General features: G+C 71.9%; 109 protein-coding genes, 2 tRNA genes and 2 pseudogenes (2 of these 113 only partly in view). 65 read left to right on the forward strand and 48 right to left on the reverse strand.

The window, feature by feature from the left end:
* The 11 genes from argH to ACQUQ1_RS06605 form a co-directional block, all read left to right on the forward strand.
* Nucleotides 1–931, forward strand: the 3' portion of a protein-coding gene (argH, locus tag ACQUQ1_RS06555) for an argininosuccinate lyase (protein WP_435063472.1). 569 nt of this gene lie to the left of the window's left edge; only the last 931 of its 1500 coding nucleotides appear in the window; the start codon falls outside the window, past its left edge; the stop codon is at nt 929–931.
* A 344-nt stretch (nt 932–1275) separates the two neighbouring features.
* Entirely contained in the window at nt 1276–1446 is a 171-nt protein-coding gene (gene lysW / locus ACQUQ1_RS06560) for a lysine biosynthesis protein LysW (protein ID WP_435063473.1), read from the forward strand.
* 1 nt (nt 1447) lies between these two features.
* Nucleotides 1448–2377: a RimK family alpha-L-glutamate ligase gene (locus tag ACQUQ1_RS06565; RefSeq protein ID WP_435063474.1), complete on the forward strand. Its 930-nt coding sequence runs from the start codon at nt 1448–1450 to the stop codon at nt 2375–2377.
* The gene (gene argC, locus ACQUQ1_RS06570) at nt 2374–3423 is read left to right on the forward strand and encodes an N-acetyl-gamma-glutamyl-phosphate reductase (protein WP_435063475.1); all 1050 of its coding nucleotides are present in this window, start codon (nt 2374–2376) and stop codon (nt 3421–3423) included. Before ACQUQ1_RS06565 ends, argC begins: the two co-directional genes overlap by 4 nt.
* A complete protein-coding gene (locus ACQUQ1_RS06575) occupies nt 3420–4346 on the forward strand; it encodes an acetylglutamate/acetylaminoadipate kinase (RefSeq protein WP_435063476.1) in 927 nt (308 codons plus the stop codon). Before argC ends, ACQUQ1_RS06575 begins: the two co-directional genes overlap by 4 nt.
* Nucleotides 4343–5506, forward strand: a complete 1164-nt coding sequence (locus ACQUQ1_RS06580) for an aspartate aminotransferase family protein (RefSeq protein WP_435063477.1) — start codon at nt 4343–4345, stop codon at nt 5504–5506. The genes ACQUQ1_RS06575 and ACQUQ1_RS06580 overlap by 4 nt, the downstream gene beginning before the upstream one ends.
* 19 nt (nt 5507–5525) lie before the next feature.
* A complete protein-coding gene (locus ACQUQ1_RS06585; protein WP_435063478.1) occupies nt 5526–6617 on the forward strand; it encodes a [LysW]-lysine hydrolase in 1092 nt (363 codons plus the stop codon).
* A gap of 126 nt (nt 6618–6743) precedes the next feature.
* Entirely contained in the window at nt 6744–7679 is a 936-nt protein-coding gene (argF, locus tag ACQUQ1_RS06590; protein WP_435063479.1) for an ornithine carbamoyltransferase, read from the forward strand.
* Nucleotides 7680–7766: 87 nt separating this feature from the next.
* Nucleotides 7767–7991 carry a type II toxin-antitoxin system HicB family antitoxin gene (locus ACQUQ1_RS06595; protein ID WP_435063480.1) on the forward strand — a complete coding sequence of 75 codons (225 nt, stop codon included), beginning with the start codon at nt 7767–7769 and terminating at the stop codon, nt 7989–7991.
* Nucleotides 7992–8051: 60 nt separating this feature from the next.
* On the forward strand, nt 8052–8297 hold the full coding sequence (locus ACQUQ1_RS06600) for a type II toxin-antitoxin system HicA family toxin (protein ID WP_435063481.1): 246 nt from the start codon (nt 8052–8054) through the stop codon (nt 8295–8297).
* Nucleotides 8275–8487, forward strand: coding sequence for a hypothetical protein (locus ACQUQ1_RS06605; RefSeq protein ID WP_435063482.1), 213 nt, complete (start codon nt 8275–8277; stop codon nt 8485–8487). The genes ACQUQ1_RS06600 and ACQUQ1_RS06605 overlap by 23 nt, the downstream gene beginning before the upstream one ends.
* 3 nt (nt 8488–8490) lie before the next feature.
* On the opposite strand, the gene ACQUQ1_RS06610 is transcribed toward ACQUQ1_RS06605, so the two are convergent.
* On the reverse strand, nt 8491–10686 hold the full coding sequence (locus tag ACQUQ1_RS06610; RefSeq protein WP_435063483.1) for an ATP-dependent DNA helicase: 2196 nt from the start codon (nt 10684–10686) through the stop codon (nt 8491–8493).
* Between the two features lie 139 nt (nt 10687–10825).
* On the opposite strand from ACQUQ1_RS06610, the gene ACQUQ1_RS06615 reads away from it, so the two are divergent.
* Together ACQUQ1_RS06615 and ACQUQ1_RS06620 are read left to right on the forward strand one after the other, a co-directional pair.
* Nucleotides 10826–11311: a histidine kinase gene (locus ACQUQ1_RS06615; protein ID WP_435063484.1), complete on the forward strand. Its 486-nt coding sequence runs from the start codon at nt 10826–10828 to the stop codon at nt 11309–11311.
* Between the two features lie 51 nt (nt 11312–11362).
* A complete protein-coding gene (locus ACQUQ1_RS06620; RefSeq protein ID WP_435063485.1) occupies nt 11363–12097 on the forward strand; it encodes an Sjogren's syndrome/scleroderma autoantigen 1 family protein in 735 nt (244 codons plus the stop codon).
* Nucleotides 12098–12138: 41 nt separating this feature from the next.
* Here the strand turns inward: ACQUQ1_RS06620 and ACQUQ1_RS06625 are convergent, their stop codons facing one another.
* The 3 genes from ACQUQ1_RS06625 to ACQUQ1_RS06635 all read right to left on the reverse strand — a co-directional run bounded on the left by ACQUQ1_RS06625 (nt 12139) and on the right by ACQUQ1_RS06635 (nt 16811).
* Nucleotides 12139–14631: a DEAD/DEAH box helicase gene (locus tag ACQUQ1_RS06625; RefSeq protein WP_435063486.1), complete on the reverse strand. Its 2493-nt coding sequence runs from the start codon at nt 14629–14631 to the stop codon at nt 12139–12141.
* 315 nt (nt 14632–14946) lie between these two features.
* Nucleotides 14947–15984 carry a Brp/Blh family beta-carotene 15,15'-dioxygenase gene (locus tag ACQUQ1_RS06630; RefSeq protein ID WP_435063487.1) on the reverse strand — a complete coding sequence of 346 codons (1038 nt, stop codon included), beginning with the start codon at nt 15982–15984 and terminating at the stop codon, nt 14947–14949.
* On the reverse strand, nt 15984–16811 hold the full coding sequence (locus ACQUQ1_RS06635; RefSeq protein ID WP_435063488.1) for a lycopene cyclase domain-containing protein: 828 nt from the start codon (nt 16809–16811) through the stop codon (nt 15984–15986). Before ACQUQ1_RS06635 ends, ACQUQ1_RS06630 begins: the two co-directional genes overlap by 1 nt.
* Nucleotides 16812–17061: 250 nt before the next feature.
* Between ACQUQ1_RS06635 and ACQUQ1_RS06640 the strand changes: the two genes are divergently transcribed.
* Nucleotides 17062–17799 (forward strand): bacteriorhodopsin, encoded by a 738-nt coding sequence (locus ACQUQ1_RS06640; RefSeq protein ID WP_435063489.1) that lies wholly within the window; start codon nt 17062–17064, stop codon nt 17797–17799.
* A gap of 148 nt (nt 17800–17947) precedes the next feature.
* On the opposite strand, the gene ACQUQ1_RS06645 is transcribed toward ACQUQ1_RS06640, so the two are convergent.
* Nucleotides 17948–18190, reverse strand: coding sequence for a ferredoxin (locus ACQUQ1_RS06645; protein ID WP_435063490.1), 243 nt, complete (start codon nt 18188–18190; stop codon nt 17948–17950).
* A 73-nt stretch (nt 18191–18263) separates the two neighbouring features.
* On the reverse strand, nt 18264–18968 hold the full coding sequence (locus ACQUQ1_RS06650; protein WP_435063491.1) for an SDR family NAD(P)-dependent oxidoreductase: 705 nt from the start codon (nt 18966–18968) through the stop codon (nt 18264–18266).
* A gap of 128 nt (nt 18969–19096) precedes the next feature.
* Between ACQUQ1_RS06650 and rpiA the strand changes: the two genes are divergently transcribed.
* Nucleotides 19097–19792, forward strand: coding sequence for a ribose-5-phosphate isomerase RpiA (gene rpiA, locus ACQUQ1_RS06655; protein ID WP_435063492.1), 696 nt, complete (start codon nt 19097–19099; stop codon nt 19790–19792).
* A gap of 50 nt (nt 19793–19842) precedes the next feature.
* Here the strand turns inward: rpiA and ACQUQ1_RS06660 are convergent, their stop codons facing one another.
* Complete coding sequence (locus tag ACQUQ1_RS06660) at nt 19843–20010, reverse strand: DUF1931 family protein (protein ID WP_276238107.1); 168 nt, start codon at nt 20008–20010, stop codon at nt 19843–19845.
* 152 nt (nt 20011–20162) lie between these two features.
* Between ACQUQ1_RS06660 and larB the strand changes: the two genes are divergently transcribed.
* The 3 genes and pseudogenes from larB to ACQUQ1_RS06675 form a co-directional block, all read left to right on the forward strand.
* On the forward strand, nt 20163–20939 hold the full coding sequence (gene larB / locus ACQUQ1_RS06665; RefSeq protein WP_435063493.1) for a nickel pincer cofactor biosynthesis protein LarB: 777 nt from the start codon (nt 20163–20165) through the stop codon (nt 20937–20939).
* A 103-nt stretch (nt 20940–21042) separates the two neighbouring features.
* Complete coding sequence (locus ACQUQ1_RS06670) at nt 21043–21195, forward strand: DUF7563 family protein (protein WP_435063494.1); 153 nt, start codon at nt 21043–21045, stop codon at nt 21193–21195.
* Nucleotides 21196–21517: 322 nt separating this feature from the next.
* A pseudogene (locus ACQUQ1_RS06675) lies at nt 21518–21751 on the forward strand (GIY-YIG nuclease family protein); the annotation flags it as partial.
* 68 nt (nt 21752–21819) lie between these two features.
* Here the strand turns inward: ACQUQ1_RS06675 and ACQUQ1_RS06680 are convergent.
* On the reverse strand, nt 21820–22437 hold the full coding sequence (locus ACQUQ1_RS06680) for an NADPH-dependent FMN reductase (protein WP_435063495.1): 618 nt from the start codon (nt 22435–22437) through the stop codon (nt 21820–21822).
* A 187-nt stretch (nt 22438–22624) separates the two neighbouring features.
* Between ACQUQ1_RS06680 and ACQUQ1_RS06685 the strand changes: the two genes are divergently transcribed.
* A complete protein-coding gene (locus tag ACQUQ1_RS06685) occupies nt 22625–24028 on the forward strand; it encodes a phosphoglucomutase/phosphomannomutase family protein (RefSeq protein ID WP_435063496.1) in 1404 nt (467 codons plus the stop codon).
* Between the two features lie 16 nt (nt 24029–24044).
* Here the strand turns inward: ACQUQ1_RS06685 and ACQUQ1_RS06690 are convergent, their stop codons facing one another.
* Both ACQUQ1_RS06690 and samp2 read right to left on the reverse strand, forming a co-directional pair.
* Entirely contained in the window at nt 24045–24542 is a 498-nt protein-coding gene (locus tag ACQUQ1_RS06690) for a GNAT family N-acetyltransferase (RefSeq protein WP_435063497.1), read from the reverse strand.
* Nucleotides 24539–24739, reverse strand: coding sequence for a ubiquitin-like small modifier protein SAMP2 (gene samp2 / locus ACQUQ1_RS06695; RefSeq protein WP_435063498.1), 201 nt, complete (start codon nt 24737–24739; stop codon nt 24539–24541). The genes ACQUQ1_RS06690 and samp2 overlap by 4 nt, the downstream gene beginning before the upstream one ends.
* A 128-nt stretch (nt 24740–24867) precedes the next feature.
* Here samp2 and ACQUQ1_RS06700 point away from each other — a divergent pair, with 128 nt between their 5' ends.
* Complete coding sequence (locus ACQUQ1_RS06700; RefSeq protein ID WP_435063499.1) at nt 24868–27825, forward strand: replication factor C small subunit; 2958 nt, start codon at nt 24868–24870, stop codon at nt 27823–27825.
* A gap of 66 nt (nt 27826–27891) precedes the next feature.
* On the opposite strand, the gene ACQUQ1_RS06705 is transcribed toward ACQUQ1_RS06700, so the two are convergent.
* A complete protein-coding gene (locus ACQUQ1_RS06705) occupies nt 27892–28854 on the reverse strand; it encodes a cation diffusion facilitator family transporter (protein ID WP_435063500.1) in 963 nt (320 codons plus the stop codon).
* A gap of 142 nt (nt 28855–28996) precedes the next feature.
* Between ACQUQ1_RS06705 and ACQUQ1_RS06710 the strand changes: the two genes are divergently transcribed.
* Entirely contained in the window at nt 28997–29521 is a 525-nt protein-coding gene (locus tag ACQUQ1_RS06710; RefSeq protein WP_435063501.1) for a metallophosphoesterase, read from the forward strand.
* A 307-nt stretch (nt 29522–29828) separates the two neighbouring features.
* Here ACQUQ1_RS06710 and ACQUQ1_RS06715 read toward each other — a convergent pair whose 3' ends face one another.
* Nucleotides 29829–30680 carry a helix-turn-helix domain-containing protein gene (locus tag ACQUQ1_RS06715; RefSeq protein WP_435063502.1) on the reverse strand — a complete coding sequence of 284 codons (852 nt, stop codon included), beginning with the start codon at nt 30678–30680 and terminating at the stop codon, nt 29829–29831.
* A 168-nt stretch (nt 30681–30848) separates the two neighbouring features.
* Here ACQUQ1_RS06715 and ACQUQ1_RS06720 point away from each other — a divergent pair, with 168 nt between their 5' ends.
* Nucleotides 30849–32012, forward strand: coding sequence for an acyl-CoA dehydrogenase family protein (locus tag ACQUQ1_RS06720; protein WP_435063503.1), 1164 nt, complete (start codon nt 30849–30851; stop codon nt 32010–32012).
* Between the two features lie 167 nt (nt 32013–32179).
* The gene (locus ACQUQ1_RS06725) at nt 32180–32473 is read left to right on the forward strand and encodes a hypothetical protein (protein WP_435063504.1); all 294 of its coding nucleotides are present in this window, start codon (nt 32180–32182) and stop codon (nt 32471–32473) included.
* Nucleotides 32474–32534: 61 nt separating this feature from the next.
* Here ACQUQ1_RS06725 and ACQUQ1_RS06730 read toward each other — a convergent pair whose 3' ends face one another.
* Both ACQUQ1_RS06730 and ACQUQ1_RS06735 read right to left on the reverse strand, forming a co-directional pair.
* Nucleotides 32535–32897, reverse strand: a complete 363-nt coding sequence (locus ACQUQ1_RS06730) for a thiol-disulfide oxidoreductase DCC family protein (protein ID WP_435063505.1) — start codon at nt 32895–32897, stop codon at nt 32535–32537.
* Nucleotides 32898–32943: 46 nt separating this feature from the next.
* Nucleotides 32944–33492 carry a cupin domain-containing protein gene (locus ACQUQ1_RS06735; protein ID WP_435063506.1) on the reverse strand — a complete coding sequence of 183 codons (549 nt, stop codon included), beginning with the start codon at nt 33490–33492 and terminating at the stop codon, nt 32944–32946.
* 89 nt (nt 33493–33581) lie between these two features.
* Between ACQUQ1_RS06735 and ACQUQ1_RS06740 the strand changes: the two genes are divergently transcribed.
* Nucleotides 33582–34283: a hypothetical protein gene (locus ACQUQ1_RS06740; RefSeq protein ID WP_435063507.1), complete on the forward strand. Its 702-nt coding sequence runs from the start codon at nt 33582–33584 to the stop codon at nt 34281–34283.
* Nucleotides 34284–34399: 116 nt separating this feature from the next.
* Complete coding sequence (locus ACQUQ1_RS06745) at nt 34400–34720, forward strand: 4Fe-4S dicluster domain-containing protein (protein ID WP_435063508.1); 321 nt, start codon at nt 34400–34402, stop codon at nt 34718–34720.
* Between the two features lie 30 nt (nt 34721–34750).
* On the opposite strand, the gene ACQUQ1_RS06750 is transcribed toward ACQUQ1_RS06745, so the two are convergent.
* From ACQUQ1_RS06750 to ACQUQ1_RS06760, 3 genes are all read right to left on the reverse strand, one after another.
* Nucleotides 34751–35125 carry a type II toxin-antitoxin system VapC family toxin gene (locus ACQUQ1_RS06750; protein WP_435063509.1) on the reverse strand — a complete coding sequence of 125 codons (375 nt, stop codon included), beginning with the start codon at nt 35123–35125 and terminating at the stop codon, nt 34751–34753.
* A complete protein-coding gene (locus tag ACQUQ1_RS06755; protein WP_435063510.1) occupies nt 35122–35346 on the reverse strand; it encodes an AbrB/MazE/SpoVT family DNA-binding domain-containing protein in 225 nt (74 codons plus the stop codon). The genes ACQUQ1_RS06750 and ACQUQ1_RS06755 overlap by 4 nt, the downstream gene beginning before the upstream one ends.
* Before the next feature lie 74 nt (nt 35347–35420).
* Nucleotides 35421–37550 carry a heterodisulfide reductase-related iron-sulfur binding cluster gene (locus tag ACQUQ1_RS06760; RefSeq protein ID WP_435063511.1) on the reverse strand — a complete coding sequence of 710 codons (2130 nt, stop codon included), beginning with the start codon at nt 37548–37550 and terminating at the stop codon, nt 35421–35423.
* Between the two features lie 189 nt (nt 37551–37739).
* Between ACQUQ1_RS06760 and ACQUQ1_RS06765 the strand changes: the two genes are divergently transcribed.
* Complete coding sequence (locus ACQUQ1_RS06765) at nt 37740–38336, forward strand: conditioned medium-induced protein 4 (protein ID WP_435063512.1); 597 nt, start codon at nt 37740–37742, stop codon at nt 38334–38336.
* 283 nt (nt 38337–38619) lie between these two features.
* Nucleotides 38620–39333, forward strand: coding sequence for a CRISPR-associated protein Cas4 (locus tag ACQUQ1_RS06770; RefSeq protein WP_435063513.1), 714 nt, complete (start codon nt 38620–38622; stop codon nt 39331–39333).
* 54 nt (nt 39334–39387) lie between these two features.
* Here the strand turns inward: ACQUQ1_RS06770 and ACQUQ1_RS06775 are convergent, their stop codons facing one another.
* From ACQUQ1_RS06775 to ACQUQ1_RS06785, 3 genes are read right to left on the reverse strand one after another with little or no spacing between them, the layout of a single operon-like run.
* Nucleotides 39388–40080: an L-threonylcarbamoyladenylate synthase gene (locus tag ACQUQ1_RS06775; RefSeq protein ID WP_435063514.1), complete on the reverse strand. Its 693-nt coding sequence runs from the start codon at nt 40078–40080 to the stop codon at nt 39388–39390.
* Nucleotides 40081–40089: 9 nt separating this feature from the next.
* Nucleotides 40090–40602, reverse strand: coding sequence for a redoxin domain-containing protein (locus tag ACQUQ1_RS06780; protein ID WP_435063515.1), 513 nt, complete (start codon nt 40600–40602; stop codon nt 40090–40092).
* Complete coding sequence (locus ACQUQ1_RS06785) at nt 40603–40875, reverse strand: glutaredoxin family protein (RefSeq protein WP_435063516.1); 273 nt, start codon at nt 40873–40875, stop codon at nt 40603–40605.
* A gap of 217 nt (nt 40876–41092) precedes the next feature.
* Between ACQUQ1_RS06785 and ACQUQ1_RS06790 the strand changes: the two genes are divergently transcribed.
* Nucleotides 41093–42478 carry a hemolysin family protein gene (locus tag ACQUQ1_RS06790; protein ID WP_435063517.1) on the forward strand — a complete coding sequence of 462 codons (1386 nt, stop codon included), beginning with the start codon at nt 41093–41095 and terminating at the stop codon, nt 42476–42478.
* A gap of 59 nt (nt 42479–42537) precedes the next feature.
* Here the strand turns inward: ACQUQ1_RS06790 and ACQUQ1_RS06795 are convergent, their stop codons facing one another.
* From ACQUQ1_RS06795 to ACQUQ1_RS06815, 5 genes are all read right to left on the reverse strand, one after another.
* Nucleotides 42538–43167 carry a GNAT family N-acetyltransferase gene (locus tag ACQUQ1_RS06795; RefSeq protein WP_435063518.1) on the reverse strand — a complete coding sequence of 210 codons (630 nt, stop codon included), beginning with the start codon at nt 43165–43167 and terminating at the stop codon, nt 42538–42540.
* Between the two features lie 113 nt (nt 43168–43280).
* A complete protein-coding gene (locus ACQUQ1_RS06800) occupies nt 43281–44474 on the reverse strand; it encodes an anion permease (RefSeq protein WP_435063519.1) in 1194 nt (397 codons plus the stop codon).
* A 112-nt stretch (nt 44475–44586) separates the two neighbouring features.
* A complete protein-coding gene (locus tag ACQUQ1_RS06805; RefSeq protein ID WP_435063520.1) occupies nt 44587–44742 on the reverse strand; it encodes a hypothetical protein in 156 nt (51 codons plus the stop codon).
* A gap of 129 nt (nt 44743–44871) precedes the next feature.
* Nucleotides 44872–45597 carry a type 1 glutamine amidotransferase gene (locus ACQUQ1_RS06810; protein ID WP_435063521.1) on the reverse strand — a complete coding sequence of 242 codons (726 nt, stop codon included), beginning with the start codon at nt 45595–45597 and terminating at the stop codon, nt 44872–44874.
* 137 nt (nt 45598–45734) lie between these two features.
* Nucleotides 45735–46571 carry an alpha/beta fold hydrolase gene (locus tag ACQUQ1_RS06815; protein ID WP_435063522.1) on the reverse strand — a complete coding sequence of 279 codons (837 nt, stop codon included), beginning with the start codon at nt 46569–46571 and terminating at the stop codon, nt 45735–45737.
* Nucleotides 46572–46685: 114 nt separating this feature from the next.
* On the opposite strand from ACQUQ1_RS06815, the gene ACQUQ1_RS06820 reads away from it, so the two are divergent.
* Nucleotides 46686–47711, forward strand: coding sequence for a threonine aldolase family protein (locus ACQUQ1_RS06820; protein WP_435063523.1), 1026 nt, complete (start codon nt 46686–46688; stop codon nt 47709–47711).
* 97 nt (nt 47712–47808) lie between these two features.
* Nucleotides 47809–48342: a TspO/MBR family protein gene (locus ACQUQ1_RS06825; protein WP_435063524.1), complete on the forward strand. Its 534-nt coding sequence runs from the start codon at nt 47809–47811 to the stop codon at nt 48340–48342.
* 127 nt (nt 48343–48469) lie between these two features.
* Here ACQUQ1_RS06825 and ACQUQ1_RS06830 read toward each other — a convergent pair whose 3' ends face one another.
* A complete protein-coding gene (locus ACQUQ1_RS06830; RefSeq protein WP_435063525.1) occupies nt 48470–51220 on the reverse strand; it encodes a GAF domain-containing protein in 2751 nt (916 codons plus the stop codon).
* A gap of 104 nt (nt 51221–51324) precedes the next feature.
* On the opposite strand from ACQUQ1_RS06830, the gene alaS reads away from it, so the two are divergent.
* The 5 genes from alaS (at nt 51325) to ACQUQ1_RS06855 (ending at nt 56429) form a co-directional block, all read left to right on the forward strand.
* The gene (alaS, locus tag ACQUQ1_RS06835; RefSeq protein WP_435063526.1) at nt 51325–54093 is read left to right on the forward strand and encodes an alanine--tRNA ligase; all 2769 of its coding nucleotides are present in this window, start codon (nt 51325–51327) and stop codon (nt 54091–54093) included.
* 19 nt (nt 54094–54112) lie between these two features.
* Complete coding sequence (locus ACQUQ1_RS06840; RefSeq protein WP_435063527.1) at nt 54113–54400, forward strand: hypothetical protein; 288 nt, start codon at nt 54113–54115, stop codon at nt 54398–54400.
* A gap of 55 nt (nt 54401–54455) precedes the next feature.
* Entirely contained in the window at nt 54456–54836 is a 381-nt protein-coding gene (locus tag ACQUQ1_RS06845; protein WP_435063528.1) for a nucleoside triphosphate pyrophosphohydrolase, read from the forward strand.
* Between the two features lie 57 nt (nt 54837–54893).
* Complete coding sequence (locus tag ACQUQ1_RS06850; RefSeq protein ID WP_435063529.1) at nt 54894–55982, forward strand: aminopeptidase; 1089 nt, start codon at nt 54894–54896, stop codon at nt 55980–55982.
* 267 nt (nt 55983–56249) lie between these two features.
* Nucleotides 56250–56429 (forward strand): hypothetical protein, encoded by a 180-nt coding sequence (locus ACQUQ1_RS06855; protein WP_435063530.1) that lies wholly within the window; start codon nt 56250–56252, stop codon nt 56427–56429.
* 46 nt (nt 56430–56475) lie between these two features.
* On the opposite strand, the gene lrp is transcribed toward ACQUQ1_RS06855, so the two are convergent.
* Nucleotides 56476–56934 carry an HTH-type transcriptional regulator Lrp gene (gene lrp / locus ACQUQ1_RS06860; protein ID WP_435063531.1) on the reverse strand — a complete coding sequence of 153 codons (459 nt, stop codon included), beginning with the start codon at nt 56932–56934 and terminating at the stop codon, nt 56476–56478.
* Nucleotides 56935–57060: 126 nt separating this feature from the next.
* On the opposite strand from lrp, the gene glnA reads away from it, so the two are divergent.
* Nucleotides 57061–58443 carry a type I glutamate--ammonia ligase gene (glnA, locus tag ACQUQ1_RS06865; protein WP_435063532.1) on the forward strand — a complete coding sequence of 461 codons (1383 nt, stop codon included), beginning with the start codon at nt 57061–57063 and terminating at the stop codon, nt 58441–58443.
* 138 nt (nt 58444–58581) lie between these two features.
* On the opposite strand, the gene ACQUQ1_RS06870 is transcribed toward glnA, so the two are convergent.
* The 4 genes and pseudogenes from ACQUQ1_RS06870 to ACQUQ1_RS06885 all read right to left on the reverse strand — a co-directional run bounded on the left by ACQUQ1_RS06870 (nt 58582) and on the right by ACQUQ1_RS06885 (nt 63199).
* Entirely contained in the window at nt 58582–59670 is a 1089-nt protein-coding gene (locus ACQUQ1_RS06870) for a phosphatase PAP2 family protein (RefSeq protein ID WP_435063533.1), read from the reverse strand.
* Nucleotides 59671–59690: 20 nt separating this feature from the next.
* Nucleotides 59691–61075 (reverse strand): annotated as a pseudogene (locus ACQUQ1_RS06875) (YihY/virulence factor BrkB family protein).
* Between the two features lie 100 nt (nt 61076–61175).
* Complete coding sequence (locus ACQUQ1_RS06880; RefSeq protein ID WP_435063534.1) at nt 61176–62003, reverse strand: YihY/virulence factor BrkB family protein; 828 nt, start codon at nt 62001–62003, stop codon at nt 61176–61178.
* An 80-nt stretch (nt 62004–62083) separates the two neighbouring features.
* Entirely contained in the window at nt 62084–63199 is a 1116-nt protein-coding gene (locus ACQUQ1_RS06885; protein ID WP_435063535.1) for a tRNA (guanine(26)-N(2))-dimethyltransferase, read from the reverse strand.
* Between the two features lie 292 nt (nt 63200–63491).
* On the opposite strand from ACQUQ1_RS06885, the gene ACQUQ1_RS06890 reads away from it, so the two are divergent.
* Nucleotides 63492–63869 (forward strand): hypothetical protein, encoded by a 378-nt coding sequence (locus tag ACQUQ1_RS06890; RefSeq protein ID WP_435063717.1) that lies wholly within the window; start codon nt 63492–63494, stop codon nt 63867–63869.
* A gap of 299 nt (nt 63870–64168) precedes the next feature.
* Here the strand turns inward: ACQUQ1_RS06890 and ACQUQ1_RS06895 are convergent, their stop codons facing one another.
* On the reverse strand, nt 64169–64867 hold the full coding sequence (locus ACQUQ1_RS06895; protein ID WP_435063536.1) for a hypothetical protein: 699 nt from the start codon (nt 64865–64867) through the stop codon (nt 64169–64171).
* A gap of 125 nt (nt 64868–64992) precedes the next feature.
* On the opposite strand from ACQUQ1_RS06895, the gene ACQUQ1_RS06900 reads away from it, so the two are divergent.
* The 3 genes from ACQUQ1_RS06900 (at nt 64993) to ACQUQ1_RS06910 (ending at nt 66849) form a co-directional block, all read left to right on the forward strand.
* A complete protein-coding gene (locus ACQUQ1_RS06900; RefSeq protein ID WP_435063537.1) occupies nt 64993–65442 on the forward strand; it encodes a TRAM domain-containing protein in 450 nt (149 codons plus the stop codon).
* Between the two features lie 75 nt (nt 65443–65517).
* The gene (locus ACQUQ1_RS06905; protein WP_435063538.1) at nt 65518–65997 is read left to right on the forward strand and encodes a Tfx family DNA-binding protein; all 480 of its coding nucleotides are present in this window, start codon (nt 65518–65520) and stop codon (nt 65995–65997) included.
* A gap of 69 nt (nt 65998–66066) precedes the next feature.
* Nucleotides 66067–66849 (forward strand): SDR family oxidoreductase, encoded by a 783-nt coding sequence (locus tag ACQUQ1_RS06910; RefSeq protein WP_435063539.1) that lies wholly within the window; start codon nt 66067–66069, stop codon nt 66847–66849.
* Between the two features lie 57 nt (nt 66850–66906).
* Here ACQUQ1_RS06910 and ACQUQ1_RS06915 read toward each other — a convergent pair whose 3' ends face one another.
* Both ACQUQ1_RS06915 and ACQUQ1_RS06920 read right to left on the reverse strand, forming a co-directional pair.
* The gene (locus ACQUQ1_RS06915; RefSeq protein WP_435063540.1) at nt 66907–67956 is read right to left on the reverse strand and encodes a mannose-1-phosphate guanylyltransferase; all 1050 of its coding nucleotides are present in this window, start codon (nt 67954–67956) and stop codon (nt 66907–66909) included.
* Nucleotides 67957–68170: 214 nt separating this feature from the next.
* Nucleotides 68171–68464 (reverse strand): DUF7091 family protein, encoded by a 294-nt coding sequence (locus tag ACQUQ1_RS06920; RefSeq protein ID WP_435063718.1) that lies wholly within the window; start codon nt 68462–68464, stop codon nt 68171–68173.
* 193 nt (nt 68465–68657) lie between these two features.
* Between ACQUQ1_RS06920 and ACQUQ1_RS06925 the strand changes: the two genes are divergently transcribed.
* From ACQUQ1_RS06925 to ACQUQ1_RS06935, 3 genes are all read left to right on the forward strand, one after another.
* On the forward strand, nt 68658–69596 hold the full coding sequence (locus ACQUQ1_RS06925) for a replication factor A (RefSeq protein WP_435063541.1): 939 nt from the start codon (nt 68658–68660) through the stop codon (nt 69594–69596).
* Complete coding sequence (locus ACQUQ1_RS06930) at nt 69596–70201, forward strand: RPA family protein (protein WP_435063542.1); 606 nt, start codon at nt 69596–69598, stop codon at nt 70199–70201. The genes ACQUQ1_RS06925 and ACQUQ1_RS06930 overlap by 1 nt, the downstream gene beginning before the upstream one ends.
* 134 nt (nt 70202–70335) lie before the next feature.
* Nucleotides 70336–70749, forward strand: a complete 414-nt coding sequence (locus ACQUQ1_RS06935) for a ribbon-helix-helix protein, CopG family (RefSeq protein ID WP_435063543.1) — start codon at nt 70336–70338, stop codon at nt 70747–70749.
* Between the two features lie 16 nt (nt 70750–70765).
* Here the strand turns inward: ACQUQ1_RS06935 and ACQUQ1_RS06940 are convergent, their stop codons facing one another.
* The 4 genes from ACQUQ1_RS06940 to ACQUQ1_RS06955 form a co-directional block, all read right to left on the reverse strand.
* The gene (locus ACQUQ1_RS06940) at nt 70766–71053 is read right to left on the reverse strand and encodes a HalOD1 output domain-containing protein (RefSeq protein WP_435063544.1); all 288 of its coding nucleotides are present in this window, start codon (nt 71051–71053) and stop codon (nt 70766–70768) included.
* A 188-nt stretch (nt 71054–71241) separates the two neighbouring features.
* Nucleotides 71242–71697, reverse strand: a complete 456-nt coding sequence (locus tag ACQUQ1_RS06945; RefSeq protein WP_435063545.1) for a DUF5814 domain-containing protein — start codon at nt 71695–71697, stop codon at nt 71242–71244.
* A gap of 42 nt (nt 71698–71739) precedes the next feature.
* Nucleotides 71740–72951, reverse strand: a complete 1212-nt coding sequence (locus ACQUQ1_RS06950) for an ATP-binding protein (protein WP_435063546.1) — start codon at nt 72949–72951, stop codon at nt 71740–71742.
* A 94-nt stretch (nt 72952–73045) separates the two neighbouring features.
* Nucleotides 73046–73522 carry a redoxin domain-containing protein gene (locus ACQUQ1_RS06955; protein ID WP_435063547.1) on the reverse strand — a complete coding sequence of 159 codons (477 nt, stop codon included), beginning with the start codon at nt 73520–73522 and terminating at the stop codon, nt 73046–73048.
* A gap of 120 nt (nt 73523–73642) precedes the next feature.
* Between ACQUQ1_RS06955 and ACQUQ1_RS06960 the strand changes: the two genes are divergently transcribed.
* Together ACQUQ1_RS06960 and ACQUQ1_RS06965 are read left to right on the forward strand one after the other, a co-directional pair.
* Nucleotides 73643–73715, forward strand: a tRNA-His gene (locus tag ACQUQ1_RS06960).
* Nucleotides 73716–74211: 496 nt separating this feature from the next.
* Complete coding sequence (locus tag ACQUQ1_RS06965) at nt 74212–74613, forward strand: HNH endonuclease (RefSeq protein WP_435063719.1); 402 nt, start codon at nt 74212–74214, stop codon at nt 74611–74613.
* A gap of 89 nt (nt 74614–74702) precedes the next feature.
* Here the strand turns inward: ACQUQ1_RS06965 and ACQUQ1_RS06970 are convergent, their stop codons facing one another.
* On the reverse strand, nt 74703–75890 hold the full coding sequence (locus ACQUQ1_RS06970) for a CBS domain-containing protein (protein ID WP_435063548.1): 1188 nt from the start codon (nt 75888–75890) through the stop codon (nt 74703–74705).
* A gap of 74 nt (nt 75891–75964) precedes the next feature.
* Between ACQUQ1_RS06970 and ACQUQ1_RS06975 the strand changes: the two genes are divergently transcribed.
* The 5 genes from ACQUQ1_RS06975 (at nt 75965) to ACQUQ1_RS06995 (ending at nt 81599) form a co-directional block, all read left to right on the forward strand.
* Nucleotides 75965–76369 carry a cupin domain-containing protein gene (locus ACQUQ1_RS06975; protein ID WP_435063549.1) on the forward strand — a complete coding sequence of 135 codons (405 nt, stop codon included), beginning with the start codon at nt 75965–75967 and terminating at the stop codon, nt 76367–76369.
* Between the two features lie 344 nt (nt 76370–76713).
* Nucleotides 76714–78756: a DEAD/DEAH box helicase gene (locus ACQUQ1_RS06980; RefSeq protein WP_435063550.1), complete on the forward strand. Its 2043-nt coding sequence runs from the start codon at nt 76714–76716 to the stop codon at nt 78754–78756.
* A gap of 336 nt (nt 78757–79092) precedes the next feature.
* Entirely contained in the window at nt 79093–80949 is a 1857-nt protein-coding gene (locus tag ACQUQ1_RS06985; RefSeq protein ID WP_435063551.1) for an SLC13 family permease, read from the forward strand.
* 81 nt (nt 80950–81030) lie between these two features.
* Nucleotides 81031–81101, forward strand: a tRNA-Pro gene (locus tag ACQUQ1_RS06990).
* 57 nt (nt 81102–81158) lie between these two features.
* Entirely contained in the window at nt 81159–81599 is a 441-nt protein-coding gene (locus ACQUQ1_RS06995; RefSeq protein WP_435063552.1) for a group I intron-associated PD-(D/E)XK endonuclease, read from the forward strand.
* 170 nt (nt 81600–81769) lie between these two features.
* Here the strand turns inward: ACQUQ1_RS06995 and ACQUQ1_RS07000 are convergent, their stop codons facing one another.
* On the reverse strand, nt 81770–83239 hold the full coding sequence (locus ACQUQ1_RS07000; protein WP_435063553.1) for an amidase: 1470 nt from the start codon (nt 83237–83239) through the stop codon (nt 81770–81772).
* 202 nt (nt 83240–83441) lie between these two features.
* Between ACQUQ1_RS07000 and ACQUQ1_RS07005 the strand changes: the two genes are divergently transcribed.
* The 6 genes from ACQUQ1_RS07005 (at nt 83442) to ACQUQ1_RS07030 (ending at nt 92192) form a co-directional block, all read left to right on the forward strand.
* The gene (locus tag ACQUQ1_RS07005) at nt 83442–89066 is read left to right on the forward strand and encodes an LAGLIDADG family homing endonuclease (protein WP_435063554.1); all 5625 of its coding nucleotides are present in this window, start codon (nt 83442–83444) and stop codon (nt 89064–89066) included.
* Nucleotides 89067–89396 (forward strand): hypothetical protein, encoded by a 330-nt coding sequence (locus ACQUQ1_RS07010; RefSeq protein ID WP_435063555.1) that lies wholly within the window; start codon nt 89067–89069, stop codon nt 89394–89396. It abuts the gene before it with no gap.
* Between the two features lie 64 nt (nt 89397–89460).
* Nucleotides 89461–89805 (forward strand): hypothetical protein, encoded by a 345-nt coding sequence (locus ACQUQ1_RS07015; protein WP_435063556.1) that lies wholly within the window; start codon nt 89461–89463, stop codon nt 89803–89805.
* Nucleotides 89802–90722, forward strand: a complete 921-nt coding sequence (locus ACQUQ1_RS07020) for a hypothetical protein (protein WP_435063557.1) — start codon at nt 89802–89804, stop codon at nt 90720–90722. Before ACQUQ1_RS07015 ends, ACQUQ1_RS07020 begins: the two co-directional genes overlap by 4 nt.
* A 61-nt stretch (nt 90723–90783) precedes the next feature.
* Entirely contained in the window at nt 90784–91545 is a 762-nt protein-coding gene (locus ACQUQ1_RS07025; protein ID WP_435063558.1) for a hypothetical protein, read from the forward strand.
* Nucleotides 91542–92192 carry a MinD/ParA family ATP-binding protein gene (locus ACQUQ1_RS07030; RefSeq protein WP_435063559.1) on the forward strand — a complete coding sequence of 217 codons (651 nt, stop codon included), beginning with the start codon at nt 91542–91544 and terminating at the stop codon, nt 92190–92192. The genes ACQUQ1_RS07025 and ACQUQ1_RS07030 overlap by 4 nt, the downstream gene beginning before the upstream one ends.
* A gap of 29 nt (nt 92193–92221) precedes the next feature.
* Here ACQUQ1_RS07030 and ACQUQ1_RS07035 read toward each other — a convergent pair whose 3' ends face one another.
* Nucleotides 92222–93085: a transcription initiation factor IIB gene (locus ACQUQ1_RS07035; protein WP_435063560.1), complete on the reverse strand. Its 864-nt coding sequence runs from the start codon at nt 93083–93085 to the stop codon at nt 92222–92224.
* A 168-nt stretch (nt 93086–93253) separates the two neighbouring features.
* Between ACQUQ1_RS07035 and ACQUQ1_RS07040 the strand changes: the two genes are divergently transcribed.
* On the forward strand, nt 93254–93769 hold the full coding sequence (locus ACQUQ1_RS07040) for a hypothetical protein (RefSeq protein ID WP_435063561.1): 516 nt from the start codon (nt 93254–93256) through the stop codon (nt 93767–93769).
* A gap of 95 nt (nt 93770–93864) precedes the next feature.
* On the opposite strand, the gene ACQUQ1_RS07045 is transcribed toward ACQUQ1_RS07040, so the two are convergent.
* A complete protein-coding gene (locus tag ACQUQ1_RS07045; RefSeq protein ID WP_435063562.1) occupies nt 93865–94632 on the reverse strand; it encodes a division plane positioning ATPase MipZ in 768 nt (255 codons plus the stop codon).
* 339 nt (nt 94633–94971) lie between these two features.
* Here ACQUQ1_RS07045 and ACQUQ1_RS07050 point away from each other — a divergent pair, with 339 nt between their 5' ends.
* A complete protein-coding gene (locus ACQUQ1_RS07050; RefSeq protein ID WP_435063563.1) occupies nt 94972–96705 on the forward strand; it encodes a S8 family peptidase in 1734 nt (577 codons plus the stop codon).
* A gap of 18 nt (nt 96706–96723) precedes the next feature.
* On the opposite strand, the gene ACQUQ1_RS07055 is transcribed toward ACQUQ1_RS07050, so the two are convergent.
* From ACQUQ1_RS07055 to ACQUQ1_RS07065, 3 genes are all read right to left on the reverse strand, one after another.
* On the reverse strand, nt 96724–97146 hold the full coding sequence (locus tag ACQUQ1_RS07055) for an HIT family protein (protein WP_435063564.1): 423 nt from the start codon (nt 97144–97146) through the stop codon (nt 96724–96726).
* Between the two features lie 85 nt (nt 97147–97231).
* Nucleotides 97232–97864: a uracil-DNA glycosylase gene (locus ACQUQ1_RS07060; protein ID WP_435063565.1), complete on the reverse strand. Its 633-nt coding sequence runs from the start codon at nt 97862–97864 to the stop codon at nt 97232–97234.
* Nucleotides 97865–97866: 2 nt separating this feature from the next.
* Nucleotides 97867–98097 (reverse strand): hypothetical protein, encoded by a 231-nt coding sequence (locus tag ACQUQ1_RS07065; protein ID WP_435063566.1) that lies wholly within the window; start codon nt 98095–98097, stop codon nt 97867–97869.
* An 81-nt stretch (nt 98098–98178) separates the two neighbouring features.
* On the opposite strand from ACQUQ1_RS07065, the gene ACQUQ1_RS07070 reads away from it, so the two are divergent.
* A complete protein-coding gene (locus ACQUQ1_RS07070) occupies nt 98179–98421 on the forward strand; it encodes a hypothetical protein (RefSeq protein ID WP_435063567.1) in 243 nt (80 codons plus the stop codon).
* A gap of 38 nt (nt 98422–98459) precedes the next feature.
* Here ACQUQ1_RS07070 and prs read toward each other — a convergent pair whose 3' ends face one another.
* On the reverse strand, nt 98460–99311 hold the full coding sequence (gene prs / locus ACQUQ1_RS07075) for a ribose-phosphate diphosphokinase (RefSeq protein ID WP_435063568.1): 852 nt from the start codon (nt 99309–99311) through the stop codon (nt 98460–98462).
* An 88-nt stretch (nt 99312–99399) separates the two neighbouring features.
* Complete coding sequence (locus ACQUQ1_RS07080) at nt 99400–100287, reverse strand: HVO_0234 family beta-propeller protein (RefSeq protein WP_435063569.1); 888 nt, start codon at nt 100285–100287, stop codon at nt 99400–99402.
* A gap of 159 nt (nt 100288–100446) precedes the next feature.
* Between ACQUQ1_RS07080 and ACQUQ1_RS07085 the strand changes: the two genes are divergently transcribed.
* The 6 genes from ACQUQ1_RS07085 (at nt 100447) to ACQUQ1_RS07110 (ending at nt 106194) form a co-directional block, all read left to right on the forward strand.
* Nucleotides 100447–101769: an ABC transporter substrate-binding protein gene (locus ACQUQ1_RS07085; protein ID WP_435063570.1), complete on the forward strand. Its 1323-nt coding sequence runs from the start codon at nt 100447–100449 to the stop codon at nt 101767–101769.
* 4 nt (nt 101770–101773) lie between these two features.
* Complete coding sequence (locus ACQUQ1_RS07090; protein ID WP_435063571.1) at nt 101774–102721, forward strand: branched-chain amino acid ABC transporter permease; 948 nt, start codon at nt 101774–101776, stop codon at nt 102719–102721.
* Nucleotides 102718–104124: a branched-chain amino acid ABC transporter permease gene (locus ACQUQ1_RS07095; RefSeq protein ID WP_435063572.1), complete on the forward strand. Its 1407-nt coding sequence runs from the start codon at nt 102718–102720 to the stop codon at nt 104122–104124. Before ACQUQ1_RS07090 ends, ACQUQ1_RS07095 begins: the two co-directional genes overlap by 4 nt.
* On the forward strand, nt 104117–104947 hold the full coding sequence (locus ACQUQ1_RS07100) for an ABC transporter ATP-binding protein (RefSeq protein WP_435063573.1): 831 nt from the start codon (nt 104117–104119) through the stop codon (nt 104945–104947). The genes ACQUQ1_RS07095 and ACQUQ1_RS07100 overlap by 8 nt, the downstream gene beginning before the upstream one ends.
* Nucleotides 104944–105759, forward strand: coding sequence for an ABC transporter ATP-binding protein (locus ACQUQ1_RS07105; RefSeq protein ID WP_435063574.1), 816 nt, complete (start codon nt 104944–104946; stop codon nt 105757–105759). The genes ACQUQ1_RS07100 and ACQUQ1_RS07105 overlap by 4 nt, the downstream gene beginning before the upstream one ends.
* A gap of 168 nt (nt 105760–105927) precedes the next feature.
* Nucleotides 105928–106194 carry an HAH_0734 family protein gene (locus ACQUQ1_RS07110; protein ID WP_435063575.1) on the forward strand — a complete coding sequence of 89 codons (267 nt, stop codon included), beginning with the start codon at nt 105928–105930 and terminating at the stop codon, nt 106192–106194.
* 53 nt (nt 106195–106247) lie between these two features.
* On the opposite strand, the gene ACQUQ1_RS07115 is transcribed toward ACQUQ1_RS07110, so the two are convergent.
* Nucleotides 106248–108448, reverse strand: partial view of a DUF2298 domain-containing protein gene (locus ACQUQ1_RS07115; RefSeq protein WP_435063576.1) — the 3' portion only. 277 nt of this gene lie beyond the right edge of the window; 2201 of the gene's 2478 nt are visible here — the last part of the coding sequence; its start codon lies off the right edge, out of view; its stop codon occupies nt 106248–106250.

The raw sequence follows: 108448 nt of genomic DNA on the forward strand, positions 1-108448 counted from the left end.
TCTGCTCGCGGCGTTCGACCGGACGAACGTCTCGCCGCTGGGCGGGGCCGCCTTCGCGGGTACGACGTTCGACATCGACCGGGAGCGCACGGCCGAACTGCTCGGGTTCGACGGCGTCGTCGAGAACGCGACGGACGCCGCCTCCGCGCGCGACTTCCTCGTGGAGGGGACCGCGGCGCTCGCGAACCTGACGGCGACGCTGTCGGGGCTCTCGACCGACCTCATCGAACACGCGAAGGACGGCTACTTCGACCCCTCGGACGACTACGCGTCGACCTCGTCGATCATGCCCCAGAAGGTGAACCCCGACACGCTGGAACTCGCCCGCGCGGTCGCCGGCGACGTGTCGGGCGGCCTGACCGGCCTCCTGACGACGCTGAAGGGACTCCCGCGGGCGTACAACCGCGACCTCCAGCGCGCGACGCCGCACGCCTGGGACGCCGTCGACGTCGCCGCCGAGGCGACCGAGGTCGTCGCCGGCGCGGTCGCGACCGGCGACTGGGACGCCGACGCCTGCGCGGCCGACGCCGGCGCGGGCTTCTCGACGGCCACCGGCGTCGCGGACGCCCTGGCGGCCGCGGGGGTCCCGTTCCGCACCGCCCACGAACTGGTCGCCGAGGCGGCCGCGGCGTCGCCGGCGGACGCGGACCCGGAGACGCTCGCTGCAAATCTTGACGCGGCCGCGGGAGACGTACTTGGGGAGTCCCTCCACGGGTACGTGAGCCGCGAGGACCTCGCGACCGCGCTCGACCCCGCCGGGAGCGTCGCCTCCCGGGGGTCGCGCGGCGGCCCGGCGCCCGACGCCGTCGCCGACTCCCTCGCGCGCATGAGCGGGACGTACGACGACCACGAGACCGCCGTCGAGGCGCGCCGCGACGCGCTCGCGGCCGCCGAAACGGACTTGACCGATGCGGTCGAACGTTACGCCTGAGGAGCCCGAACCGACCATGACCGGACGTCGCCCCCGACCCCGACCGCTCGCCCGACCGCGAGCGGCCGCTCCGGCGCGCGGCCGACCCCCGCGACGACCGCGACCGGGGGTCCGACCGCGACGCCGGCCGCCGGCGCGCCCGGTCCCGGCCGCCGCCCCGCGCCCGCCGGCGGCGGTGGCCCCGCCGGCCCCCCTCGGGGCCTACACTACTCAGATTTCGAACACCGGATTCGAGATCCGTGCCGACCCGCCCGCTCCCGCCGCGTAGCGGCGACTCCGACGTTATTTTTCGATGATAGAATCGACGGATTAAAGGTGTCCTCCCCGATACGGTGGAGTACACCATGACCGAAGCCGAATGCGTCGAGTGCGGGGGCACGGTGGCCCTGCACGACGACCTGGAGGTCGGAGAGATCGTCGACTGTGAGACGTGCGGAGCGGAGCTGGAAGTCGTCGACACCTCCCCGCCGGTCCTCGAGCGAGCCCCGGAGCTCGAAGAGGACTGGGGGGAGTGAGATGAAGTTCGGCCTGCTCTACTCCCGGATCCGGAAGGACGAGAAGCTCCTCCTCTCGGAGCTTCGCGAGCGCGGCCACGAGGTCGTCAAGATCGACGTGCGCAAGCAGCGGTTCGGCCTGGACGCGACCGACGCGGACGTGACCGACTGCGACCTGGTGATCGACCGCTGTCTCGCCACCTCCCGCTCGCTGTACGCGACGCGGTTCCTGTCGGCGTACGGCGTGCCCGTGGTCAACTCGCCGGAGACCGCGGCGGTCTGCGCCGACAAGGTGAAGAACAGCCTCGCGCTGGAGGCCGCGGGCGTGCCGACGCCGGCGACGGAGGTGACGTTCACGAAGGAGGCGGCCATGCAGTCCATCGAGGAGTTCGGCTACCCCTGCGTGATCAAGCCGGTCGTCGGCTCGTGGGGCAGGCTGATGGCGAAGCTCGACTCCGAGACCGCCGCCGAGGCGATCCTCGAGCACAAGGCGACGCTGGGCCACTACGAGCACAAGGTGTTCTACGTCCAGGAGTACGTCGAGAAGCCCGGCCGCGACATCCGCGTGCTGGCCTGCGACGGCGAGCCGGTCGCCGCGATGACGCGCTCCTCGGAGCACTGGCTCACCAACGCCGCGAAGGGCGGCGAGACGGCCACCTTCGACCTCGATGACGAGGCGGAGGAGCTCGTCCGGACGGCGAGCGACGCCGTCGGCGGCGGCCTGCTGGGGGTCGACCTGATGGAGACGGGCGAGGCGCGCAGCGCCTCGGGGTCGAGCGGGGAGCGGAGCGACCCGCGAGACGGCGAGTCGAGGTACACCGTCCACGAGGTGAACCACACGGTCGAGTTCAAGGCGCTGAACGAGGCGAGCGACGTCGACGTGCCCGCGGCGGTCGTCGACTGGCTCGAACTGAAGGCTGAGACGGCGAGCGAGGCCGTGATGACCGCATGAGTGCGGGAGGGAAACTGACCGCCTCCGTCGTCGGCGCCTCCGGCTTCGCGGGCGGCGAGCTGTGCCGCCTGCTGACCGGCCACCCCGACTTCGCGCTCGTCCAGGCGACCAGCCGCGAGTACGAGAACAAGACGCTCGGGTACGTCCACCCGAACCTCCGCGGGGTCGACCTGCGCTTCTCCTCGCCCGAGGAGCTGGACCCGGTGGACGTGCTGTTCGCCTCCACCCCCCACGGCGTCTCGATGGAGCACATCGACGCCTTCCGCGACGCCGCGGGCACCGTGGTCGACCTCTCGGCGGACTTCCGCCTCGACGAGGAGGACGCCTACGACGAGTGGTACGACGGCCACGTCGCGCCCGAGCACCTCGCGGACGCCGTCTACGCGCTCCCGGAGCTGGGCCGCAAGAAGCTGGAGGGCGCGGACATCATCGCCTCCGGCGGCTGCAACGCGACGGCGACGATGCTGGCGCTGAAGCCGCTGGTCGACGCGGGCGTGATCACGCCCGACGACCGGGTGGTCGCCGACCTGAAGGTCGGCTCCTCGGAGGGGGGCGCCGGCGGCGGCGCCGCCTCCAGCCACCCGGAGCGCTCGGGCGTCGTGCGCCCGTACGCGCCGACGGGGCACCGCCACGAGGCCGAGATCCAACAGGAGCTGGGCCTGTCGCTGTCGTTCACCGTCCACGCGGTCGACATGACCCGCGGGGCGGCGGCGACGTGTCACGCCTTCCCGAGCGAGCGCGTCACCACGGGCGACCTGTGGGGCGCCTACCGCGAGGCGTACGACGACGAGCCGTTCGTCCGCCTGGTCGCGGGCGGCGGCGGCGTGTACCGCTACCCCGAGCCGAAGGCCGTGGCCGGGACGAACCACGCCGAGGTCGGCTTCGAGCTCGACCCCGGGAACGGCCGCGTGGTCGCGTTCTCGGCCATCGACAACGTGATGAAGGGCGCGGCGGGGCAGGCGGTCCACGCCGCCAACGTCGCGCTCGGGCTCGAGGAGACGGCCGGCCTCGACTTCCAGGGGCTCCACCCCGTGGGGGCGCCGTGACCGGCCTCGGATCGACGCCGCTGGCCGACGGCTCCGGCGACGTTCCCCCGGTGGTCGTGAAGCTGGGCGGCGCGCGCGCGGTCGACCCCGCGGGCGCCGTCGGCGACGTGGCCCACCTCGTCGCCAACGGCCGCGACGTGGTCGTCGTCCACGGCGGCTCGACCGCCGTCGACGACCTGCTGGACCGGCTCGGGATCGAGCCGGAGTACGTCGAGACGCCCTCGGGCGTCACCGGCCGCTTCACCGACGCCGAGACGATGGAGGCGTTCACGATGGCGATGGCGGGACAGGTGAACACGGACCTCGTGACGGCCCTCAAGAACGCCGGCGTCGACGCCGTCGGTCTCTCCGGCGTCGACGGCGGCCTCCTCGCCGGGCCGCGCAAGTCCGCCGTCCGCGTCGTCGAGGACGGGAAGAAGAAGATCAAGCGCGGCGACCACTCGGGCACCCCGAGGGAGGTGAACGCCGACCTGCTCTCCACCCTCCTCGCGGGCGGCTACACGCCCGTCGTCTCCCCGCCGATGTTCGGCACGGAGTCCGAGAGCGAGGGGACCCCCGTGAACACCGACGCGGACCGCGCGGCCGCGGCGGTCGCGGGCGCGCTCGGCGCCGAACTGGTCGTCCTGACGGACGTCTCCGGCGTGTACGCGGACCCGGACGACCCCGACACCCTGATCGAGTCGGTGACGACCGACGAGGAGTACGACGCGCTCACCGACGCCGCCGAGGGCTTCATGACCCGGAAGGTGATGGCCGCGACCGAGGCGCTCGAATCGGGCGCGACCGCGGTGACCGTCGCCGACGCGAACGTCCGCGACCCGATCGTCGCCGCGCTCGACGGCGCGGGGACGCGCATCGAGCGCTCGGCGGTCACGGACCGGACCGACGACGACACCGTGGCCGACGCGGAGGTGGACGGATGAGCGCCTTCGAGGACCTGAGCGACGCGGGCGAGGGGTTCGTCTTCTCGGAGAAGCCCATCGCCATCGAGTCCGGCGAGGGCGTCCACCTCACGGCCGACGACGGCACCGAGTACCTCGACTTCGGCGCGAGCTACGCGTGCGCCCCCCTCGGGCACTGCCCGCCCGCCGTCGTCGACGCGGTCCAGGAGCAGGCGGCGGAGCTGCTGTACGTGCAGGCGTCGTACCCGAACGCCGCCCGCACGGAGCTGTACGAGCGGCTCGGGGCGGTCGCCCCCGGCGACATCTCGAAGGTGTGGCTGTGCAACTCCGGCACGGAGGCCAACGAGGCGGCGATGAAGTTCGCGCGCTCTGCGACCGGGCGCGAGAAGGTCGTCGCCACGAAGCGCGGCTTCCACGGCCGGACGCTCGGCGCGCTGGCGATGACGTGGAAGAAGAAGTACCGCGCCCCGTTCGAGCCGGTCGCCGGCGGCGTCGAGTTCGTCGACTACGGCGACGCGGAGGCGCTGGCCGAGGCCGTCGACGACGAGACGGCCGCGGTGTTCCTCGAACCGGTACAGGGGGAAGGCGGGATCAACCCCGCCGACCCCGAGTACCTGCAGGCGGCCCGCGACCTGACCGAGGACGCCGGCGCGGCGCTGGTGTTCGACGAGATCCAGACCGGGATGGGCCGCACGGGCGACCTCTGGGCCTGCGAGGGCGCGGGCGTCGAGCCCGACATCCTGACGACGGCCAAGGGCGTCGCCTCCGGCCTCCCGCTCGGCGCGACGCTGTGTGCCGACTGGATCGCCGACGGCGCCGCCAGCCACGGCTCCACCTTCTCGGGCAACCCGGTCGTCGCCGCCGCGGCGAACGCGACGCTGGAGGAACTCGTCGCCGAGGACGTGCCCGGCCACGCGGCGAGGGTGGGCGAGTACCTCACGACCCAGCTCTCGGCGGCCGTCGAGGAGCACGACCTCCCCGTGCGCGACGTGCGCGGGGAGGGGCTGATGATCGGCGTCGAGGTGAAGCGGGGGGCGAACCGCTACCTGCGCGACCTCGCCATGGACCATCAGATCCTCGCGCTGCCGGCGGGGCGCTCGGTCGTCCGTCTGCTCCCGCCGCTCGTGATCAACGAGGGGCACGCCCGCGAGGTCGTCGACGCGCTGACGGAGGTGCTGTGAGCGTGGGGGGGACCGCGTGATGGCCGTGCAGAACCCGGTGGACCCGGCGGAGGCGCTCGACACCGAGGGCCGGCGGCTGCTGTACGACCTCGTGTCGACGCCCTCGGTCTCCGGCGAGGAGGCCGAGGCGGCGGCGGTGCTCGTCGAGTTCTTCGAGGACCGCGGCCGCGAGGCGTACACCGACGAGGTCGGGAACGTCCACGCCCCCGGCGACGACTCGGTGCTGCTCACCTCCCACGTCGACACCGTCCCGGGCGACATCCCCGTCGAGATCGCCGACGGCGACGCGGAACTGGACGCCGATAGTCCCGTGCTGTGGGGCCGCGGCAGCGTGGACGCCACGGGGTCGCTGGCGGCGATGGCCGTCGCGGCCGTCGAGACGGGCGTCTCGTTCGTCGGCGTGACCGGCGAGGAGACCGACTCCCGCGGCGCGCGCCACCTCGTCGAGACGCGCGAGGCGCCGGAGGCCGTGATCAACGGCGAGCCGTCCGGCTGGGACGCCGTGACGCTCGGCTACCGCGGGCTGATCTCGGGCACCTACGTCGCGACCAGCGAGTCGGGCCACACCTCCCGACCGGACCCCAACGCCGTCGAGCACGCGATGCACTGGTGGCAGCGCGTCGAGGGCGCGTTCGACTACTACGACTACGGCGCCGTCTTCGAGCAGGTGACGACCAAGCCCGTCGCCGTCGACGGCGGCCTCTCCGCGGACGGCCTCTCGATGGAGGCGACGATGGACGTGCAGTTCCGCGTCCCGCCGTCGCTGGACCCGGAGGACGTCCGCGAGCGCGCCGACGCCGAACTGGAGGCGGGGACGGTCAACTGGGACGAGCCGATCCCCCCGGTGATGGGCAGCCCCCGCGACCCCGTGGCGACGGCGCTCCGGGGCGGCATCCGGGGGGCCGGCGGCGACCCCCGCCTGCTCCGCAAGACCGGCACCGCGGACGTGAACGTCTTCGCGGGCGCCTGGGACGCGCCGATGGCGACGTACGGCCCCGGCGACTCCGACCTCGACCACGCGCCCGACGAGCGGCTCCCCCTCCGGGAGTTCGACCGCGCGGTCGACGTGTTAGTCGCCGCGAGCGACCGACTGCGAGACCGAACGGACTGAGCCCCCGGCACGGGCGGCCGGCACTCGCCGGCTCGTCCGGGCCGCACCCTTCTGATCCGACCAGACCACCACACGACACCGATCCGACCCACGCGACGCCGACCCCACCCACGACACCGATCCACAATGAGCGCGAACACGACCGACGCGACGACCGACGACGCCGACCAGTTCCCGAACGACTTCCTCGACATCGACGACCTGACGCGCGAGCAGCTCTCGACGGTGCTGACCCGTGCCTCGGAGTTGAAGGCCGGCAAGGACCTGACGCAACTGCCGCGGACGACGCTGGCGATGCTGTTCGAGAAGCCGTCGACGCGGACGCGCGCGAGCTTCGAGACGGGGATGACCCAGCTCGGCGGCCACGCGATGTTCCTCGGCCCCGAGGACATCCAGCTGGGCCACGGCGAGCCGCTGAAGGACACCGCCCGCGCGCTGGCGGGGTACGCCGACGCCGTCATGGTGCGGACGTTCGCCCACGAGAACGCCGAGATCCTCGCCGAGTACGCGGACGTGCCCGTGATCAACGGCCTCACCGACGACGCCCATCCGTGTCAGACGCTGGCGGACCTGCTCACGATCCGCGAGGAGGTCGGCCCCCTGGGGGAGGTGTCGGCGGCGTGGGTCGGCGACGGCAACAACGTCGGCCGGTCGTTCGCCGTCGGCGCCGCGCTCGCCGGCCTCGACCTCGCGGTCGCGACCCCGGAGGGGTACGGCCTCGGCGACGACGTGTACGACCGCTGCGCCGACCTCGGCACCGAGCCGACCGCGGTCGACTCCCCCGAGGAGGCCGTCGCCGACGCGGACGTCGTCTACACCGACGTGTGGGTCAGCATGGGCGAGGAGGAGAAGCGCGAGGAGAAGCTCCCCGCCTTCGACGGCTACCAGGTGAACGCGGACCTCCTCGCGGACACCGACGCCGCGTTCATGCACTGCCTCCCCGCCCACCGCGGCGAGGAGGTGACCGACGAGGTGCTGGAGTCGGAGCGCTCGCTCGTGTGGACGCAGGCGGAGAACCGGATGCACGCGCAGAAGGGGTTGCTGGTGGAACTGCTGGAGTAGCGGGCGCGAGCGTCTCATCGACCTACTAGGTCGGCGTTCCCGACGCCCGGAACACCTATAGACCGGAGCGCAGTACACCGTGACACGATGGGATCGTTCGCGACGAATCCGTCCGGACCGCACCGGGTAACGATCTCTCCGGGGGAGACTGCCGTCGTCGCACGCGACGAGGAGACGGGCGTGACGAGCCAGGGGGAGACGAAGGCGGAAGCGCTCGCCAACCTCGCCGAGGCGCTCGAACTGCACGAGCGCCCGTCCGGAGCGGACGACGACCTCGACCCGGCCGACGCTCCGTGGTTCGACGAGGAATGAGCGCATGAGGGTCGCCCGCCGTTGGACCGTTTTTATTCCGGCCTGTCCCACTACCGCTCGATGAGTCGACGGACGTTCTCCGGGGAGGAGGTCATCTCGGCGCTGAAGCGCTGGAATTTCCGTCGGGTCGACCAAACAGGGAGCCACGTGAAACTCCGGTATCGACACCCGGTGACCGACGAGACGCGGACCGTCATCGTTCCGCTCCACGACGAACTCGACACGGGGACGCTCAACGGGATCGCCGAACAGGCGGGCGCGAACGACTTCCAGGCGTTTCTCGATGCCCTCGAAGATCTCGTCTGACCCGCCGACCGCCGACCCGCTCCGGTGCCGTCGCTGCGGCCGCCCCCTCTCCACGGGCCTCGTCGCGAGCGGCCGTCGCGCCTGCTGTCTCAACGCCACGCCCATCGCCGGAGCCTGTCCCGAGCACGGTCCGGTCGGGCCCCACGACGCCGTGGAGGCTCCGCCCGACGGATCGGGCACGGACCGGTGACCGCTACGGCTCCGGGGGCGCCCCGTCGTAGGCGTCGTGGTCGGTGAAGAAGTTCAGCATCGCGAACTTCAGTTTCTCGGGCCCGATGTCGATCAGTTCCTCGCGCTCCTCGACGGGGAACGCGTCGCGCACGGAGTACTTCCCCATGTCCGCCGATGTGTAGCGCTTGTCGAGCAGCGCCCGCACCCCGAAGTCGTCGGGCGAGCGGATCACCCGCCCGAGCGCCTGCCGCGTCTTCCTGACGGTGGGGATCTCGACGGCGTACTCCCAGCCGGCGTCCCGGGAGCGGTCGGCGAACGCGCGGTCGTAGGCGTCCTGCACCGCCTCCATGCGCTCGGAGAGGTGGGGGTACGGCACCCCGACGACCGCGACCGTGCGCGCGGCGTCGCCGTCGAAGCTCACCCCCTCCGCGAGGGTGCCCCACAGCGACGTGAACAGCGCGGCGTCGTCGGCCTCGACGAGCCGGCGTCGCAACTGCTCGGTGTCGGGCTCGGAGCCGTCGAGCAGGAGGGTGCCCAGGTTCGGGTCGCCCGAGAGGAGTTCGTGGTAGCGCTCGGCCTCCGCGTACGACGGGAAAAAGAGGAGGCAGTTGCCGGGCGTGAACCGCACCACGTCGGCCAGCGTCGCGGCGATGGTCTCCTGCGTGGCGGGGTCGTCGCGCTCGGAGGCGAACAGCGCGGGCGTCGCCACCGAGAACGTCCGGCGGTTCTCCTCGGGGTACGCCAGCCCGTACGCGAGCGTCGCGGGGTCCGAGAGCCCGAGCACGTCCTCGGTCACGTCGAACGGGCGGAGGGTCGCCGACATGAGCACGCTCGCGTACACCTCCTCGAACAGGTCCGCGGTCACTTCGCGGGGGATGCAGGTGTACAGCTCGGCCCGGCCGTACACCTCGTCGGTGCCGGCGTCGCGGCGCACCGAAACGACCGGGTGTTGCCCGAGTTCGCCGCCGCCGTCCATCCACGCCGAGACGAACGCCGCCGCCCGGAGGGTCTGACACTCCCGTCGGGTGGTCGTCTCGCCCTCGCGGTACGCCTCCTCGTACTCCTCGTCGAGACGCTTGCCGAGCTGGAGCGCGAGGTCGCACTCCGCGCGGATCCCCTGGCCCTCGTAGCGGTCGAGGAACGCCAGCGTGAGGTCGTCGCGGCGGTCCTCGTTGGCGATCGAGAGGTCCTCCCAGTTCTCGCCGACCTGCTCGCGCGCGCCGAAGCCGAGCCGCTCGTCGTAGGTGTCGCGTAGCGCCTCGGCGAACGCCCGGATGACGTTCTCGGCCGGCTCCGCGCGGGAGTCGTCGGCCTCCGCCAGCTCGTCGAGGGCGGCGTCGAGGGTGTTCTCGGTGAGCGTCTTCGAGGCGTGGTCGCGGGCGGCGTCCTCGACGTTGTGTGCCTCGTCGAACACCGTGATCACGTCCTGCGGGTCGCGGTCGAGCCACCGGAAGAACTGTTCCCTGATCTGTGGGTCGAGCAGGTGGTGGTAGTTGCACACGACCAGCTCCACGTCCTCCATTCCCTCCTTCAGGAGCTCGTAGCCGCAGAAGCCGCGACTGCCGGCGTACTCGTACACCTCCTCGGGCGTGCGGACGTCGTCGAAGAGCCACGAGAAGAACTCGCCGGTGTCGGCGGTGAGGTTGCTGAGGTAGTAGTCGCAGGTGTTGGCGGCCTCGTCGTCGATCTCCTCCTCCAGCCGCTCGAGCTCCTCCTGAACCGCCTGCCTGGCCTCCGCGGCGCTCCCGGCGTCGCCGTCCCCGCCGGCGCCCTCCGCGCCCTCGCGCAGTTCGTCGGTGAGGTCGTCCAGGCGCCGCTCCAGTTGCTCCTTGTCCTCCCGGTCCTCGACAAGCGAGCGCGTTGTGTCCCGGAGCGTCTGGCACTCCTGGTAGTCCACGTCGATGTGGCACATCGACGCCTTCCCCTTGAACACGGTCGCGCGGATGGGCTCGGTCTCGTTGATGGCGCGGGCGTCCTCGACGAACTGCCGCATCTGCTGGTGGACGTTCGTCGTGATGACGACGGTGCGGTCGTGGTCGCGGGCGTGCTGCAGCGCCGGCACGAGCGCCGAGAGGGTCTTGCCGGTCCCCGGCGCCCCCTCGAACAGCACGTCCTGCCCGCGCTCCAGCGAGTTGGCCACCCGGTCCATCGCCTCCCGCTGGTTCGGGTACGGCTCCTCGTACGGGAAGAAGCGCAGGTGGCCGTCCGTCGTCGACACGTCCACTACTCTCTCGCCGTCGGATTTGAACCTACGGGTGGCGTGCGGGGTCCGCGAGCGTGACGCGGCGGACGCGGGGGGCGCGAGGGACGCACCGTGCACGTACGGCTATGTCGCGAGCGTGCGTCTAGCAGCCGTTATGGCAACACGAGCAGAGTCGACGACAACGACGGAACCGTCGGCGGTCGGAACCGAGCGGACGGAGCGGATCGGCTGGCGCGCCGGCGTCGCCGCCGGCGCGCTCGCCGGGATCGCGATGGGCGCGGCGTTCTCGCTGTTCGCGCCGGGGGCGCTGGAGGTCGCGATCCCCTCGCTGTACGGCCTCTCCGGCGGGGTCGCCGGCTGGATCGTCCACGTGAGCCACGGAGCGGTGCTCGGCGTGGTGTTCGTCGCGCTCGCGAACGCCCTCGGCGTCGCCGACGCGACCCGCTCGACCCTGCTCGGGATCGGCTACGGGGTCGTGCTGTGGGTCGCGCTCGCGGCGGTATTGATGCCGGTGTGGCTCGCGGCGGTCGGCTCGCCGGCGACGGCGCCGCTGCCGAACCTCGACCCGCTGAGCCTCGCGGCCCACGTCCTGTACGGGGCGGTACTGGGCGCGGCGCTCCCGTCGCTGCGCTCACTGTGACCCGCGCCCGCTGCCGCTGACTTTTTCGCCCGCGACGACCTCCTCCCGGACATGAGCGACCACGCGTCCGACGGCGACGATTCGGACTTCGACAAGGAGGCCGAACGGGAGAAGCTCCGCGAGAAGTTCGCCCGCGACGAGGAGAAGCGCGAGTCCACCCGGCGGATGAGCGAACTCCTCCTGAAGGGCGCGACGATGACGAACGAGCACTGCGACGCCTGCGGGTCGCCCATCTTCCGGCAGAACGGCCAGGAGTTCTGCCCCGAGTGCGACATGGCGGGGGCGGACGGGGCGGCCGGGGGCGAGTCGACGACCCAGACTCCGCCGGACGCGTCCGCGCCGGCCGACTCGCCGGCCGACGCGACGGAGCGGGCGACGGACCGCGGGGCGACCACGGGGAACCCCTCCGCGGGGGACGCGGACGCGCCCGGGACCGTCGACGCGGACGACGCCGCTCCCACGAACGGGACGGCGCCCGCGGACGCGACTGTGGACGCGTCATCCGAGCGGGACGGCTCCCGGGCTGATCCGCCCGCGAACGCTCCGCCGGCCGACCCGACCGCGGACCGCTCCCGCCCCGCCGGCGATCGGTCGCGATCGACCGCCCCGGCACCCTCCACGTCCGCGACCGGGGACGACGACCTCGCGGCCGGCCGAGACGCGCTCGCGAGCGCGCTGCGGCGCCACGCCGAGGCCGCCGCGGCGGCGTCCGACCCGCGGGTCGCGGCCGACCACCTCGCGGCCGCCCGCAAGGCGGCCGAGGCGCTGGCGGCGCTGCGTCGCTGAGACCCGTCCGCGCCGGTCGGAGCGGTCGCCGGGCGACCGGACTACTCGGGGTAGTCGCCCCCGACGACTTCCCGGATGCGCTCGGCGGTCACCTCGCCGACGCCCGACACCTCCAGCAGGTCATCCTCGCGGGCGGTCATCACCGCCTCGACGGTGCCGAAGTGCTCCAGCAGCGCCCGCGACGTGACCGGCCCGATGTCGGCGATCGAGGAGACGACGTACTCCTGTTGCTCCGCGAGGGTCTTGGCGCCCTTCTCGCCGTGCGCGGACACTTCCCGCTCGTTCGTCTCCTGCTCGCGGCGGGCGATCGTCTCCAGCAGGTCGGCGGTGTCGGCCTCGTCCTCGGTGCGCAGGACGCTCGCGTCGAAGTCGATGGCGAGCGAGGCGAGCGCCCCCCGAACCGCGTTCGGGTGGACGTTGCGCTCGCCGTAGAGGTCCTCCCCCTCGACGATCACGACGGGGCGGGCGTACGCCCGCGCGGTGTCTCTCACCTGCTCGAACATCGAGCGGTCGCCGCCCACGAGCGTGTCGAGGAAGTCCGCGACCGACTTGCGCTCGACGGCGACGCGGTCCGAGAGGACGTAGTCACCGACGGCGAGCGTCTCCAGCCGGGTCGTGATCCCCTCGCGCGTCGAGAGGTCGCGCGCGATGGTCGACTCCAGCTCGCGCTGGTCGACGACGATCTCGACGCCGTCGACGTCGTCGCCCGCGGTCGCGACGACCCCGTCGTCGCTCTCGTCGTCGGCGTCGCCCGCTCCCGCGTCGTCGTCAGCGGCGCCGTCGTCAGCGTCGCCGTCGTCGTCGCCGTCGGTGTCGGACTCGAAGTCCGTCAGCCCGGGTTGCCCCCGGCCGTTCGCGGCGGCCGAGGCGGACGACGCGGAGCCGTCCTCGCCGCCGGCGTCCCCGTCTGCGTCGCCTCCGCCGCCGGCGCTCCCGTCCCCGTCGAACTCCTCCAGCCCGGCCTGCCCGTCGTCCAGTTCCGCCGAGAGCTCGTCGGCGACGCCCTTCAGGTCCCGAAGCTCGCTCTCCATCTCCTTCTCGCGCCGCCGGGAGATCCAGAAGAACGCCTCGTCGCGGGTGTCCTCGGCCATGAGGACGACCACCTCGCCCTCGGCCTGGCGGCCGGTCCGGCCCTTCCGCTGGATCGACCGGATCGCGGTGGGAACCGGCTCGAAGAAGAGGACGAGGTCGACCTCGGGGACGTCCAGCCCCTCCTCGGCGACGCTGGTGGAGACGAGCACCTCGAACTCGCCGGCGCGGAAGGCGTCGAGCGTCTCCTGTTGCTGTTTCTGGGTCATGCCGTCGGAGCCCTCCTTGTCGCCCTGGCCGACGAACCGGCGGGTGTCGAAGGAGTCCGAGAGGAACTCCGTGAGCGCCTCGGCGGTGTCGCGCGACTCTGTGAACACGATGACGCGCTCGCCGCCGCCGATGCCGAGCGTCTGCGCGAGCAGGACCCTGGTGCGCCGGAATTTCGGGTGGAGGTCGTCGAAGCGCTCGGCCTTCCGCATCGCCTCCCGCACCTTCGGCTCGGAGACGAGCCGCTGGCTCGCCTTCGAGGCGCCCGAGGAGCGGGCGGCCTCCCGCTGGCGCTCGAAGTAGCGCCGGAGCGCCTCCACGCTCTGGGTCTCCACCAGCTCGACCGCTCGGCGGAGCTTCATCACCTCCGCGTGGACCGACATCCCGGTGTAGGCGTCGGAGTCGCCGCCGTCCATCATGCGCTGGAGTTCCGCGCGCATCCGGTTGAGGTCCTTCTGGGAGACGTCCGGCTGGGTGGTGTTCGTGACGCCCAGTTGCTTCAGCGACTCCAGCCGGTCGGTGATCACCTCGTTGAGCGCGTCGCGGATCTCGACGATCTCGTCCGGGAGGTCGATCCGCTCCCACTGCACGTCGGTGTCGTGGGTGTACTCGCCCACGTCGGCGTCGTCCTCGGTCATCACCTCCACCTCGTCGATGCCGAGGTTCTCACAGACGGTCGTGATCTCCTCGCGGTCGCCGCCGGGCGACGCCGACATCCCCGTCACCAGCGGGTCGGCGGCGTCGGCGTGGTAGCGTTCCGCGATGTAGACGTACGCGTAGTCGCCGGTCGCCCGGTGGCACTCGTCGAAGGTGAGGTGGGTCACCTCCCGCAGCGAGATGCGGTTGCCCACGAGGTCGTTCTCGACGACCTGCGGCGTGGCGATGACGACGCTCGCCCCCTCCCACAGGTCGGCGCGGTCGTCGGGGCGCACCTCGCCGGTGAACACGACGATCTCCTCGTCGGCGACGTCAAGCGCCTCGCGGTAGAAGTCGGCGTGCTGCTGCACCAGCGGCTTCGTCGGCGCGAGGAACAGCGCCTTCCCGCCGACCTCGGACAGCCGGTGGGCGGTCACGAGCAGCGAGACGGTCGTCTTCCCGAGGCCGGTCGGGAGACACACGAGCGTGTGGCCCTCGCGGGCGGTCGCCGCCAGCTCCGTCTGGTAGCGGCGGTCCTCGATGAACCCCTCCACGAGCAGGGGATGGTCGACGTACTCGGTCTCCTCGGCGGCCTCGGCCATCGGCGATCCTTGCGCGCCGTGCGGGGTAAACCTTCGCGAACCGGGGCGGAAGTGAAGCCGCCGCTCCCGCGGCCCGACGCCGGCGTTCAGGCGCCCTCGCGCGGCCGGAACTCGAACTGTCGCTGCTCGCAGGCCGCCTCCGGCACGGACTCGTCGAGGAGCGCGGCCCACTCCGGGATGTGACAGCGCTCGGAGTCGGTCATCGTCCGACCCGACACGAGGGTCCCTGATAACCGTTTCCCGCGTTCCCGGCGACTCGGGGTCGCGGCCGCCCCTTTTGGGCTCCCCGGCCGCTCGCGTCGCGTCCGGCCGCGCTCACCACACGCCCTGCCGCAGGTCCATCCACGTGACGACCGCCACGTGCGGCAGCGTCAGCACCGCGATGGCGACGAGGTACACCGCCAGCAGCCCCTCGGGGCCGGCGGACGGCCGCGGCGCGGCCGCCCACACGCCGGCGACGACGAGCAGGCCGCCGGCGGTCGCGGGGGCGGCGTCGCGGGCGAACCGCCGGAGCGCCCCGGTCAGGTCGCCCGCCGCCAGCGACTCGCGCGCGGACGGGTCGAGCAGCTCCAGGCGGGCGATGTGGCGCGTCGCGTGCCAGAAACAGAAGTACAGCCCGATCGCGACGACCGGCGGCACGAGCAGGAAGTACGCCCACAGGCCGAGCGTCTCGCCGGCGTCGACGAGCCACGGCCGCCGCGCCGCCTCCCCGCGTCGCACCCGTCGCGCCCCGAGCGCCAGCGCGAGCAGCGTGAGCGCGCCGAAGCCGGCGGCGACGCCCGCGCGGGTCGCGGGGGCGAACGCCGGGCCGAGCGCGCCGGCGTCGGCGGCGAACAGCCCCACGAGCGCGGCGGCGACCTCGCGGTACCGCTCCGGGTGGCCGACCAGCGGCACGAGCATCGGGAGGCCGCCGCGGACGACGAGCGCGAGCGCCCGTTCGGCCCGCGTGGGCAGGTGCTCGGCGCCCGCGAGCGCGAGCAGCGCGTACACGTCCCCCTGACCCCAGTGCGCCAGCGTGACCGCGACGAACCCGACGAACGCCGACACCGGCGCGAGCGCCCACCAGAGGCCGTACCCCGCGCCGAGGACGGCGTAGACGGCGACGACGACGGCGACAGACCGGGCGAGGCCGCTCCCCGCGAGGCGCGCGGGCACGAGGTGGTCGACGGCGCCGTGCGGGAGGCCGAACAGGAGGACGGACGCGAGGAACGGCGCGTAGCGGAGGACGGGGGGAAGCCCCGGCGCGAGCAGGCCGAACGGGAGCGTGGCGCCGAGCGCGACCCACGAGGCGCGGACGCCCCAGCGGTCGAGGGCGGCCCGGAGGTCGGCCGGGAGCCGCTCCCCGACCGCCATCAGTCGGACACCCGCGCGTCCTCCGGGTCGACCGGCTCCGCGTCGTCCGGGTCGGTCGCCCGCGCGCCCGCCGCGGCGGCCGTCGCCCCGGTCGCTCCCGGAGCGTCCAGCCGGTGTATCACCCACTCGAACAGGATCAGCCCGTAGACGACGAGCGTCGAGGTGACGAGGAAGAAGACCGCCTCCTCGACCGGGAGGCCGAGTATCTCGACGCCCGTCGCCGTCGCGTCGGCGATGGTCCAGATCCCGAGGCCGATGGCGACGCGGTCGACCGCCCACAGGTACAGCGTCGGGACGGCGACGCCGACGAGCCACGGCCGGGGCCGACGCAGGAGGAACGCCCCGCCGACGGCCCACTGGAGCGCGACGATCGGGCACGCCCACACGAGGATCGCGCCGAGGTAGAGGAACCGCTCGGGCCCGGCGGCGACGAGCCACCCGCCGGCGACGCCGAGCGCGAGCCACGCGAGCGTCCCGGCCACGCGCGGCGCGCGCGCGAGGTCGCCCTCGACCGGCGTCGCGTCGAAGTCGACGCGGTAGAGCCACAGGCCGACGACGGCCGTCTGGAGGACGAAGAACAGGTACTCGCCGACGGGCGCGAGCCACACGCGGGCGGCGACCCGGCCGTCGCCGTAGAACCACGCCCCCCGCTCGATCAGGTAGTTGTCCCACGGCGTGGTGTAGCAGAAGGCGACCGTGCCCATGAGCGCGAGGCCGACGCGGGCGACCCGACGCCGTCGACGGGGGAGCGTCGGCCGACGCCACAGCAACAGCGCGAGGACGGGGAGGACGAACAGGAGGTGGAAGCCGAGGTAGGTGAGCGTCACCGCGACACCCCCGTCCCGGACGGAACCGGGCGTCCGTCCCGCGCCGTCCGTGTCATACCGGATCGCCGGCCGGCGAACCGATAAGCGTGGGGGGCCGGCCGGCCCGGGTACCGGTACCCGTCGGGTCGCCGACGGCCGGCGATCTCGAACATATTCCCCGGGTTCGATCCGTGGTATTTGGCGTTTACGGACGCTGTACCGTGGTTTGGGCAAGCCTATAAGTTGATCACTCCCGTATACTGTTCCGGGTATGGCAACTCCAAGCGCAGGGCTGGAATCGATCAGCCTGTGGATCGGCACGATAGGGATGACGCTCGGCACCCTGTACTTCATCGCGCAGGGCTGGTCCGTTCGTGACCCCGAACAGCAGGAGTACTACATCATCACCATCTTCATCCCGGCCATCGCGGCGGCGTCGTACTTCTCGATGGCCTCGGGATTCGGCCTCGTCGAGGTGCCCGTTCAGGGACTCGGAACGCTCGAGATCTACTGGGCGCGGTACGCCGACTGGCTGTTCACCACCCCGCTCCTGCTGTTGGACCTGGCGCTGTTGGCCGGGGCGGACCGGAACACGATCGCGACCCTGATCGGGCTCGACGTGTTCATGATCGCCACGGGGCTGGTCGGCGCGCTGGCGCGCGAGGGCCAGACCGTCCGGATCGTCTGGTGGGCGATCTCCACCGGCTCGATGATCGTGCTCCTGTACTACCTGCTGGGCACGCTGTCCGAGCAGGCGAGCACGATGTCGGGCGACCGCGCGGCGCTGTTCGGCCGGCTCCGTAACCTAGTGCTGGTGCTGTGGTCGTTCTACCCGATCGTGTGGATCCTCGGCACCGAGAGCGGGTTCGCGATCATCCCGCTCGGCGTCGAGACCGCGGCGTTCGCCGTGCTCGACCTGGCGGCGAAGGTCGGGTTCGGCTTCGTCCTGCTGCGCAGTCGCAGCGTCCTCAGCGGCACGGGCGCGACGACCGCGCAGACGGCCGACTGACGCGATCAGCCACGCGTAGACTCGGAACCGACGACCCTCGTCCCCCGGTCGGTCGGGGGACCGCGTCACGTTCTTTCGCGACCGTCGCCGGAGAGCGGCGCCGCCGTCGCGCGCGCCGGATGGGGGCCCGTTCCGACTGCGACGCCGCTCAGATCAGCTGTTCGCCGTCGTCGTCGTACAGGCGGATGGCGTCCACCGGGCAGGTCCGGGCGGCGAACTTGGCGTCCAGCTCCTCGCCGTCGGGCACCTCCAGCGAGAACGTGTCCGCCTCGACCTCCTCCCCGCCGACCAGGGTCGCCTTGCCGGCGTCCAGGTCCTTCTCGAAGGCGTCCCACTCGGCGACGCACTGGTACATCCCGACGCAGGTGTCGCGGTCGAACTCGACGTGCATACCGGACGGTCGGCGCCGCGGCTAATACCGTCTTCGCCGCGGCGCTGCCCCCTCCCCGGCCGGCGCGGCGGCGCTACGGCGGCCGGCCCGACGGCCGCAGGTCGACCTCGTGGCTCCACGCGGCCGGGGGCTGGTCGGCGAGGGCGACGAACCGCTCGCCGACGGTCCGGGCGTCCATCGTGCCCGCCGGCCGGAACTCGGCGTCGGCCGGCGGGACGGTGCCGCCGACGGCGACGTAACAGACGTGGACGCCGTCGGGACCGGCCCGGCGCGCGAGCGAGCGGGCGAGCCCCCGGGTCGCGAACGCGGCCGCCCCCCACCCCGGGAGGCGGTCGCTCCCGTCGAACGCGAGGGTCGTCCCGGCGAACAGCAGGCACCCGGCGCCGCGTTCACGCATCCCCGGTAGGACCGTCCGCGCGAGCGCGGCGCCCCCTTCCGCCCGGGTGCGCAGCGGCCGGCGGAACGACCGGGAGTCGTCGAGGTCGCCGCCGCGGGCGTTCGCGTTGTGCACCGCCACGTCGACGGGGCCGAGGGCGTCCTCGGTCGCGCGCACCGCCCCCGCGAGCGCGTCGTCGTCGGTCACGTCGGCCGTGACGCCGACCGCCTCGCGGCCGTCGTCGCGGAGGTCCCCCGCCAGCGACTCGACGTACTCCGGCGAGCGCGCGAGCAGGGCGACCCGGTCGCCCGCGGCCGCGAACGCGCGGGCGAGACCCGTCCCCAGCGCCTCGCCGACGCCCGCGAGGAGGACGGTCCTCGGCGTGTCGTCGGTGTCTTCCACGTCGGCGCTTCGGCGGCGCCGGCCAAGACCGTTTCCGGACGCGCAGTTCTGTATCGGACACGACAGGTCCGCCGGCGGCGCCGCCCGGACGGGCAAGCGTTTTGCGCGCCCCGCCGGAGCACCCGCGTATGAAGAACACCGAGGGGACCGAGGCGGCGAAGCGCGCGGCGGGGGAGGCGGCGGCCGCGGAAGTGACCGACGGCGACCTGGTCGGGCTGGGCACGGGCTCGACGGCCGCCCACGCGATCCGGCGGCTCGGCGAGCGCGTCGCCGACGGGCTCGCCGTCGAGGGCGTCGCCACCTCCTACCAGTCGCGGGCGCTCGCCAGGGAGGTCGGCGTCCCGCTGGTCCCGCTGGCCGACGTGGGGCGCGTCGACGTGGCCATCGACGGCGCCGACCAGGTCGCGACCGGCGCGAACGCGCTCGTGAAGGGCGGCGGCGCCGCCCACGCCCGCGAGAAGGTCGTCGACTCGGCGGCCGACCGCTTCCTCGTCGTCGCCGACGGCGCGAAGCTCGCCGACCCGCTCGCGCACCCGGTGCCCGTCGAGGTGCTCCCGGACGCGCTCGCGCGCGTCGAGCGGGCCGTCGAGGCCGCCGGCGGCGCCCCGTCCCTCCGGGACGCCGAGCGCAAGGACGGCCCCGTCGTCACCGACAACGGGAACCTCGTGCTCGACTGCGACTTCGGGACGATCGACGACCCGGCGGCGCTGTCGGCGGAGCTGTCGGGCGTTCCCGGCGTCGTGGAGCACGGGCTGTTCGTCGGGCTGGCCGACGAGCTGTTCGTGGGCGGGGCCGACGGCGACGTGACGCGCGACCGGCTCTGACGGAGCCGTCGCTACGCGGTCGCTGAAAGAAGTGGAGGAAAGGTCCCTGGTTACAGGTCGCGCGGCTGGACCGTCTTCCGGTCGTTCTCCTCGGCGCGGCGAGCCGCGTCCTCGAGCAGCTCAGCGACTTCCTCGTCGAGCGCGTCGTAGAAATCGGACGCGACGTTCTTCTCCTCGAGGTACTCCTTGACGGCTGCCTTGACGATGAGGTCTGCCATGCAACCGGGGTTTCCCGACGGCCCCTTATAAGATTTCCCAAGTTATCCCGCGAGGAAGGTCCCTCGCGGCCGTTCGCGGGGGTCTACGCCCGATCGTTTATATATGCGTGTCGGTCGGAGCCTTCGAGTCGGTCCGCGCCGTCCGGTCGGACATGCGCGAGACGCTCGAGGCGCTCGCGGCCGGCGACCTCACGCCAGCACAGGCGGAGGCCCGACTGCGCGGCTACGCGACGACGGAGGCCGGGCGGTTCGACGCCGCCCGCGAGGACAGGCGCGGGATCCCCGAGGGGATCCTCGCGGAGGGGAAGACGGCCGCGGAGGTGGCCGCGATGGCGGACGCGGCCGTCGACTCGACGGGCCGGGCGCTCGTCACCCGCGCGGGCGACGAGACGGCCGAGCAGGTGCGGTCCCACCTCGACCAGGAGCACCCGGGGGCGACCGTCGAGCGCGACGCCCGCGCCCGGACCCTCGTCGTCCACGCTGCCGACTACGACCCCCCGAGCGTGGACGCGGACGTGGTCGTCGTCTCCGGCGGGACGGCCGACGCGCCCGCCGCCCGGGAGGCGGCCGTCGTCGCCGGCGAGGCCGGCCCGCGCGTGGAGACGGTCGAGGACGTGGGCGTCGCGAACGTCACCCGCGTGCTCGACGAGGTGGAGACGCTCCGGGGGGCCGACGTGGTCGTCGCCGCCGCCGGCCGGGAGGCGACGCTGCCGACGCTGGTGGCGGGCCTCGTCAACGCGCCGGTGATCGGCCTGCCCACGTCGACCGGCTACGGCGTCGGCGGCGACGGCGTCGCGGCGCTGTTGGCCCTCCTGCAGTCGTGTACCGCCCTGTCGGTCGTGAACGTCGACGCGGGGTTCGTCGCCGGGACGCAGGCCGCGCTGATCGCCCGCGGGGTCGGGGACGACCGGACCGGGAACGGGACGTGAACGCCCCGGGAACCGCCGTTCGCGGCGGCTTCCCCCGTGAAAGGCTATATGTGGTCCCGTCCCGTACACGTGTTACCGGCAGCGGTGGATGCCGGTCGACCACATGCCACGCTGCGACCACTGCGGGTCGCACGTATCCGACCGCTTCGCCCGCGTGTTCAGCGACGCACACGGGCAACTGAACGCGTGCCCGTCGTGCTCTGCGAACGCGGGCATCGCGGAAGCGGCACGAGAGCGGACCCGCGCCGACGACTGAACCGCTCTGTGACCACCTCATCGCGCCGCGACGGCCACCATCCATCCGTACCCGATCCCCCCGGGGCATCGGGGACCCGCGGCACCGCGCCGCGCCCCTCGCGGTACGGTGCCGGACCGCCCCCGTTTATTTCGCCGCCGCCGTCACACCGTCCGTGAGCGACGGCGACGCGGACCCCGACGCCGACGAACGCTGCGCCCCGCCGGCCGACGAGTGCGGCGCCCCGGCGGACGACGGCGACGATCCCCCCCACGCCGACGCGACGGCCGAGGACGCCGACGAGGCGACCGTCGTCGACGGCGTTCCCGTCCCGCCGGCCGACCACTACGTCTACGTCCTCTCGTGTGCCGACGGCTCGCTGTACACCGGCTACACGACCGACGTGGCCCGCCGCGTCGCCGAACACGACGCCGGCGAGGGCGCGAAGTACACCCGCGGCCGGACGCCGGTGGAGCTGGTCCACGCCGAGGCGTTCGACTCGAAGTCCGCCGCGATGAGCAGGGAGTACGCGATCAAACAGCTCACGCGGCGGGAGAAGGAGGCGCTGGTGGAGTAGCCGTCGGCGTTCGGCCGAACGGCGGCGCTGACGGCGTCGCGACCCGCGACGGGGCCGCGGTCGGGCGGCTACTCGGGGACGTCGAGGAACTCGTCCTTGTGGCCGGCGTAGTGGGCGATCCGCCGCCCCAGCTTCATCGTCCGCTCGCGGAGGGCGTCGTCGACGAACTCGTAGCGCGCGTCCGCGCCGACCTCCCCCGGCGCCGGTCGGTCGTCGCCCCACGGCTCGAAGCGGTTGCGCGCGTTCCGGATGCCGACCTGGAGGGGGGCGACCCAGCCGTGGACGCCGCGGATCGTCGAGCGCATGTGTTCGAGCGTCCCGCCGTAGGAGCCGCCGCCGGCGACGGCGAACAGCCCGACGACGGTGTCCTCGTACTCGTCGAAGCTACACCAGTCGTGGAAGCTCCGGAACGCCGAGGAGTACGAGCCGTGGTACACCGGCGAACACAGCAGGACCCCGTCGGCCCGGCGCATCCGCGCGAGCAGGTCGGGCACGTCGCCGGCGTCGGCCTCGTCCACGTCGGGGTGGTACAGCGGGACCTCCAGCGCGGGGTCGCCCAGGTCGATGAAGTCGGGCTCCGCGCCGTACTCGGCGGCCGCGTCGAGGGCGTACTGCAGCGTCGCCCGGCCGTAGCTCCCGTCGCGTCGGGAGCCGTTCACGGCGACGACGGTGGGGATATCCGACATGCGCGAGAGTTCCCGGGCGGGAGCAAAAGCCCGTCGGGATCCGGCGCGACGCGCGGCCGACGCCGGCGTCTCCCGACACCCCCGACCCGAGCCTCCTTCGGCCGCGGGCGACGCCCCCGGCCGGCGCCGCCCGCCGCCGTTCCCGCGGACACCCGGGTTTTTGCCGCCCCCCGCCGACCCCCCGGGTATGGACGAGATCTCCTTCGGAACGGACGGGTGGCGCGCCACCCTCGACACGTTCACCGACCGACGGGTCCGGATCGTGGGGCAGGCGGTCGCCGACACGCTCGCCGGGGCGGAGGCTGGCGGGGCGGACCGCCCCGTGATCGTCGGCTACGACGCCCGGCCCACCTCGGAGGGCTTCGCGGAGTCGCTCGCGGAGGTGCTCGCGGGCAACGGGTTCGACGTGCTCCTCCCCGAGCGGGACTGCCCGACGCCGCTGGTCGCGTACGCCATCGTCGAGCGCGGCGCCGCGGGCGCGCTGATGGTGACAGCCTCGCACAACCCGCCCGAGTACAACGGCGTGAAGTTCATCCCCGAGGACGGCGCGCCGGCCCTGCCGGACGTGACCGAGCGGATCGTCGGGAACCTCCGCGAGCCTGACCGCTCCGCCGCCGGCACCGACGACGAGGGGGAGGTCAGCCGCGTCGACCTGGTCACTCCTCACGCCGAACACGCCCGCGACCTCGTCGCCGGCGCGGACGGGACGCTCGACCTCTCGGGGCTGACGGTCGCGTACGACGCGATGCACGGGAGCGGCCGGGGCGTCACGGACGCCCTCCTCGAATCCGCGGGCGCGGACGTCGAGCGCGTCCGCTGCGAGCGCGACCCCGAGTTCGGCGGCGGGTCGCCCGAGCCCTCGGCGGAGAATCTGGCGGAACTGGCCGCCCGCGTCCGCGAGGGCGACGCCGACCTCGGGATAGCGAACGACGGCGACGCCGACCGTCTCGCGGTCGTCACGCCCGGGCGGGGCCACCTCGACGAGAACCTCTTCTTCGCGGCGACGTACGACCGCCTCCTCGAGGACGACTCGGGGCCGGCGATCCGGACGGTCTCCACCACCTTCCTCGTCGACCGGATCGCCGAGGCCCACGGCGAGGAGGTGTACGAGACGGCGGTCGGCTTCAAGTGGGTCGCGGAGGCGATGGGCGAGCACGACGCGCTGATGGGCGGCGAGGAGTCCGGCGGCTTCTCCGTGCGCGGGCACGTCCGCGAGAAGGACGGCGTCCTGATGGCGCTGCTGGCGGCGGCCGCCGAACGGGAGGAGCCCTACGACGACCGGGTCGACCGATTGGAGCGCGAGCACGGCCGCATCGTCGCCGACAAGGTGAGCGTCGACTGCCCCGACAGCGAGAAGGAGCGCGTCATCGCCGACCTCGCGGACCACATCCCCGACGAGGTCGCCGGCGAGGAGGTGGCGGACGTGGTGACCGTCGACGGCTTCAAGCTCCTGCTCGCGGACGGCTCGTGGCTGCTCGTGCGCCCCTCCGGAACCGAGCCGAAGATGCGCGTGTACGCCGAGTCCGGCTCCGAGGCCGACACCGCCGCGATCCTCGAAGACGGCCGCGACCTGGTCGAGCCGCTCGTCTGACGGGGTCGCCGGCGAGTCACTCCCCCTCCCGGACCGCGCCGTCCGGCAGTTCCCCCCGGAGCCGCGTCGACTCTTGGTCCCCGGGGTCCTCCGCCGCGATATCGAACCCGAGCGACTCGTAGAACGGCCGCACCCCCGGCCGGAACGTCGCCGTCAGCGGGCCGTCGCTCCGGGCGTCCGCGGCCGCCACGAGCGCGCGGCCGACGCCCGCCGCCCGGCGCGACTTCCGGACCGCGACCGCCTCGATCCGGCGCCCGTCGAGGACCAGCGTGCCGATCACGTCGCCGCCGCCCGCGGCCGCGTCGTCCTCCCGCTCCCCGCTCCCGTCGACGGCCACCAGCACGTCGCCGGCGGCGACGCGCTCGGGCAGATCGTCGGGGACGGAGAGCATCGCCGCGTCGAGGAGGCGACGGACCGCGTCGGCCTCGTCGCCGCGGGCGGGACGGACCCGGACCTCCCGCTTCCCGTTCCCGGTTCCCTCCCCGGACCCGGGTCCGGCCCCGTCCCCGCTCATCCGCCCTTGATCAGCCTGAGCACCGTCACCTCCGCCGCCTCGCAGGGGGCGTCCTCGGGCACGGGCGTCCCGTCGACGAGGACCGTCACCTCGTGGGGGGAGTAGCCGGTCGCCCGGCACACGTCGGCGTAGGTGGCGTCGTCGGCGAGCGAGAGCGTCTCGGTGCCCTCGCCGACGACCTCCGCGGTCACGTCCATGTCCGGTCGTGGGCGGGCCGGGGACTTGCCCCTTTCCTCCGGGGCCGGCGGTTGCCGCCGGGGGCGACCCGCCCCCGCGGGGCCGACATCTCGGGGCGTTTATCCCCCCGGGCCGCCCACCGTCGGGCATGAGCGAGGCCGACGACGCGGAGGCGAGCGAGGGGGCCGACGACGAGGCCGCCGGCCCCGCGCCCGGGCGGGAGGTCTGGATCGAGAAGTACCGCCCGCAGACGCTGGACGACGTGTACGGCCACGAGCAGATCGTCTCGCGGCTGCGCAGCTACATCGAGCAGGACGACCTGCCGCATCTGCTGTTCGCGGGGCCGGCGGGCGTCGGGAAGTGTACGACGGGAGAGACGCCGGTTCTCACGAACAGGGGGGTCGAACGGATCGACCGTGTCGTCGGCGACGTCGAGGGGTTCGCGACTCCCGAAACGGGGACGGAGATCGCGACGTTCGACGACGACGGCGAGTTCGAGCACGTCGAGCCATCGCACGTCTTCGGGAAGGAGGCTGACGAGCTCGTCTCGGTGTCGACGCGCGACGGCGGGGAGTTCACCGTCACGCCGGAGCACAAACTCCTCGTCGTCGACGCCGACGGGCTCTCGTGGGTTCCCGCCGCGGAGATCGATGTCGGCCAGCGGGTCGCCCGCCCGCTCGAAATCCCGACGCCCACGGATCCGACGTTGGAGTGGATCGACGCCATCGACGACGATCGGATCGAGGTTGAGGTCGCTGGGGGCCTGATCGAGGAGTTCGGTCGGCCCGTCGTTTCGCCGTCGGACCTCCGGACGGCCGATGTCTCCCGCGGGCGACTTCGTGAGGGTATTGAGCAGATCACGTACGTGAACGCGTCCGGAAATCGATCCCGTCCGATCACCCCCCCCTGGGAGGTGACGCCGGAACTCGCTCGGTTCCTCGGGCTCGCGGTCGCGGAGGCGCGTATCGAGTGCGGTCGGGTGAAGTTCTACAACACGGACGACGCTCTTCTCGACGCGTTTGAGGCGGCAGTCGAGTCCTGTTTCGGACTGTCGTCGACGCGGGGCGAACAGCAGGGGGTTCCCTACGTCGAGGTGATCTCCCGGACGCTCACACATTTCCTAGAGGAGACGTTCGACGTGTTTGCGAGCGCCACGGGCGCGGATCGGGATGCTGTCGGGTCCGCGCTCGTCGTCGCGGACGACGAGGCGCGAGCGGCGTTCCTGCGGGCGATGTTCGACGCCGAGGCGCACGTCGCGGAGAACGGCGTCGTCGAACTGACTCAGCGGAACGAGCGTCACATCACCCTCCTCTCGTACCTCCTCTCGTCGTTCGGGGTCCCCTCTCGCCGCAAGCGCGTTCGGAAGTCGGCGACGAACGGGAGCGGGACGGAACGGGAGTACCACCGGCTGTCGATCTCCGGCGCGTCCGCGCTCGCGCGGTTCGAGGAACGGATCGGGTTCGACGTTGACGAGAAGGCGGCCGTACTCGCGCAGTTCACGGCCCGGCGCTCGAATCCGAATCACGACACAATGCCGGTCCAATCTGCTGTCCGCGACCTCTGCGAGACGCTTCGGCTCCCCGTCGGTGAGCTCACGTCGGACTCGCTCGATCCGGAGAACCCCGGTCGAGAGCGCTATCTCGACGACATCGAGGCCGTGGTCGATGCTGCCGTCGAACGTGTCGAAACGGCACAGACTGTCCTCGCTCGGCTCGATACGCTTTCGTCGGCGTTGAACGACGCGTCGGCGATCCCCGCAGCGTGGGTCGATGCTCGCTCGGATATCGAACCGCTGGGCAGGCGGAAGCAGCTCTCCGAGACGACGGGGATCCGGACGGACAGACTCCTCGAATACGCTGACGGACGGCGGACGCCGAACGCGAAGCGGACGATGGGCCTGCTCTCGGAAGTCGGTGGGACCGAACGGTCCGTCGATATCGGGGCTCTCCAGAGAGAGCTATGCGACTGTATCGAATCGATGGGAGTTTCGTACGACGAAGTCGCGGAGGGAACCTCGCTCAGAGGAACCGACACCATCGCGCTCCTCTCGAACGACGACCACGCGCCGTCGTCGCTGACGCGGTTCGCGACGGTCGCGGATCGGGTCCGAACGCTCGCGTCCCGGATGTGCACCTTGGACGTGATCGAGGACCTCGCATCGCTGGATCGGCTCGTGTCCGCCGATCTCTACTTCGACGAGGTCGAGTCGATCGAACGGGTGGACGGCCCCGAGCGCGTGTACGATCTTACCGTACCGGGGACACGGAACTACGTCGCCGGGAACGTGCCGACCGTGATGCACAACACGACCTGCGCGGTCGCCATCGCCAAGACCATCTACGGCGACGACTGGCGGACGAACTTCCTGGAACTCAACGCCTCCGACCAGCGCGGGATCGACGTGGTGCGCGACCGGATCAAGAACTTCGCGCGCTCGTCGTTCGGCGGCCACGACTACCGGGTCATCTTCCTCGACGAGGCAGACTCCCTCACCGACGACGCCCAGTCGGCGCTCCGGCGGACGATGGAGCAGTTCTCCGACAACACGCGCTTCATCCTCTCGTGTAACTACTCCTCGAAGATCATCGACCCCATCCAGTCGCGATGTGCGGTGTTCCGCTTCTCGCCGCTGTCGGACGAGGCCGTCGCGGCGCAGGTGCGCGACATCGCCGCCGACCAGGACATCGAGCTCACCGACGAGGGGCTCGACGCGCTGGTGTACGCCGCCGACGGCGACATGCGCCGCGCGATCAACTCCCTGCAGGCGGCGGCGACGACCGGCGAGGTCGTCGACGAGCAGACCGTCTACGAGATCACGGCGACCGCCCGGCCCGAGGAGATCGAGGCGATGGTCGAGGACGCGCTCGCGGGCGACTTCTCGAAGTCGCGGGCGACGTTGGACACCCTCCTCACGGAGACGGGGATGGCCGGCGGCGACATCGTCGACCAGCTCCACCGCTCCGTCTGGGAGTTCGACCTCTCCGACCGCGAGGCGGTGCGCCTGATGGAGCGCATCGGCGAGGCCGACTACCGGATCACCGAGGGCGCCAACGAGCAGGTGCAGCTGGAGGCGCTGCTGGCGTCGCTCGCGCTCGCACAGGAGTAGGAGAGACGACGCGGCGCGCGGGTCGCCGGCGCCACCGCCCCGGCCCCGCGGTCCGCGCCGCCGACCTCAGACCTCCGGTTCGATGTAGACGATGCTCACGCGGTCGTCGATCCCGCGGAGCGTCTCCTCGATCCGGGTGATGTCCTCGTCGATGCTGTCCGTGCCGGCGCCGCGGTCGAAGCTCACGTCGGCGGTGACGAGCACCTCGCCGGGGCCGATGAAGATCGTCCGGAAGCCGTCGATGTGGCGGACCCCCTGCTGGTCGGTTATCCCCGCCCGGAGCGCCGCCTCCACGTCCGCCGGGAGCGACTCCCCGAGGATGAGTCGCTTGTTCTCCCACGCCAGCGCGACCGCGAAGACCATGAGCAGCGCCCCGATGACCAGGGAGGCGACGGCGTCGAAGACGGGCGCCTCGAGGTAGCGCGCGAGGCTGATGCCCACGAGCGCGACGGCCGCGCCGAGCAGGGCGATGGTGTCCTCGGTGAAGGCCGTGAGGGTCGTCACGTCGCTGGTCTTCGAGAACGCCTCGCGCAGCCCGGACCAGCCGTACTCGGCGATCTGGCGGTCGAGTTCCGCGTGCGCCTTGGCGAACGCGTACGTCTCGAACAGGATGGCGCCGACGAGCACGGCGACGTTGATCCAGAACGGATCGACCGGGACGAGCTCGGTGAAGTTGATCCCCGCCAGGATCACGTCGGCGCGCTCGCCGCCGTGGCCCGGGTGCATGAGGGCGTCGTAGCCGTGCTTCAGCGACTCCCACCCGGCGATGCCGAACAGGAGCACCGAGACGAGAAACGAGTAGAAGAACTGGGCCTTCCCGTAGCCGAACGGGTGCGCCCTGCTGGCCTCCTTGGCCGAAAAGCGGATCCCGACGAGCAGGAACACCTGGTTCCCGGTGTCGGAGATGGAGTGGTACGTCTCCGACAGCATCGACGGCGACCCGGTGAGCAGGAAGCCGAAGAACTTCAGGATCGCGATGGCCCCGTTGGCGATGAGCGCGGCGATCACGACGGATCTGCTGCCAGCCATTGTCCGGACCTCTCGGCGACTCGTTATGAAGCCGGTGGTCCCGCGGACGCCCGCCGGCACGGCGTCGGTCCGCGGCGACGGCGCGGCCGGCCCCGCGCCCGCCTCCCGAACCTGTTAGTACCGGCGCCCCCTCCCCGTCGACATGCTCGCCGTCATCTCCGACACGCACGCGACCGACGGCCACGAGCTTCGCGGCCGGACGCTGGAGGCCGTCCGCGAGGCGGACGCCGTGATCCACGCGGGCGACTTCTACCGCGAACCGGTGCTCGACGCCCTGCTGGACGTGAACGACGCCGTCTACGGCGTCACCGGCAACAACGACGACGCCGCGCTGCGGGAACGGCTGCCCGAGGAGCGGGTGGTCGCCGTCGAGGGCGCGACGATCGCGGTGCGTCACCGGAGCCGGAGCGGCGCGACCGGCCTCGCGCTGTTCGGCCGGGAGCGCGGCGCCGACCTCGTCGTCTTCGGGCACAGCCACCGCCCCGAGTTCGACGACTCCGGACCGGTGCCGCTGCTCAACCCGGGCAGCTACGCGCAGCCGCGGGGGAACCGGGCGGCCCACGCGGAACTCGTCCGGACGGACGACGGGCTCTCGGGGGAGTTGGTGACGCCGGCGGGGGAGACGTTCGCGTCGTTCGCCGTTCCCGTGGGGGAGGGGGACCGGTAGGCGGGACCGGCGCGGACGACGCGGTCGGCGGAGGGCTGCGACAGCGGGGAACCGGGTTCCCCGGGACGGCCGGCGCCGCGGCTCCCCGCGGTCGGGGGGAGAGGGTGCGGTGGCGTCGGTGGCTGGAGGGGTGCGGCGGGAACCGCGGTCGGAGGGCCGGCGCGTCACCGGGGACCGGTACCTCCCGCTTGTGTCGCTCCTGTCAAGTACTTTCTCTATAGTCAAACGCCGCTTTTAGTCACCGTCGCCGGGGCGGAGAACGCCCCCGCGGGGCGGAGTTCGCGGCCGCTGCGACCCGAACCGCGGCTCACAGCGACCCGCGCCGGCGGGCGTAGAGGGCGGCCAGCGCCAGCGCGAGCAGCCCCCCGCACAGGAACAGGAACCCCGGCGAGGCGGCGAGCTGGTCGGCGAGCGTCGGCCCGGCGTCGGCGGCGACCGCGTACGCCGTGTCCGTGGCGACCTCCGTCGCCGCCGGCTCCGCGGTCGTCTCCGGGGCGGGCGTCGCCGCGGGCGTCTCGGTCGCCTCCGCGATGCCCATCCCGCCGTCGCCGGCCGTCTCGGTCGGCGTCGGGGTGGGCTCCCCGGCCGCGGCCTCGGTCGACGTCGCGTTCGTCGACTCGACGCTCACGCCGGTTCCGCCCGCGTCGCCGCCGCCGGCCGCGCCGCCGCTCGCGCCGAAGCCGAACGAGGGGGCGAACGGGCCGTCGAGGACCGTCTCGACGACGACGGCGCCGAGGCCGACGGCGCCGACGCCGCCGAGGAGGCGGCTGAGCGTCGCGCGGATACCCGACGCCTGCGACTCCGGCCCGGCGACGAGCACGAGCGGCCCGTCGGCGGGCGCGTACACGTCCATCTCCCTCCCCTTCTCGGAGTAGACGGTGCCGGTCACCTCGACGACGCCGGCGTCGCGCAGGCGCTTGAGGTGGTACTGAGCGTTCTGGAGGGAGGTGTCGACGCGGTCGGCCACGTCGCTGGCGGGGCCGGGGCTGTCGTGGAGGGCGGCGAGGATCGAGCGGGCGGTGTCCGAGGAGAGCGCCGCGAGGACCGCGTCGGCGTCGTCGCCGTCGACGCCGATGACGCGCGGGTCCGCCTCGCGGTCCGCGCCCGCCTCGGAGTCCGGGCCGCCGATCCCCGGGATGGAGGACGGGATGTCGGCCATTCGTCCCGCCCATTCCCCCGTGGAGGTCGTAAGCCTTCCGTGCGCGTGCCCCCGTCCCCCGCTTCGGCCGCTCCCTCGCCCTGACGCGCGTGCCGGCCCCCGACGACCCTCACGAACGATCCGGGGGATCCCGACACCCATTTGTCGGCGTGTCCCCGAGTCCGAGGCATGCTCGATTACGTCGGCCTGGAGGCGGACCTCTCCGCCGAGGAGAAACTGATCCGGGACACGGCCCGGGAGTTCGTCGCGGAGGAGGTCGCCCCCGACATCGCCGACCACTACGAGGCGGGGACGTTCCCGACCGACCTCGTTCCCGAGATGGGCGAGCTCGGCTTCTACGCCCCGAACCTGGAGGGGTACGGCTCCCCGAACGTCTCCGAGCGCGCGTACGGCCTGCTGATGCAGGAGCTGGAGGCGTGCGACTCCGGCCTGCGCTCGATGGCGAGCGTCCAGGGCGCGCTCGTGATGTACCCGATCCACGCGTTCGGCAGCGACGCCCAGAAGGAGGAGTGGCTCCCCGCCCTCGGGCGGGGTGAGGCCGTGGGCTGTTTCGGCCTCACCGAGCCGGACCACGGCTCGAACCCCTCCGGGATGGAGACGCGCGCCGAGCGCGACGCCGACGGCTTCGTCCTCGACGGCGAGAAGACGTGGATCACGAACTCCCCCATCGCCGACGTGGCGGTCGTGTGGGCGAAACTGACCTCCGAGGAGGGGTCGCCCGTGCGGGGCTTCCTCGTCGAGACCGACCGCGACGGGGTGGAGACGCCGAAGATCGAGGACAAGCTCTCGATGCGCGCCTCCGTCACCGGCGGCATCGTCCTCGACGACGTCCGCGTCCCCGAGGAGAACGTCCTCCCCGAGGTCGAGGGGATGAAGGGGCCGCTGTCGTGTCTCACGCAGGCGCGCTACGGCATCGCGTGGGGCGCCGTCGGCGCCGCCCGCGACTGCTTCGAGACCGCCCGCGAGTACCAGCTCGACCGCGACCAGTTCGGCGGGCCGATCGCCCGCTTCCAGATCCAGCAGGAGAAGCTCGCGGAGATGGCGACCCAGATCACCCTCGCGCAGCTCCTGGCGTACCGCCTCGCGGAGCTGAAGGAGCGCGGCGACTTGCGCCCGCAGCAGGTGTCGATGGCGAAGCGCAACAACGTCCGCATGGCCCGCGATCAGGCGCGCGTCGCCCGCGAGATGCTCGGCGGCAACGGGATCACGACGGACTACTCGCCGATGCGGCACCTGAGCAACATGGAGACGGTGTACACCTACGAGGGCACCCACGACATCCACTCGCTCATCATCGGGGAGGACCTCACCGGCCTGTCGGCCTTCGAGTGACGCCGCGGGGAGGACGGTAGCTCGCCCGTACCGTCGCACCCGCCTCCGACGGCGGCCGGTACGGACCGGTTCGCGCCGCCGTGGACGGGGCGCTCGCGGGTGCGACACCGCCGCCGCCACCGACCGTGAACACAACTAAGTGGGTGGACTCTGTCGGCGCGAGCGAGATGGTCGACCCGGTCGAGGGCGGTCGGCGGACGCTCGCGTTCCCCCGCGCGGAGGCGTGGGTGGTCCACGCCGCGCTCCTCGACCGGGTCCGGACCGCGGTGGAGGCGGGCGACGCCCCGGGCGGCTTCCCGGAGCTCGACACGCTGGCGGGCATCGAGGCCGGACGCGAGCGGTTCGCGGCCGACGAGGTCCGGGTCATCGCGGCCGCGCTGGAGTCGTACCTCCGCCGGGCGCCCCCGCGTGACCTGGCCCCCGGCCGGGCGGCGCTCCGGCGGACGCGGTCCGGGGGGTGACCCGGGCGGGGCGACCCGGTCCGGGCGGTCGCTCCCGCTCGCCCCGCCGCCACGCGGCGTCTCACTCGGGGAGCGACTCCCGCCGGACGAACGACCCCCACAGCCCGCGGCGGTCGGCCGCCCAGCGGTACAGTTTCTCCCGCGCCTCGGGGTACCGCGGCAGCGCCTTCGCGGCGGCGGTGAGCCACCAGCCCGCGGCGCCGGTCCGCTTGGCCACCTGTTCGAGCGCCTCGCCGCAGGAGTACACCCGGCTGTCGGTCACGAGGTGCATGCACTCCTCGTAGTCGTCCGGGAGGCGCGCGCGCAGGTCGTCGTCCAGGTCCGAGAAGCCGACGGCCTCGAACTCGCCCAGCTCCAGGGCGTGCGAGACGCAGAACGTGCAGAACCCGCAGTCGTCGTCGTACACGAGGCGGGGGACGGACATACCCGAACCTACGCGTTCGACGGATATGGGGTTTCGGGGGACGTGGTTACCGGTCGCCCGCGCGCCCGTCGTCCCCGGCCCCGTCGGGCCCGGCGTCGCCTCCCACGTCGTCCCCCTCCCCGTCCCAGTAGTCCACGGCGTCGCTCCGACGGAAGTAGATGTCGACGTCGCGGTCGCCGTCCCCGCCCGGCGGCGCGCCCGCCATCGCGCCCACCTTGTCGGAGTCGGGGTAGACCAGCACCTCCGGCTCGCGCATCGTCGAGAGCGCGAGGTACCGGAGCGGTCCGTCCGAGTCGTTGACCACGCGGTGGGCGCCGTCCTCGCCCGCCGGGAGCGCGACGTAGTCGCCGGCGCGGAGGGGGCTCGTCCCGTCGGCGTGTCGGAGCGTCCCCTCGCCCGCGAGGACGTATAGCGCCTCCTCGTTGCCCGTGTGGTAGTGGTACGGCCACGAGCGCTTGCCTGCGGGGAGTTCATACAGGCTACAGCCCAGCCGCTCGCCGCCCGCCGCGGCCGCGAGGCGCTTGCGACGCCACTCGGTCCGGTCGTCCCGCTCGGTGTCGTCCCAGTCCAGGTCGTCGACGTTGACGCGGTTCACGGCGGCGACTCGGACGGAACCGGGGTAGTCGTGTCGGCGGCGCGGCCGGAACCGAAGCGGTTTCGCCCGTCGCCGCCCCAGTCGCCGCCGTGACCTCGGGGACCGTCCGAGACGTCGCCGCGGCGCTCGCGCTCGCGAGCCTGCTCGCCGTCGGAACGGCGGGGGCGGCGGTCGGCGCCGTCGACGCCGCGGGAGCGACGGCACCGGGCGGTCCGTCCGGCGACCGCCCGGCACCCGACGCGGCGGCGACCCACTCGTTCGTCCAGTTCAACGTCTCGGCCGTGCGCACGGATCCCGGAGGGAGCGTCGCCGCGGCGGTGACGTTCCACAACGCCTACGGCGCCGTCCTGACCGTGACCGGGCCGGACGGCTTCCGCTACGCGGCCGAGATCGCGCCCGCTGGCGGCGTGCGGGTCGTCGTCCGATTCGACACCGCCGCCGCGGGTCGCGGAAAGCCGGGGGCGCTGACCGTCGCCGGCGGCGACGTCGCGAACGCGAGCGTGACGGGCGCGCCCGGCGAACCGCTCCCGCCGGGCACCTACAACGTCACGCTGTACGCGACCGGCGAGGTCCGCGACTCGATGCCGCTGACCGTCGGCGACGCGTCGGGGACGGCGCCGCCGGCGTCGGATCCGTCCGGCGCGGGCGACGTCGGGGCGTCCGACTCGTCGACGTCTTCGTCCTCGTCGTCGACGGGCGCCGGGTCGGGCTTCGGCGTCGGCGTCGCGCTGGCGGGCCTGGCCGCGGCGGCGACGCTGGCGGCCCTGTCGGCGGTCCTCGCGGATCAGTGACGCCGGAGCGACCCACGGAACCGCCGCCGAGTGTCCGGCCGCCGGGTGGAGGGGAGGGGAGGGGAGGGGGTGGCCGGATGCCGGCGCTTTTGTACGTGACGGCGGAACCACCGGCAATGGGAATCGATCCGAACTTCGACGACAACCGCGAGAAGGCCGGCGAGGAGAACGGCCTCGACGTGTGGGGGCCGGTCGAACCGCCCGAGAAACTGGGCATCCACGGGAGCCACGTCGCCGTCGACTACGACATCTGTATCGCCGACGGGGCGTGTCTGGAGAACTGCCCGGTCGACGTCTTCGACTGGGTCGACACGCCGGACCACCCCGCGAGCGAGAAGAAGGTCGAGCCGACCCGGGAGGACCAGTGTATCGACTGCATGCTGTGCGTCGACATCTGTCCGGTCGACGCCATCGACGTGGACCCCTCGCGGTCGTAGGACCGGCCGATCCGTCTGACCGATCCGGACCTACTCCGTGAGGTCTTCCAGCGCGACGCGCTCGGTCACGCCGTCGTAGCTTCCGTCGGAGGAGACGATCCGATCGCCGTCAGCGGCGATCAAGTGGAGCGCGTCGAACGGTGTCAGTCCGTCCTCCTCGACGGCGTTGGCGGCGGCGAGAACGGAATCGGTGTCCCCCCGTACCTCGACGAGCGCGGTCGCGTTCGCGACGACGCGTTCGACGTTCCGATCCTCCCGATACGCGACGAGCATCAGTTCGACCAGCGTGTGTGTCGAGGTCCAGAGTTCGTCGCCGTGTTCGCGGTAGTACTCCTCGGCGGCGGCCGAGAGCCAGTCGTCCTCCTTGATCAGCGCGAGCACGAAGTCCGTCTCGACGTAGCTCACCGACCGGCCTCCTCGAGCGCTTCCTCCTCGGCTGCCGCGGCGAGTTCCTCCGCGGTAGCCTCGACGTTCCGGAACTCCTCACGAAGCGCGGCGAGCGGGTCATCCGCGACCGGGATCAGGAGGAGCCGACCCTCACGCTCCACCAACTCGAACCGATCGCCGAACTCCTCGCGGAGCGACTTCGGGAGGTAGATCCGTCCGTCGGCGGCGTCAACGCGCATAAAACTGCTACGAATTCCACGAACTTGACTCTTCGCCGTGATCGGCGAATCGTGGAGCGGACTGGGCGGTTACGTCAGTCGGCCGCCGCCGGCGACGCGTCCCCGTCGTCGCCCGCGTCCGCCGGCGCGTCGACGGCGACGCCCTCCTTCGCCGCGAGCGCCTCACACAGCAGTTCCGCGACGTCGATCACCTCGATGTCGTCCTCGAAGTTCCCGGTCTTGCGGCCGTCCTCGTACATCGTCCCGCACATCGGGCACGCGACGACGAACTTCTCGACGGCGTCGCCGGCGTCGGTGTCCTCCAGCGCCTCGCGCAGGCGCTCCTCGCTGGGCTTGGTCTCCTCGTCGTGGTCCATCCAGAGGCCGCCCCCCCCGCCGCCGCAGCAGAACGAGTCCGCGCGGTTGCGCGGCATCTCGTGGAGGTCCACCCCGGTCGCGCGGATCAGGTCGCGGGGCGCCTCGTACACGTCGTTCATCCGGCCCAGGTGGCACGGGTCGTGGTACGTCGCGGTGTAGTCCAGCTCCGTGCCGTCCAGCCCGAGGCGGCCCTGCTCGACGAGGTTCTCGACGACCTCCGTGTAGTGGAAGACGGGGTCGTCGAACTCCGACACCTCGGGGTACTCGTTGCGGAAGGTGTTCATCGAGTGGGGGTCGGTGGTGACGACCTTCTCGAAGGTGCAGGAGGCGAACGCCTCGACGTTGTCCTCGACGAGCATCTCGAAGAGCCCCTCCTCGCCCACGCGGCGCACGTCGTTTCCGTCGTGCCGTTCGTCCTCGTAGAGGATGCCGTAGGAGACGTCCGCGCGCTCGAACAGCGTCGCCAGCGAGCGGGCGACCCGCCGGTTGCGCTCGTCGTAGCTGGGGTACTCGCCGACGTACCAGAGGAACTCGACGTCCTCCTCGCGGGCGTCGGGCACCTCGAAGTCCAGGTCCTCGGTCCACTCGGGGCGCTTGCGCGCGGGGTCACCGAACGTGTTGCCGTTCTGGAACACGTTCATCATCGCGTCCTGGACCGTCTCGTCCATCTGGCCCGTCTCGGTGAGCCGACGGTTCATCTGCGTGAACTCCGGGACGTGCTCGATGTCGACCGGGCAGGCGTCCATGCAGGCCATACAGGACATGCACGACTCCATCGACTCGGCGGCGATGACCGACTCGCCGCCGTCCGCGACGATCTCGATCTCCTCCGTCTCGCCGGCGTCCAGCCGCTCGCGGTACCGCTTCAGGTCGAGGATCACGTCGCGCGGGTCGAGGTTGCGGCCCGAGGCCTTCGCCGGGCACACCGAGGAACACCGGCCGCACTTCGTGCAGGCGTCGTGGTCGAGGAGGTGGCGCCACGAGAAGTCCTCGATGGAGCCGTAGCCGATCTCCTCGGGCCCGGCGTCCTCGGGGACGCCCGGGAGTCGAACGCCGGCCCTCTCGTCGCGGGTGACGACGTTCGCGAACGAGGAGATCATGTGGAACGGCTTCGCGTACGGGATCAGCGCGATGAACGCGAACGCCAGCAGGGCGTGGCTCCACCACGTCCAGTGGTACAGCGTCTCCGCGAGCGCGGCGTCGACGCCCGCCTCCGCGAACAGGCCGGCGAGGAAGAAGCCGACGAACGACACCTGCTCGAAGGCGGCGAACTCCGCCGACCCGATGATCCGGAACGCCTCCAGCACGTAGCCGCCGACGCCGAGCGCCAGCAGCGTCCAGACGAACGCGTCGTCCTCCAGGGAGGTGTGTTCGCCCCACAGGCGCCCGTCGCGCTCGGTGTAGCGCCGGTAGATGGCCATACCGACGCCGACGACGAACAGCAGCCCCATCGCGTCCATCACGAACGAGTACGAGAGGTAGAAGTCGCCGACGAAGAACGACTCGCCGGTGACGGGACGCCAGAGGTCCAGGTCGATGCCGAGGATGGTCGTCCCGATGAGGAGGGTGAGGAATCCCCAGAGGACGAACGCGTGCATCACGCCCGCGTACAGGTCGCGGTCGAACTGGTTGCGGTTCGAGGCGACGATCCGGGCCGCCCGAAGCACCCGTCCCGGGAGGTCGTCGAGGCGATCGAACCAGTCGTCCTCGCCGGCGGCGTAGCGCGCGAACCGCGCGTACGTCCCGTAGAGGAACACCGCGATCGCGACCGCCGCGAGGTAGTAGAACGCGGCCTTCCCGACGGGACCGATCGTCCAGAAGGTCTCGCGCGTCACGTCGGCTTGCATGTCGATAGCGCGTCGCCGCCCCCGATTAAATCTTCTCACACCATCGTGCGTGAAGGTCCGTGCCGCCCGCCTCGACGGTCCGCGCGACCGCGCGGTGTGACCGCGCGCACCCCTCGTCCGCGTGCGGCCGTCACGGGCCGTCGTCCTCGGCAACAGCCTTTTATTCGCCGATAGCTTCCGTCCCAGTCTATGGACGAGAAGACGGAGGAACTCCGCGACATCTTCCTCGACACGACGGGGGGTGACACGGTGACGGAGCGTCAGGAGGAGGGACACGGCTCGCTAGCGGACGAGCCGGACGCCGCGGAGCGCGTCGCCGAGCTCGTCTCGCGGATGCGCGAGCGCTACGAGTTCGACTCCGGCCTCTCCGAGGACGACCTCGTGCGGGTCGTCCGGCTGTACTTCGAGGACGCCGACGACGCCGCCATCGCCGACGACCTCGGCGTCGACGAGGCGACCGTGTTCGCGGCGCGGATGGACCTCCACCTCGTCCGCGAGTCGGACCGCGAGGCGCCGTTCGACCTCTCCCGGCTCCGCTCGATGCACGTCGAGGGCGTGCCGACGGCGGAGCGCGCGACCGACCTCGGCGTCGACGAGGGGACCGTCGAGCACTACTCGACGGTCGTCGCCGCCGACCTCGAGTCGACCCGGGCGAACGACCGCTTCCGCGACGAGTTCGCCGAACTCCTCGCCGAGGAGGACCTCAGGGGCGGCCACACGGAGGACGCCCGCGAGGACGGCCTCCGCGAGGCCGCCGAGGACATCGAGACGAACGTCTCCTTCTGACGAACCGCTTTTCCCGGGGTGGTTTCCTCGCGAGCGGCTTCGCCGCTCGCTGCGGGGAACCACCCCGGCAAAACCCGTTCACGACAAAAGAGCCGCTCGCTCGTCGGCCGGAGGCCGACTCGCTCGCGGTACGATCGCTGGTGATCCGCGACCGCACCGCGGCGACAACGGCACCGCAACCGCTGCCGCACCGCAACCGCTGCCGCACCGCCGCACCGCAACCGCCGCCGCACCGCGGCCGCGACAGCGAACGTTCAAATACGAACCCGACACCAGACCCCGCGTGCCCCCCGAGACGGCGACGTTCACGGATCTCGCGACGGCGACGTACTGCCCGCGCCAGCTGTACTACGACCGCCGCGAGGACGACCGTGGTCCGCCACCCGAGGCGACCGCCCGGATCGATCTGGCCTTCCGGTACCCCGCGCTCCTCCGTATGGACGACGCGGAACTCCGGGCCGAGCCGATCGACCGACCGCCGGGGGAGTACCGGACGGCGCTGGAGCGAATCGCGGAGCGACCCGACTGGGCGGCGCTGTCGGACCCGCCCGGAACCCGCGTCCTCCTCGACGGGAAGGACGCCCGGGGCGTCGCGCACAAAGTGCTCGGCGCGACGGGAGACGAAGGTACGCGGGACGAGGACGGGGAGCCGACCGGCGACCCGCCGGTGCCCGTGATCGTTTCCCCGGGAGAGCCGCCGGACTGCGGGGTGTGGAAGCCGCAGTCGGTGCGCGCGGTCGCGGCGATGCACGCGCTGTCGTGGGTCGAGGGGCGCCGCGTCCGGCGGGCGCTCGTCGAGTACCCCGCCCACGCGGTCGTCCGGGAGGTCCGCCTGTCGGTCCGACGGTCCGGCGCGTACCGGCGGGCGCTGCGGACGGTCCGCGGGATGGAGGGGCCGCCGGCGCGGCTCTCGGGCAGTCCGAAGTGCGAGTCGTGTCGACACCGGACGAACTGCGGGGTGAAAACCCGGAGCCTCAGGAGCCTGATCGGGCTGTAGAGCGGCGACCGGGACTCCGACGACGCCGGGAGTCGACCCCCGTGTCGCCGTCGCTCAGGGCTCGCTCGCCAGCCACTCGCGGATCTCGTCGGCCAGCGGTCCGGCGCGGTGGATCACGCCGCGCTCGGGGTCGACGACCGTGCTCTCGCCGCCGGGCGTCTCCCCGCCGTCGAGCACCACGGCGGCGCCGTCGCGGACCCGCGCGTCGAGGTCGGCGACGCGACGGACGCTCCCCGCGCCCGAGCGGTTCGCGCTCGTCGCCGTGACCGGCCCGGCGGCGTCGGCGAGCGCCCGCGCGGTCGCGTGGTCGGGCACCCGGATCCCGACCCTCGACCCGCCGCCGGTGAGCTCCGGCGGGAGCGCGTCGCCGCGGTCGACGACCACCGTCACGGGGCCGGGGAGGAACGCCCTGGCGAAGCGGGCGGCTCGGTCGCTCGCCGGGAGGAGCGACAGCGCCGGCTCCACGTCCCCGAACGCGACAGACAGCGGCTTGTCCCGCGGGCGGTCCTTCAGCTCGAACACGCGCTCGACCGCCGCGGGGTCGGTCGCGTCCGCGCCGAGGCCGTACACCGTCTCGGTCGGGTAGACGACCGCCTCGCCGGCGCGGACCGCCTCGGCGGCCCGGTCGATGTCGGCGTCGGTGACCCCGTCGCCGTTACCGTCGCCGGTGTCACGGTCGGGGCGGTCGGTCCGGCCGTCCCCTCGGTCGGTTCGATCGTCGGCTCCGTCGGCGCCTTCGGCGTTCATGGCCGTCGCTTACAGGCGCTCGATGTGCGACTCGACCTCGTCGTAGTCCGGGAAGTCCGGCCACTCCGAGGCGACCCACGCGTACTCGACGGCGTGCTCGTCGTCGAGCAGGAACACCGCGGGCCGGTGCTCGCGGACCCCCGTCATGCCGTCGAGGTCGTGGACGACGCCGTACAGCTCCGCGACGCCGGCGCCGGGGTCCGAGAACAGCTCGTAGTCCATCCCGCGCTCCTCGAGGAACGTCTTGTGCTCGTAGGGCGTCGAGACGGAGACGCCGACGACCGTGACGTGGTCGCTGGGGCCGCGGCCCCACTCCCGGTCGCGGATCTCGTTCCAGATGTACGTCGCGGGGAAGGCGCCGTCCATCGGGAAGAACACGAGCGCGACCGGCCCGTCGATGTCCGAGAGGGCGGTGTCCGTCCAGTACTCCTCGCCGACGAGCGGGCGGGTGAAGTCGGGCGCGGCCTCGCCCTCGGCGACGTGGTCGGCCTCGGGGAGCTCGACGACGTCGAAGTCGACCATTCAGGCTCCCCCCGCGGCGCCGCCCTCGCCGTAGGTGTTGTCGAGGTACTCGACGATGTTGCCCGACTCCGACATCGTGACGCCGGTCGCCTCGTCGCGGATGGCCGGCACCGAGCGCTTGCCGGTGAGCCGGGCGACGGCGTTCCGGTCGGAGTGCATCGGCTCGACGAACCGGGACTCGTAGTCGAGGTCGTACTGCTTGAGCTTGCGGACGACGCGCTCGCAGTACGGACACGCCTGCAGTCGGTACAGCGTGATCTGCGGGTCGGACATGAGCGAGCCTACGGCGCCCCGTCTGGTAACGTCTTCGCCCTCGGAACTCGGGGAACCGCGGGGGGAGACGACGGGTGCGGGGCATCGGCGGCGGCGAGCGCGGCGGGGCCGGCGGCTGGACCCGCATCCGCACGGAGCCACGGCCGCGTCCGTCGCGTCCGTCGCGCCCGCGCGAGGACAACGCTTAATCCGGGGGCCGGGCTAGCCTCCGTATCACATGGGTTTGTCGCCGGTACACGCTCCCGTAGTCGCCCCCGCGCAGTTCGGCGGGCTCGCGAACGTCGTGCCGATCAACGACGCCACGATCACCATCGGCGGCGTCCTCGCGATAGTCGTGCTCATCGGGCTGTCGGCGTTCTTCTCCTCCTCGGAGATCGCGATGTTCTCGCTGGCGAGCCACCGGGTCGAACAGCTCGTCGAGGACGGCCGCGTCGGCGCGGAGGCCGTCAAGGAACTGAAGGACGACCCGCACCGCCTGCTGGTGACGATCCTCGTCGGCAACAACATCGTCAACATCGCGATGTCCTCCATCGCGACGGGGCTGTTCGCCATCTACCTGAGCCAGGGGCAGGCGGTCGTCGCGGCGACGTTCGGGATCACCGCGCTCGTGCTCCTGTTCGGCGAGTCGGCGCCCAAGAGCTACGCCGTCGAGAACACCGAGTCGTGGGCGCTGCGGATCGCCCGGCCGCTGAAGCTCTCGGAGTACGTCCTCTTCCCGCTCATCGTCGTCTTCGACTACCTCACCCGCGTCATCAACAAGGTCACCGGCGGCCGCTCGGCCATCGAGACGTCCTACGTCACCCGCGACGAGATCCAGAACATGATCCAGACCGGGGAGCGCGAGGGCGTCATCGAGGAGGAGGAGCGGGAGATGCTCGACCGCATCTTCCGGTTCAACCAGACCATCGCCAAGGAGGTGATGACCCCCCGCCTCGACGTGACGGCGGTGCCGAAGGACGCCTCCATCGACGAGGCGATCGAGACGTGCGTGCAGGCCGACCACGAGCGCGTCCCCGTCTACGAGGGCAACCTCGACAACATCATCGGCGTCGTCAACATCCGCGACCTGGTCCGCGCGCGCTACTACGGCGAGGGCGACAACACGCTCGCGAGCGTCGTCCAGCCGACCCTGCACGTCCCCGAGTCGAAGAACGCCGACGAGCTGCTCGAGGAGATGCAGGACACCCGGATGCAGATGGTCGTCGTCATCGACGAGTTCGGCACCACGGAGGGGATCCTCACCCTGGAGGACATGGTCGAGGAGATCGTCGGCGAGATCCTCGAGGGCGACGAGGAGGAGCCGTTCGAGTTCGTCGACGACAACACCGTCCTCGTCCGCGGCGAGGTGAACATCGACGAGGTGAACGAGGTGCTCGACATCGACCTCCCCGAGGGACAGGAGTTCGAGACCCTCGCCGGCTTCGTGTTCAACCGGGCCGGCCGCCTCGTCGAGGAGGGCGAGGAGATCGAGTACGACGGCGTCCAGATCCGGATCGAGGAGGTCGACAACACCCGGATCATGCGCGCCCGCGTCACCGTCACCGAGGCGTACCACGGCGACGACGGCGCCGAGGCGGAGGCGGGCGCGGAGGCCGAGAACTGAGGGGGTTCGTATCCCTCGCCGGCTCGTCGTCCTGCCGGGCCACTCGCGGTCGGACTACACTACCAGTGTCGGTCGAACTGTAGCGTGGCTCGGTCGGCCGTCGCCCGCTCGTACTCCTCCCGGGTGACGGTGAACCGATGCTGGTCCGTGACCGCGCCGGAGGGGCGTGTCGAGTGTTGTCGGAGGAGCCCCTCGTGCCGGCCGCCGTAGCGGTCGACGTACTTCTCGATCATCCGCCTCGACGGATCGTTCCCGCGGGCACACGTCGAATAGAAGGCGTCCAACCGGTACCGCTCGAACGTCAACTCGACGAACGCCGACGCGCGCTCCACCCCGTACTCGCGGCCCCAGTACTCCGGAGCGAGGACGATCCCGGACCCCGCCCGCCGTTCGTCCCACTCGGGGCCGAACGCGGTGATGCCGACGAGTTCCCCGTTCTCGTCGGCCGACCTGAGCAGGTACCGCGCGGTCTCGTGGTTCTCCCACTGCAACTCCGCGGTGTCGATGAACTCGGCGACCTCGCCGACGCTCTCGAACCGGAACCACGGCATGTGCGTCGTCGCCTCCTCTCGCCAGCCCTCGCGCCGGACGAGGTCGTACAGCTCGAATGTGTCGGCGGTGTCGTGACTGATCCGCTCGAACCGGAGCCGATCGGTCTCGATCCGCTCGGGGAAGGTCGCCCGTGTCATCGTGCCACTCCGGTATCCGGGACGACGCCGATAACTCTTGGTCCCGACGGGCTTCGGCCCCCCGTCCCGTCGAACCGCGTCGGTCGGATCCCGAGCGACCGCCGGCCCCCGACCTACAGCACCGCGTCGACGACGGTGAACGCCCCGTACCCGACGCCGAGCGCGAGCGCGAGCGACCCGACCCACGCCAGCACGGTGTACCCCATCTTCCGCGTGCTCACGCCGGCCCCGCCGGCGGCGTACCCCGAGCCGATGATCGCGGAGACGATGATCTCGTTGAACGAGACGGGGATGCCGAACGCGACGGCGGTCTGGGCGATGGCGAAGCTGGGGATGAGCGCCGCGATGGAGCGCCGCGGCCCCAGCGAGGAGTAGTCCTGCGCGAGCGCCTTGATCATCCGCGGGGCGCCCGTCCACGACCCCGCGAGCAGACCGAGGCCCCCCCCGACGAGTACGGCGATCAGGGGGACCTGCACGTCGGCGCCCTCGCCGCCGATCAGCGGGACGAGCGGGCCGATGGCGAGGCCGACCTGCGACCCGCCGGCGGAGAAGGCGACGAGGCCGCCGAGCACGAGAAGGAAGCGCCGCTGTCCGCGCGCCTGGTCCCGGCGCATGTCGCGGAACAGCGCGAGCGCGGCGAGCACGGAGAACGCGACGGTCACGGCCAGCCGGCCGGCGGCGTCGGGGAGGGCGAGCGCGTCGCTCGCGAGGCCCGCGAGCGAGCGCTGGACGCCCGGCGGGCCGAGCACGGTGAAGCCGATGTTGGCGACGAGCGCGGCGACGAGGCCGGCCAGCGTCGGGACGGCGACCCGTTCGGAGACGCGCTCGGCGCGCAGGAGGCGGGCGGTGGCGTACGCGATGAAGCCGCCGACGAACGGCGTGGCGACCCACAGCGCGACGATCTCGCGGTACTTCCCCCACGCGGGCTCGCCCCCGAGCGCCAGGCCGACGCCGACGACCGCGCCGGTGACGGTGAAGGCGGTGGCGATCGGGTAGCCCGCGAACACGCCGATCGCGACGAGGACGGCGGCGGTGATCAGCCCGACGATGGCGGCCGTGGCGGTGATGGAGACGCCGACGATGAGCTCGTTGCCGACGGCCTCGGTGACGTTCGCGCCCTGCAACACGGCGCCGAGGAAGCCGAGCACGCCGACGATCAGCCCGGCTCGCATCACCGAGATGGCGTTGGCGCCGACGGCCGGGGCGAACGGCGTCGACCCCGAGGAGCCGGCACCGATCGCCCACGCCATGAACAGCGAGGCGAGGGCGGCGATCAACAGGGTGGCGAGGGTGCCGGCGGCGACCATACCCGGCCCTCTGGCCCCGCGGGTAAGTCGTTGTTGGGTTGCCGGCGTGCGTCCGCCGGTCGCATGGGGTCTTGAACCGGCGCCGGTTCCGACCCCGCCCCGCGGCCGCGACTCAACGCCGGCCCTGGTCGTAGCCCTCGGCGGCGTTCACGACGATCCGCCTGACGAACAGGTACCCGCCGAACACCAGCGCGAGGAGGACGACGAGGATGACCGTCAGCGCCGGGTTCGCCGCGACGGCGTCGACGAGCGTGTCCACGATTGCCATGTCCGCGGATGCGGCGCTACGGGGGATAGGGGTTTCGACCGGCGGGGTCGACGCCGGCCCGCCCGTGTCGGCGCTCCCGCCTCTCGCCTCCGTATGCGACCCGTCTACGCCAGCGCCGTTGCGACCCGTCTACGCCTCCGCGCCGGCGTCCACGTCGCCAGCCTCCTCCCCGTCGCGCACGCGCCGGCAGTAGGCCGTGAAGTTATCGAACAGCGTCTTCGCCTCGCAGGCGGCGTCGTACCGCTCCGGGGTGATCTCCGCCAGCACGCGGTCGACCGTCGCGTCGCCGATGCGGTCGCGCTTGCCCTCCGTCACCGACTCGGCGGTCTCCATGTCGTACTCTGGGTGGAACTGGACGCCCCAGCAGCGCCCCTTCCGGAACGCGTGGACGCCGAACTCGTTCTCCGCGAGCAGCTCCGCGCCCGGCGGGAGCTCCAGCACGGCGTCGCCGTGGGTCGTGAAGACGGTGAACTCCTCGTCGATGCCCGCGAACAGCTCGTCGCCGCCGCGGTGGCGGACGGCGTTGTACCCGATCTCGAAGTCGTCCATGCCGCCGACGCGGCCGCCGAGCGCCTCCGCGAGCACCTGGTGGCCGTAACAGACCCCGAGGATCGGCAGGCCGCGCTCGGCGGCCTCGGCGGTCCACTCGACGAGCGGGGGGATCCACTCCTCGTCCCAGTACACCGAGGAGCGCGAGCCGGTGATCACCACTCCGTCGAAGTCGAAGCGGTCCGGGAGCTGCTGTGCGTTCGCGTCGAACTCGACGAGGTCGGCGTCGAGCTCCCGGCGGAAGTTCCGCGCGGTGTTGGCGCCGTCGTGGGCGGCGTTGACGAGCGCGAGGCGGAGCCGTGTCATTACCCGTGATGGGTCGTTCGGCGCCATAGGGCTTGCGTCGCCCGCGGACCTCGCCGGCGACTCGGATCCGACGGGCGAGCCCGTTCCGGGTCGGGTGGGGGTGGAGCGAGGTGGGACGGGACGGCGCGCCGCGTCCCCTACTCCCCCTCGAAGAAGTCGAGGATCCGGTCGTTCACCTCGCGGCTCGCCTCGACGTTCGCGAGGTGGCCGGCCCCCTCGACCCCGTGGAACTCCCCGCGCGGGAGCCCCTCCGCGAGCTCCTCCCCCTTCGCGGGCGGGCAGACGCGGTCCTCGCTCCCGTGGAGCACGAGCGCCTCGTTCGTCACCTCGTAGAGCCGGTCGGACAGGTCGAACGACCGGAGCGCCTCGCGGCCGGCCTCCCACGCCTCGCGGCCGGCGTCCTCGCGGGCGCGCCACTCGACGATCCGCGAGACGACGTCGGGCTGTCGGTCGAGGAAGTCGTCGGTGAGGACCGCCCGCAGCGACGACGCCAGTGCGTCGGGGTCGGCCGGGTCCGCCCACAGGGGGTCCGGGTCGAGTCCTACCTCGGACGAGTCCTCGGAGCCCGCGGGAGCGCCGCTCCCGCGGACCCCGCCGTACGCGGCGGTGCCGACGAGCGCGACCTTCCGGACCCGACCGGAGTGCAGCGCGGCGTGGAGCGCGACCATTCCGCCGAGGCCGACGCCGATCAGGTGGACGGCGTCGACGCCGGCGTCCGCGAGGACGGCGTCCAGGTCCGCGGCGAGTCCCCCCACCGTGTACGGCCCCGGCGGCGCGTCGGAGTCGCCGGTCCCCCGGGTCGCGGGGACGACCGCGCGGTACGGGCCGGCGACGGCGGCGTGTTGCCAGCCCCACTGCCACGGCCCGTAGCCGAGTTCCCCGCAGACCGCGACGGCGTCCACGTCGCGCTCGTCGCTCCCCTCGCCGTCGACCTCGTAGTACAGATCCACCTCTCCGTTCGCAGCGTACGGCACGCCCTGCGGTTCTCGTCGCGGACGCCTCAAAGCTCCGGGTCGCCGGCGACGCCCGCCGCCGGCGGCTGCGCCGGTTCCGAGGCCTATTTCCCCCGCGACGCGAACCGTTCGGGTATGATCGACTTCCGTTCGGACACGGTGACGACCCCGAGCGACGGGATGCGCGAGGCCGCCCGCGACGCCGCCGTCGGCGACGACGTGTACCGCGACGACCCGACGGTCAACGAACTGGAGGCGCGCGCGGCGGACCTCGCCGGCTTCGAGGACGCCCTGTACGTCCCCTCGGGGACCATGGGCAACCAGATCGCCGTCCGCACGCACACCGACCGCGGGCAGGAGCTGCTGTGCGACGAGCAGGCGCACGTCTACAAGTGGGAGCTGGGCGGCATCCCGCAGCTCTCGGGGGTGCAGCCGCGGATCCTCGACTGCGGCGACCGCTGCGTCCCTACGCCCGAGCAGGTGCGCGAGGGCTACGTCGAGGAGGACCTCCACCGGCCCGGCACCGGCCTGCTGTGCCTGGAGAACACGCACAACTCCCGCGGGGGCGTCGCCGTCCCGAAGGAGCACGTCGACGCCGCGGCCGACGCCGCCCACGACCTGGGCGTGCCGGTCCACCTCGACGGCGCGCGCTTCCTGAACGCCTGTGTCGCGCTGGACGTCGACCCCGCCGAGATGACCGGGGAGGTCGACTCGGTGATGTTCTGCCTCTCGAAGGGGCTCGGCGCCCCCGTCGGCTCGGTGCTCGCCGGCTCCGAGGAGTTCGTCGAGCGCGCGCGCCGCACCCGGAAGTTGTTCGGCGGCGCGATGCGCCAGGCCGGGATTATCGCCGCTCCCGGCCTCCGCGCGCTGGAGAACGTCGACCGCCTCGCCGAGGACCACGCGAACGCCGCCCGCCTCGCCGAGGGGCTGAACCGGATCGACGGCCTGTCGGCCCCGGAGCCGGACACGAACATCGTGATGGTGAACAGCGAGGCGGCCGGCCTCACCGGCGAGGAGCTCTCGGCCGCCTGCAAGGAGCGCGACGTGAAGTTCCACGCCTTCGGCGAGTACACCTGCCGCCTGTGTACCCACCTCGACGTGGACGAGGACGACGTGGCGGAGGGGCTCGACCGCATCGCGGACGCCGTCGAGGCGGCCTGACGCCGGACGGACGACCCTCCGACGGCCGCGCCGCCCCCGCGGGTCGCGGACGGGTCGCGGTCCCGTTTTATCAGGGTCGGCCGCGTACGTCGGGGGGATGAGCGACTCGACCCCCGCGCTCGACCGATCCGAGCCCTCCGGCCCCCGCTCGGGGCTCGACGACCGCCTCGACGGCCTCCCCGGGCTCCTCGCGCTCGTCGTCGCCGTCAACGCCGTCGGCGCCGCCCCCGCGCTCCTCGGCGGTCCCGACTCGGCGTGGTTCGACGCGCTGACGAAGCCGGCGCTGTACCCCCCGTCGTGGTCGTTCGGCGCCGTCTGGACGGCGCTGTTCACGCTCTCGGCGGTCGCGGTGTGGCTCCTCGTTCGCGCCGAACCCACAGACGCACGGCGCCTCGCGCTCGCGGCCTTCGGGGCTCAGTTCGCGGTCAACCTCGCGTGGACGCCGACGTTCTTCACGCTCCGACAGATCGCCCCCGCCCTCGGCGTCATCGTCGTGCTCGCCGTCCTGCTCGCGGGGACCGTCGCCGCCTTCGCCCGCGTCGACCGCCGGGCGGCGGCGCTGCTGGTGCCGTACCTCGCGTGGGTGTGCTTCGCCGCGGTGCTGAACTACCGCTTCCTCGTGTTGAACTGAGACGGACCGGGGACCTCGCCGCGGTTCTCCGAGGTCTCGCTCGCGTCGCTCACTCGACCTCGCGCTCTTCGTGGGCGGAGCGGCACAGGACCGCTCCGCCGTTCGTCCGAGGTCTCGCTCGCGTCGCTCACTCGACCTCGCCGAACTCGAACCGCGCCCCCCCCGCCTCGCTCTCGGTCAGGGTCACCGTCCAGCCGTGGGCCTCGGCGATCCGCCGGACGATGGCGAGCCCGAAGCCGGTGCCGTCCTCGGCGGTGGAGACGCCGACCTCGAACACCCGCTCGCGCTTCTCCGGCGGCACGCCCGGCCCGTCGTCCTCGACGGCGAAGCCGCCGGGCGTCGACACCACCCGGACGGCGGGCGCGTCGTCGGCGTGCTCGATGCTGTTGCGGAACAGGTTCTCCAGGAGTTCGCGCAGTCGCTCGGGGTCGGCGTCGACGACGACCTCGTCGGCGTCGAGGGTCGCCGCATCGGTGTCGACGGTCGCCCACGCGTCGCGGGCGGCCTCGCGCAGGTCGACGGACGCGGTATCGCCGACGACGCGGCCCTCGCGGGCGAGCCGGAGGAGGTCGTCGATCAGCTCGCGCATCCGGTCGATGGCGTCCGCGACGGTGTCGAAGTGCTCGTCCTCGCCCGTCTGGCGTGCGAGGTCGAGGTACCCCTCGGCGATCGAGAGGGGGTTGCGGAGGTCGTGGGAGACGACGCTCGCGAACTCGTCGAGGCGCTCGTTCTGTCGCTGGAGCGTCCGCTCGCGCTCGCGCCGCTCGGTGATGTCCGAGTAGATGGCGTAGCCGCCGAGGTTCTCGGCGTCCAGCTCCAGCGGCACGACGTACATGAGGAAGTCGCGGAGCCCGTCGGCCGTCTCGCGTCGGACCTCCTGTCGGATGCTCTCGCCGTTCGCGAGGCGGTCGTTGAACTCGGCGGCCTCCGACTCGGCCTCCTCGGGGACGATGTAGTCGTCGACGTGCTCCCCGATCACCTCCTCGCCGAAGCCGAACGTCTCCTCGAAGGCGCTGTTGATCGCCGTGATGACGGGCTCGCCGTCGACCAGCTCGAACGACAGCGCCGCGTCGGGGACGTTCTCGAACAGCGCCGACAGCCGGTCGCGCTCGGCGCGGAGGTCGGCCTCCGCGCGGATCCTGACGAGCGAGACGGCGACGTGCGCCATCAGGAGCTCCGCGTTGTTGAGGTCGTCGCGGTCGAACGCGCCGGGCTCGGTGGCGACCGCCTGGAACACCCCGAGGTCGCCGACCGGGACCGACACCGCGGACCGATACTCCTGCCGGACGGGCGCGGCGTCGTCGCGGTCGGCCACGTCCTCGATGAGGATCGACTCGCCCGTCTGGTACGTCTTGCCGGCGATCCCCTCGTCGAGCTCCATCGGCCGCGAGCCGTTCGGGAGGCTGCCGTCGGAGTCGACCACCGGCACGAGCATGTCGTCCCGCCGGAGCGACATCGTCGACTTGTCGAACGAGAGCACGTCCCTGGCGGCCTCGATCGCGCGCTCGAGGAGCGCGTCCTCGGACTCGGCGGCCGCGAGGTCGGTCGCGGCGACGTGGAGCCGCTCGGTCGTCTCGCGGGCCTCCCGGAGCGCCGCCTCCGAACGGATCCGCTCGCGGGTCACCGTCGCGTACGAGACGAGGAGTTCGGCGAACTCCAGGTCGCCCTCGTCGAACCCGCCCGGCTCGTCCTTGACCGCCTGGAAGACCGCGTCGCCGGCGAACGGCACGGACAGGAGCGACCGCGACTCCCCGTCGTGGGACCGCGCGACCGGGTGGTCGATCACGTCGTCGACGAGGATCGACCGCCCCTCGTCGTAGGTGGCCGCCATCGCGCCGAACCCGCGGGGGAGCTCGGCGGGCAGGTCGTCGTCGGAGGCCGCACACCGGCGGAACCGGTCGGGATCGGCGGCGTACACGCACGAGCGGTCGAACGAGAGCACGCGCTCGGCGATCTCGACGGTCAGCTCGAACAGCTCCTCGTCGCGTTCGGCGTCGACGAGCCGCGGCGCCGCCTCGTGGAGCTCGGTCATCACGCGCTCTCGGCGGGTCAGGTCCGCCTGCGCGCGCAGGCGCCGGTACGACTGTCCCACGTGCATGGCGAGCAGCTCCGCCAGCTCCCTGTCCGTCTCGTCGAAGGCGTGGGGTCGGCGCGAGACCGCCTGGAAGACGGCGTCGCCGCCGAACGGCACGGTGATGCTCGACCCGGTCGCCTCGGAGTTCGACAGTTCCTCGGCCTCCACGTCGGCGACGTACACGGTCTCGCCGCGTCGGTACGCCCGCCCGGCGAGCGTTCCCTCGATCGGGACCCGGGTCGGGAGCCAGTCGGTCGAGCGGTGGCGAGCGACCAGCTCGCCGTCCTCCTCGACGCCGACCGCGCAGTGGTCGAACGAGAGCACCCGGCCGGCGACGTCGATCGTCAGCTCGAACAGCTCCTCGACGCCGTCGGCCGCGGCGATGTCCGCCGCCGCCTCGTGGAGCCGCGTCACGCGGCGGCGGGCCGCGCGGAGCTGCCGCCTCGTCTCCCCGTCGCGGGCGCGTTCGATCTCGGCGGCGAGGCGCTCGGGGGCGCTCCCCCGCTCGACGTACCCGTCGACGTACGCCCCGGTCGGCTCCCGGTCGCCGTAGGCGACGACCGGCACGGTCGCGACGTCGAGGGTCTCGCGAGCGGCGTCGGGTACCTGCGGGTCGTCGACGAGCACGACCGCGTCCGGGAGCTCCCGGCCGTCGAGCGCCCGCCCGAGCCCGGCGGGGGTCGTCGTCTCGGCCACGCCGTCGACGGAGTCGCCCAGGGCCCCGGCGAACCCCTCGGGCATCGACACCCCGTCCTCGGCGACGAGGAGCACCGAGTGCGACGGTTCGGCGACGGGGTCCGCCATTAGTTACGCCATGTTGTCGTTTCCCGATTTAAGAGTAACGGGGACCGGCGGCCGCCGGCCGCGGCCCGGAACCCTTTTGCGCGGCGACGGGGCACAACGTGGTAATGAGCGACCTTACCGCGGAGTACCGCCTCGACTACTTCGAGGAGGAGGGGTTCTCCCGACGGGAGTGCTCCGCCTGCGGGGACCACTTCTGGACCCGCGACGACGAGCGGGAGCTGTGCGGGGAGCCCCCCTGCGAGGACTACTCGTTCATCGGCGACCCGGGGTTCGACGAGCCGTACACGCTCGAGGAGATGCGCGAGGCGTTCCTCTCGTACTTCGAGGAGCACGGCCACGAGCGCATCGAGCCGTACCCGGTCGCGGCGAACCGCTGGCGCGACGACGTGCTGCTCACGCAGGCGTCCATCTACGACTTCCAGCCGCTGGTCACCTCCGGGGAGACGCCGCCGCCGGCGAACCCCCTCACCGTCAGCCAGCCGTGCATCCGGATGCAGGACATCGACAACGTGGGCAAGACCGGCCGGCACACGATGGCCTTCGAGATGATGGCCCACCACGCGTTCAACGCCAAGGAGGAGGTCGGCGACGAGTACGCCTACTCCGGGGAGGTGTACTGGAAGGACGAGACGGTCCGGCTGTGTGACGGCCTGTTCGAGGAGATGGGCGCGGACCTCTCGGAGATCACCTACATCGAGGACCCGTGGGTCGGCGGCGGCAACGCCGGCCCCGCCATCGAGGTCATCTACAAGGGCGCCGAGCTGGCGACGCTCGTGTTCATGTCGCTGGAGCAGGACCCAGACGGCGAGTACGAGCTGAAGGACGGCAACCGCTACTCCGAGATGGACACGTACATCGTGGACACGGGGTACGGGCTGGAGCGGTGGACCTGGATGAGCCAGGGCACGCCAACCGTCTACGAGGCCATCTACCCGGACACGATCGAGTTCCTGAAGGACAACGCCGGGATCGACCTCACGGACGAGGAGGAGGAGCTGGTCCGCCGCGCCTCCACGCTGGCGGGCCACCTCGACATCGACGAGGTCGAGGACATCGAGGCCGCCCGCGACAACATCGCCGACAAGCTCGGCGTCGACACCGCCGAGCTGACCGAGCTCCTGGAGCCGCTGGAGAACATCTACGCGATCGCGGACCACTGCCGGACGCTCGCGTACATGCTCGGCGACGAGATCGTCCCCTCGAACGTCGGCACGGGCTACCTCGCGCGGATGGTGCTCCGGCGGACGAAGCGCCTCGTGGACGAGGTCGGCGTCGACGCCCCGCTCGACGAGCTGGTCGACATGCAGGCCGAGCGCCTCGGCTACGAGAACCGCGACACGATCCGCGACATGGTGCGCACCGAGGTCGAGAAGTACCGCGAGACGCTCGACCGCGGCGGCCGGAAGGTGGAGGCGCTGGCCGACGAGTACGCCGGCACGGGCGAGCCCATTCCCGTCGAGGAACTGATCGAGCTGTACGACTCCCACGGCATCCAGCCGGACATGGTCGAGGAGATCGCCGAGGAGCGCGGGGCGACCGTCGAGGTGCCCGACGACTTCTACGGGCTCGTCGCCTCCAGACACGACACCCCGCAGGCGTCCGCCGACGCCGCGTCCGCCGACGACCGCCTCGACGACCTCCCCGCGACCGAGCGGCTCTACTACGAGGACCAGGAGCGCACGGAGTTCGAGGCGGTCGTCCTCGACGTGTTCGAGCGCGCGGACGGCTACGACGTGGTGCTCGACCAGACCATGTTCTACCCCGAGGGCGGGGGCCAGCCCGCCGACCGCGGGACGCTCTCGACGGAGGATACGACCGTCGAGGTGACGGACGTGCAGATCGAGGGGGACGTGGTGCTCCACCGGACCGACGAGGACCCCGGCAAGGGCGAGTTCGTGACCGGCCAGGTCGACGGCGAGCGTCGTCGCCGGCTGATGCGCCACCACACCGCCACCCACATCGTCGGCTATGCGGCCCGACAGGTGCTCGGCGACCACGTCCGACAGGCGGGCGCCCAGAAGGGGCTCACCTCCTCGCGGCTCGACGTGACCCACTACGAGCGCGTGACGCGCGAGCAGACGAAGTCGATCGAGCGCGTCGCCAACGAGCTCGTCCGCGAGAACGTCCAGGTGAAACAGGAGTGGCCCGACCGCCACGAGGCCGAGTCCGAGCACGGCTTCGACCTCTACCAGGGGGGCATCCCCCCGGGCGAGCAGATCCGGCTCATCCGCGTCGGCGAGGACGTGCAGGCGTGCGGCGGCACGCACGTCTCCCGCACGGGCGACATCGGCGCGATCAAGCTCCTGAAGACCGAGCCCGTCCAGGACGGCGTCGAGCGGCTCGTGTTCGCCGCCGGCGAGGCGGCCGTCGACGCCACCCACCGCACCGAGGACGCGCTGTACGACGCCGCCGAGGTGCTCAGCGTCGACCCGCAGGAGGTGCCCGAGACCGCCGAGCGCTTCTTCGCCGAGTGGAAGGAGCGCGGCAAGACGATCGACCGCCTGAAGGAGGAGCTTGCGGAGCTGCGGGCCGCCGCGGGCGGCGAGGAGGTCGAGGTCGGCGACGCCGTCGCGGTCGTCCAGCGGATGGACGCCGACGTCGACGAGCTGCGCGCCACGGCCAACGCCCACGTCGAGGACGGCCGCATCGCCGTGCTCGGCTCCGGCGCCGGCGGCGCGGCGACGTTCGTCGTCGGCGTCCCCGACGGCGTCGGCGTCAACGCCGGCGAGGTCGTCGGCGAACTCGCCGGCCGGGTCGGCGGCGGCGGCGGCGGTCCACCGGACTTCGCGCAGGGCGGCGGCCCCGACGTGGACGCGCTCGACGACGCGCTCGACGACGCGCCCGAGATCCTCCGGCAGAAACTGGAGGCGTGATCCCCCGCCCCCGTCCGCGATGTCGCTGATCGACTCCCTCCCGTACCCGCTGTCGGCCGCGGCGGTGCGGGGACTCGCCGACTCCGAGCGGATCGTCGAGGCCCACCACGAGGTGATCGCACAGCGCTCCGGCACGGAGGTCGTGCCGGCGATGCTGATCACGACCGAGACGAGGTCGTTCGCCGTCGTCGAGGACCGGGACGAGGGTCGCTACCGCGTGCTCGACTCCGGCGACCGCTCCGACCGGGACGACGTGTACGCGACGCTGCGCGAGTGGGCGACAGAGCAGGGGTACGGCGGGCCGTAGGCCGCCGTCGTCCGCGACCGAACCGGCTTTCTCTCCCGCGCGATCGGGTATCGACGTGTCCGACGACGGCGACACCGACGGATCCGACGACGACACCGACACGGCCGCCCGCGAGTACGACAAGCTCGTCCGCGACGGGGTCCCCGACCTGATCCGCGCGAGCGGCGAGACGCCCGTCACGCGGACCGTGGAGGGGGCCGAACTCGACCGGTATCTCCTCGACAAGCTCGTCGAGGAGGCGCGTGAGGCCCGCGAGGCCGCGGACGACCCCGGGGAGTCGGTGGACGACGAGCTGGCGGACCTGTCGGCGGCGCTCGACGCGCTGGTCGGGCGGCGCGGCCGCGACGAGGTCGACCGCCGCCGCCGGGCGAAGGCCGACGAGCGGGGCGAGTTCGACGACGGGGTCGTGCTGGAGCGCGTCGAGCAGTCCCCGTAGCCGCCCGTCGTCGCCCGCGACCGAAACCCCCTACTCGCGCGCACTCGACCCCGAGGTATGGACCCGCGCATCCGCGAGCACGCAGCGACCATCGTCGACCACTCGATCGGGCTGGAGGCGGGGGATAACCTCGTCATCCAGCTCCCCGCCGAGGCGGAGGACCTGGCCGTCGCCCTCCACGAGTACGCCGGCGACATCGGCGCGAACCCGGTGTACCTCAACAACTCCACGCGCGCCGAGCGCGCCTACCTCCGCGCCCGCGAGGGGGACTTCGAGCTGCCCGACCACGAGCTGGCGCTGTACGAGGAGGCGGACGCGTTCGTCATCGCCCGCGGCGGCGGCAACGTCTCCGAGAAGGCCGACGTCGACCCGGCGACGACGGCCGACTACAACCGCGCCCGCCGGCCCGTCCAGAAGGAGCGGCTCTCGAAGACGTGGTGTCTCACGCAGTTCCCCACCGAGGGGCGCGCCCAGTTGGCCGGGATGAGCACGGAGGAGTACGAGAACTTCGTGTACGACGCGGTGAGCCTCGACTGGGAGGCGCAACACGAGTTCCAGCAGCAGCTGGTCGAGCGCCTGAACGACGCCGACGAGGTGCGGATCCGCTCTGGGGAGGAGACGGACGTGACGATGTCGGTCGCGGGCAACACGGCGCTCAACGACGACGGGAAGGCGAACCTCCCCGGCGGCGAGGTGTTCACCGCGCCCGTGAAGGACAGCGTCGAGGGCGAGGTGTACTTCGACCTGCCGCTGTACCGTCAGGGGCGGGAGATCGAGGACGTGCGCCTCACCTTCGAGGAGGGCCGGGTCGTCGAGTTCTCCGCCGAGCGCAACGAGGAGGTCCTGGAGGGCGTGTTCGACACCGACGAGAACGCCCGCTACCTCGGCGAGCTCGGGATCGGGATGAACCGAGCTATCGACCGCTTCACGTACAACATGCTGTTCGACGAGAAGATGGGCGACACCGTCCACATGGCCGTCGGGTCGGCGTACCCCGAGACCGTCGGCGAGGGCAACGAGGTCAACGAGTCCGCCGAGCACGTCGACATGATCGTCGACATGAGCGAGGACTCCGTGATCGAACTGGACGGCGAGGTCGTGCAGCGGGACGGGACCTTCACGTTCGAGGAAGGCGAGGCCGAGTGAGCGAGGCGAACGAGAGCTCGGACGGACGGCGGAGCGGTCCCGTGCCGCTCCGCCCACGAGGAGCGCGAGGCCGAGTGAGCGAGGCGAACGAGAGCTCGGACGGACCCCGGCGCGCTTGCGGGCGCGCCGCCACGGACCGAGGCGAGTCCGGGTAGGCGGCCCGTACTCGCCCGACGACGCCCCAGTTCGCCGCCAAACGCGGGCGGTCGGGCGTCTCTCACGAACATGTATTAATGTCTTTTCCTCCCTCCCGCGGTGCGGGGATTTATGTTCGTGTACTCACGGGTGACACACGTGCCCAAGGTGAACTGTCCCGACTGCGGCCGTCAGATCGGAATGCACGAACTCGAGGCGAAGACGACGGCCCAGTCCGGCGGCTTCTCGACCCGGTACCGCTGTCCGTTCTGCCGGACGGACATGGACGACGTGACCGAGTTCATCGGCTAGGGTCGCGGTCGACGGCGACCGTTCGTCGCGCCCGACGGCCGGCGGTTCACTCCTCGACGTCGAGGTCGAACTGCGCGTTCTCGACGACGGTGTTGAGGACGACCGAGGTGTTCGTCTCGCGGATGTCCTGGTCGGCGAGCAGCCCCTTGATCCCCTCGTTCATCTCGTCGGTGTCGTGGAACTTGCCGATCGCGATCACGTCGTAGTCGCCGGTGACCTCGTAGACGGAGACCATCTGCTTCTGCTCGCGCAGGCGCTCGACGATATCCGGAAGGGCGCTCCCCTCGACCTTGAGCTGGACGATGGCGGTCACGTCGTAGCCGAGGCGGTCGTAGTTCACCCGGGGGGTGTACCCCTCGATGACGCCCTCGTCCTCCAGGTCCCGGAGGTGGTTCGAGACGGTCGTCACCGACACGTCCAGATCCTCGCCCAGCGACCGGAGGCTGGCGCGACCGTTCCCGAGCAGCGCGTTCACGAGCTTGGCGTCGAGATTTTCGTACGTCATTACAGTCGACCACGGTCGCCTCCCTTTAGAATTTGACGATTGTCCAGTCGAGACGCACGGAAGGGGAAATTGCACCGACCGTCAACGTCTATATACCGGGAGTGTGTGTGGTCAAACGCCCACAACATGACGGACGGAAACACGAAACCGGACGGCGGTTTGAGCGCGGTCGAACAGGACGTTCTCGACGAGATCGAGGAGAAGGGGATCGACTTCCTGCGCCTGCAGTTCACCGACATCCTGGGGACGGTGAAGAACGTCTCCGTCCCGGCCACGCAGGCCGAGAAGGCGTTCACCGAGGGGATCTACTTCGACGGCTCCTCGATCGACGGCTTCGTGCGCATCCAGGAGTCGGACATGCGCCTCAAGCCCGACCCCGAGACGTTCGCCGTGCTCCCGTGGCGGACCCGCCAGGACGACAACGGCGGCGGCGCGGCCCGCCTCATCTGCGACGTGATCAACACCTCGACGGGCGAGCCGTTCGAGGGCGACCCCCGCCGCGTCCTGAAGGACGCGCTGGAGCGCGCCGCGGACATGGGGTACGAGGTCAACGCCGCCCCCGAGCCGGAGTTCTTCCTGTTCGAGGAGGACGAGGACGGCCGCGCGACGACGAAGACCAACGACGCCGGCGGCTACTTCGACCTCGCGCCCAAGGACCTCGCAAGCGACGTGCGCCGCGACATCATCTACGGCCTTGAGGACATGGGCTTCGAGATCGAGGCGTCCCACCACGAGGTCGCCGAGGGCCAACACGAGATCAACTTCGAGTACGACGACGCCCTCTCGACGGCCGACAACGTCGGCACGTTCCGGACGGTCGTGCGCGCCATCGCCGCCCAGCACGACCTCCACGCGACGTTCATGCCCAAGCCGATCCCGAAGATCAACGGCTCGGGCATGCACACGCACATCTCGCTGTTCACCGAGGACGGCGAGAACGCCTTCCACGACGACGACGACGAGTTCAACCTGAGCGAGGAGGCCAAGCAGTTCACCGCCGGCATCCTCGAACACGCCGAGGCGCTCGCGGCGGTGACGAACCCGACGGTGAACTCCTACAAGCGGCTCGTCCCCGGCTACGAGGCGCCCGTCTACGTCGCGTGGTCCGACCGCAACCGCTCGGCGCTCATCCGCAAGCCGGCCGCGCGCGTGCCCGCCGCCTCCCGCATCGAGGCGCGCTTCCCCGACCCCTCGTGTAACCCGTACCTCGCGTTCGCGGCGCTCATCCACGCCGGCCTCGACGGCATCGAGCGCGAGCTCGAGTGCGACGACCCGGTCCGCGAGAACATCTACGAGTTCGACGAGCAGAAGCGCGAGGAGTACGGCATCACCACGCTCCCCGAGAACCTCGGCGAGGCCGTCGCCGCCTTCGAGGAGGACGAGGTCGTCCAGGACGCGCTCGGCGAGCACATCACCGAGAAGTTCATCGAGGCGAAGACCGCCGAGTACGACGAGTACCGCGTCGACGTCTCCGACTGGGAGCTGGACCGCTACCTCGAGACGTTCTGAGGTCCGCCGGCCGCCGTCCGGCTCCGCGACCACGCCCGTTCTCCCGCTTTTTTATCCGCGCCCGCCCGGTCCTGACCGGTCCCGTCCTGTCCGCTCGTCCCGGCCCCGGCTCCCCCGTCCGTCGCGTTCGCCGTCCCCTCACTCGGCGGTGTCGGCGTCGCCCGCCCCCGTACCGCCCGCGTCGGGGTCCGCCGACTCGGCTTCGGTGATGAGGTCGTCCACGGCCTCCGACTCCGGGTCGCTCTCGGCTCCCGGCCCGGTCGCCTCGCCGTCCCCCCGCGTCCCGCGGACCCGGGCCACGAGCGTCGGCCACGCGACGACGAGCGCGACGGCCGCGAACGCCAGCGGCGCGGCCGCGAGCAGGCGGAACGGCGTCGTGTCGGGGACGACGCCGAACACGTAGGGGAGGCCGGCGGAGGCGACGTACGCGGCGGTCCCGAAGGGGACGGCGATGAGCGCGAGGCCGGCGACGGCGTCGGCGGCGCCGACGGGCGCCGTCTCGGTGCCGCGCAGGCGCCAGACCGCGTAGCCGCCGAAGGCGCCGCCGGCGGCGATGCCCGCCTCCAGCACCTCGCCGCCGTGGCCGCCGGCGGCCGCCACCGCCGTCGCGACGACGCCGAGCACGCCCGCGAGGAAGAACGCGCGGTCCGGGTGCGGACGGAACCCCGAGCGGGCGACCCGCTGGAACAGGAGCAGGCCGGCGGCGCCGACGGCGACGCCGACGGCGACGTCGACGAGGTAGTGGACGCCGAGGACGACGCGGGTGAGCGCGACGACCGTCACGACCGCCGCGGCGACGCGCAGGCGCGTGCGGCGGTCCCACACGTCGAGGAACGTCGCGAGGCCGCCGTACACCATCGTCGAGCCGATCGCGTGGCCGGAGGGGAAGCCGAAGCCGTCGCCGGTGGCGGCGTTCGCGTAGACGCCCCGGAGCAGGGTCGGGAGCCACGCCGGCGCCGTCGCCTCCGCGGCGCCCGGCGGCCGCGGGAGCGCGAAGAAGCTCTTGAGGCCGACCGTCACCGCGAGCGCGCCGAGGCCGACGGCGACGAGCGTCGCGCCGACGCGACGGGGGTTGGCCGCCAGCCGGCGGTCGCCGAGCCAGTATAACAGCCCCAGCCCGAGGTAGAGGAACCACGCGTCGCCCAACTGGGTGAGGAGGGCGGCGAGGGCGATCAGCGGCTCGGGGAGCGCGGCCGACGACCCGGTCAGGAAGCCGTGAGGGGACATGAGTGGAGGGACACCTCGGCTCAGCGGCGGTCCCGGACGGCGTCGAGCGCCCGTCCGGGCACCTCGATGACGTTCAGGCCGACGCCGACGAGCACGAACAGGGTGTACAGCCCGAGCGTCGACAGGAACAGGACGATCATCGCGCCGATGGCGAACCAGCCGTCGAGCCAGCGGAACGCGCCCAGCACCATCGCGGTACCGTACAGCAGGACGAGGTACGGCCCCCAGCCGCGGGCGTGTCCCCGCCGCATCCGCGACCGGACGTAGCGCTTCAGCTCGGCCTCCAGCGCCGGCTTCCGGACCGTCCGGTCGTCGACGGCGTCGAGGTCGGCGCGGAGTTCGGCCACCCGTTCCTCCAGCTCCTCGATGTCGGGCGCGGGACGGCCCTCGTCCTCGTCGCCGCCGTCGCCCCCGTCGGCGGTCGCGGTCTCGCCGCTCATTCGTCCCTCCGCACGCGCGTCCGTCCCTTTACGCTGCCGGTCTCCCCCGTCGGCGGCCCGTCGGCTCCGCGGGCCGGCGTCCCGCCGTCGGCGACGGCCCGGGGCGGCTCCTCGTCCCCGTCGTCCCCCTCTCCCTCCCCCCCGCGTCGCTCCTCCACGAGGACGACGTTGAGGACCGCGCCGACGAGCACGAGCGTCGCGCCGAAGTAGAGGAACGTCACCAGCAGCAACACCGCCCCGAGCACGCCGTACACCGCCGTCTGTCCGCCGTCGCCGGCGGCCTGGAAGTCGACGTACGCCTGAAAGACGGTTCGCAGCAGCGTCCAGCCGACGCCGGCGAAGACGGCGCCCGGCACGACCTCGCGGACGCTCACGTCGGCGCCGGGGAACACGTAGTACATCGGGAGGAACGCGACGGTGAGCACGACCGGGAGCGCGACCACCCCGGCGAGTTCGAGGACGACGCCCACGTCGAGGGCGGCGAGCGCGCCCCCGAGCACCACGACCGCGACGAGGCTCGCGCCGATGCTGCCGGCGACGACCAGCGCGTTGCGGAGCTGTTCGACGAGCCCGTCGGCCCCGGCCACTCCGTACACCTGCGAGAAGGCGATGTCCAGCCCGCGGAGCACCTTCAGCGCCCCCCACAGCGTCAGCGGGAGGCTGATGAGCGTCACCGATCCCCGGCCGGGACCGTCGACGAGCGCGGTCACGAGCAGGTCCTGTCCGGTCTCGGTGAGCACGTCCGCGCTCGCGTCGATGACCGCCGCCGCGAGGCGCTCGCCGCCGACGAGCACCGCCGCGACCAGCGCGAGCACCGCCGCGGGCAACAGCGAGACGAACGCGTAGTAGGCGACGCCGGCGGCGAGGAAGGTGACGTTCTCGTCGCCCGTCCGGGCGGCGACCCCCCGGGCGACCGCGACCGCCCGGCGGAGGGGTCCGTCGTCGGCCGACGACTCGGTGGTCACGTCACACCGTTCTCCCGAGCGGGAGAAAAACGCACGGTCGGATCCGCCGGGCGCGGGAACGGGGAGGCGCGCCCCGTGCCGTCGTCACGTCTCGCACGCCTCACACCCTGCCGGCCAGCACAGCGTTGGTCGCGGCGCCCACGAGCACGAGCAGGTTCGCCGTGTAGAACCACGCGACCAGCACGACGAGGCCGCCCAGCACGCCGTAGATACCGACGTCGACGTTGCCGGAGGCGTAGACGCCGAAGGCGGCGCCGGCGACGGTCCACCCGCCGGCGGCGACGAGCGTTCCGGGGAGGACCTCCGTGCGCGACACCGCCGCCGTCGGGAGCGCGTAGAACAGCGGGAACAGCGCGACGACCGACAGCGCGAACACCGTGACGGGGACGGCGACGGGCGCGAGCGACTCGTTCGCGTACAGCGACAGCGTCCCCGCCGCGAGCAGCACCGCCACGACGCCGAGGGTGCCCACGACGAACGCGAACAGGGTGTCGCGGACCCGCGAGAGGACGCCCCGCTCCTCGGCGCCGTAGACGGCCGCGAACGCCCGGTCGAACCCCCGAAACAGTTGGACGACCGAGAACAGCGACAGCGCGCCCGCGACGAGGAGGATCCCGCGTCGCCGCGCGACGTCGGCGATCGACTCGCGGAGGAACGACCGCCCCCGCGGCGTCAGCAGTTCGCTCCCCGCCGAGAGCGCCCCCGCGGCGACGACCCCGTCGCCCGGCCCCGTGACGAGTGCGACCGCCAGCACCGCGACCGGGAGCGTCGCGACGATGCTGTAGTACGCGAGGCTCCCGGCGACGAACGTCGCGTCCGCCGCCCGGACGGCCCGAACGATCGCCAGCGGCACCGCGAGCGGGCCGTCGCCGACCGTCAGATCCCCGCCGGCGCGGGCGTCCTCGGAATCCCGGGAGTCGTTCGACACACCGCCGGGGTTGTCGCCCACGGTCAAAGAGGGCGGCGGCCGCGCGCCGGTCGGACCGGACGGGTCGGGGCCGCGACGGTTCAGGCCAGGTCCGCGGTCGCCCCGCGCATCTCCGCCACCGTCGCGTCCGACTTGAACGCCGTCCCGGCGTAGTGGGCGTGCGACGCCTCGAAGCCCGCCTCGCGCAGCGCCGCGACGAACTCGTCCATCCCGACGGCGGGGCGGCCCCACTGCTTGCACAGGCGGTGCTGGTCGTAGTGGGTCGGGGTGTCCAGCTCCGCGGCGACCGTCAAGAGCAGTTTCCGCGCGCGCTTCGCCTCGCCCATGTCGTCGGTCACCTCCTCCTCGACGGCCGCCGCGAATCCGGGGTCGGCGACCCGGCCGAGCCAGATCGGCCCCGCGGTGACGACCCGCCCCGACCCGCAGTGCGGGCACGCCTCGGGGACGTCCGGGAGGCGGCCGAACTCGTGGTCGCGTTCGAGGCAGTCCTGGCAGTGGTGGACGAACCCCAGTTCCCCCAGCGCCGCGTTCGCCTCGGTCGCGTTCGCGTCCAGTTCGAGGTAGGTCCGCGCGTAGTGCCGGGAGACGTGCGAGCAGATCGGCGTCGCGGCCTTGTCGCGGGCGGCCGCCCGGCGGACGAGCGCGCCGATCAGCACGCGCAGGCCCATCTCGGGGTGGTACTCGGTGTTGCGCGGCACCGTGTCGTAGCGGCGGACGCCAGACTCGAAGTGGGCGCCGCACAGCGGCGCGGTGTCGGTCGCGGTGACGCAAAGCAGGTTGCGCGTGCCCGCGACCGCGGCGTCGGCGAACGGCATCGGCGAGCCGTACGGGTCCACGTCGACCACGTCGTAGAACCCCTCGTGCAGCAGCGCGTTGGCGTCGCGCCGGACCGCCTCGCCGCCGTAGTCGGCGAGGTTCCGGGCGGCGAGGGCGACGGCGTCCTCGTCCACGTCGGCGGCGGTCACGTCGTACCCTTCGGCGGCCGCGCGTGCGGCGCGGACGCCGGAGGCGGCCATCGCGTCGAGGTACGTCTCCGCGCGCGGTTCGCGCTCGGCGTACGCCCGGAGGACCGCCACCGTCACGTCGCGGTTCAGTTCCATCTCGGGGTTGTAGAACACCTCGTCGGCGCGGCCCTCGCTGGCGCCGTCGCGCGCGCCCTCGACCTCGACGGCGACGCCGCCCTCGGTGATCTCCATTGCTGTCGGGACTGCGGCGCCCGCGGGATTAAACCGCGCGGGATCGTCACGGCGCCCGTCTGCCGCCGGGCCTCCCTCCCCGCGTGGAACCTGATCGCCCCTCCGCGTGCCGTCGCACCGCCGGTCCGAAGCGTTTTGCCACGCCCACGCCAACGGAGGCGACGTGACCAGCGGCGAGGGCGGCGCCCCCGACACGGAGCAGGCGGCGGGGAGCGCCGCCGCCGCCGACGGCGAGGACGGGGACCCGGACGCGGGAGACGCTCGCGCCCACGAGACCGCCGACGGCGCCGATATCGAGGGTTCAGAGGTCGACGCCGCAGAGGTCGACGCCGTCGACGACTGGCGCGACGCCCTCGCGGCCGCGGGCGAGCTCTCGCCGCCGATCGTCTCCGCGATCATCGACACCCACGGCGACCGCGGCCGCCGGGCCATCGAAGCGGTCGGCGAGGGACGGGTGAAACGCTACCGGGACTTCACGGTCGTCGTCGGCTACCGCGCCGAGCACGTCGTCGAGGACGGCGGCTGCGACTGTCAGGACACCACCTACAACCTCGACGCCGACGACCCCGACGAGCGCTGCTGGCACGCGCTCGCCGTCGACGTCGCCGAGCGCGTGGGTCGGATCGACCACCACGACATGTGGTACTCGGAGGTCAGGGAGTTCCTGTAGCCCGGTTCCTTACCCCCCACCCTCGGTCTCCGGTCCCGCCCCGCGGAACGCCCGGTCCCCACTAAGGTTCATATACTGAGCCGGGACCAGCCTCCCCGATGCGATGACCCACACGGCACGCCGGGACGCGGGTGTGCGGCCCGACGGCGTGTCGCGGTTCCCCGACGGAGGAGGCGGGGACGCCGGGAGCGGGGCCGCCTGTCAGCCAGAATCCCGGGCAGCGACCGCGCAGCCGGTGGTGACGTGGGGTTCGGGCTCCGGATCCAGGTCCGGCTCCGGATCCCGACGGGAGCCGCCCCTCACTCGAAGGAGGCGGTCTCCACGGTGAGACCGTAGTAGACGGCGGGCGCGAGCGCGAGCGCCGCCGCCGAGAGGACGGCCGCGGGAGAGACGGCGCCGAGCAGCAGTGACGCGAGCAGGACGGCGCTCCCGAAGACGACGCCGGCGCCGACGGCGCCGATCCGGGCGGCGTCCGCCGCGCGGAAGCCGGCGACGCGGGCGGCGAGCGCGCCGCCGACCCACGTCACGAGCGCCGCGGCCGCGCCGAACGGGGTTCCGACGGCCAGCCCCGCGAGCAACAGCGCCGCGCCGGCGACGCCGCCCGCGAGCAGGTACGCGCGCCCGTCGCGGAGCCGACGGCGCGGGGCGTACGTGACGGCGTACGCCCAGGCGGGCGCGGCGACGAGGAGGCCGAGGAACAGTCCGCGGAGGACAGCAGCTCCCGCCGGGTCGCCCGCGCTCGCGTCCGCGCCCGCCGCCGCGTCCGCCAGGAGGACGGCCCCGGCGAGCGTGCCCGCGCCGGCGACGGCCCGGGGCGGGAGCACCGTCGTCGGCTCGTCGTCGTGGTACACCGCGTACACCGCGAACGGGTACAGCAGCGCGACGCCCGTGAGCAGCGACCGCGTCACGTCTCCGGTCGCCCACAGGGCGAACGCCCCGACGGGAAGCGACAGGAGGAGTCCGGTGAGCAGCGCGAGTTCCGGGGCGCGACGGTTCACGGCCGGGATACGGGCGGGCCGACGAAAAGCCCCTCGTCGGGCGACGGAACGACCCACGGACGCGCCGTTCGGGGGCGATCCGGCCAGACGGAAGCGTTTAGACGTTGCCGAGGGTATCCCTCCGCATGGCGGACTGTCCACTTGCGGATGACTGCCCCCGGTTCTCCGAACGGATCCAGGGGATGGGCTGTCAGCACTACGGCAACCGCGGCGGCGCCGAGTGGTGCAACGAGTACGACATGCCCATCTCCGACCTGAAGCAGCAGCCGGTGAAGCCCGGCGAGGAGGTGACCGTCGAGGTCGACGACATCCACGAGAGCGGCGCCGGCGTCGGCCGGACCGACGACGGCTTCATCGTGCTGGTCGACGGTCTGCTCCCGCCCGCGCGTGCGGTGGTGCGCATCGACCGGGTGAAACAGAACCACGCGAAGGCCAACCGCGTCGTGGAACGGCTCCCGATGGAGGGAGACGAGGACGAGGACGGGGAATCGGCCGAGGAGGAGGAACTGGACGAGGCCACCTCGGCGAAGCGCGGCGAGCGGCTCGGGTCCCGCGACAACTTCTGGGGCTCGTAGGGTCGACCCGCTCCCGGGGTCGCGGATGGACAGTCCGTACTATGCTTTTTACCCGCCCGGGTGTGAGGTAGAGCCATGGCGAACGAGGGGAGCGCCGAGTCGGTCGACGTCGACGAGCTGCTCGACCGCGCGGGCTTCGACGCCGACCGGAGCATTCTCACCAGACGGCAGGCCGAGGTGCTGGCGTTGCGCGAGCGGGACGTCCGACAGGCCGACATCGCGGACCTGCTGGGAACCTCCCGCGCGAACGTCTCCAGCGTCGAGTCGTCGGCGCGCGACAACGTCGAGAAGGCCCGCGAGACCGTCGCGTTCGCGGAGGCGCTCTCCGCGCCGGTCCGCATCGAGATCGCCGCCGGTACCGACCTCTACGACGTGCCCGACCGGGTGTACGACGCCTGCGACGCCGCCGAGGTGAAGGTGAACCACACCGCGCCGGACCTGATGAAGCTCGTGAGCGACGAGGCCGGCGACGCCGTCCGGGGTCGCGAGGTCGTCGCGCCCATCCTCGTCGGCATCACCAGTACCGGCTCGGTCCGGGTTCGCCGGTCGGAGTAGCCCGCGGGCCGGCCGCACGGACTGCCGCCTCTCCGGAGCTTTTTACGCGCCTCCGCCGACGGACCGCGTATGGACCTGCGACTCGACGGAAACGCGGCGCTGGTGACGGCGAGTTCGAGCGGCCTCGGCTTCGCGTCGGCGGCGTCGCTCGCGGCCGAGGGGGCGAACGTGGTGGTCTGCGGGCGGACCCCGGAACGCCTCGAGGAGGCCGAGGCGGCGCTGGCGGAGGAGCCGGGCGAGGTGCTCGCGGTCGAGGCCGATATCACCGACCGCGACGACGTGGCCGCGCTCGTGGAGGCGACCGTCGAGGAGTTCGGCGGCCTCGACCACGTCGTCACGAGCGCCGGGGGCGTTCCGCCGGGCACCTTCGACGAGACGACCGACGACCAGTGGCGCGGCGCCTTCGACACGCTCGTGATGAGCGCCGTCTGGACGCTCCGGGAGGCGCGCCCGCACCTGACCGACAGCGACGCGGGGACGGTCACGTGCATCACCTCGACCTCCGTCCGGGAGGCCATCGACGGGCTCGTGCTCTCGAACGCCGTCCGCCGGACGGTGATCGGGCTTGTGAAGACGATCTCGCGGGAGTGGGCGCCCGACGTGCGCGCGAACGCGGTGCTCCCGGGCGCCCACGAGACGGCCCGCATCGAGGAACTGGTCGAGGACGCGCTGGAGCGCGGCGAGTACGACAGCTACGAGGAGGGGCTCGACGACTGGGCCAGCGACATCCCGCTGGACCGCATCGGCGACCCGCGCGAGCTGGGCGACGTGGTCGCGTTCCTCTCCTCCGAGCGCGCGTCGTTCGTCAACGGCGCGGCCCTGCCCGTCGACGGCGGGCGCCTCCGGTCGTAACTCGCGGCGTCGGCCGTCGCCGCCGCGGTAACTGCGGCCCCGCGGTCGCTCCGGGGCTCAGAACTCGCCCGCCCCCTTCAGCCGGTCGACCGCGTCGCGGACGCGCTGGGCGTCCCCCTTCGGGACGACGAGCACGCGGTCGTCGTAGGCGACGACGCACAGCCCCTCAACGCCGACCAGCGAGACGTGCGCGTCGTCGGCGGCGACGACGTTGTCCGCGGCGTCGACGGCCAGCGCCTCGGCGCCGCCCGCGACGACGTTCCCGTCGGCGTCCGGGTCGAGCACCCGGTCGAGCGCGTCCCACGCCCCGAGGTCGTCCCACGCGAACGCCGCCGGGACGACCGCCGCGCGCTCTGCGCGCTCCATCACCGCGTAGTCGACGCTGACCGGATCGACCGCGTCGAAGCCGGCCTCCGGGTCCGGGTCGTCGCCGTCGAGCGCGTCCGCGAGCGGCCCGAGCGGCGTGTCGCGCGCCTCGCGGAACAGCGCCGCCGGCGTCCACGCGAAGATGCCCGCGTTCCAGTAGTGGCCCGCGTCGACGTACTCGGCGGCGGTGTCGGCGTCCGGCTTCTCGTGGAACGCGGCGAGGTCGCGGTAGGCGGGCGCGGAACCGTCTCCGCCCCGATCCTCGCCGGGTTCGATGTACCCGTACCCGGTGGCCGGCCGGGTCGGCTCGACGCCGAAGGCGACCAGCCGGCCGGTGTCGCCGGCGACGCGCGCCCCCCGCGCCATCGTCGCCTCGAAGGCGTCGGCGTCGGGGACGTGGTGGTCGGCGGGGAGGACGACCACGACCGGGTCGCCGTCGACCGCCCCGCGTGCGTGATGGGTCGCGTACAGCGCCGCCGGGCCGGTGTCCCTGCCCGCCGGCTCGACCACGACCTCGGCGTCGGGGGCGTGTTCGGGTACCTCCGCGGCGAATTCCGGGCGGGTGGCGACCAGCGTCGCGTCCGCGAAGCCCGTGCGATCGGCCGTTCTGGCGAGGAGGCTTCGATCGTCGTCCGGGTCGCCCAGCGCGAGGAACTGCTTCGGGCGGTCGCTCCGCGAGGCGGGGTAGAGCCGCGAGCCGGTGCCGCCGGCGAGGATCACGGCGACGACGGGTCGGTCCATTGTCGCTCGTGTCGGGTGGCCCGGTTATAAGGACGAGGGGAAGCGGGTCGGGAGCGCGCCGCCGTCGTCCGAGACGCTCGCTCACTTCGTGGGCGGCTCGGCACGGAGACCTCGCCGCCGTCGTCCGAGACGCTCCCCTCGGTCGCGTCTCGCTTTGCTCACGGCTCACTCTGTTCGCCGTTCGCAACCGAGGTCTCCCTCCGGTCGACCTCGCCTACCACGTCTGCACGCGCCCCTCCCGCACGTCCTCGGCGCACCCCTCACAGTCCGGGTGCCCCGACTCGAAACACGCCGGCTCCCCGCCGGCGTTCACCGCGACGCGGCGCTTCTCCGCGTGGCGGCGACAGACGATCCGGGCGCGGTCCTCCCCGTCCGTGGGGAGGTCGAAGTCCTCGGCGCGGTTCTCGCCCCACTCGCGCCCCTCGCGGTAGGCGCGCTTGCTGCGCGCGTACTCGCGGCCGGCCTTGCGCGCCTGCTGGCGGAGCACCCGGCGGAGCCTGTCGCTCAGTCCCATACCTCCTCTGTGTGCGCCCCGGGTATCAGTCCGTTGCCGGCACGGCGGCGGCGACTCCGGCGGACGTTCGAGTGTGCGTCCGCCGTCCCCGATCTTCACTTTCACCGCGGTCACGGAATACTAAATAGGATCCCGCACCAACCGCCGTACGCCTCCCACCGAAACACCAACCGGAGGCAGGAGAACCATGGCAGACCTGCAAACCCACGCGGAAGAGATACACGAGCAGTTTTCAGACCACTTGGACCTCACCGTCGAGGAGATCGAGGAGCGCCTCGCCTCGCTGGTGAACGAGTACAGCGTCCCCGTCGACGAGGCGCGGCGGAGCGTCGTCAACTCCTACCTCGACGAGGCGGGGCTGGAGCGCGACGAGATCGGCTCCGGCGGGAGCCAGCAGGCGCTCGTCGGCGACATCGACGAGGACGAACAGTGGGTCGACCTTCGCGTGAAGGTGGCCGACCTGTGGGACCCCAACCACGACTCCATCGCGCAGGTGGGCCTGCTCGGCGACGAGTCGGGCACGATCAAGTTCGTCTCCTTCTCCACGAGCGAACTGGAGGAACTGGAGGAGGGCGCGAGCTACGCCCTCTCGAACGTCGTCACCGACGAGTACCAGGGCAACTACTCGGTGAAGCTCAACCGGACGACCACGATCACCGAACTCGACGAGGACATCGAGGTCGGCGACGACAGCGACGAGGTCGAGGGCGCGCTGGTCGACATCCAGTCCGGCTCGGGGCTCATCAAGCGCTGTCCCGAGGACGACTGCACGCGCGTCCTCCAGAACGGCCGCTGCAGCGAGCACGGCCAGGTCGACGGCGAGTTCGACCTCCGCATCAAGGCGGTGCTCGACGACGGCGACTCGGTGCAGGAGGTCATCTTCAACGAGGAGGCGACCGCCGAGCTCACCGGCATCGACCTGGCGGAGGCCAAGGAGATGGCCCAGGACGCCCTCGACACCACGGTGGTGGGCGAGAAGATGGCCGACATGATCGTCGGCCGCTACTACCGGGTGCGCGGCCCGACGCTGGGCCGGTACGTGCTCGCCGACGAGTTCGAGGAACTGTCCGGCCCGTCCACGGAACTGGACGCCGAGTCGCTGCTGATCCGCGCGAGGTCCCTGTAATGAGCCAGTCAGTCCCCACCCGAGAGGTCGCACGCCGCGTCTTCGCGGCCGAGTACAACGACGCCAGCTACACCTTCAAGGAGTCCGACGACGAGCGGGCCCCCCTGTACCTGCTCCTCCCGACGGGCGAGCGCGCCAACCGCGTGTTCGTCGTCGGCACCCTCACCGAGAAGGAGGACGTCGGCGAGGACAGCGAGTACTGGCGCGGCCGCATCGTCGACCCGACGGGGACGTTCTTCACCTACGCCGGGCAGTACCAGCCCGAGGCCGCCAGCGCCCTCCGGGAACTGGAGCCGCCCGCCTACGTCGCCGTCGTCGGCAAGCCCCGCACCTACGAGACGGACGACGGGAACGTGAACGTCTCCGTGCGCCCCGAGTCGATCACGACCGTCGACGCCGCCACGCGCGACCGCTGGGTCGCCGAGACCGCCGCGCGCACCCTCGACCGCATCGAGGCGTTCGACGACGAGGGCAACGAGTACGCGCGGATGGCCCGCGAGCAGTACGACCTGCCCGTCGAGGAGTACCGCGACGCCGCCGTCGCGGCGCTCCGGTCGCTCGACGACGCCGACGAACTCGAGGGCGAGGGCGAGGCGCCGGCGTAAGCCGCCGGTCGACGCACGCGCCCGTCCCCGCTCCGTTTCCGTTTTTCGTGGCCCCCGACCCCCCTCCGCCCGCGTCGGATCCGTGCGAACGTCTGACGAACGGTTAAGTGACAGCGCACGCGAGTGGACGGCAAATGGGCAGCAAGAACAAGACGGTCTCCTTCCGCGTCAACGAGGACGCCTTCGAGGCGCTGCGGGAGATCGCCGACGAGCGCGACCTCTCGCTGTCGGCGGTGTTCCGCGACTACGTTGACACCCTCGTCGCGCACGACGGACAGGTGGAGGTCGTCCCGGAGAACCGCGTCGAGGAGACCGACGCCGACGGCGAGTCGTTCCCGCCGACCGTCGAGGTGCCCAAGAGCTTCGTCCGCGAGCACGAGCGCCTGGAGCTGGAGGCCGAACACCTCCGCGAGCAGCTGGACGAGTACAAGGCGTTCGTCACGTACCTGCAGGACAAACTGGAGGAGGCCGACGACGGCGAGGAGGTCGTCTTCCTGGAGGAACTCGACGGCGACAGCGACGACGACGAGCCGTACCAGCTGGGGTAGCTACGCCGTCCGGCGCTCACTCCGTCACCTCGACGGAGACGGATCCCGGCCCGTCGTCCTCGACGACGACCGTGTACCCGGAGAACGCGAACTCGACCGCCAGGTCCGACGACCCGCGGTCGACCAGCGCGTCGAGCCCGTCCGCGTCGACGGCGTCGTACAGCCGCCCCTCGAGGCGGGCGGGGTCGCTCCCCTCCGCGGCGGCGACCCGCTCGACGACGCGTTCGCTCGCGGGACGGTCGGCGTCGGCTCGGGGGGGACTGGTCCGTTCGATCACGGCTTGGGGGTCGTCGCGGGCGGACATGAACACCTCCCGTCGCGAACCGCGATCAACCACGATTAACGCGACTTCGGGGTCGTGACGGTCGTTACGCCCGGGCTACCGCCCCCGGGTCGGCCCCTCCCCGGGCGGTTCGGGGGGTCGACACCACGGCGAGCCGTCCCGGTCCGGTCGACGCGCGAGGCCGCGAGGCGACGGGACGCGACTGCCGCCTACCGAGCCAGCGCGTTCCGCGCCTCGCGCGCCCGCTCGCGGGCCTCCTCGTCGCCCTCGACGGCCGCCAGCGACTCGGTCGCCTCCAGCGTGCGCACCGCCGAGTCGAGGAACGAGAGCACGTCCCCGGGGTAGGCGTACAGCATGTAGTCTTCGCCCATCACGTCGACGATGGCGTCCGGGCCGAGCCCCTGCGCGCGAAGCTCCAGCAGGTATCGGACGAACTTCCGCTCGGGGTGGCCGCAGTACGGCGCGTCGTCGCACCCGCAGTCGAGGAAGTCCTCGGCGAACTCCAGCACCCGGTCCCGGGTCGCCTCGTCGAGGTCGGCGAGGCCGTCGCCCGAGAACACCAGGTCCAGCGTCGCCCCCTTGAACGCGCCCTTCGGGATGTTGGCGTCCAACTGTGAGGCGATCTGCCGGTGGTTCTTGAGGTAGATCTTGTCCGTGATGGCCACTGCTGGATGACGATAGCGGATCCGGCGAGAAAAGCGCGACGGTCAGGCGGCGTCCCGGTCGTCGACGGGGGGACCGTCCGCGTCGCCGGCGCGGTCGGCGGCGCCGCCCGTGTCGTCGTCCGCCCTCGGCGCCCCGGAGTCGCCCCCGGCCGCCGCGTCCGCTCCCGGCTCCGTCTCCGATGTCGGCTCCGCCTCCGCGGCCGGCAGCGACACGACGACCGCGGTGCCGTGCGGGTCGCGGTCGCGGACGCGGACCTCGCCGCCGAGGCCGCCGACGACGGTGTCGACGACGTGGAGTCCCTTCGCGGCCCCCACCTCGTGGTCGAACAGGTCCGCGCGCGCCTCCGGGGGGATCCCCGGGCCGTCGTCGAGGACGCGAACGCGGACGCGGTCGCCGGCGCGTTCGGCGTCGACGCGCACGGTCGCCTCGCCCTCGTGGTGTTCGATCGCGTTCTCGATCAGGTTGTCGAGGACGAGCCGGAACGCCTCGTTCACGGGGGCGGTCAGTCCCGCCGGCACCTCGCTCGCGACCGTCGCCGCCGGGTACGCGGACCGGGCCGACGCGACGGCCTCGTCGACGAGCGGCGCGAGCGGGACCGGGTCGGGGTCGGCCTCCCCCGCGACGGTCTCGGCGACCGTCCGCGCCAGTTCGGTCCGCTCGACGACCCGGCGGGCGCGGTCGCGGACGACCGACGCCGCGGTCCGCCCGTCGGCCGTCGCGGCCCCCGCGTCGAGGTCCTCGGCGTAGCCGGCGATGATCGCGGCGTCGTTGCGGACGTCGTGTCTGAGCATCCCGTTGACGAACGCCAGCGAGTCGCGCGTGCGGGCGACAGACCGGGCGTGCTCGCGGCTCCGCGCCCGGTAGGTGCCAGCGAGCGAGCCGGTCAGGAACCCCGCGCCGACGGCGGTGAAGAGGACGAACTCGGGCTCGGCGACCGGCCGCCCCTCGGCCGCCCGGATCGCCATCGTGAGCGCCATCGCGAGGCCGAACGCCAGCCCGGTGCCGGCGCCGAACGCGGCCACGGTCCGTCGGCTCTCGCGGTCGCGGTCCGACCGCGCCAGCCCGACGCCGACGGCGACCACGCCGACCGCGAGGCCGCCGTCGAGCACGAACGCCGCCGTCGGCCCGACCCGGCCGCCGACGACCCCCGGCTCCCGGACGACGTGGTGGTAGGCGGTCGCGAGAAACAGCGTCGCGCCGAGGAGGGCGGTCCCCGCCGCCGCGACGTCCCACTCGTACCGGGCGCGCTCCATGCTCGGTTGCTCGCACGGGCGGACAATAAATGGGAGACAAACGAATGACACGCCGAGGGTCGGCGGCCCGGGGAGCGCCCCGGTCTCTCACAGGTCAGCCGAGGGCCTCGACCGCGGACGAGACGGCGCCGACGTCGAGCGTGTCCTCGGGGTCGTCCGCGCGCCACGTGAACCGGACGGTCCGGTCCTCGTCGACGACGACGGCGGCGCGCTCGGGGACGTTCCGATGTCCCTCGACGTCGGCCCGGAGGCCGTACGCGTCGGCCACGCTCCCGTCCGCGTCTGCCAGCAGCGGGTAGTTCACGTCGTGCTCGGCGGCGTACGCGCGGTGGCTGTACACCGAGTCGCCGCCGACACCGAGCACCGCGGAGCCCTCGACGAGGGTCAGCCAGTCGGCGTCGCGGACGGTGCACACCTGCTCGGTGCAGGTCGGGTGGAAGTCGAACGGGTAGAACACGAGCACGACGGTCCACCCGCGGTCGGTGTACTCCTCCAGGCTGTACTCGTCGGTCCCGCCGGGGTCCGCGCCCGGCAGCGTGAACGTCGGCGCGGTATCGCCTCGCCCGATCATGGGTGTGGGTACGACCCACGCGCCCCTCGTCGTTCCGCCCTCGTGCGTGTGTCTCGCACACAGAGTGGCGGGGGGAGTCGTAACGTATTTCAGTCACACCGGGCTACTTACGAGTGCGTGTCCGGGTTGGGGTAGTGGACTATCCTTCAGCCTTGTGGAGGCTGAGACGCGGGTTCAATTCTCGCACCTGGACTGTTTCAAAATTCTTACACTTTTTCGGGCGAGTTCACTTCCACTCTGAGGGTGGTACATAAACAGTCTCTCCTGAATCTATTCGTATGCAGGTCGTCTGACCGGCATGCGACTCCGAGTTCGGAACCAACCGCGGGATGCGTGTTCATCATAGTAGAAGCCATGGAGCGACGCTTCCGAATCGCAACTGTTCGGAATGTGGGGCGCCGTTCTATTCCGCACACGAGCGACGGTACTGTTCCGAGTCGTGTTTGAAGAAGAACGTCTCGAAGGCGGGCGAACGCAATCCCAACTATCGTGGAGCTACCACCACGACGTCCTGTGAACGATGTGGCTCCGAGTTCGAGTATTATCCATCCGAAAAGAAGGGTATCTTCTGTCCGGATTGTGTGACGGGCGGGAACTGGCGGAAGCCCCCACGGCTGTCAGGTGAGCGCAACGGTCGCTGGAACGGTGGACCGTCCGAGTTTGACTGTGCGGTCTGTGGCCGAACGGTGATGAGATATCCGAGCGAAACGAGTGACAACGTGCTGTGCAGCGACTCCTGTCGAGCGGAGTGGTTGTCGAAGACGTATTCGGGTGATGGTCATCCGAACTGGAAAGGCGGACCGATCGGGTGCTACGGACGCGGATGGCGTTCGGTTCGCCGGGCGGCGCTTGATCGTGATAACCACACGTACCAGGTTTGTGGGAAACGCGCCGACGAAATCGGCCGAAACCCGGACGTCCACCACATCGTCCCGGTTCGGGTGTACAAGAACGCCGAACGGTACGAGCTATCTGACGCTCATCACCTCGAAAACGTCATTTGCTTGTGTGCCGGATGCCACCGCGCGGCCGACTCCGGTGCGATCAACAGACGAATGCTGGCATGTTTAGCGTCGAAACGCTCGGAGTGATCGACAGGTGCCTCAGTTCGAGGACCTCCGTTCCTCACCGAGATAGGTAAGGCGGCGGGAACGCGTGATGATAGACTGATCGGGCCCCTTCACACGCTCCGGCCGCCCACGTCGGGGAGGACGCCGGCGTCGCCGGTGAGGCCGAGCGACTCCTTGCCGCCGCTCTGGATCACGTTGAACGCGGTCATGAGGTCGGTCCGGGAGATGAGCCCGACGAGGTCGCCCTCCTCGTCGAGGACGGCCAGCCGGCCGACGCCGCGCTGCTGCATGGTCTCGAGGGCGGTCAGGGCGTCCGCGTCGGGGGTGACGCTGGCGATGTCGGTCTCCATCACGTCGTCGACGGTGTAGGCGTCCCGCTCCACCTCGCGGACGCCCTGGGCGTCTTCGAGGGTGACCATCCCGACGAGGGTCCCGTTCTTCAGGACCGGGTAGCCGGTGTGGCGCTCGCGGAACATGCGCTCCATCAACTGGGCGACGCTCGTCCGCGGTTCGACGGTGTGGAGCTTCTCGCGGGGCGTCATGATGTCGCCGACGGCGACGCCCTCGAAGGCGGCGCGCATCGTGGTCTGCTGGGCCTCGCTGGAGGCGGCGATGTAGATGAAGAACGCGAGGCCGACCGTGAGCCAGTTGCCGCCGAAGAGGCCGACCAGCCCCAGCAGGAACGCGAACACCTTCCCCACCTCGGCGGCGATCTGGGTCGCCCGCGCGTGCGGCCGGTTGCGCGCCAGCAGCGCGCGCAGCACCCGGCCGCCGTCCATCGGGAAGCCGGGGAGCATGTTGAACGCCGCGAGCACGAGGTTCATCAGCGCGAGGTAGCCGACGACGAACGCGGCCGTCGCGGGGAGGCTGACGCCCACGAGCACGACGTACGCGAGGACGCCCAGCGCGACGGAGACGACCGGGCCCATGATCGCGATGGCGAACTCCTGTTTCCAGTCCTCGGGCATCTCCTCGAACTGGGCGACGCCGCCGAACAGCCACAGCGTGATCGCCTTGATCTCGTAGCCGTAGCGCATCGCGGTGAGCGAGTGGCCGAACTCGTGCAGCAGGACGGAGACGAACAGGCCGACGGCGGCGACGGTCCCGAGCACCCACGGGAGGGCACCGACGGTGAGCGCGTCGGCGGCGATGGCGACGCCGAAGGTGTCGGAGACGACGCCGGCGAACTCCCCCACCTGGCTCCCGATGAGATACGCGAACAGCGGGAGGATCAGGAGGAACGTCCAGTTCAACTGGATCGGGATGCCGGCGACCCGCCCGACACGGATTCCTCGCATACCTCGGGGTAGTCCCCGATGGCGTATAAACCCGGCCGCCGGGACTTATCACGGTTCCCGCGGAACCATCGCCCATGAGCGACACAGACGACCCGACGACGGCGACCGGGCCGGCGCCGGTCGTGAAGCGCGGCGAGGAGACCCCGATGACCGCCGTCGACGCCGGCGAGGGGATGTCCAAGGCGGTCCTCCTCGACGAGTCCGACGGCGCGCCCCACTTCGCGATGCGCCGGTTCGAACTCGCGCCCGGCGCGCACGTCCCGAACCACACGAACGAGGTCGAACACGAGCAGTACGTCCTCTCGGGCGAGTACACCGTCGGACTCGACGGCGAGGAACACAGGGTCGCGGCGGGCGACGCGCTGCTCATCCCCGCGGGCGTCCCCCACTGGTACCGTAACGACGGCGACGAGCCGGGGGCGTTCGTCTGCGTGGTCCCCCACGGCGACGACACGATCCGGGTGCTGGACGAGGAGTAGCCACCTCCGGGGTGGCGGCGTCCGCGGTGGCGCGTGCCGGCTGCACTCCTGTCGCAGCCGGACGCGCGCGAGGGATGAGGGAGTTCGTGAGCGGGGCGAACGGACGACCGAATCGGCTGGGGAGGACGTGGTGGCGGTGCGGTGCTGTCGGGTGGGACTGAAAGCGGCTCCCGGTCCCCGTCGCGACGGCAACGATGTCACGACCGGTAACGCTCCACAGCGACGGTGCCGCCGTCGGCGACACTCCACAGAGACGGCGCCGCCGTCGATCGCGACACGCACCCGCACACGGAAGCCGAATCCCTGAAATACCGCATCCGCCTACCCCACACCAAGCGATCACCGTGTCCGAGCAACTCCCGCAGGTCGAGACCCTGTTCCTCCACGAGCGCGACGCCGGCGACGAGTTCACCGTCGTCGTCGAGCGCGACGGCTCCCGGGTCCTCCACGGCGTCCTCGAACTCAAGGAGGCCGACGCCGGCCCGCGCCCGCGCCGCTTCCGCGTCAAGCGGAAGGGCGGCGAGGAGCCGCGCCAGCCCGACCAGTTCGTCGACCTCGCGCGCTCGGCCCGCCGCATCCGCATCTCCGAGCAGACCGGCTCGCGCGCCCGCGCCCGCCTGCTGGAGATGCTCTCGGCGTACCAGCTCGACGCCAAGCAGGTGCGCACCTGCCGCTACTGCGCCAACGACGGGCGCTACTCCCCGGTCACGAGCGACACCGCGGTGAAGGCCGACCGCGACTTCATCTGCCGGGACTGCGCCAAGCGAGAGTTGGAGCGTGAGCTCTCCTACAAGGGGCAGTTCACCGGCACCGCACAGGAGCGACTTGAGGAGCTGCTGTTCGAGGTGCAGGACCTGGAGCGCATCACGAACCTCCTGCAGGGGAACCTCGACCCCGACCTCACGAAGTTCGACACCGTCTCCGCGACGACCGACGAGATCGACCCCGTCCCCACGGACTCGCTGAACCTCCATCCGGCGCTCCAGGAGCACGTCGAGGGCCGGTTCGACGAGCTGCTCCCGGTGCAGAGCCTCTCCGCGAGGAACGGCCTGTTCGACGGGGACGACCAGCTCGTCGTGAGCGCGACGGCGACCGGAAAGACGCTCGTCGGCGAGCTCGCGGGCGTGAACCGCGCGCTCAACGGGCAGGGGAAGCTGCTGTTCCTCGTGCCGCTGGTCGCGCTCGCGAACCAGAAGCACGAGGACTTCGAGGAGCGCTACGGCGACGTCCTCGACGTGACCATCCGCGTGGGCGCCTCCCGGATCAACGACGACGGGAACCGCTTCGACCCGAACGCGGACGTGATCGTGGGCACCTACGAGGGGATCGACCACGCGCTCCGCACGGGCAAGGACATGGGCGAGATCGGCACCGTCGTCATCGACGAGGTCCACACCCTCAAGGAGCCCGAGCGGGGCCACCGCCTCGACGGGATGATCTCCCGGCTGAAACACTACACCGAGGAGCGGGGTTCGCCCGCCCAGTGGGTGTACCTCTCGGCGACGGTCGGCAACCCGGAGTTCCTCGCCGAGCGCCTGGGCGCGACGCTCATCGAGTTCGAGGAGCGGCCCGTCCCCATCGAGCGTCACGTCACCTTCGCCGACCAGCGCGAGAAGGTCGACATCGAGAACAAGCTCGTCAAGCGCGAGTTCGACACGAAGTCCTCGAAGGGGTACCGCGGGCAGACCATCGTCTTCACCAACTCCCGCCGGCGCTGTCACGAGATCTCGCGGAAGTTGGAGTACGACTCCGCGCCGTACCACGCCGGGCTGGACTACAAGCGCCGCAAGACCGTCGAGCGGAAGTTCGGCGACCAGGAGCTGGCGGCGGTCGTCACGACGGCCGCGCTGGCCGCCGGCGTCGACTTCCCCGCCTCGCAGGTGATCTTCGACACGCTCGCGATGGGAATCGAGTGGCTCTCCGTCCAGGAGTTCGAGCAGATGCTCGGGCGCGCCGGCCGGCCGGACTACCACGACGAGGGGAAGGTGTACGTCCTCGTCGAGCCGGACGCCAGCTACCACAGCTCCATGGAGGGCACCGAGGACGAGACGGCGTTCAAGCTGCTGAAGGGGGAGATGGAGGACGTGAAGACGGTGTACGACACGGCCTCGGCGGCCGAGGAGACGCTCGCGAACGTCGTCGTCGCCGGCACGGGCGCCAAGAAGCTCAACGACCGGATGATCGGCGAGGTACCGACGACCCACGCCGTCGGGAAGTTGCTGGAGTGGGAGTTCATCGACGGCCTCTCGCCGACGCCGCTGGGACGCGCCGTCGCCGAGCACTTCCTCGCGCCCGACGACGCCTTCCGCATCCTCGACGGCATCCGCAAGGACAAACACCCCTACGACATCGTCGCGGACATGGAGCTGGCCGACGAGGAGCTGTAGCGGGGCCGGGAGTCCGTCGGGACCCGCACCGCGGGGGTCGCGCCGGCGACGACCCCGTCCTCGACGGCCCGCGCGGGCGGCTACCGACCCGGGCCGCGGGGCGGTCGACGCCCGTGTCGGCCCCCGAGCCACTCCCCTCGCGGGTCTCGTGCCCGTCGTTCCGGCAGAACCGGCCGCCCCCCGCCGGACCGCCCGGGTGCCGGGTTGCTCGCGGTCCTCGCGGATCCGGTCCACGATCCACGCTGCGACGACCCCGGACGCCCGCGTCCCGCGATCGATCGCCGGTCGTCCCCCGTTCCCGCATCCTTTTTCCCGTCCCCCGGCGTCGCACTCCCCGTGATCGCGCCCGAGGTCCTCTACGTCTTCGCGGTGATCCTCGCGGCGCTCGTGCTGTTCGTGACCGAGCCGGTCCCGGTCGACATCACCGCCATCGGGGTCCTCGTCTCGCTCCTGCTCGCGGGGCCGGTCACGGCGGCGCTGGCGGGGGTCGGACTGCTGTCCGCTCCGTTCGAACTCGTCACCGTCGAGCAGGGGCTGTCGGGGTTCGCGAACCCGGCGACGCTGACGGTGCTCGCGATGTTCGTCCTCTCGGAGGGCGTGCGGATGACCGGCATCGTCCAGCGCCTCGGCGCGTTCATCTCGCGGCTCACGGAGGGCAGCGAGTCGAAGCAGCTCGGCGCGACGATCGGCGTCGTCGGCCCGATCTCCGGCCTGATCAACAACACGGCCGCGGTCGCGATCCTCCTCCCGATGGTGATCGACCTGGCCGAGCGCGGGCGGACCTCCCCCTCGAAGCTGCTGCTCCCGCTGAGCTACGCGTCGATGTTCGGCGGGACGCTCACGCTCATCGGCACCTCGACCAACATCCTCGCGTCGGACCTGTACGCGACGCTCGCGCCCGCCGACGTGGCCCGGCAGTTCGGGATGTTCGAGTTCCTCCCGCTCGGGTCGGTCCTGCTGGTCGTCGGGTCGCTGTACCTCCTGACGGTCGGGCGCTGGCTCACGCCCGCGCGGATCGAACCCCGCGCCGACCTCACCGAGGAGTTCCGGATGGCCGACTACCTGACCGAGGTCGTCGTCCGCGAGGACTCCCCGCTGGTCGGCCAGCGCGTCGAGACGGCGCTGACGGAGACGGAGTTCGACGTGGACATCGTCCAGCTCGTGCGCGACAACCGGACGTTCCTCGAACCGCTCGGACAGAAGGAGATCCGCGCCGGCGACGTGTTCGCGGTGCGAACCGACCGGGCGACGCTGGTGGAACTGCTCGACGTGGAGGGGCTCGACCTCGTCCCGGAAGTCGTCGACGAGGCGGAACTGGAGGGCGCCGAGGACGCGAGAAACCTCGTGGAGGTGATCGTCGCCCCCGGCTCGTCGCTGGTCGGCGAGTCCCTCGCGTCCGCCAGCTTCCGCCAGCGCTACGACGCGACGGTGCTGGCGTTCCGGCGCGGGGGCGAGCTGGTCCGCCAGCGCATGGACCGCATCCCGCTGCGGGTGGGCGACACCCTGCTCGTGCAGGCGGGGGAGGCGTCGATCGAACGCATCGACGCCAACCGGAACCTCATCCTCGCCCGCGAGATCGAGACCCACGACTGGCGCCGGTCGCGGACGCCGGTCGCCGTCGGCATCGTCGCGCTCGTCGTCGGCCTCGCGGCCGCGGACGTGCTCCCCATCGTGGTGTCGGCGCTGGCGGGCGCGCTCGCGATGGTCGTCACGGGTTGTCTGAAGCCCGGCGAGGTGTACGACGCCGTCGAGTGGGACGTGATCTTCCTGCTCGCGGGCGTCATCCCGCTGGGCATCGCCATGCAGACGTCCGGGGCCGCGGGGCTGATCGCCGACGCCGTCGTCGCCGGCGCGGACGTGCTCTCGCCGCTGCTCCTGCTCGGGTCGTTCTACGTCGTCACGGCGCTGCTCACCAACGTCATCTCCAACAACGCCAGCGTCGTGCTCATGATCCCAGTCGCCCTGCAGGTGGCGGCGACGCTCGGGGCGAACCCGCTCGCGTTCGCGATGGCGGTCACGTTCGCGGCCTCGACGGCGTTCATGACGCCCGTCGGCTACCAGACGAACCTCTTCGTCTACGGCCCCGGCGGCTACCGCTTCAGCGACTACGTCCGCGTGGGCGCGCCCCTGCAGGCCATCTTCGCGGTCGTGACGACGCTCGGCATCCCCGTGTTCTTCGGGCTCGGGTTGTAGAGCGACGGGTGTGTGACGGGGTCGACGGGAACGGCGACGAACGGAACGGTTTAGTTCGTCGGGGGAGCGTGTTCCAAAGGAGGGACCGTGGGGTAGTGGTATCCTCTGGCGTTTGGGACGCTTGGACCCGAGTTCGATTCTCGGCGGTCCCACTCCGCTGTCGTCCGTTCGCGGCACGAGTTCATACCCGATAGCGGCGCAAGCGACGTATGCGTCCGATCGACGAACTGCCGAGCCATCGGAAGGGGGAGTATACCGAGTCCGTCGTGATCGCCGAGCTACAACGACGCGGCGTTCCGGTTTCGCGACCGGTCGGCGACAACGAACGATACGACCTCGTCCCCCAGTCGGATCACGAATTCCGCTCGGCACAGGTGAAGACCGGTCCGGTGATGAACGGATGCGTGTACGTTCGAGGGAAGTCCCAGCACACCAACTCGCAGGGACACGTGTACAAGACCTACGACGACGAGGTGGACTGCTTCATCGTCTACTGTCACGACCTGCAGACGATGTACCTCGTCCCGGCCGACGTGGTCGGAAGCGCGATGCACCTGCGCGTCGAGGATCCGGAGCAGCACGACTCGTCGATCAACTGGGCTGAGGACTACGAGTTCGACGCACGCTGGCCGGACATCCGGCCGGTCTGACACCGCGTCTTGTACCGGTCATACCGACGCTCGGCGGCGCCTGTCCGGGATCGCCACCGGGGCCGACGACTGTCGGCTGTACGCTCTTGACAGTCGAGTGATCACCTCCTCGAGCGTGCCCACGCACGGTCCGCTACACCCAACGAGAGGGCGGCGGCGCCGCGGTGACCCTACCGCGGCGGATACGTGTCGTGCCAGGGGCGGACCCGCTCGAACGCCCCGCTCGCGGCCAGCACGTCCGTGTCCGCGAACCGGTCGCCGACGATCTGGAGGCCGACCGGAAGCCCGCCGTCCGTCAGGCCGGCGGGGACCGACGCAGCCGGGTGGCCGGTGAAGTTGATCGGGTAAGTGAGACACCAGCCGATGAGCGGGTCGACCGGCTCGCCCTCGACCTCGGTCGGCCCGACCGTCTGGACCTCCGGGTCGTCGACGTTCTCGACCGGCGGGACCGCGAGCGTCGGGGTCACGAGGAGGTCGTGGTCGACGAAGACGTCCTGGATCGCGTCGTAGACCTCGGTTCGGACGTGGTCGTCGCGCTTGAGGTCGATCATCGTCTGGTCCCGGGTGTCCTCCAGCAGTTCCGCGAACTCCTCGCAGAGCTCGTCGCGGTGGTCGCCGAGGAGGTCGACGCCTTGGTCCTTGAACCCCTCCACCGCGGAGTGATACAGCGCCCCGATCTCGCGGATCCACAGGTCCGCGAGGTCCTGCTGGGAGTGGTCGATCCCGAGGTCGACCTCCTCGACGGCCGCACCCGCCTCCTCGAAGGCGTCGACGGCGTCGTCGACGACGCGGCGGACCCGCTCGTCGACGGGGAAGACGTCGAACGTCGGGCTGTACGCGACGGACATGCCCTCGATCCCCCGCCGGACCGCTCCCCTGTAGTCCGGGTCCTCGTCGGGCACGCTCAGCGGGTCGCGCGGGTGCGGTCCGACCATCACGTCGAGCATCAGCGCGGCGTCCTCGACGGTCCGGGCGATCGGCCCCGCGTGGATCGTCGGCGTGTGCGAGAGGAACGCGTCCGGCCGGATCGCCTGCGCGACCCGCCCGTAGGACGCCTTGAACCCGTAGACGCCGCAGAAGGACGCCGGGATCCGGACGGATCCGCCCCCGTCGGACCCCTGAGCGATCGGCACGATCCCGTCGGCGACGGCCGCCGCGCTCCCGCCCGATGACCCGCCGGCGTTCCGGTCGAGGTCGAACGGCGTGCTCGTCGGGCCGACGATCCGGTTGTCGGTCGTCCCCTTGTGGCCGAACTCCGGCGTGTTGGTCTTGCCGACGACGATGGCGCCCGCCGCCTCGAGGCGCTCGACGTACGTCGCCGACTCCTCCGGGACGAACTCCCCGAAGGGCTTCGACCCCATCGTGTTCCTGACGCCCGCCTTGAAGTCGAACAGGTCCTTCACCGCGATCGGGACGCCGTGCAGCGGGCCGAGTTCCTCCCCCGCCTCGACGGCCCGCTCGGCCTCCCGTGCCCGGTCGCGCGCGTCCTCCTCCAGGACCGTCACGAAGGCGTTCAGGTCGGCGTCCCGGTCTCTCACCCGGTCCAGACAGTCGTCCACGACCTCGACGGGCGAGACGGCGCCGCGTCTGATCCGGGCCGCCAGTTCCGCCGCCGAGGTTGGCTCCGTCCTCGATGACATGCCCTGTCGTGTTCGCTGTGAACACTATTCAATCCTATTTCCATTCCGGTTCACAATACGGCTATCCGTGCGTCCCGCCCGCGGTCGATCTCCCTCACGGGCCGCGGTACCGGGACGGAAACCGACCCGGCCCCGCGGGGTCGGTCTCCACTTCCGCTCGGAGGCGACAGTTCTTACCTGATGAGGTGACTATCGGTACGCAATGAGCCAGGCCGCCGAGGGACAGGACGTCGACGCGTTCCTCAGCTTCTATCGGACCTACTACAGCGACGAGATCGCGCGTCTCGCGCAGAACTACCCGAAGGAGCAGCGCTCCCTCTACGTCGAGTACGACGACCTCTTCACGTACGACCCGGATCTGGCCGAGCGGTACCTCAACCGCCCCGGCGAGATGCAGGAGGTCGCCGAGGAGGCGCTGCGCACCTACGACCTCCCGGTCGACATCTCGCTGGGGCAGGCGCACGTCAGGCTCCGGGGGCTCCCGCGGGAGAACACCCTCGACATCCGCGGCATCCGCGTCAGCGACGACCACATCGGCTCGATGGTCGCGGTGCAGGGCATCGTCCGCAAGGCGACCGACGTGCGCCCGAAGATCGTGGAGGCGGCCTTCGAGTGCCAGCGCTGCGGGACGATGACGTACATCCCGCAGAACGACTCGGGGTTCCAGGAGCCCCACGAGTGTCAGGGCTGCGAGCGCCAGGGGCCGTTCCGCGTCAACAACAACGAGTCGAAGTTCATCGACTCTCAGCAGCTCCGGGTGCAGGAGTCGCCGGAGGGGCTGCGCGGCGGCGAGACGCCCCAGAGCATCGACGTGAACCTGGAGGACGACATCTGCGGACAGGTGACGCCGGGCGACCACGTCACCGTCGTGGGCCGCCTGGAGATGGAGCAGGTGACGAGCGGCCAGGAGAAGACGACCGTCTTCGACCCGTACATGGAGGGCGTCTCGGTCGTCATCGAGGACGAGGAGTTCGAGGACATGGACATCACCGACGAGGACAAACAGGAGATCCTCGAGCTGTCCACCCACGACGACATCTACGACGAGATGGTCGCCTCCGTCGCGCCCTCCATCTACGGCTACGAGCAGGAGAAGCTCTCGATGATCCTGCAGCTGTTCTCCGGCGTGACGAAACACCTCCCGGACGGCTCGCGGATTCGGGGGGACCTCCACATGCTGTTGATCGGGGACCCCGGAACTGGTAAATCGCAGATGTTATCATATATCCGAAATATCGCTCCGCGATCCGTCTACACCTCCGGGAAGGGCTCCAGTTCGGCCGGTCTGTGTGTGACAGGCGACACACTGATCCACACTGAGGATGGCCTCCGCGAGGTCCGCGATCTTGCGACAGAGGAACACCCCGACCCAGTTTCCGAGGAGACGAGCGCGGCGAAGCGTGTCGGTCTACAGACGTTCGACGGGGACGCAGGAGCGATGGTCAACCGCGAGTCCTCGCACGTCTGGCGGATGCCCGAGAAGCCGTGTCGACGGATCGAAACTGCCCACGGCAAGTCGCTCACGGCTTCGGAGAACACTCCGGTGTTGACCTGCGGAGCGAACGGCTTGGAGTGGGTCGCTGTTTCCGATATCGAGCCGGGACAACACGTCGCCGTCCCACGGTACAGTGACCTCGACCGACAAGAGGTACCCGTCAGGGAGTTCCTCGAACTCACGACCGAGAAACTGGACTTGGCCGACGAGTCGGTGGAACTACTCCGCGACGCGCTATGTGACCGCTTCGGACACCTCCGTGCCGCGGCAGCCGCACTTGACCTCTCGGAGGACTTCATCTACGACTCCCTTCGCAATCGGCACATCCCGCTTGCGAAACTCGATCGCATTCTCGACGCGGTCGAGTTGACCCGCGAGGACGTCGCGTTCGACCGACTGATGATCCGGCACGGGGACAGCATCACCGTCCCGGAGACGTTCGACGAGGACCTCATGTACCTTCTCGGACTCGTATTCGGTGACGGAGACATTTCGTTGGATCGCCGTGGCGGCAACCGCGGGATGGTGCGAATATCCAACGGGAACGAGGCGCTGTTGCAGCGGGCATGCGATATCTTCGCTGCAAAGTTCGACAAACGCCCCGAGATCGAGCGCCAGGAGGACCGTGTGCCGTGTATCAGGGTCGGTAGCGCGACGATCGCGCGGCTGTTCGCCAACGCGGGCATGGAGACGCCGAAAGTCGATCTGGAACTCGCGCCCGAACTGACTACTGCAGCTCACGCGGACGCATTCCTTCGCGGCCTGATGGACGCCGACGGATCGGTATCGGCCCGCGATGACGGCGGATCGAGCGTACTCGTTTCGACGATCAGCGAGAAACTGGCCGAGCAGATCCAGTTGATGCTGGAGACGTACGGAGTCCGCGCCCGTCGACGCGAACGTGACCGGCGAGGAACCAACGAACTCGAGGACGGACGGACGATCGAGTCGAAGCACGTTCAGCACTTCGTCGAACTGTACGGCGCAAACATCGAGCGGTATGCGAACACGGTCGGTTTCGAAGCCGACGATAAGCGGGAGGCACTGGATCGGATCACGGACGATGCGACCCGCCGTGAGGAAACGATACCCGTCGGGCCGGCGCTCGTCGCGACCGATGGTGCCGGCGGCGCGTATCACACGAACGTCACGCGCGGTGACAACCCCGGTCGCGACCGGGCACGAGAGATCCTTGACCAGATCGAGTTGGGCGAGGCGGAACCTGCCGTCCGGGAAGCTGTCGAGGCCGACCTCCGGTGGGACCGCGTCACCGACGTGAGCGATGTCGGCGAGCGCGAGGTGTTCGACCTGACGGTCCCGGAGACACACAACTTCGTCGGCAACGGCGTCGTAACCCACAACACTGCCGCCGCGGTTCGCGACGACTTCGGCGACGGCCAGCAGTGGACCCTGGAGGCCGGTGCACTCGTACTCGCCGACAAGGGGATCGCCGCTGTCGACGAACTGGACAAGATGCGGTGTGTAACGGGTGACACTCTCGTCCACCTCGCTGATGGTCAGGTCCGACGGATCGCCGAACTCGCCGACGAAGCGGCCGAAGACGGATCGATCGAGCCGCTCGCGAACGGGCGGACTATCCGCGACGTAGAATTCGACGCGTGGACGATGACCGACGACGGACAGATCGTGCGGCGACCCGTCACGGCAGTCCACGAGTACGAGGCGCCGTCGTCACTCACGGAGGTAACACTCGCAACTGGCGAGCGGCTCACCGCTACCGAGGATCACCCGTTCTTCGTCCGAGAAGACGGAGACCGTGTCGAACGTGCGGCCGGTACCCTCGGTGAGGGGGATTGGGTCTACGTTCCGCGAGCAGTTCCAACACCGGCGGCTGACGGCGGTGCCGATGCGGCTCGGTCGTCTCCGTCAGACTGTCGTCTTCACCGAGAAGACGAAGTAGGTCCTGCACTCGGTGCCGTTCTCGGTTATCTCTCCGGCGACGGAAACGTCCACTACGACCGATCCGGTGGGAGCTACGGGATCCGCTTCACGAACGCCGAGGAGGAACTCCTTTCGGACTTCGAGGACACCTGTGAGATCGCGTTCGGCGCGGATACAGTTCGCCACCCCAGCGAGCAACGTGCGGACGGTGTCGAGACTGTCCGTCTTCACGGAAAGGAGTACGCAGATACGGTTCTCGACGCGGGAATGAATCTGGAAATCTACGACGGAAAGTCGTTCCCTGCAGGTGTCTCCGATGGTTCGCGCGAGACGAAGGCGGCGTTCGTCCGTGCGCTTGCCGACAGCGAGGGGTCAGTCGATACTGCTACCGGAAATGTCCGGATCCACTCCTCCAGTTATGAACTGCTCCTCGGAACGAAAGAACTCCTGCTGGAGTTCGACGTTTCGAGTCAGATCCAGACACGTGAACGACCCGACAGTCGGGACCTGTACGTTCTCGCGATCACCGACGCCGAATCGCTCGCCGCATACGCTCGCCACGTCGGATTCGAACTGAGCCGGAAACGCGAAGCGCTCGACGAGGTGGTCGAGTCCGTATCCGGCGATCGAACGATCCTTGACGTGATCCCGGGTGCGGGCAGAGCGCTCCGTGAGTCACGCGAAGCGCTCCGTCTGTACCAGCGAGAGTGTGGGATCGATTCGGCGACGTACTGTGAATTCGAGCAGGAACACGCAAACATCTCGATCCACCGTGCTCGCCGCGTGCTCGATGCGTTCGAAGGCCGAAAGCGGCGTGCAGCCTCGGACACCGAGACGCTCTCTTCGGCAGACGACCTTACGTGGGACCAATTAGGGACCCTCCGAACTCGCTATCATGTCTCCCAGCGGGAACTCGCCGAGGGAACCGAGTTTAGCCAACAACAGATCTCCCGCCGGTGGAGAGACGACGAGCGAATCCGGGCTGCTGTTCGAGACAGAATCTCGGCTATCGTCTCGGAGGCTGCCGAGACGGATCTCTCGGAACTGCGCTCGCTCGTCCGTGGCGACGTGAAATGGCGTCGCGTCGAATCCGTGGAGGAAGTCCCGGCGGGTACGGTGGACGACCGCGTCAGTGTGCTCCGCGAGAAGTTGAGCGACATCCTCGGCGGAACCAGCGACGATGTCGTCGAGCGCGCCACACGTCTACTTGAGAGGTCCCCGGCGACGGATTCGTGGCACGCACTCGCCGATGAACTGGACCGCCACAATATCTCGCAACGTGCTGTAGCAACGGATCTCGATGTCGCACAATCGAGTGTCTCGCGCTGGTTCTCCGGGACTGTCTCGACCGACCGATTCGTCGACGTTCGTTCGGCCGCAGAAGATCGGATCAGCGCTGTCCGGGACGAGATCCGGCGACTGGTCGAAGCGATCGAGTCCGCCTCGACGCCGAACGTGTACGACCTCACCGTCGAGGGAACGCACAACTTCATCGCCAACGGGATGGTCGTCCACAACTCCGAGGACCGCTCCGCGATGCATGAAGCATTGGAACAACAGCAAATTTCGGTATCTAAAGCCGGAATAAATGCAACTCTTAAATCCCGATGTTCCCTCCTCGGCGCGGCCAACCCCAAGTACGGCCGCTTCGACCAGTACGAGCCAATCGGCGAGCAGATCGACCTCGAACCCGCCCTCATCTCGCGGTTCGACCTCATCTTCACCGTCACGGACAGCCCGGACCCGGAGCACGACGCCGAGCTGGCGGACCACATCCTGACGACGAACTACGCGGGCGAGTTGAACACCCAGCGCACGGAGATGGCGACCTCGAACTTCACGCAGGAGCAGGTGGACGAGGTCACCCAGGAAGTCGCGCCCGTCATCGACGCGGAGCTGCTGCGCAAGTACATCGCGTACGCCAAGCGCAACTGCTACCCGACGATGACCGACGAGGCGCGGGCGGCGATCCGCGAGTTCTACGTCGACCTGCGCTCGAAGGGCGCCGACGAGGACGCGCCCGTGCCCGTCACCGCCCGGAAGCTGGAGGCGCTCGTGCGCCTCTCGGAGGCGAGCGCGCGCGTCCGCCTCTCCGACACCGTCGAGGAGGAGGACGCGACCCGGGTGATCGAGATCGTGCGCTCGTGCCTGCAGGACATCGGCGTCGACCCCGAGACGGGGCAGTTCGACGCCGACGTGGTCGAGACCGGCACCAGCAAGAGCCAGCGCGACCGCATCAAGAACATCAAGGAGCTGATCGAGACGATCGGCGAGGAGTACGAGGACGAGCCCGGCGCGCCCGTCGACACGATCCTCGAGCGCGCCGACGAGGTGGGGATGGACGCGGGCAAGGCCGAGAAGGAACTGGAGAAGCTCCGGACGCGCGGGGAGATCTACGAGCCCCAGTCCGGCTACGTGCGGACGACGTAGATGGACCGCATCTCCGCGCTCCGGAACGTCGAGGACGCGATCCGCGCCTTCGAGGACGGCGAGGCCGACCTGCGCGAGACCGAGCGCCGCGTCGCGACCGTCCTGCGGACGTACGCCACCGAGTTCGAGGTGGCGGACCGCCGGGCGTTCCGCGTCGTCGACGGGCCCGGGGAGGGGCGCGTCGTCGTCGCCGGCGACCCCGCGGAGGCACGCGAGCGGGCGGCGACGCTGGCCTCGGCTGACGCCGCCGGCGGTGACGCCGACGGTTCCGGCTCGGGAGCGGCCGACCCCGCCGTCGACCCGGCCGACGTGACCGTCGAACCGCTGTAGTTCCGGGTCAGCGGCTCGGTTCTTCTCTCGGAGTATTTATATTGTATGCGGAGTAATTGAATTTATGATACTCGTCGTGACGTTCTCGCGCGGGGCGCGGACGACGCTCCGCAACGTGTGTCGCAGCCACGACGACACCGTCGTCCGGCGGTTCGGGCGGGCGGCGCTGCTGTCGGAGACGGAGTGGGGGGCGTTCCTCGCGTGCCGCCTCCGGGCGAAACACGGCGCCGACGTGCAGGTCGAGCGCACGGAGCCGTTCAACGAGTTCGCGGCGGTACGCCCCGCGGTCCGGGAGGCGGCCGCCGCCTACGAGGACCGCGACGCCCCGAGCACGCCGTACGCGAAGTTCGCGGCGGGCGCCGACCGCGACCACCCGGACCCGGCGGCGATGCGGGACGCGGAGCTGTGAGGCTCCGGATCGCCGGGCGGACGTACCGCGGGCGGGCCGCCGACCTCCGCGGCGTCGACGTCGGTCCCGGGGACGTCCGGGAGGCGCTCGGGCTCGACCCCGAGGACGTGCTGGCGACGGCGACGCCGGACCCGCCGGCGGCGACGCGGGTGCTCGCGGCGGCCGCCCGGGCGCGGGGCCACACCCACCCACACGACGACGAGATCCGGCGGCTGCGCGCGGCGGCGGCGGAGGCGGACGCGACCGTCGCGGCGGCGGGCGACGCGACCGGGGCGCTCGCGAGCGCGCGCGAGCGGGTCGCCGAGGCCGCGGCCGACGTGGACCGCCTCCGGAACCGGGCGGCGACCCTGCGGGGCAGGCTCCGCGAGCGCCGCGAGCGTGACGACGCCGACATCGAGCACCACCCCGGAGGCGGCCCCGCCGCGTCGACACCGGGCACCCCGACGGACCGCGAGACCGCCGGCGACGCGGCGGCGGCGTACGCCTCGGCGACGCGCGCGCTGACGGAGGCGGAGACCGAGCGCGTGGCGGCCCGACAGGCGCTGGCACGGGCAAGCGAGCGGGCGCGCCGGGCACGAGACGCGCGCGAGCGGCGACTCCGTCTCCGCGACGCGCTCGTCAACCGCCGGCGGGAGGCGCGGACCGACCTGGCACGCGCCGTGGCGCCGGCGTTCGCGGACGCGCTCGCGGCCCTCGATCCGGGGATATCGCGGGACGGCGACCGCGGGGACCCGTTCGACGACGGGGGGCGATTCGATCCGGTCGACCTCGCCGGCGACCCGGTCTCGGCACACCTCGCGGCGGTCCGGCTGGCCGAGCGCGACGACCCGGTCGTGGTCGGGGTTCCGCGGTTCGGGGCGGCCGGGAGGGCCGCGAGGCGGCTCCGGAGCCCCGTCGTGCTGGTCTCGTCGCCGTAGCCCGCCGTCGCCGGCGCGGCCGTCGCGGAGGTTTATCGCCGATAGCGGCACCACCCGCCCCATGCCGGTCACGATCGACACGACCGTCGAGACGGCCGACGGGGTCGCGCTCGTCGGCGTCCGCGTCGACAACGACGAACCGGTCGCGCGCCGGGTGCGACTGCGGAACCGCCTCGACGGCCCCGTCCTGCCGCCCCGCCGCCACGGACTCCCCGAACCGGGGTGGTCGGACGACGGCTACGCCGGCGTCGTCGACGCGGGGGCGGAACTCGCGCTCGGATACGCGTGCGTCACGGACCCCGATCCGGGGGCGGACTGCTCGCCCGTCGAACTGGTGAGTGTCGGCGACCCCGCGGACGGGACCCCGGATCCGATGGACCGCGTGGTGTCCGACCTGCCGGACGCCACGCCGCCGGCGGCGGTGATCCCGTCGCGGACCGGGACCGGGGGCGGGTCGCCGACGGATCGGCGTCGCCCCTCCGGATCGACGGGGTCGAAGCCGGACCGGCCCGATCCGTCCGCGGACGCGGATGACGCCTCTCGACCCGCCGGCGAACGAGCGTCCCCGGACGCGCTCCCGCCGGCGGTCCGCCGGTATCTCGACGGGGCCGAAACGCGCGTCGGGCGGGCGGAGACGCTCGCGGAGGGGTCGTTCGCGGAGGCGACGGCGACCCTCGAATCCGGGGTCGCCCCGGCGGGGATCGCGGCGCTGGTCGCGGCCGACGCCGAGGCGCTCTCGGCGCTCGCGGATCGGGCGACGGAACTCTCCTCGCGGGCGACGGACGTCGACGTACCGGTCGAGGCGATGGAGCGGCTGGCGTGATCGTCGCCGTCGCCGGCGGGAAGGGGGGCGTCGGGAAGTCGACGCTGGCGTACAACCTCGGCGCGGCGCTGGACGCGCTGGTGGTCGACGCCGACCTCGGGATGGCTGACCTCCCCGGCGGCCCCGAGCGGGGACCGGACCTCCACGACGTGCTCGCCGGGCGGGCCGCCCCCGAGGAGGCGGTCCGCCCCGGTCCGGTCGACCTGCTCCCGTGCGGGCGAACCCTCGAGGGGGCACGGCTCGCGGACGTTCGTCGGCTCCGCGAGGCCGTCGCGGTCGCGGGGTACGAGCACGTGGTCGTCGACTCCCCCGCGGGGCTCCGGGCGGACGCGGGCGCGCCGCTGGCGGTCGCGGACGCGTGCGTGCTCGTCGCGTCGCCGACGCGGTGGGCGCTCGCGGACGCGGTCGCGGCCCGGACGCTCGACTGCGGGCTCGCGGCCGTCGCGCTCAACCGCGTCGTCGAGGACCCGCCGACGCGCGCGGTCGGGCGGGCGCTCGGCGCCCCGGCGACGGCGGTGCCTGCCGACCCGCGGCTCGCGCGCTCGCTCGACTCGGCGTCGCCGATAGCGGAGACCGCCCCGGAGTCGGCGACGGCGCGGGCGGTCGACGCGCTCGCGGCGGCCGTCCGTCGCTGTTCGGCGGTGTAGCCTCGACCCCCGCGGTCGCTCGTCCCTCCTCAGTCCTCCCCGCGCAGCTCGACGTACGAGGAGCGCAGCGTCACCGGCGTCACGTCCGCCACGTCGGCCGCGGCCGCCTGGGTACAGTCGGCGCCGCGGTCGCGGGCGGCGGCGTACAGACACGCCGCGGCGACGCCGCAGGGGTTTCGCCCGTTCGTGAGGCCGCGGTCGACGGCGACCGAGAGGTACTCGCGCGCGTCGCGCTCGACCTCGATCCCGAGGTCCAGTTCGCTGGCGAACCGCGGGAGGTACTCCGCCGGGTCGATCGGCCCGACCGGGAGGCCGAGTTCGCGGTTCATCGCGTCGAAGGCGGCGCGGAGTTCGTCGGCGTCGGCCTTCGCGTCGGCGACGAGTTCGCCCCGGGTTCGCGAGACGCCGGCGACGCGACAGGCCACGTACACCGTCGCGGCCGCGAAGCCCTCCAGCGAGCGGCCCCGGAGGAGGTCGGCGTCCTGCGCGGACTCGAACAGCGCGCAGGCCCGGTCGCGGATCGACTCGGGGAGTCCCGCGGCCGAGACGAGCCGCCTGATCTCGGTGAAGCCGTACACCCGGTTGCGGTCCCGTTTGGACGAGATGCGTGCCCTGGTGTGCTGGCGACGCATCCGCGCCCACTGGCGGCGCTTCCGCCCCTTCACGCGCGTGTGCCCGATCTCGGTCGAGAGGCCGCGGTCGTGACGTGACCGCGTCAGCGGGGCGCCCGTCCGGCGGGGGTCCCGATCGTCGTCGGCGAAGCTCCGCCACTCCGGGCCGCGGTCGATCCGGTCCTCGCGCACGACGAGGCCGCAGTCGGCACACACAGCCTCGTCGCCCTCGGTTCGCACTCGACCCTCGCACTCGGGGCACGCCGTCGTGCTCGTTGCCATACTCGAACGTCGGGCCCGAACCCATACTTAGGTGTGGGGGGATCCGGACCGCTCGACCGTCGCGAGCGTCCTCGAACGTACCGATAATCGGTACGTTGCTCTCGAAAAATCCCTTATCATTTCGACTCCGACAGAGAATTTTATACCGGATGCGGGACGAGACGGCGTATGGGTCTCTCCGACATCGCCGCCGGGATCGAGGTGACGGCGCGCCAGGAGGAGCGCGGCGTCGCCGCCGTCGACGCCACGGGGGGCGACCTCGCGGCGCGGCTGTCGCCGCACGCGGACGCGCTGGCGTGCACGCCGGAGGCGGCGGCGGTCGTCCTCGACACCCACGCCCGCGGCGTCAGCGTCGGCGAGAGCGCCCGCGAGGCGGGGGTGGCGCCGATGACGGCCGCGAGGGTGCTCCACCGGTGCGGCGTCGCCGGCGTCTCCCCGCTGTCCCCGACGGGCCGCCGGGTGGTCCGCGACTGGCTCGCGGGCGAACTCTCGCGCGTGGACGCGCTCGAACTCACGGGCGGCGACGAGGCGGCGTTCGCGCTCGCGTCGTACGTCGAGTCGCACGATCCCGTGCCGGAGCTGGCGGACATCGCCCGGGGCGCGCTGGAGGGGGGTGGGAACGCCAGCGTGGAGAAGCGGGACGCGCTCGGCGAGACGATGACTGCCGCCGTGGACCTCCGCTGACTCGCGTCGGCGTCCCCGTCACGGCGGCAGTCGGCGAGTTCCGTTTCGGACCTGCGCTGACGACGGGCGGCCGTCCCGTTCGAGCGCGCTCGGCGTCAGCCGTCGCTCCCGCGGACGCGCTCGACGCCCGAGCGCACGCGACCGAGGACGCCGGCGTCGTCGAACGCGACCGGCAGATCGACCCCGAACAGCGCCTCGGTCGCCGCGACGACGCCGGCGGCGAACCGGTCGTCCCCGAGGCAGGCGGGGGCGGCGGCGACCGAGCGCGGACCGCGCGGGACCGTCGCGTCCGCGTCGCCGTCGTGCGCGTCGTCCCCGACCACGACGGTCGTCGGGTTCGGGTCCGGCGCGTCGACGTCCCGGAGCACGTCCCGCTGTCGGTTCAGCGCGTCGGCGCCGCGGTCGCCGGCGGGCGCGACCAGCGCCACGCGGTCGACGGCGTGGACGGCCGCGACGGCCTGGTTCGCGGCGACCGGCGGCGCGTCCACGATCACGTGGTCGAACGAGCGGGCGGCCTCCCGGACGCGTGCCTCGAACGCCTCGGCGGCCTCGGGCGTCTTCGCACGGGCGACGCGCTCGAACGGCGCGCGCGCCGGCGCGAGAGCGACCCGGCCGTCGACGGGGAGGTCGAGGTCGGTCAGTCCGGCCGCGAGCGGGCGGTCGGAGTCGAGACACAGGGTCGTGAGGTCGGGGTCGATGCGGCCCGATACGTACTCGCTCAGCCCTTGGGTCGCGTAGGCGGCGTCGAGGACGGCCACCTCGCGCCCGCCGCGGGCGAGCGCGGCGGCACACTCCACGGCGGTTCGGGTCGTCCCGGCGCCGCCGACGGCGCCGACGAGCGCGAGGGTTCGGTTCCGGTTCACACGGCGAGTGCGTCCGTCTCCGCCATATACTTTCGCACCTGTAGTGTCGGAAATAGGTGTGCGGTGTACACGGCTGCGGTCCCCGTCCAGCGTCCGTCGCGGGCGCGTTCGCCGGTTCGGCCGACCGACGGCGCTCGCGGCCGGGCCATGGCGGGGTCGATCGGCCGCTCGGGGACCGACGTTGAGTGGATCCGTGGGCACACGACGGCTTCGCCCCCCGTGACGTCATTTCGTCTCGTGATCGGATAGTCGTCCCGTTCGTATCAGAACCGTCCGTCCCGAGCAAATGTCGCCTCTATCTGTGGTGGTTACGCCTCGATATCGTGTTGATGATTCTATATGAATTCGAGCGTGACGCGGCGCGCGGCGCTGAAGGCGATAGCGACGGCGGCGGTGGGGGTCGGGGCGGCGGGCGTCCGAGCGGCGCGGGCGACCCCGGCGCCGGACCGCTACGTCGTCGACACCTCCACCGTCGACGTGTCGTCGCTGTCGGGCATGGAGGTCCGCTACGACTTCGGGGAGCGCCTCGGGTTCGCGGTCGTCAGCGGGCCGGAGTCGCGCCTCCCGTCGGGCGGAGTGTACGCCCGGGGAATGGACGTGGAGATCGAGGTGCCGCGCCAGGAGGAGGCGGCCGTGGACGCCCGCGAGGTCGAGGACCCGTTCTACCGCCTGCAGTGGGACAAGCGGGAGCAGAGGGTCAAGCGGGTCCACACGCTGGAGGGCGAACGCGGCGCGGGCGCACGGATCGGGATCGTCGACGACGGGGTGCTCGGCGCGAACCCCGACCGCGACGCGGCCCACCCCGACCTCGGGAACGTGCGGTCGGACCTCTCGGCCAACCTCACCGACGACGGGAACGGACCGGGACCGCTGAACGACGACCACGGCACCCACTGTGCCGGGGTCGCCGCGGCCGGCGAGAACGGGACCGGCGTCGTCGGGACGGCACCGGAGGCGGAGATCGTCGACCTGCGGGCGTTCTCGGGCGGCGCGACCAGCTTCGCGGATATCGTGGCCGCGGTGGTCGTCGGCGCCGCGCCGGAGGGGACGCGGCTGAACCTCGGGACGCCGGACCGACCGCGGGTCTTCCACGGCGCCGGCTGTGACGTGCTGAACCTCTCGGTGGGAACGCCGCCGCTGGTGCCGGTCCCCGTCGTCGACGAGGACGGCGACGGCGACGTCGCGGACGAACTCCCCGACCTGCCGGACCCCTACGTCCCGGTCCCGGCCCGGGACCTCGCACTGCTGGGCGCGTTCGTCTCCGCCGCGGGCGCGTTCGCGGTCGGCGTCGGGGCGCTCCCGGTCGCGTCCGCGGGCAACAGCGCCGTCGACCTCGGCGCCGAGGTGGACCTCCCCCGCGGGTCCGCCCCGCCGGTCGTGCTTCCGGCGGGGGCGCCCGGCTACCTGAGCGTCGGCGCGACCGGCCCGATCGGGTTCGGCTGGCCCGCGAACGGGGACTCCGACACGGTCGCCGGGGTCGAGGTCGAGGCGGAGACCGACTACGAACTCCCCCCGGAGGAGGTCGCGTTCTACTCGAACTACGGGGCCGGGGCGGTCGACGTGACCGCCGGCGGCGGCAACTTCGACACCGACACCGTCGACGACGACGTCGAGGTCAGGCCGAACTCCTTCCTCGATCTGGTGTTCAACACGGGCATCGCGAACCTCGACCCGGACCGCCCGAACGACGCCGTCCTGGACGAGTACGTCCCGGGGTACGCGTTCAAGGCCGGCACCTCGTTCGCGGCGCCGAACGTCTCCGGCCTGGCGGCGCTGCTGTACGCGGCCGACCCGGACGCGACGCCGTTGGCGGTCCGCCGGCGGATCGAGGCGACGGCGAGGCCGCTCCGCGTGGGCCGGGCGGGCCAGACGACCGCCCCGGGAGTGACCCCGAACGTCGCCGACGACGACAGGTTCGACGGCGACCGGCCGAGCAACCCCGCGAGCCTCGACGGGCGGACGCTCGACCCCGAACGGTACCGCGGCGAGGGACACTACGACGTCGCCGCCGCGCTCGCGGGGTTCGGGGGCGACGGGGACGACGACGCTGACGGCGAAACAGGGGACGACTGACCCGGGTTCCCCGGCGCGTTACTCCGCCGCGATGTCCGCCGCGATCTCGTCGAGTTCGTCGTCGTCCAGGTCGGGGCGGGACCCCGCGGCGGCGTGGATCGGCCCCCCGCCGTCGCCCTCGAAGCGGGGCATGACGTGGACGTGCGCGTGGGGCACCTCCTGGCCGGCCTCGGGGCCGTCGTTGACGCCGATCGTGTGGGCGTCGGCGTCGACGGCCTCGGCGATCCGCGGCGCGAGGTCGTGGACCAGGTCGAAGACCGCGCGCGATTCCTCGGTCGAGAGGTCGGCGAGCCGCTCGCGGTGGGCCTTCGGGATCACGAGCGTGTGACCCGGGGCCATCGGGTTCGCGTCGAGGAACGCGAGGGCGTCGTCGGTCTCGGCGACGATGCGGCCGGGGATGTCGCCCGCGACGATGGAACAGAAGATGCAGTCGTCGCTCATGTGTGGGTGGGTTGTGTGTCGGCCGAGCGCTTGAATGTGCGGGGCGATCCGTCCGGCGGCGCGTCCGTCCGCGTTCCCCGGGCGCTCACGGCAGGTGTTCGGCGATCCGCTCCCGGTACTCCGCCTCGGTCAGGTCGAGCCGCGAGAGCCACACCTCCTGATAACTCGGGTGGAGCACCGGCAGGCACCTCACCCCGAGCGTCGGGCACTCGACGGGGTCGCAGACGCGGTCGAGGAAGCCGTCGAGGGCGATCCCCTCGAACGCGAGCAGGGTCGCGGTCGCGTGCTTTCCGGTCGTGACGACCACCTCGGGGTCCACGATGTCGAGCTCCGCCTCCAGGTGGCCGCGGCAGTTGGAGAGCTCCTCGTCGGTCGGGTCGCGGTTCTCCGGGGGGTGACACTTCGCCGCGTTCGTGTAGAAGCAGTCGTCGCCGTAGCCGAGGTCGGCCACGAGGCGGCGGATCCGGCGCCCCGAGTGCCGGGAGGTGTAGGCGCAGCCGGTGTGATTGCCGCCCTTCCACGTCTCGGCGTCCGGGTCGCCGGCGCCCGGGGCCTCGCCCACGACGACCACGCTCGCGTCCCGCGGGCCGTTCCCCCACGAGATACACGTCCGGGAGTCGACGAGCGCCGGGCAGCGCGCGCAGTCGGCGTCGAGGACGAGCCGGTCGTCGGGGTCGGGGTGCTCGACGGGGTTCGGATGGTCGCCGGGGCCGGCCACCGCTACTCCGTCAGCGGGAGCGCGACGCCGAACACGAACACCGAGAGGGACGAGCCGACGACGGCGAACAGTTCGAGGTCGACCAGCAGCGCCCGCTCCCACGCCGGAAGCGTCGTCCCGGTGACCGCGGCGGCGGCCTCGACAGCGATCGCGAGGAGGAACACGGCGACACAGACGAGCAGCGCGCGTTCGGTGAGCGTCGGGTAGTCGAGGTTCCCGTATCTACCTGCCATGCCGTCGGCTACCGAACCGACGTAGTTGTCCCTTTCGCCCCGACCGAAAGAGTTTCACTCGCCGATCGTCGTCGTCGGGGTATGACAGGGCTGTTCGACGCCGCGTGGGTCGTCGCGGAGTACCTCTTCGTCGCGCTCGCGTCGGTCACGCTGACGGGGATCGGCGTCCACCTCGAACGGGCGGCGGTCGCGGCGGCGACGACCGCGCCGGAGACCGCCGCCGTCGACTTCGTGCTCGGAACGATCGCGCTGTTCTGGGGGCTGTACCTCGTCGGCTACCGGCAGTTCCTCCCGCGGACGCGCCGGCTGCTCGCCGCGCGGTAGTCCCGGCGGAGGGGCCTCCGTTACCGCCGCACGGTCACCTACAGCGCGTCCGCGACCAGCGGCGCGACGGAGACGGCGCTCTCGGCGCGTTCGAGCGTGTCGGTGGCGACGACCTCGCGGACGCCGGCGGCCGCCAGCCGCGTCCGGGCGCTGCCCGCGAGCATCCCGTGGACGCAGGCGGCGTACACGGCCGCCGGGTCCCGCTCGTGGAGCGCGGCGACCGCCTCGCTCATCGTCGACCCCGTGGCGACGATGTCGTCGACGATCACCACGTCCCGGCCCGCGACGCCCGCGTCGCTGGGGGTGACAGTCACCTCGCCGGTGTCGTAGTCGCGCTCCTTCTCGAAGAAGTCGGTCTCGCCGCCGCCGTAGGCGTCGCGCACGGCCGTCGCGAACCGCTCGGCGGAGGCGTCGGGCGCGAGGAACAGCGGGTCGGTCAGGCCCGCGGGCAGCGGCTCCGCGAGCAGCGCCGAGGCGTCGAGCACGTCGACGGGCACGTCGAAGAACTCTGCCACGTCCGGCTCGTGGGGCGTGACGAGCACGACGCGGTCGGTCCCGGTCGAGACGGCGCGGGCGACCGCCCGCGCGGAGACGGGCTCGCCGGGCTCGAACGCGCGGTCCTGGCGGGCGTAGCCCATGTACGGGAGGACGGTCGTGACCTCGTCGGCGCCGGCCTCGCGGACGGCGTCCTGGAGCTGGAGCAGTTCGACGAACGCGTCGGTGGAGTCGGTCGCGGCGACGACGACGGCCCCGTCGCCGGAGAAGTCCGGGACGGCCGCGCACAGTTCGCCGTCGGCGAACCGGTCGAACTCCGGCGTCGCGAGCGGGCGGCCGGTCTCCTCGGCGAGGGCGGCCGCCAGCGCCTGCGAGGCGGAGCCTGGGACGATCATACGAGTCCGTCCCGCGTCCGGATACAAACGAGTTCCTACTCGGGCGACGCGTGCGCCGGCGTCGCAGGCTCGCTCCCGCGGCGCGTGCTCAGTCCCCGCCCGGCACCGCCACGGCGCGCACGTCCGGGAGGCCGAGCGTCCGCCCGCGCCAGCCGCCGTCGGCGTGCACCCGCGCCTCGCCGGCGTCGGTGACGGCGACGAGGTGCCGGCCCGCGACCGCGCAGTCGACGACGCCGGCCTCCGCGTGCTCGACCCACTCGGTCGCCGTCGCGTCCGCGCGCTCGAACACCCGGGCGCCGGTCGCGGCGACCGCGCGCTCGCCGTCGGCGTCGGCGGCGACGCAGCGGAACTCGTCGACGGAGTCGCCGTCCCCGTCGAGTTCGGTCGACTCTAGGTCGCGCATCCAGCCGTTCCCGAGGGTGTACAGCGCCTCGCCGGTCACGGCGAGGGGCACCCCGCGGGCGCTCACGTCGCGGGCGTCGTCGAGGCCGGCGTACTCCAGCGACCCCTCCCGGAGCCGGTGGACGCCGTCGGCCGCGGCGACGAGCGGGCCGTCGATCCGGCGCGGGTCCTCGACGGTCCCGACGGGCTCCCAGGCGTCGCCGGCGGGGTCGGCGCCGGCGGCGCGGTCGTCGGCCCCGTCGCCCCCGCCCGTCGCGTCGGCGTCGCCGGGGAGCACCGAGACGGTCCCGTCGGGCGCCGCAGCGAGCACGCCGTCGCCCGCGACGCCCACGGCGACGGCGGGGCCGTGGCCCGTCGGCGCGAAGTCGCCCACGAGGACGTCCTCGTCGGCGGCGACCGCGACGGCGTCGCCGCGGGCGGCCACGTCGCGGGCGTCGCACCGGCGCTCGATCCCGAACTCCCCGACGATGTCGCCCGACAGCGAGACGCTCGCCACGCCCATCGAGGAGGCCACGAGCGCGCGGACCACGTCGTCGCGCGCGGTGAACACGCGCTTCTCGGCGATGGTCGGCATACGCGGGCGTCCGGCGGCCGGGAGAATAAGCCCCGCGGAGCCGTCGCGGCGGGCGGTCTCCGCGGACGGTCCCGTCGGACGCCCCCGGCGGGCGGTCCGGGCCGACCGCGGCGGCGACGAGGTATAAACATAAGCCCGTGGACGGGCACAGTTTGTCCCATGGAGCCGAACGACGGGACCTCACCGAGACGGCGCGACGTACTGAAGGCGTCCGGGGCGGCGGGCCTCGCGGGGCTCGCGGGCCTGGCTGGCTGTAGCACCACCGACACCGGGACGACCGAGACCGACACCGGGACGCCTGCCGGCGGCGACGGCGGCGAGGAGACGACCACCGACGGCGGCGGCGACGGTGACGACGGGGGGTCCGGACCGTACACCATCGGGATGGTCGACTCGCTGACGGGGTCGCTGTCGGCGTTCGGCCAGCGCAACCAGCGCGGGAAGGACCTCGCGCTCGCGGACGTCAACGAGGTCGGCATCGGCGGGCGCGACCTGGAGATCATCGTCGAGGACTCCGAGAGCCAGTCGCAGGCCGGCGTCTCGGCCGCTCAGAAGCTCGTCAACCAGGACGGCGTGCCGTTCCTCATCGGCGCGGTCGGCTCGGGCGTGTCGCTGGCCATCTACGAGTCGGTGATCCAGGGGACCGACGTGGTGCAGCTGAGCCAGAACTCCACCAGCCCGGACCTCACCGACTTCCCGGGCCTCCTGCGGATGTCGCCGACGGGGAGCACCCAGTCGACGGCGCTGGCGAACATCATCGCGGAGGACGGCTACGACTCCGTCGCGATGGCGTGGGTGAACAACGACTACGGCCAGGGGCTGGCCGAGACGTTCCGCGAGGAGTGGGGCGGCGACATCGCCTACGACGAGCCCCACGACCAGGGACAGTCGTCGTACTCCTCGACGGTGTCCGGGATGGCCAACTCCGGCGCGGACGCGTGGCTGTTCATCACCTACCAGCCGGAGTTCACCTCGATGGCCCAGGAGGCGTACTCCAACGGCTACGAGGCGCAGTTCTACGGCGCCGACTCCGTCCAGGGGTCGGACGTGCTGGCGAACACGCCCGAGGGGAGCCTCGACGGCATGAAGATCGTCGTCCCGTCGGCGGCGGTCACCCAGGACAACTACAAGGCGTTCGCCTCGGAGTTCGAGTCCGAGTACGGCGAGACCCCCACCTCCTGGTCGGCGTTCGCCTACGACTGCGTGATCACCGCGGCGCTGTCGATCGCGACCGCCGACGAGTTCACCGGCGCGGCCCTCCAGGAGACCGTCCGCGAGGTGACCCGGCCGGAGGGCCAGGAGGTGTTCACCTTCGCGGAGGCGATGGACGTGCTCGGCGACGACGGCTCCCCCTCGGACATCGACTACCAGGGCGTCTCGGGGCCGATCGACCTCGACGAGAACGGCGACCCGGTCGGCTTCCTGCAGATCCTCACCGTGGAGGACCACGAGTACGTCCAGACCGGCACGATCGAAGGCTGACCGGATGTCCGTCCTCGAGTACCTGGCGAACGGGCTGGTGTTCTCCAGCATCATCGTGCTCGCGAGCATCGGCCTGTCGCTCGTGTACAGCATCGCCGACTTCGCCAACTTCGCCCACGGGGACACGATGACCGTCGGCGCCTACACCGCGCTGGTGACGTTCGGCTTCGTCGGCACGCTCGGCGCGCAGGTGCTCGGGCTCCCGCTCGGGTTCTTCCTCGCGCTGGCCGTCGGCGTCGCCGTCGCCGCGGTCGTCGCGGTGGCGACCCACCTCCTCGTGTACGAGCCGCTGGACGTGGACTCGATCGGCCTGCTCATCACCTCGATCGGGGTGGCGTTCGTCTACCGGGCGGTCATCCAACTGGGCTTCGGGACCGACTTCACGGAGTTCCAGATCCCGCTGTTGCGGCCGATCGACGCGCTGCTCCCGTACGGGATCCGGATGACGCTCCACGACGTGGCCATCGTCGCCAGCGCGGTCGTGCTCGTCGCGGGGCTGCACGCGCTGCTGCAGTACACCGACCTCGGGCGGAAGATGCGCGCGACCGCGGACAACCCCTCGCTGGCGCGCGTCTCCGGCATCCGGACCGACCGGATCGAGATCTGGACGTGGGTCATCGGCGCGGGGCTGGCGGGCGCCGGCGGCGTCTTCCTCGGCCTGTACAGCAACGTCTCGCCGCGGATGGGGTTCAACATCCTCCTGGTCGTGTTCGCGGCGGTCATCCTCGGCGGCATCGGCTCGGTGTACGGCGCGATGGCCGGGGGATTCCTCATCGGGATGATCAACCAGCTCACCCCGATCCTCCCGCGGCTCGGCCAGGAGCTCCCGCTGGTCCCCGAGGGCTTCGGCATCCCCATCGGCATCGAGTACGCCAACGCCATCGCGTTCCTCATCATGGTCGCCGTGTTGCTCGTGCGGCCGTCCGGCATCGCCGGGGAGGAGGCGACGTGAGCGTCGCCGACGCGGTCCGCGGGCGGTTCGCGGCGCTCACCCGCGCGGAACGGGGCGTCGTCGGCTTCGTCCTCGCGCTGGCGGCGCTGCTGTCGTTCGGGCTCGTCACCGGCGGGCTCGCGCCGACGTACTTCCTGTACCTCGTCGGCCTCGTCGGGATGTACGTCCTGCTGTCGTTCGGGCTCAACGTGCAGTGGGGGTACACCGGGCTGATCAACTTCTCGGTCGCGGCGTTCTTCGGTATCGGCGCGTACGGCACGGCGCTGCTGACCGCCGGCAACTCGCCCGTCGGCGTCGCGGGGGCGCGGCTGTTCGGCGTCCTCCCGCTCACCGTCCTCGGCCTGCTGCTGGCGGTGGCGTTCGCGGCCGCGGTCGCCGTCGCCATCGGGGTCCCGACGCTGCGGCTGCGCGCGGACTACCTCGCCATCGCCTCGCTGGGGCTCGCGGAGGTCGTCCGCCTGCTGTTCCTGAACCAGCGGGACGTGACGAACGGGAGCGCCGGGCTGCGGGGCATCCCGGGCTTCTTCGACGGCTGGCCGGTGCTCGGCACGCTCCCGCAGACGTTGCCCGGGATCCGGGTCCACGAGCTGTCGGTCGCGCTCCCCGGGCTCGGCTCCACCAGTCTGCTCGGGTACACGCTCGGGGCGCCGTTCTGGCAGGCGCTGTTGAACGTCGCGTTCGTGCTCGCGATGGCCGGGGCCGTGTACGCGGTGTTGCGGCGCGTCCACCGCTCGCCGTGGGGGCGCGTGCTCGCGACGATCCGCTCGGACGAGGACCTCGCGGAGGCGCTGGGCAAGGACACCTACGCGTTCAAGATGCAGTCGTTCGTGCTCGGGAGCGTGATCATGGCGCTGGCGGGCGTGTTCTACGCGCACCTGAACCTCTTCGTCAGCCCGGGCGACCTGGAGCCGATCAACACGTTCTACGTGTGGATCGCGGTGATCCTCGGCGGGAGCGGGTCGAACCGCGGGGCCATCTTCGGCGGCTTCGTCGTCATCGCCATCCGCGAGGGGACTCGCTTCCTCGGGGAGGTGCTGCCGGCGTCGTTTCCGCTCGATCTCCCGCTCGTGACGAGCACGTACGCGACCGTCGTGAACAACTTCGCGTCGACGCGGCTGCTCGCGGTCGGCCTGCTCATCATCGTCGTGATGCGGTTCCGGCCCCAGGGCGTGCTCCCGCCGCAGCGGGAACTCATCTGGCCGTCGTCGGTCGCCGCCTCCGCGGGGCCGGGCGAGACGAACCCCCGCGAGACGATCGAGGAGGACGCCGCCGCCGGCGCACACGCGGCGGACGCCGACGCGGACCCGACGGAGGCGGACGCGGAGGCTGAGCCCGGGGACCCGGACACCGACGCGGACCCGACCGACCCCGCGGTGCGCGACGGGGGTGGGACCGATGAGTGAGGCGGGCGAGGCCGAGGGGAGGCGGGCGCTGTACGACGGCCCGAACCTCGACAAGGAGGACGTCGTGTTGCGCGTCGACGGCCTCCGCAAGGCGTTCGGGGGGCTCGTCGCCGTCGACGACGCTTCCTTCGCGGTCGAGCGCGGGAGCGTCACGGGCCTCATCGGCCCGAACGGCGCCGGCAAGTCGACGATCTTCAACCTCGTCTCCGGCTTCTACGAGCCCGACGCGGGGACCGTCACCGTCAACGGGGTCGACGTGACCGGCGCCGAACCCCACGAGGTCGCCGACGAGGGACTGGTCCGGACGTTCCAGACGCCCCGCAAACTGGAGGGGATGACCGTCCGCGAGGCGATGCTCGTCGGGCCGCGGCGCCAGCCCGGGGAGTCGTTCGTGAAGCTGTTCACGAACCCCGAGGAGGTCGAAGCCGCGGAGACGCGAAACATCGAGGACGCACAGCGCATGCTGGAGCGGTTCGAGATCGACCACCTCGCCACCCAGCCGGCGACGGACCTCTCCGGGGGACAGCTGAAGCTCGTCGAGCTCGCGCGGGCGATGCTCGCCGAGCCCGAACTGCTCCTGCTGGACGAGCCGGTCGCCGGGGTGAACCCGACGCTCGCGAACAAGCTGCGCGAGCACATCGCCCGCCTCAACCGGGAGGGCGTCACGCTGTGTATCATCGAACACGACATGGAGTTCATCATGAACCTCGCGGACCCGATCGTCGTCCTGAACCAGGGCAGCGTCCTCGTCGAGGGGACGCCCGAGGCGGTCCGGAACGACGACCGCGTCGTCGACGCCTACCTCGGGGGGCCGGGCGAATGAGCGGCGACGACGGCCGCGGGACGGACCCCGCGGGGGCGGGAGATGTGGCGGCGGAGGCGACGGCGTCGGACGGCGCGGTGTCGGCCGCGGCCGACGCCCCCGCCGACGACACCGTCCTCTCGGTGGAGCACGTCGACAGCGGCTACGGCGACGTGCAGGTGCTCGACGACCTCTCGCTGTCGCTGTCGGCCGGGGAGGTCGCGTGCCTGATCGGCCCGAACGGCGCCGGCAAGTCGACGGTGCTGAAGACGGTGTTCGGGCTGTTGACGCCGTGGTCGGGGCGGATCCGCTACCGCGGCGACGACATCGGCGGCATGGCCCCCGAGGCCATCGTCCGGGAGGGGATCGGCTACGTCCCCCAGACGGAGAACGTGTTCGGGAGCCTCACGATCGAGGAGAACCTCCGCATGGGCGGTGTCGCCCGCGACGACGACCTCGGGCCGGTGATCGACGAGCTGTACGACCGGTTCCCGATCCTGACGGAGAAGCGCGACGCGAAGGCCCGCACCCTCTCGGGCGGCCAGCGGCAGGTGCTGGCGTTCGCCCGCGCGCTCGTGATGGAGCCGGACGTCCTGCTGATCGACGAGCCGTCGGCCGGGCTCGCGCCCAACACGGCCGACGAGGTGTTCGACGACGTGCTCGCGGTCAACGACCTCGGGACGGCGATCCTGATGGTCGAGCAGAACGCCCGTAAGGGGCTGTCCATCTCCGACTCGGGGTACGTGCTCGACCAGGGCAGCGTCGCCTACGCCGACGAGGCGGCCGCCCTGCTGGACAACCCCGAGGTGTCGCGGCTGTATCTGGGCGGGTAGGCGGCGCCGCCGGCGGCGCCGGCCTCCGATCGTCGCCGGGCCGCCGGGTCTCCCGAGGCCGCCTCGACGGGTCGGGGTCACGGTCGCGTCCGCCGGGCCCGCGGGCCCGTCGCGGCGGCCACGTGCGGCATCGAAACCCTTAGTGTACGAGTGCGCCAAGCCGGGCGCATGAAGAAGCTCATCGTCCACGGCGACCCCGGCCTCCGCAAGGACGGGATCATCGACTACGACGGCGAGGAGATGCGCGTCTTCTCGGTCCAGCGGCAGGGCGAGTACCACGGCCCCGACGAGCCGCAGTTGTGGTGCACCATCGGCACCGACGACGAGCAGGAGCGCTTCGAGAAGAAGGAGTACGTCCCCCACTGGCTGGAGGTCGACACCATCGAGGCAGAGGCGCTCGACATCGTCAAGCGCGGCGGCGACCTCACCGTCTGAGGCGGCGCTCGGTTCCCGCTCCCGTTCCCGCCCCCGCTCGGTCCCGCTCAGTCTCAGTTCCCGTTCTCCCCGTCGCCGTTCCCGCCGTCAGCGTCGCGTAGCTCCGACGCCGGCGGCAGCTCCGACTCCGTCACCCGGTACACCGTCACCGTCGGGGTCGAGGCGTCCTCGACGCGTTCGATCCCCCGGATCGACCCGAAGTCGATCAGGCCCCGCCCCTCGTAGCGCTCGCGCTCGGCCGGGCCGACCCAGACGTAGCGCACGTCGTACGCGCGCAGCACCTCGACGGCCCGCGCCCGGGAGGTGTAGGCGTCGTCGACCTGGCGCACCCGCGAGAAGTACGCCTCCGCGCCGCGGTAGCCGACCTCGTGGTGCCAGCCGGCGACGGTGGGCAGGCCGGTGAGGCTGGCGGCCGGGTTCGCGTTCCAGCGGTACATCCGCGGCGAGTGTCCGGTCGGCGGGTCGGCGCCGGGGTACCTCCCCGTCGCGGGCGCCGAGAGGATGGCCGGCTGGCCCTCGCGGGCGTCGAGCCAGTCGATGGCGCGCTCCTCGCTCGGGTGGAACGTCGCCACGAAGTCCGTCCCGTCCAGCGTCGGTTCGTCAGGGTACCCCCCGTCCAGGTGCGTGGGGACGGCGATGGCGGCGTACAGCCCGGTCGTGACGAGCAGCGCGGCGACGAACACCGAGGCGGCCACGTCGCGGGTGCCGGCGCTCGGCCACAGCGCCGAGGCGTCGGGGCGCGGCGGCGCCGACAGCAGCCCCGCGAGGACGGCGCCCGCGGCGGCGGCCCACAGCGGCCACACCTGCGCGTACGTCTTGAACACGGTGTTCATCCGGCCGGGGCCGGCCTGCTCGTTCAGGAAGACCAGCTCCACGAGCAGCGCGAGCCCCGCCCCGCCGACGATCAGCACCGTCTCGAAGCCCGCGCGGTCGGTGCGGAGCGCGACCCAGCCGACGACCAGCAGGGCGCCGAAGGGCCCCAGCGCCGGCAGCCCGATCGCGACGCCGGCGACCCCGAGCGCGACGACGCCCGCGAGCAGCGACAGCGGGCGCCCGCGGCCGACCGCGCCGAACAGCCCCGCGAGGAACGTCGCGAGGAACGCGCCGTGGACGAGGAGGAGACCGCCGAGCGACGACCGCATCCCGGTCGGGAGGACGGCGAGGCTCCGCTCGCCTCCGCCGCCGGCGACCGCGCCGAGCAGGAACGGCGCGGCGACGAGGGCCGCCAGCGCTCCCGCGCCGGCGACGAGGCCGGCGGCGACGACGGGCCGGGCGAGTTCGTCCGCGAGCCCTCGGCCGCCGTCCGGGACGGCCTCGGGGTCGCCCTCGTCGTCCCCGTATCCGTCCCCGGTCCCGGCCGCTCCCGCCCCGCCGAGCGCGGCGTCGACGCGCGCCGCCAGCGACGCGGGCAGCAGCGTCCGCGGCGCGGCCGGGGCGGCCGCGAGCGCCAGCCACGCGAGGCCGAAGACGCTCGGGAAGCTCCAGGTGTCGAGCACCGCCTGGAAGCCGCCCACGAGCGGCACCGCCCCGAACAGGAGGAGCCGCCGGCGGCGCGTCTCCGTCCCCGGCGTGCGGTACAGCGCGAACGCGAGCGTCGCCCCGAGCACGAGGAACGGCGTCATCGTCATGTGGGCGTGGAGGTCGCCGTTGAGCCACGCGAACAGCGGGAACTCGTTGATGGTCCCCGGGATGACCCGGCTCGCGCTCCAGTAGGAGAACTCCCGGGAGACGACCGCTCCCGCGTCGAGGCCGAGCGCGCCGGCGACGGCCCCGCGCGGGCCGGGCGGAAGGGCGCGCAGGAGCACCCACCCGGCGGTGTGGAGGTTCGCGGCGAAGCCCGCGAGGAACGCCCCCAGCAGGCCCGCGGTCCGGCGCGACCGGCCGCGGCTCGCGGCGATCGCCCCCGCGAGGTCGTAGACGGCCGCGACGAGCATCCCGAAGAAGCCCGCGAGCGCGAGGTTGTAGCCGAAGCGCGCGGGCGTCGCCGTCAGCGTCGCGAACAGCGCCGACAGCAGGTGGCCGCCGTAGTAGTAGCGGACGGGCTCGCCCGCGAACCACATGTCCTCCGGGGGGAGCGCGTCCGCCCGAAGCAGCGACTTGAGGAGGCCGTAATCGAGGAACTTCTCGCCGGCGCTCGGGTCGACGCCGGGGTCGAACGCCCGGATCAGGACGACGAACAGGAAGCCGAGCGCGAACACGGCGGCCGTCTCCGCGAGCACCGTCCGGTCCGGCAGGCGGTCGCGGGCGTCGCCGT

The sequence above is a fragment of the Halobaculum sp. EA56 genome (genome assembly GCF_051195075.1).
Taxonomy (GTDB): Archaea; Halobacteriota; Halobacteria; order Halobacteriales; family Haloferacaceae; genus Halobaculum.

What these genes read in the sequence shown, in the direction of transcription:
- lysW (WP_435063473.1), top strand. Translation starts at nt 1,276, where the DNA reads ATGACCGAAGCCGAATGCGTCGAGTGCGGGGGCACGGTGGCCCTGCAC.
- ACQUQ1_RS06565 (WP_435063474.1), top strand. Translation starts at nt 1,448, where the DNA reads ATGAAGTTCGGCCTGCTCTACTCCCGGATCCGGAAGGACGAGAAGCTC.
- argC (WP_435063475.1), top strand. Translation starts at nt 2,374, where the DNA reads ATGAGTGCGGGAGGGAAACTGACCGCCTCCGTCGTCGGCGCCTCCGGC.
- ACQUQ1_RS06580 (WP_435063477.1), top strand. Translation starts at nt 4,343, where the DNA reads ATGAGCGCCTTCGAGGACCTGAGCGACGCGGGCGAGGGGTTCGTCTTC.
- ACQUQ1_RS06585 (WP_435063478.1), top strand. Translation starts at nt 5,526, where the DNA reads ATGGCCGTGCAGAACCCGGTGGACCCGGCGGAGGCGCTCGACACCGAG.
- argF (WP_435063479.1), top strand. Translation starts at nt 6,744, where the DNA reads ATGAGCGCGAACACGACCGACGCGACGACCGACGACGCCGACCAGTTC.
- ACQUQ1_RS06595 (WP_435063480.1), top strand. Translation starts at nt 7,767, where the DNA reads ATGGGATCGTTCGCGACGAATCCGTCCGGACCGCACCGGGTAACGATC.
- ACQUQ1_RS06600 (WP_435063481.1), top strand. Translation starts at nt 8,052, where the DNA reads ATGAGTCGACGGACGTTCTCCGGGGAGGAGGTCATCTCGGCGCTGAAG.
- ACQUQ1_RS06605 (WP_435063482.1), top strand. Translation starts at nt 8,275, where the DNA reads ATGCCCTCGAAGATCTCGTCTGACCCGCCGACCGCCGACCCGCTCCGG.
- ACQUQ1_RS06615 (WP_435063484.1), top strand. Translation starts at nt 10,826, where the DNA reads ATGGCAACACGAGCAGAGTCGACGACAACGACGGAACCGTCGGCGGTC.
- ACQUQ1_RS06620 (WP_435063485.1), top strand. Translation starts at nt 11,363, where the DNA reads ATGAGCGACCACGCGTCCGACGGCGACGATTCGGACTTCGACAAGGAG.
- ACQUQ1_RS06625 (WP_435063486.1), bottom strand. Translation starts at nt 14,631, where the DNA reads ATGGCCGAGGCCGCCGAGGAGACCGAGTACGTCGACCATCCCCTGCTC.
- ACQUQ1_RS06630 (WP_435063487.1), bottom strand. Translation starts at nt 15,984, where the DNA reads ATGGCGGTCGGGGAGCGGCTCCCGGCCGACCTCCGGGCCGCCCTCGAC.
- ACQUQ1_RS06640 (WP_435063489.1), top strand. Translation starts at nt 17,062, where the DNA reads ATGGCAACTCCAAGCGCAGGGCTGGAATCGATCAGCCTGTGGATCGGC.
- ACQUQ1_RS06645 (WP_435063490.1), bottom strand. Translation starts at nt 18,190, where the DNA reads ATGCACGTCGAGTTCGACCGCGACACCTGCGTCGGGATGTACCAGTGC.
- rpiA (WP_435063492.1), top strand. Translation starts at nt 19,097, where the DNA reads ATGAAGAACACCGAGGGGACCGAGGCGGCGAAGCGCGCGGCGGGGGAG.
- ACQUQ1_RS06660 (WP_276238107.1), bottom strand. Translation starts at nt 20,010, where the DNA reads ATGGCAGACCTCATCGTCAAGGCAGCCGTCAAGGAGTACCTCGAGGAG.
- larB (WP_435063493.1), top strand. Translation starts at nt 20,163, where the DNA reads ATGCGCGAGACGCTCGAGGCGCTCGCGGCCGGCGACCTCACGCCAGCA.
- ACQUQ1_RS06670 (WP_435063494.1), top strand. Translation starts at nt 21,043, where the DNA reads ATGCCACGCTGCGACCACTGCGGGTCGCACGTATCCGACCGCTTCGCC.
- ACQUQ1_RS06680 (WP_435063495.1), bottom strand. Translation starts at nt 22,437, where the DNA reads ATGTCGGATATCCCCACCGTCGTCGCCGTGAACGGCTCCCGACGCGAC.
- ACQUQ1_RS06685 (WP_435063496.1), top strand. Translation starts at nt 22,625, where the DNA reads ATGGACGAGATCTCCTTCGGAACGGACGGGTGGCGCGCCACCCTCGAC.
- ACQUQ1_RS06690 (WP_435063497.1), bottom strand. Translation starts at nt 24,542, where the DNA reads ATGAGCGGGGACGGGGCCGGACCCGGGTCCGGGGAGGGAACCGGGAAC.
- samp2 (WP_435063498.1), bottom strand. Translation starts at nt 24,739, where the DNA reads ATGGACGTGACCGCGGAGGTCGTCGGCGAGGGCACCGAGACGCTCTCG.
- ACQUQ1_RS06700 (WP_435063499.1), top strand. Translation starts at nt 24,868, where the DNA reads ATGAGCGAGGCCGACGACGCGGAGGCGAGCGAGGGGGCCGACGACGAG.
- ACQUQ1_RS06705 (WP_435063500.1), bottom strand. Translation starts at nt 28,854, where the DNA reads ATGGCTGGCAGCAGATCCGTCGTGATCGCCGCGCTCATCGCCAACGGG.
- ACQUQ1_RS06710 (WP_435063501.1), top strand. Translation starts at nt 28,997, where the DNA reads ATGCTCGCCGTCATCTCCGACACGCACGCGACCGACGGCCACGAGCTT.
- ACQUQ1_RS06715 (WP_435063502.1), bottom strand. Translation starts at nt 30,680, where the DNA reads ATGGCCGACATCCCGTCCTCCATCCCGGGGATCGGCGGCCCGGACTCC.
- ACQUQ1_RS06720 (WP_435063503.1), top strand. Translation starts at nt 30,849, where the DNA reads ATGCTCGATTACGTCGGCCTGGAGGCGGACCTCTCCGCCGAGGAGAAA.
- ACQUQ1_RS06725 (WP_435063504.1), top strand. Translation starts at nt 32,180, where the DNA reads ATGGTCGACCCGGTCGAGGGCGGTCGGCGGACGCTCGCGTTCCCCCGC.
- ACQUQ1_RS06730 (WP_435063505.1), bottom strand. Translation starts at nt 32,897, where the DNA reads ATGTCCGTCCCCCGCCTCGTGTACGACGACGACTGCGGGTTCTGCACG.
- ACQUQ1_RS06745 (WP_435063508.1), top strand. Translation starts at nt 34,400, where the DNA reads ATGGGAATCGATCCGAACTTCGACGACAACCGCGAGAAGGCCGGCGAG.
- ACQUQ1_RS06755 (WP_435063510.1), bottom strand. Translation starts at nt 35,346, where the DNA reads ATGCGCGTTGACGCCGCCGACGGACGGATCTACCTCCCGAAGTCGCTC.
- ACQUQ1_RS06760 (WP_435063511.1), bottom strand. Translation starts at nt 37,550, where the DNA reads ATGCAAGCCGACGTGACGCGCGAGACCTTCTGGACGATCGGTCCCGTC.
- ACQUQ1_RS06765 (WP_435063512.1), top strand. Translation starts at nt 37,740, where the DNA reads ATGGACGAGAAGACGGAGGAACTCCGCGACATCTTCCTCGACACGACG.
- ACQUQ1_RS06775 (WP_435063514.1), bottom strand. Translation starts at nt 40,080, where the DNA reads ATGAACGCCGAAGGCGCCGACGGAGCCGACGATCGAACCGACCGAGGG.
- ACQUQ1_RS06780 (WP_435063515.1), bottom strand. Translation starts at nt 40,602, where the DNA reads ATGGTCGACTTCGACGTCGTCGAGCTCCCCGAGGCCGACCACGTCGCC.
- ACQUQ1_RS06785 (WP_435063516.1), bottom strand. Translation starts at nt 40,875, where the DNA reads ATGTCCGACCCGCAGATCACGCTGTACCGACTGCAGGCGTGTCCGTAC.
- ACQUQ1_RS06790 (WP_435063517.1), top strand. Translation starts at nt 41,093, where the DNA reads ATGGGTTTGTCGCCGGTACACGCTCCCGTAGTCGCCCCCGCGCAGTTC.
- ACQUQ1_RS06795 (WP_435063518.1), bottom strand. Translation starts at nt 43,167, where the DNA reads ATGACACGGGCGACCTTCCCCGAGCGGATCGAGACCGATCGGCTCCGG.
- ACQUQ1_RS06800 (WP_435063519.1), bottom strand. Translation starts at nt 44,474, where the DNA reads ATGGTCGCCGCCGGCACCCTCGCCACCCTGTTGATCGCCGCCCTCGCC.
- ACQUQ1_RS06805 (WP_435063520.1), bottom strand. Translation starts at nt 44,742, where the DNA reads ATGGCAATCGTGGACACGCTCGTCGACGCCGTCGCGGCGAACCCGGCG.
- ACQUQ1_RS06810 (WP_435063521.1), bottom strand. Translation starts at nt 45,597, where the DNA reads ATGACACGGCTCCGCCTCGCGCTCGTCAACGCCGCCCACGACGGCGCC.
- ACQUQ1_RS06820 (WP_435063523.1), top strand. Translation starts at nt 46,686, where the DNA reads ATGATCGACTTCCGTTCGGACACGGTGACGACCCCGAGCGACGGGATG.
- ACQUQ1_RS06825 (WP_435063524.1), top strand. Translation starts at nt 47,809, where the DNA reads ATGAGCGACTCGACCCCCGCGCTCGACCGATCCGAGCCCTCCGGCCCC.
- ACQUQ1_RS06830 (WP_435063525.1), bottom strand. Translation starts at nt 51,220, where the DNA reads ATGGCGGACCCCGTCGCCGAACCGTCGCACTCGGTGCTCCTCGTCGCC.
- alaS (WP_435063526.1), top strand. Translation starts at nt 51,325, where the DNA reads ATGAGCGACCTTACCGCGGAGTACCGCCTCGACTACTTCGAGGAGGAG.
- ACQUQ1_RS06840 (WP_435063527.1), top strand. Translation starts at nt 54,113, where the DNA reads ATGTCGCTGATCGACTCCCTCCCGTACCCGCTGTCGGCCGCGGCGGTG.
- ACQUQ1_RS06850 (WP_435063529.1), top strand. Translation starts at nt 54,894, where the DNA reads ATGGACCCGCGCATCCGCGAGCACGCAGCGACCATCGTCGACCACTCG.
- ACQUQ1_RS06855 (WP_435063530.1), top strand. Translation starts at nt 56,250, where the DNA reads ATGTTCGTGTACTCACGGGTGACACACGTGCCCAAGGTGAACTGTCCC.
- lrp (WP_435063531.1), bottom strand. Translation starts at nt 56,934, where the DNA reads ATGACGTACGAAAATCTCGACGCCAAGCTCGTGAACGCGCTGCTCGGG.
- glnA (WP_435063532.1), top strand. Translation starts at nt 57,061, where the DNA reads ATGACGGACGGAAACACGAAACCGGACGGCGGTTTGAGCGCGGTCGAA.
- ACQUQ1_RS06870 (WP_435063533.1), bottom strand. Translation starts at nt 59,670, where the DNA reads ATGTCCCCTCACGGCTTCCTGACCGGGTCGTCGGCCGCGCTCCCCGAG.
- ACQUQ1_RS06885 (WP_435063535.1), bottom strand. Translation starts at nt 63,199, where the DNA reads ATGGAGATCACCGAGGGCGGCGTCGCCGTCGAGGTCGAGGGCGCGCGC.
- ACQUQ1_RS06900 (WP_435063537.1), top strand. Translation starts at nt 64,993, where the DNA reads ATGGCGGACTGTCCACTTGCGGATGACTGCCCCCGGTTCTCCGAACGG.
- ACQUQ1_RS06905 (WP_435063538.1), top strand. Translation starts at nt 65,518, where the DNA reads ATGGCGAACGAGGGGAGCGCCGAGTCGGTCGACGTCGACGAGCTGCTC.
- ACQUQ1_RS06910 (WP_435063539.1), top strand. Translation starts at nt 66,067, where the DNA reads ATGGACCTGCGACTCGACGGAAACGCGGCGCTGGTGACGGCGAGTTCG.
- ACQUQ1_RS06915 (WP_435063540.1), bottom strand. Translation starts at nt 67,956, where the DNA reads ATGGACCGACCCGTCGTCGCCGTGATCCTCGCCGGCGGCACCGGCTCG.
- ACQUQ1_RS06925 (WP_435063541.1), top strand. Translation starts at nt 68,658, where the DNA reads ATGGCAGACCTGCAAACCCACGCGGAAGAGATACACGAGCAGTTTTCA.
- ACQUQ1_RS06930 (WP_435063542.1), top strand. Translation starts at nt 69,596, where the DNA reads ATGAGCCAGTCAGTCCCCACCCGAGAGGTCGCACGCCGCGTCTTCGCG.
- ACQUQ1_RS06935 (WP_435063543.1), top strand. Translation starts at nt 70,336, where the DNA reads ATGGGCAGCAAGAACAAGACGGTCTCCTTCCGCGTCAACGAGGACGCC.
- ACQUQ1_RS06940 (WP_435063544.1), bottom strand. Translation starts at nt 71,053, where the DNA reads ATGTCCGCCCGCGACGACCCCCAAGCCGTGATCGAACGGACCAGTCCC.
- ACQUQ1_RS06950 (WP_435063546.1), bottom strand. Translation starts at nt 72,951, where the DNA reads ATGGAGCGCGCCCGGTACGAGTGGGACGTCGCGGCGGCGGGGACCGCC.
- ACQUQ1_RS06955 (WP_435063547.1), bottom strand. Translation starts at nt 73,522, where the DNA reads ATGATCGGGCGAGGCGATACCGCGCCGACGTTCACGCTGCCGGGCGCG.
- ACQUQ1_RS06965 (WP_435063719.1), top strand. Translation starts at nt 74,212, where the DNA reads ATGAGATATCCGAGCGAAACGAGTGACAACGTGCTGTGCAGCGACTCC.
- ACQUQ1_RS06970 (WP_435063548.1), bottom strand. Translation starts at nt 75,890, where the DNA reads ATGCGAGGAATCCGTGTCGGGCGGGTCGCCGGCATCCCGATCCAGTTG.
- ACQUQ1_RS06975 (WP_435063549.1), top strand. Translation starts at nt 75,965, where the DNA reads ATGAGCGACACAGACGACCCGACGACGGCGACCGGGCCGGCGCCGGTC.
- ACQUQ1_RS06995 (WP_435063552.1), top strand. Translation starts at nt 81,159, where the DNA reads ATGCGTCCGATCGACGAACTGCCGAGCCATCGGAAGGGGGAGTATACC.
- ACQUQ1_RS07000 (WP_435063553.1), bottom strand. Translation starts at nt 83,239, where the DNA reads ATGTCATCGAGGACGGAGCCAACCTCGGCGGCGGAACTGGCGGCCCGG.
- ACQUQ1_RS07005 (WP_435063554.1), top strand. Translation starts at nt 83,442, where the DNA reads ATGAGCCAGGCCGCCGAGGGACAGGACGTCGACGCGTTCCTCAGCTTC.
- ACQUQ1_RS07010 (WP_435063555.1), top strand. Translation starts at nt 89,067, where the DNA reads ATGGACCGCATCTCCGCGCTCCGGAACGTCGAGGACGCGATCCGCGCC.
- ACQUQ1_RS07015 (WP_435063556.1), top strand. Translation starts at nt 89,461, where the DNA reads ATGATACTCGTCGTGACGTTCTCGCGCGGGGCGCGGACGACGCTCCGC.
- ACQUQ1_RS07025 (WP_435063558.1), top strand. Translation starts at nt 90,784, where the DNA reads ATGCCGGTCACGATCGACACGACCGTCGAGACGGCCGACGGGGTCGCG.
- ACQUQ1_RS07035 (WP_435063560.1), bottom strand. Translation starts at nt 93,085, where the DNA reads ATGGCAACGAGCACGACGGCGTGCCCCGAGTGCGAGGGTCGAGTGCGA.
- ACQUQ1_RS07040 (WP_435063561.1), top strand. Translation starts at nt 93,254, where the DNA reads ATGGGTCTCTCCGACATCGCCGCCGGGATCGAGGTGACGGCGCGCCAG.
- ACQUQ1_RS07050 (WP_435063563.1), top strand. Translation starts at nt 94,972, where the DNA reads ATGAATTCGAGCGTGACGCGGCGCGCGGCGCTGAAGGCGATAGCGACG.
- ACQUQ1_RS07055 (WP_435063564.1), bottom strand. Translation starts at nt 97,146, where the DNA reads ATGAGCGACGACTGCATCTTCTGTTCCATCGTCGCGGGCGACATCCCC.
- ACQUQ1_RS07065 (WP_435063566.1), bottom strand. Translation starts at nt 98,097, where the DNA reads ATGGCAGGTAGATACGGGAACCTCGACTACCCGACGCTCACCGAACGC.
- ACQUQ1_RS07070 (WP_435063567.1), top strand. Translation starts at nt 98,179, where the DNA reads ATGACAGGGCTGTTCGACGCCGCGTGGGTCGTCGCGGAGTACCTCTTC.
- prs (WP_435063568.1), bottom strand. Translation starts at nt 99,311, where the DNA reads ATGATCGTCCCAGGCTCCGCCTCGCAGGCGCTGGCGGCCGCCCTCGCC.
- ACQUQ1_RS07080 (WP_435063569.1), bottom strand. Translation starts at nt 100,287, where the DNA reads ATGCCGACCATCGCCGAGAAGCGCGTGTTCACCGCGCGCGACGACGTG.
- ACQUQ1_RS07085 (WP_435063570.1), top strand. Translation starts at nt 100,447, where the DNA reads ATGGAGCCGAACGACGGGACCTCACCGAGACGGCGCGACGTACTGAAG.
- ACQUQ1_RS07090 (WP_435063571.1), top strand. Translation starts at nt 101,774, where the DNA reads ATGTCCGTCCTCGAGTACCTGGCGAACGGGCTGGTGTTCTCCAGCATC.
- ACQUQ1_RS07100 (WP_435063573.1), top strand. Translation starts at nt 104,117, where the DNA reads ATGAGTGAGGCGGGCGAGGCCGAGGGGAGGCGGGCGCTGTACGACGGC.
- ACQUQ1_RS07105 (WP_435063574.1), top strand. Translation starts at nt 104,944, where the DNA reads ATGAGCGGCGACGACGGCCGCGGGACGGACCCCGCGGGGGCGGGAGAT.
- ACQUQ1_RS07110 (WP_435063575.1), top strand. Translation starts at nt 105,928, where the DNA reads ATGAAGAAGCTCATCGTCCACGGCGACCCCGGCCTCCGCAAGGACGGG.